Source organism: Klebsiella sp. GW_Kp181 (assembly GCF_040062315.1).
GTDB lineage: Bacteria > Pseudomonadota > Gammaproteobacteria > Enterobacterales > Enterobacteriaceae > Klebsiella > Klebsiella oxytoca.
Window position 1 is genome coordinate 1 of sequence record NZ_JBEAFR010000062.1, and the last position, 88,955, is coordinate 88,955.

The 88,955-nt window shown below is 56.3% G+C and carries 82 protein-coding genes, 2 tRNA genes and 3 pseudogenes; 42 read left to right on the forward strand and 45 right to left on the reverse strand.

Annotation, left to right across the window (positions count from 1 at the left end; genetic code table 11):
- Positions 1-143: 143 nt before the first annotated feature.
- Entirely contained in the window at positions 144-2,165 is a 2,022-nt protein-coding gene (locus ABLV11_RS15345) for a TonB-dependent siderophore receptor (protein WP_097365455.1), read from the reverse strand.
- A 557-nt stretch (positions 2,166-2,722) separates the two neighbouring features.
- Between ABLV11_RS15345 and ABLV11_RS15350 the strand changes: the two genes are divergently transcribed.
- The 8 genes and pseudogenes from ABLV11_RS15350 to ABLV11_RS15385 all read left to right on the forward strand — a co-directional run bounded on the left by ABLV11_RS15350 (position 2,723) and on the right by ABLV11_RS15385 (position 9,879).
- Positions 2,723-3,544, forward strand: coding sequence for an ABC transporter ATP-binding protein (locus ABLV11_RS15350; protein ID WP_004102842.1), 822 nt, complete (start codon positions 2,723-2,725; stop codon positions 3,542-3,544).
- Positions 3,541-4,566 (forward strand): iron ABC transporter permease, encoded by a 1,026-nt coding sequence (locus ABLV11_RS15355; protein ID WP_053064957.1) that lies wholly within the window; start codon positions 3,541-3,543, stop codon positions 4,564-4,566. Before ABLV11_RS15350 ends, ABLV11_RS15355 begins: the two co-directional genes overlap by 4 nt.
- Complete coding sequence (locus ABLV11_RS15360; protein WP_224250517.1) at positions 4,563-5,615, forward strand: iron ABC transporter permease; 1,053 nt, start codon at positions 4,563-4,565, stop codon at positions 5,613-5,615. Before ABLV11_RS15355 ends, ABLV11_RS15360 begins: the two co-directional genes overlap by 4 nt.
- Positions 5,609-6,579, forward strand: a pseudogene (locus tag ABLV11_RS15365) (ABC transporter substrate-binding protein); the annotation flags it as partial. The gene ABLV11_RS15360 and the pseudogene ABLV11_RS15365, both read left to right, overlap by 7 nt.
- Positions 6,576-7,475 (forward strand): MurR/RpiR family transcriptional regulator, encoded by a 900-nt coding sequence (locus ABLV11_RS15370; protein WP_064344473.1) that lies wholly within the window; start codon positions 6,576-6,578, stop codon positions 7,473-7,475. The pseudogene ABLV11_RS15365 and the gene ABLV11_RS15370, both read left to right, overlap by 4 nt.
- Before the next feature lie 95 nt (positions 7,476-7,570).
- Positions 7,571-8,341, forward strand: coding sequence for a basic amino acid ABC transporter substrate-binding protein (locus ABLV11_RS15375; RefSeq protein ID WP_004102835.1), 771 nt, complete (start codon positions 7,571-7,573; stop codon positions 8,339-8,341).
- 64 nt (positions 8,342-8,405) lie between these two features.
- Positions 8,406-9,173: an amino acid ABC transporter permease gene (locus tag ABLV11_RS15380; RefSeq protein ID WP_004102832.1), complete on the forward strand. Its 768-nt coding sequence runs from the start codon at positions 8,406-8,408 to the stop codon at positions 9,171-9,173.
- Entirely contained in the window at positions 9,157-9,879 is a 723-nt protein-coding gene (locus ABLV11_RS15385) for an amino acid ABC transporter ATP-binding protein (protein ID WP_004102830.1), read from the forward strand. Before ABLV11_RS15380 ends, ABLV11_RS15385 begins: the two co-directional genes overlap by 17 nt.
- Before the next feature lie 100 nt (positions 9,880-9,979).
- Here ABLV11_RS15385 and ABLV11_RS15390 read toward each other — a convergent pair whose 3' ends face one another.
- Entirely contained in the window at positions 9,980-11,185 is a 1,206-nt protein-coding gene (locus ABLV11_RS15390; protein ID WP_004102828.1) for an MFS transporter, read from the reverse strand.
- A gap of 282 nt (positions 11,186-11,467) precedes the next feature.
- Between ABLV11_RS15390 and ABLV11_RS15395 the strand changes: the two genes are divergently transcribed.
- Positions 11,468-12,619, forward strand: coding sequence for a M20 aminoacylase family protein (locus tag ABLV11_RS15395; RefSeq protein ID WP_023321150.1), 1,152 nt, complete (start codon positions 11,468-11,470; stop codon positions 12,617-12,619).
- A gap of 271 nt (positions 12,620-12,890) precedes the next feature.
- On the opposite strand, the gene fdhF is transcribed toward ABLV11_RS15395, so the two are convergent.
- Positions 12,891-15,041 (reverse strand): formate dehydrogenase subunit alpha, encoded by a 2,151-nt coding sequence (gene fdhF / locus ABLV11_RS15400; protein WP_016809484.1) that lies wholly within the window; start codon positions 15,039-15,041, stop codon positions 12,891-12,893.
- Positions 15,042-15,278: 237 nt separating this feature from the next.
- Positions 15,279-16,361 (reverse strand): malate/lactate/ureidoglycolate dehydrogenase, encoded by a 1,083-nt coding sequence (locus tag ABLV11_RS15405; protein ID WP_004102825.1) that lies wholly within the window; start codon positions 16,359-16,361, stop codon positions 15,279-15,281.
- Positions 16,362-16,664: 303 nt separating this feature from the next.
- On the opposite strand from ABLV11_RS15405, the gene nqrC reads away from it, so the two are divergent.
- The 11 genes from nqrC (at position 16,665) to ABLV11_RS15460 (ending at position 29,935) form a co-directional block, all read left to right on the forward strand.
- Positions 16,665-17,435 carry an NADH:ubiquinone reductase (Na(+)-transporting) subunit C gene (gene nqrC / locus ABLV11_RS15410; protein WP_348855407.1) on the forward strand — a complete coding sequence of 257 codons (771 nt, stop codon included), beginning with the start codon at positions 16,665-16,667 and terminating at the stop codon, positions 17,433-17,435.
- Positions 17,436-17,685: 250 nt separating this feature from the next.
- Positions 17,686-19,626, forward strand: a complete 1,941-nt coding sequence (locus ABLV11_RS15415; protein ID WP_049591876.1) for an FTR1 family protein — start codon at positions 17,686-17,688, stop codon at positions 19,624-19,626.
- A 27-nt stretch (positions 19,627-19,653) separates the two neighbouring features.
- The gene (locus ABLV11_RS15420; protein ID WP_004102822.1) at positions 19,654-20,181 is read left to right on the forward strand and encodes an iron transporter; all 528 of its coding nucleotides are present in this window, start codon (positions 19,654-19,656) and stop codon (positions 20,179-20,181) included.
- A 262-nt stretch (positions 20,182-20,443) separates the two neighbouring features.
- A complete protein-coding gene (locus ABLV11_RS15425; RefSeq protein WP_224330733.1) occupies positions 20,444-21,823 on the forward strand; it encodes a Fe-S-containing protein in 1,380 nt (459 codons plus the stop codon).
- Between the two features lie 2 nt (positions 21,824-21,825).
- Complete coding sequence (locus ABLV11_RS15430; protein ID WP_004102819.1) at positions 21,826-23,109, forward strand: ABC transporter permease; 1,284 nt, start codon at positions 21,826-21,828, stop codon at positions 23,107-23,109.
- Positions 23,099-24,229 (forward strand): FtsX-like permease family protein, encoded by a 1,131-nt coding sequence (locus ABLV11_RS15435; protein ID WP_004102814.1) that lies wholly within the window; start codon positions 23,099-23,101, stop codon positions 24,227-24,229. Before ABLV11_RS15430 ends, ABLV11_RS15435 begins: the two co-directional genes overlap by 11 nt.
- Positions 24,230-24,233: 4 nt before the next feature.
- Entirely contained in the window at positions 24,234-24,929 is a 696-nt protein-coding gene (locus ABLV11_RS15440; protein WP_004102812.1) for an ABC transporter ATP-binding protein, read from the forward strand.
- Positions 24,916-25,401 (forward strand): TlpA disulfide reductase family protein, encoded by a 486-nt coding sequence (locus ABLV11_RS15445; protein ID WP_224252062.1) that lies wholly within the window; start codon positions 24,916-24,918, stop codon positions 25,399-25,401. The genes ABLV11_RS15440 and ABLV11_RS15445 overlap by 14 nt, the downstream gene beginning before the upstream one ends.
- A 541-nt stretch (positions 25,402-25,942) precedes the next feature.
- Entirely contained in the window at positions 25,943-27,031 is a 1,089-nt protein-coding gene (locus ABLV11_RS15450) for an ABC transporter substrate-binding protein (RefSeq protein WP_224330736.1), read from the forward strand.
- Positions 27,032-27,102: 71 nt separating this feature from the next.
- Positions 27,103-28,872: an iron ABC transporter permease gene (locus ABLV11_RS15455; RefSeq protein ID WP_053064949.1), complete on the forward strand. Its 1,770-nt coding sequence runs from the start codon at positions 27,103-27,105 to the stop codon at positions 28,870-28,872.
- Positions 28,865-29,935, forward strand: a complete 1,071-nt coding sequence (locus ABLV11_RS15460) for an ABC transporter ATP-binding protein (protein WP_004102806.1) — start codon at positions 28,865-28,867, stop codon at positions 29,933-29,935. The genes ABLV11_RS15455 and ABLV11_RS15460 overlap by 8 nt, the downstream gene beginning before the upstream one ends.
- A gap of 53 nt (positions 29,936-29,988) precedes the next feature.
- Here ABLV11_RS15460 and ABLV11_RS15465 read toward each other — a convergent pair whose 3' ends face one another.
- From ABLV11_RS15465 to budA, 3 genes are read right to left on the reverse strand one after another with little or no spacing between them, the layout of a single operon-like run.
- Positions 29,989-30,759: a (S)-acetoin forming diacetyl reductase gene (locus ABLV11_RS15465; RefSeq protein ID WP_004102805.1), complete on the reverse strand. Its 771-nt coding sequence runs from the start codon at positions 30,757-30,759 to the stop codon at positions 29,989-29,991.
- A 23-nt stretch (positions 30,760-30,782) separates the two neighbouring features.
- The gene (alsS, locus tag ABLV11_RS15470; RefSeq protein WP_004113511.1) at positions 30,783-32,462 is read right to left on the reverse strand and encodes an acetolactate synthase AlsS; all 1,680 of its coding nucleotides are present in this window, start codon (positions 32,460-32,462) and stop codon (positions 30,783-30,785) included.
- A 10-nt stretch (positions 32,463-32,472) separates the two neighbouring features.
- Positions 32,473-33,252 (reverse strand): acetolactate decarboxylase, encoded by a 780-nt coding sequence (budA, locus tag ABLV11_RS15475; protein WP_004102800.1) that lies wholly within the window; start codon positions 33,250-33,252, stop codon positions 32,473-32,475.
- Positions 33,253-33,358: 106 nt separating this feature from the next.
- Here budA and ABLV11_RS15480 point away from each other — a divergent pair, with 106 nt between their 5' ends.
- On the forward strand, positions 33,359-34,231 hold the full coding sequence (locus ABLV11_RS15480) for a LysR family transcriptional regulator (protein WP_004102798.1): 873 nt from the start codon (positions 33,359-33,361) through the stop codon (positions 34,229-34,231).
- Positions 34,232-34,278: 47 nt separating this feature from the next.
- Here the strand turns inward: ABLV11_RS15480 and cspF are convergent, their stop codons facing one another.
- Complete coding sequence (cspF, locus tag ABLV11_RS15485) at positions 34,279-34,491, reverse strand: cold shock-like protein CspF (RefSeq protein ID WP_017145721.1); 213 nt, start codon at positions 34,489-34,491, stop codon at positions 34,279-34,281.
- A gap of 174 nt (positions 34,492-34,665) precedes the next feature.
- A complete protein-coding gene (locus tag ABLV11_RS15490) occupies positions 34,666-34,836 on the reverse strand; it encodes a YnfU family zinc-binding protein (RefSeq protein WP_213799282.1) in 171 nt (56 codons plus the stop codon).
- Between the two features lie 488 nt (positions 34,837-35,324).
- Between ABLV11_RS15490 and ABLV11_RS15495 the strand changes: the two genes are divergently transcribed.
- The 4 genes and pseudogenes from ABLV11_RS15495 to ABLV11_RS15510 all read left to right on the forward strand — a co-directional run bounded on the left by ABLV11_RS15495 (position 35,325) and on the right by ABLV11_RS15510 (position 39,110).
- Positions 35,325-36,512 (forward strand): PLP-dependent aspartate aminotransferase family protein, encoded by a 1,188-nt coding sequence (locus ABLV11_RS15495; RefSeq protein ID WP_348855412.1) that lies wholly within the window; start codon positions 35,325-35,327, stop codon positions 36,510-36,512.
- Positions 36,505-37,923, forward strand: a complete 1,419-nt coding sequence (locus ABLV11_RS15500) for a Na+/H+ antiporter NhaC family protein (RefSeq protein ID WP_004102794.1) — start codon at positions 36,505-36,507, stop codon at positions 37,921-37,923. The genes ABLV11_RS15495 and ABLV11_RS15500 overlap by 8 nt, the downstream gene beginning before the upstream one ends.
- 24 nt (positions 37,924-37,947) lie before the next feature.
- Positions 37,948-38,334, forward strand: coding sequence for a RidA family protein (locus tag ABLV11_RS15505; protein ID WP_125286434.1), 387 nt, complete (start codon positions 37,948-37,950; stop codon positions 38,332-38,334).
- Positions 38,335-38,397: 63 nt separating this feature from the next.
- Positions 38,398-39,110, forward strand: a pseudogene (locus ABLV11_RS15510) (D-cysteine desulfhydrase).
- A 140-nt stretch (positions 39,111-39,250) separates the two neighbouring features.
- Here the strand turns inward: ABLV11_RS15510 and ABLV11_RS15515 are convergent.
- Together ABLV11_RS15515 and ABLV11_RS15520 are read right to left on the reverse strand one after the other, a co-directional pair.
- Positions 39,251-40,561 (reverse strand): L-serine ammonia-lyase, iron-sulfur-dependent, subunit alpha, encoded by a 1,311-nt coding sequence (locus ABLV11_RS15515; RefSeq protein ID WP_126489225.1) that lies wholly within the window; start codon positions 40,559-40,561, stop codon positions 39,251-39,253.
- Positions 40,562-40,833: 272 nt separating this feature from the next.
- Positions 40,834-40,974 (reverse strand): hypothetical protein, encoded by a 141-nt coding sequence (locus tag ABLV11_RS15520; protein WP_004102786.1) that lies wholly within the window; start codon positions 40,972-40,974, stop codon positions 40,834-40,836.
- A gap of 311 nt (positions 40,975-41,285) precedes the next feature.
- Here ABLV11_RS15520 and ABLV11_RS15525 point away from each other — a divergent pair, with 311 nt between their 5' ends.
- Together ABLV11_RS15525 and ABLV11_RS15530 are read left to right on the forward strand one after the other, a co-directional pair.
- Complete coding sequence (locus ABLV11_RS15525) at positions 41,286-42,197, forward strand: DUF535 family protein (RefSeq protein WP_023321141.1); 912 nt, start codon at positions 41,286-41,288, stop codon at positions 42,195-42,197.
- A gap of 323 nt (positions 42,198-42,520) precedes the next feature.
- Positions 42,521-44,926: a membrane-bound PQQ-dependent dehydrogenase, glucose/quinate/shikimate family gene (locus ABLV11_RS15530; protein WP_224330213.1), complete on the forward strand. Its 2,406-nt coding sequence runs from the start codon at positions 42,521-42,523 to the stop codon at positions 44,924-44,926.
- 78 nt (positions 44,927-45,004) lie between these two features.
- Here ABLV11_RS15530 and ABLV11_RS15535 read toward each other — a convergent pair whose 3' ends face one another.
- From ABLV11_RS15535 to ABLV11_RS15585, 11 genes are all read right to left on the reverse strand, one after another.
- Positions 45,005-45,970, reverse strand: coding sequence for an oligopeptide/dipeptide ABC transporter ATP-binding protein (locus ABLV11_RS15535; protein WP_224330214.1), 966 nt, complete (start codon positions 45,968-45,970; stop codon positions 45,005-45,007).
- Positions 45,967-46,947: an ABC transporter ATP-binding protein gene (locus tag ABLV11_RS15540; protein WP_224330216.1), complete on the reverse strand. Its 981-nt coding sequence runs from the start codon at positions 46,945-46,947 to the stop codon at positions 45,967-45,969. The genes ABLV11_RS15535 and ABLV11_RS15540 overlap by 4 nt, the downstream gene beginning before the upstream one ends.
- Positions 46,944-47,894 carry an oligopeptide ABC transporter permease gene (gene opp4C / locus ABLV11_RS15545; protein WP_094298936.1) on the reverse strand — a complete coding sequence of 317 codons (951 nt, stop codon included), beginning with the start codon at positions 47,892-47,894 and terminating at the stop codon, positions 46,944-46,946. Before opp4C ends, ABLV11_RS15540 begins: the two co-directional genes overlap by 4 nt.
- Entirely contained in the window at positions 47,891-48,850 is a 960-nt protein-coding gene (locus ABLV11_RS15550; RefSeq protein ID WP_049593044.1) for an ABC transporter permease, read from the reverse strand. Before ABLV11_RS15550 ends, opp4C begins: the two co-directional genes overlap by 4 nt.
- 43 nt (positions 48,851-48,893) lie before the next feature.
- Entirely contained in the window at positions 48,894-50,597 is a 1,704-nt protein-coding gene (locus ABLV11_RS15555; RefSeq protein ID WP_224330217.1) for an ABC transporter substrate-binding protein, read from the reverse strand.
- Positions 50,598-50,746: 149 nt separating this feature from the next.
- The gene (locus tag ABLV11_RS15560) at positions 50,747-51,793 is read right to left on the reverse strand and encodes a methionine ABC transporter ATP-binding protein (RefSeq protein ID WP_004102769.1); all 1,047 of its coding nucleotides are present in this window, start codon (positions 51,791-51,793) and stop codon (positions 50,747-50,749) included.
- Between the two features lie 62 nt (positions 51,794-51,855).
- Positions 51,856-52,632 (reverse strand): MetQ/NlpA family ABC transporter substrate-binding protein, encoded by a 777-nt coding sequence (locus ABLV11_RS15565; RefSeq protein ID WP_004136719.1) that lies wholly within the window; start codon positions 52,630-52,632, stop codon positions 51,856-51,858.
- 22 nt (positions 52,633-52,654) lie between these two features.
- Positions 52,655-53,329, reverse strand: coding sequence for a methionine ABC transporter permease (locus ABLV11_RS15570; protein WP_105890372.1), 675 nt, complete (start codon positions 53,327-53,329; stop codon positions 52,655-52,657).
- 1 nt (position 53,330) lies between these two features.
- A complete protein-coding gene (locus ABLV11_RS15575; RefSeq protein ID WP_049593046.1) occupies positions 53,331-54,554 on the reverse strand; it encodes an SfnB family sulfur acquisition oxidoreductase in 1,224 nt (407 codons plus the stop codon).
- A 298-nt stretch (positions 54,555-54,852) separates the two neighbouring features.
- Positions 54,853-55,491 (reverse strand): CatA-like O-acetyltransferase, family 1, encoded by a 639-nt coding sequence (locus tag ABLV11_RS15580; protein WP_023329792.1) that lies wholly within the window; start codon positions 55,489-55,491, stop codon positions 54,853-54,855.
- Between the two features lie 30 nt (positions 55,492-55,521).
- A complete protein-coding gene (locus ABLV11_RS15585) occupies positions 55,522-55,905 on the reverse strand; it encodes a VOC family protein (RefSeq protein ID WP_348855420.1) in 384 nt (127 codons plus the stop codon).
- 94 nt (positions 55,906-55,999) lie between these two features.
- On the opposite strand from ABLV11_RS15585, the gene ABLV11_RS15590 reads away from it, so the two are divergent.
- Entirely contained in the window at positions 56,000-56,770 is a 771-nt protein-coding gene (locus tag ABLV11_RS15590; protein ID WP_004102758.1) for a DeoR/GlpR family DNA-binding transcription regulator, read from the forward strand.
- 13 nt (positions 56,771-56,783) lie between these two features.
- On the opposite strand, the gene ABLV11_RS15595 is transcribed toward ABLV11_RS15590, so the two are convergent.
- Complete coding sequence (locus tag ABLV11_RS15595; protein WP_004102757.1) at positions 56,784-57,413, reverse strand: LysE family transporter; 630 nt, start codon at positions 57,411-57,413, stop codon at positions 56,784-56,786.
- A 225-nt stretch (positions 57,414-57,638) separates the two neighbouring features.
- Between ABLV11_RS15595 and ABLV11_RS15600 the strand changes: the two genes are divergently transcribed.
- Together ABLV11_RS15600 and ABLV11_RS15605 are read left to right on the forward strand one after the other, a co-directional pair.
- A complete protein-coding gene (locus tag ABLV11_RS15600; RefSeq protein ID WP_004102756.1) occupies positions 57,639-58,274 on the forward strand; it encodes a carbonic anhydrase in 636 nt (211 codons plus the stop codon).
- A gap of 104 nt (positions 58,275-58,378) precedes the next feature.
- Complete coding sequence (locus ABLV11_RS15605) at positions 58,379-59,185, forward strand: MBL fold metallo-hydrolase (protein ID WP_049593047.1); 807 nt, start codon at positions 58,379-58,381, stop codon at positions 59,183-59,185.
- A 21-nt stretch (positions 59,186-59,206) separates the two neighbouring features.
- Here the strand turns inward: ABLV11_RS15605 and ABLV11_RS15610 are convergent, their stop codons facing one another.
- Positions 59,207-60,091 (reverse strand): SDR family oxidoreductase, encoded by an 885-nt coding sequence (locus ABLV11_RS15610; protein WP_004113469.1) that lies wholly within the window; start codon positions 60,089-60,091, stop codon positions 59,207-59,209.
- Between the two features lie 371 nt (positions 60,092-60,462).
- Here ABLV11_RS15610 and ABLV11_RS15615 point away from each other — a divergent pair, with 371 nt between their 5' ends.
- On the forward strand, positions 60,463-60,855 hold the full coding sequence (locus ABLV11_RS15615) for a YdeI family stress tolerance OB fold protein (protein ID WP_004102737.1): 393 nt from the start codon (positions 60,463-60,465) through the stop codon (positions 60,853-60,855).
- A 21-nt stretch (positions 60,856-60,876) separates the two neighbouring features.
- Positions 60,877-61,026 (forward strand): hypothetical protein, encoded by a 150-nt coding sequence (locus ABLV11_RS15620; RefSeq protein WP_004102735.1) that lies wholly within the window; start codon positions 60,877-60,879, stop codon positions 61,024-61,026.
- A 36-nt stretch (positions 61,027-61,062) separates the two neighbouring features.
- On the opposite strand, the gene ABLV11_RS15625 is transcribed toward ABLV11_RS15620, so the two are convergent.
- From ABLV11_RS15625 to ABLV11_RS15645, 5 genes are all read right to left on the reverse strand, one after another.
- Positions 61,063-62,673 carry an FAD-NAD(P)-binding protein gene (locus ABLV11_RS15625; RefSeq protein ID WP_204724467.1) on the reverse strand — a complete coding sequence of 537 codons (1,611 nt, stop codon included), beginning with the start codon at positions 62,671-62,673 and terminating at the stop codon, positions 61,063-61,065.
- A 182-nt stretch (positions 62,674-62,855) separates the two neighbouring features.
- Positions 62,856-64,430, reverse strand: a complete 1,575-nt coding sequence (locus ABLV11_RS15630) for a carbohydrate porin (RefSeq protein ID WP_024274281.1) — start codon at positions 64,428-64,430, stop codon at positions 62,856-62,858.
- Positions 64,431-64,546: 116 nt separating this feature from the next.
- Positions 64,547-65,944 carry a PTS transporter subunit EIIC gene (locus ABLV11_RS15635; protein WP_204724468.1) on the reverse strand — a complete coding sequence of 466 codons (1,398 nt, stop codon included), beginning with the start codon at positions 65,942-65,944 and terminating at the stop codon, positions 64,547-64,549.
- Between the two features lie 7 nt (positions 65,945-65,951).
- Positions 65,952-67,616: an alpha-glucosidase gene (locus ABLV11_RS15640; protein WP_024274279.1), complete on the reverse strand. Its 1,665-nt coding sequence runs from the start codon at positions 67,614-67,616 to the stop codon at positions 65,952-65,954.
- Positions 67,617-67,662: 46 nt separating this feature from the next.
- The gene (locus ABLV11_RS15645) at positions 67,663-68,661 is read right to left on the reverse strand and encodes a LacI family DNA-binding transcriptional regulator (protein WP_004102726.1); all 999 of its coding nucleotides are present in this window, start codon (positions 68,659-68,661) and stop codon (positions 67,663-67,665) included.
- Between ABLV11_RS15645 and ABLV11_RS15650 the strand changes: the two genes are divergently transcribed.
- The 5 genes from ABLV11_RS15650 (at position 68,660) to ABLV11_RS15670 (ending at position 71,507) form a co-directional block, all read left to right on the forward strand.
- Positions 68,660-68,932 carry a hypothetical protein gene (locus ABLV11_RS15650; protein WP_224330222.1) on the forward strand — a complete coding sequence of 91 codons (273 nt, stop codon included), beginning with the start codon at positions 68,660-68,662 and terminating at the stop codon, positions 68,930-68,932. The two genes, ABLV11_RS15645 and ABLV11_RS15650, sit on opposite strands and share 2 nt — an antisense overlap.
- A gap of 73 nt (positions 68,933-69,005) precedes the next feature.
- Complete coding sequence (locus ABLV11_RS15655) at positions 69,006-69,509, forward strand: hypothetical protein (RefSeq protein ID WP_224330223.1); 504 nt, start codon at positions 69,006-69,008, stop codon at positions 69,507-69,509.
- Positions 69,510-69,518: 9 nt separating this feature from the next.
- On the forward strand, positions 69,519-69,965 hold the full coding sequence (locus ABLV11_RS15660; protein WP_004102722.1) for a YetF domain-containing protein: 447 nt from the start codon (positions 69,519-69,521) through the stop codon (positions 69,963-69,965).
- 12 nt (positions 69,966-69,977) lie between these two features.
- Positions 69,978-70,496, forward strand: a complete 519-nt coding sequence (locus ABLV11_RS15665; protein WP_024274278.1) for a 2-oxo-tetronate isomerase — start codon at positions 69,978-69,980, stop codon at positions 70,494-70,496.
- Positions 70,497-70,517: 21 nt separating this feature from the next.
- Complete coding sequence (locus ABLV11_RS15670; RefSeq protein ID WP_224330225.1) at positions 70,518-71,507, forward strand: SDR family oxidoreductase; 990 nt, start codon at positions 70,518-70,520, stop codon at positions 71,505-71,507.
- Here the strand turns inward: ABLV11_RS15670 and ABLV11_RS15675 are convergent.
- From ABLV11_RS15675 to mdtK, 11 genes and pseudogenes are all read right to left on the reverse strand, one after another.
- Positions 71,504-72,091: pseudogene (locus tag ABLV11_RS15675) on the reverse strand (glycosidase); the annotation flags it as partial. The gene ABLV11_RS15670 and the pseudogene ABLV11_RS15675 sit on opposite strands and share 4 nt — an antisense overlap.
- Positions 72,034-72,156, reverse strand: coding sequence for a hypothetical protein (locus tag ABLV11_RS15680; protein ID WP_016810085.1), 123 nt, complete (start codon positions 72,154-72,156; stop codon positions 72,034-72,036). The pseudogene ABLV11_RS15675 and the gene ABLV11_RS15680, both read right to left, overlap by 58 nt.
- Before the next feature lie 8 nt (positions 72,157-72,164).
- Positions 72,165-73,175 carry a cytochrome d ubiquinol oxidase subunit II gene (cydB, locus tag ABLV11_RS15685; RefSeq protein WP_016810086.1) on the reverse strand — a complete coding sequence of 337 codons (1,011 nt, stop codon included), beginning with the start codon at positions 73,173-73,175 and terminating at the stop codon, positions 72,165-72,167.
- Positions 73,175-74,578, reverse strand: coding sequence for a cytochrome ubiquinol oxidase subunit I (locus tag ABLV11_RS15690; RefSeq protein WP_024274275.1), 1,404 nt, complete (start codon positions 74,576-74,578; stop codon positions 73,175-73,177). Before ABLV11_RS15690 ends, cydB begins: the two co-directional genes overlap by 1 nt.
- 72 nt (positions 74,579-74,650) lie before the next feature.
- Positions 74,651-75,520, reverse strand: coding sequence for a manganese catalase family protein (locus ABLV11_RS15695; RefSeq protein ID WP_348855425.1), 870 nt, complete (start codon positions 75,518-75,520; stop codon positions 74,651-74,653).
- 19 nt (positions 75,521-75,539) lie between these two features.
- Entirely contained in the window at positions 75,540-76,046 is a 507-nt protein-coding gene (locus tag ABLV11_RS15700; protein ID WP_004102713.1) for a ferritin-like domain-containing protein, read from the reverse strand.
- Between the two features lie 32 nt (positions 76,047-76,078).
- Positions 76,079-76,576: a ferritin-like domain-containing protein gene (locus ABLV11_RS15705; RefSeq protein WP_004102712.1), complete on the reverse strand. Its 498-nt coding sequence runs from the start codon at positions 76,574-76,576 to the stop codon at positions 76,079-76,081.
- Between the two features lie 90 nt (positions 76,577-76,666).
- Positions 76,667-76,852 (reverse strand): general stress protein, encoded by a 186-nt coding sequence (locus ABLV11_RS15710; RefSeq protein WP_004136767.1) that lies wholly within the window; start codon positions 76,850-76,852, stop codon positions 76,667-76,669.
- 441 nt (positions 76,853-77,293) lie between these two features.
- Positions 77,294-77,370: transfer RNA gene (locus ABLV11_RS15715), tRNA-Val, on the reverse strand.
- A gap of 4 nt (positions 77,371-77,374) precedes the next feature.
- A tRNA-Val gene (locus ABLV11_RS15720) sits at positions 77,375-77,451 on the reverse strand.
- 209 nt (positions 77,452-77,660) lie between these two features.
- On the reverse strand, positions 77,661-79,034 hold the full coding sequence (gene mdtK, locus ABLV11_RS15725; RefSeq protein WP_024274274.1) for an MdtK family multidrug efflux MATE transporter: 1,374 nt from the start codon (positions 79,032-79,034) through the stop codon (positions 77,661-77,663).
- Positions 79,035-79,266: 232 nt separating this feature from the next.
- On the opposite strand from mdtK, the gene ABLV11_RS15730 reads away from it, so the two are divergent.
- Positions 79,267-79,908 carry a riboflavin synthase subunit alpha gene (locus tag ABLV11_RS15730; protein WP_348855429.1) on the forward strand — a complete coding sequence of 214 codons (642 nt, stop codon included), beginning with the start codon at positions 79,267-79,269 and terminating at the stop codon, positions 79,906-79,908.
- Positions 79,909-79,937: 29 nt separating this feature from the next.
- Here the strand turns inward: ABLV11_RS15730 and cfa are convergent, their stop codons facing one another.
- Both cfa and punC read right to left on the reverse strand, forming a co-directional pair.
- Complete coding sequence (gene cfa, locus ABLV11_RS15735) at positions 79,938-81,086, reverse strand: cyclopropane fatty acyl phospholipid synthase (protein WP_004113452.1); 1,149 nt, start codon at positions 81,084-81,086, stop codon at positions 79,938-79,940.
- Positions 81,087-81,386: 300 nt separating this feature from the next.
- Positions 81,387-82,571 (reverse strand): purine nucleoside transporter PunC, encoded by a 1,185-nt coding sequence (punC, locus tag ABLV11_RS15740; RefSeq protein WP_004113451.1) that lies wholly within the window; start codon positions 82,569-82,571, stop codon positions 81,387-81,389.
- A gap of 112 nt (positions 82,572-82,683) precedes the next feature.
- Here punC and punR point away from each other — a divergent pair, with 112 nt between their 5' ends.
- Positions 82,684-83,595 (forward strand): DNA-binding transcriptional activator PunR, encoded by a 912-nt coding sequence (gene punR / locus ABLV11_RS15745; protein WP_004102702.1) that lies wholly within the window; start codon positions 82,684-82,686, stop codon positions 83,593-83,595.
- 18 nt (positions 83,596-83,613) lie between these two features.
- On the opposite strand, the gene purR is transcribed toward punR, so the two are convergent.
- The gene (gene purR, locus ABLV11_RS15750) at positions 83,614-84,639 is read right to left on the reverse strand and encodes an HTH-type transcriptional repressor PurR (protein ID WP_126489212.1); all 1,026 of its coding nucleotides are present in this window, start codon (positions 84,637-84,639) and stop codon (positions 83,614-83,616) included.
- A 296-nt stretch (positions 84,640-84,935) separates the two neighbouring features.
- On the opposite strand from purR, the gene ABLV11_RS15755 reads away from it, so the two are divergent.
- Positions 84,936-85,025 (forward strand): YnhF family membrane protein, encoded by a 90-nt coding sequence (locus ABLV11_RS15755; protein WP_049082851.1) that lies wholly within the window; start codon positions 84,936-84,938, stop codon positions 85,023-85,025.
- 169 nt (positions 85,026-85,194) lie between these two features.
- Positions 85,195-86,361, forward strand: a complete 1,167-nt coding sequence (locus ABLV11_RS15760; protein WP_004102698.1) for an MFS transporter — start codon at positions 85,195-85,197, stop codon at positions 86,359-86,361.
- 56 nt (positions 86,362-86,417) lie between these two features.
- On the opposite strand, the gene sodB is transcribed toward ABLV11_RS15760, so the two are convergent.
- Together sodB and ABLV11_RS15770 are read right to left on the reverse strand one after the other, a co-directional pair.
- Positions 86,418-86,999: a superoxide dismutase [Fe] gene (gene sodB, locus ABLV11_RS15765; protein WP_004102696.1), complete on the reverse strand. Its 582-nt coding sequence runs from the start codon at positions 86,997-86,999 to the stop codon at positions 86,418-86,420.
- A 311-nt stretch (positions 87,000-87,310) separates the two neighbouring features.
- Entirely contained in the window at positions 87,311-88,165 is an 855-nt protein-coding gene (locus ABLV11_RS15770; protein ID WP_016810094.1) for a C40 family peptidase, read from the reverse strand.
- 339 nt (positions 88,166-88,504) lie between these two features.
- Here ABLV11_RS15770 and grxD point away from each other — a divergent pair, with 339 nt between their 5' ends.
- Complete coding sequence (gene grxD, locus ABLV11_RS15775) at positions 88,505-88,852, forward strand: monothiol glutaredoxin 4 (protein ID WP_004102692.1); 348 nt, start codon at positions 88,505-88,507, stop codon at positions 88,850-88,852.
- Positions 88,853-88,955 lie beyond the last annotated feature (103 nt).

The window sequence follows — 88,955 nt, forward strand, 5'->3', positions numbered from 1 at the left end:
CCTCAGTCTGGCACTTTGATGCCGTAAGGGGGAGGCGTCCATCACATCGGGCTACAGGGATTGCGCTCATTCTGACCGTTTGGCGGGCAGTGTGGTAGCCCGGATAAGGCGCCGCGCGCCGCGATCCGGGACAGGGATGAGGCTTAAAAATCCATCTTCACCGTAAACTGCACTTCCCGCGGATCGCCGATCTGGTTACCGAGGTTATTGGTGCCGATGGAGGAGGTGTAATAAGTCTTATCGAACAGGTTCTTCACGTTAACCTGCAGGGTGACCGGATATTGCAGCTTCATCTTATAGGCGGCAAACACATCCGCCACCGCATAGCCCTGCAGATAATAATCCGCGCCGTTGGTCCCGGAACGTTTGCTCACCGCGCGACCGCCGCCGCCCACCGTCAGCGTATTGCTGTCGTAGACGTTATGAATGTCATAGCTCAGGAACAGCGAACCGGTGTGTTTCGGCACGTTCGGCAGCGGTTTGCCTTTGTAATCCGGATCGTCGGTGACCTTCGCATCGGTATAGCCGTAGCTGGCGATGACGCTCAGGTTATCGGTCAAGGATCCGGCCACGTCAACTTCGACGCCGCGAGAGCGCACCTTACCGGCGGTTTTCGCCACGGTTTCATCACCCACGGATTCCGTGTAGAGAACGTTGCGCTTATCAATATCAAACAGCGCAATATTGGCGGTGACGCCGTTGAACAGCTCAAACTTTGCGCCCAGCTCGTACGCCGTGGACTCTTCCGGCGGCAGGTTGCCGATATAGCTGGCGATAGAGGACTGCGGCATAAACGACTGCGCTACGTTACCGAACAACGAAACGGACGGCGTCAGCTTATAAACCAGGCCCGCTTTCGGCGTCCATTTTTGGTCGCTGCTGTCGGTATTGACGTTAAACGGGCGGCCCTTACCAGCGTACTGGGTGTAATACTGATAGCGCACTCCGGCAACGGCAATCCATTTATCGGTAAGATAGAGCGCGTCCTGAACGTAGCCCGCGTAGCTCTCCTGCTGAATGCGCTGGTCGCTGTCGGATGCCGAAGCGCTGGAGCATTTGCCAACAGTACCGTAGACCGGATTATAGATATTGAAACCCTTGACGTTCTTACAGCGGATCATATCGGTGCGCAGCAGATCGTAATTCTCATAGGCCAGGCCAGTGAGGATCTCGTTGTAAAAGCCGCCAATAACCACGTTACCCTGTAAATCCGCTCGCGAAGAGTGCATTTTCTGGGTTGAACCGTGTGTGGCATCGACGCGGCGGGTCAGGTTGCCGGTCGCCGAGTCGTAGGCCATTACCCGGGCCTGATCGTCGTTGTAATGATCCTGGCTGTAGCTGTAGTCGAAGCGGGCGGTCCAGGCGTCGCTGAGACGGTATTCGGCATTCAGCTGCGCGAGATCGGAATAACCGTCGGTAATATTAAACGGTTCATCAAAACGGGTTTTACGGTCGACGTTCACCGCATGACCGGTGTTCAGATCGAAGATGGTGCCGCGATCGAAGGGAGTACTGTAGTTACGGTGCGAATATGACACGTTCACCGTCGCCCGCTCGCCGAACCAGGTCAGAGAGGGGTTAATAAAGCTGCTCTTCTCTTTGCCGAAATTACGCCAGTAATCTTCATGCTGATATTCGCCAATAACCCGATACGCCAGCGGCGTCCCGTCAATGGGGCCGGTGACGTCAAATCGGCCGGTACCGCCGCCAAAGCTGGTGGAGGTGGCGGAAACAGAGCCGCCAAAAGTGCGCTCCGGGCGTTTGGTCACCACGTTGATTAATCCGCCGGGGTCGAGAATACCGTACAGCGTTGAGGCCGGGCCTTTAAGCACTTCGACGCGTTCGGTGGCGGCGGTAAAACTGCGCGGCAGTACGGTGCGCAAGCCGTTGGTCATGATTGAACCATCGCGGTTAGCGCCGAAGCCGCGGCGGGTAAAGGCATCCTGGGTTCCGCCGAGGGTATTAGTTTGCACCACGTTGGCGACGTTATACAGCGCTTCATCGAGGTTCGTCGCGTGCTGATCCTGCAGCACCTGTTCGCTGACAGTATTGACGACCTGAGGAATATCCAGCATCGGCATGGAGGTCAGGGTAGCGGTTGACGTATTGACCGGCTGATAACCGTTAGTGGCGCTTTGCCTGCTGCCGTCGGCCACGACCGTCATGGTCTCGTCGGCGGTTTTTTTTGTTGTATCGGCGCTATTAACCGCTGCCAATAATCCCGGTGAGGTGAAAAAAATTAGTGAAAAAAGCGCACGCCCTTTTAATGCCGAAGAAGGGACATTTAATGGAGTCATTGTTGTTTCTCGTGAACGAACCTCGCCTTTGCGGTGAGGTAAAGCCAATAAAATCATTGCCCTGGAAAATAAACCTGGCTGTTTTTTACGCCGTAACGCGCGCCAGATATGTAATTGAGAATCATTCAAACACGAAGAAATGTAGTAGTAAACGTTATGTAAGATAAAAAATCGGCGAAATGAATAATCAATCATTTAGCGGCGATCTGACGAGATGGTAAGCGTTTATTTTCTTGTTTTTATTGATAATAAATTTTTTACCTGGTCATTGACGCGGAGGTGATAAAGCGTGAAGTCAGACGCGGTAATGGGGTCTTGACTACTACATTCATCCACCGCATGATCAAAAGAGAATGAGATTTATTTATGTTTGAGTGCGGAACGCGCGGGCCCGATGCCACGCCGTTGCGGCGCGGGAGCGAGTTATGCCACAGCGGGTGTTGCCTGCAGAGCAGGGAATCGTCCTTGATTCCCTGTCGGCCGGATATGGCCAGACGTTAATTATCGACAATATTCATCTCACCATTCCTCACGGGAAAATGACCGTTCTGGCCGGTGCCAACGGTTCGGGTAAATCGACGCTGCTGTCGACTATCGCCCGGATGCTCAAGCCGCTGGGGGGCTGCGTACGTCTGGACGGCGAGGTGATTCACCAGATGCCGACCCGGGAAGTTTCCCGTCGGCTGGGCATTCTGCCGCAATCGCCGCTGACCCCGGAGGGGCTGACGGTTTTTGAACTGGTTTCGCGCGGGCGCTATCCGTGGCAGGGGCTGATGCGGCAATGGTCGCAAGCCGATGAACGGGCGGTGGAAGAGGCGCTACGGCTCACCGGCACCGCAGAATTCGCTCATTTACCGGTGGATAGCCTCTCCGGCGGCCAGCGCCAGCGCTGCTGGATCGCAATGGCCCTCGCTCAGCAAACGGCGACGATTCTGCTGGATGAACCCACTACCTGGCTCGATCTGCGCTATCAGGTCGATATCCTCGAACTGCTGCAAACCTTAACCCGCGAACACGGCCGCACCGTGGTGACCGTCCTGCACGACCTGAACTTTGCGGTGAACTATGCCGACCTGCTGGTATTTCTCAAAAAAGGGCAGATCGCCGGGGTGATTAATGAACAGGAAATCTGCACGCCGGAGCTGATCAAAAACGTCTTTGACGTGGACGTTCAGATGTCGCTCAACCCGCAGACCGGCAAGCCCTTTTTTATGCCGTTCCGCGCTCGTGAGGAGAAAGCTTTATGAGCGCCTCAGCGCTGCTGCTGCAGCGCCGACAATCCCGGCCCCGGCTGGCGCTGGTATTGCTGAGCCTGCTGCTGCTGGGCGGCTCGCTGGTGCATCTCGGGCTCGGCGCGCGCTGGATTGCCCCGCAAACGGTGTTGCAGGCGCTGTTCCATTACGATCCGCGCAATTTTGACCACCGAATTATCGTTGATTTACGTCTGGTACGTCTCGCGGCGGCGCTGCTCACCGGCGCGGCGCTCGGCGTGGCGGGCCTGCTGCTGCAAACCGTGATCCGCAATCCGCTGGGTGAGCCGCATATTCTCGGTCTTAACGCCGGCGCTTCGCTGGCGGTGGTGGCGACATCGGCGCTGGGGATCAGCCTCGGCGGCGTCGCGTTAGCCAGGCCGCTGACCGCCGCCTGCGGCGCGGCGCTGCTGTTTGGCGGCGTGATGCTGCTGTCGTCGTCCGGTCGCGGTGGCGTCACGCCGCTGCGCATTACCCTGTGCGGGGTGGCGCTGTCGGCCTTTGCCTCGGCGGTGACGGCGGCGATTCTGATCCTCGATGAACAAACGCTACTGGCGATGCGTACCTGGCTGGCGGGCGATCTTGCCGGGCTGAACTGGCAAACGCTGCGCGCTGCGCTACTTCCGGCGCTGGCGGGGCTGGCGATCGCGCTGATCATTGCCCCGCGTCTGAACGTGCTGGCGCTGGGCGATAAGGTCGCGCTGGGGCTGGGGGTGAAAATCGTTCAGACCCGCCTGCTGGGGCTGGCCGCCATTGCGCTTTTGTGCGGCTCCGCGGTGGCGGTGGCCGGGCCGATCGGCTTTGTCGGGCTGGTGGTCCCCCACGCGGTGCGCCGGCTGATTAGCGAAGATATTCGCCTGGCGCTGCCGCTGGCCGCTCCGGTTGGCGCCCTGGTGCTGCTGCTGGCGGATATCGCCGCCCGCACGCTGGCGGCCCCCCAGGAGCTGGCGACCGGCGCAATGACCGCGCTGGTGGGGGCGCCGGTGTTTATTGTTATCGCCGCGAGGTTTTTTAAATGAAAAATGCCGTCCGTCGCGCCGGCTTTCGGCCGCTGACCTGCGGCCGCTGGCACATTCTGCTGCGGCCCGCGGCATTAAACATCGCCGCTGTTGCGCTGCTCGTCATCCTGCTGCTGGCGCTGTTTGGCCTGACCCGCGGCAGTTTCCCGATGTCCTCCGGTACCCTGTTCCATGCGCTGCTGGGTGGGGAAAACGTGGGCGAACAGCAGCGATTTATTCTGTTTGATATCCGCCTGCCGAGGCTGTTTATGGCGCTGCTGTGCGGGGCGATGCTCGGTCTGGCCGGCGCGGCGATGCAGAGCATTACCCGCAACGGTCTGGCGGATCCCGGGCTTATCGGGGTGAAGGAGGGGGCCAGCATTGTCGTCCTGGCGCTGGTGCTGTTCTTCCCGGCGGTGGGCCTGGTCTGGCGGCCGCTGGCGGGAATGCTCGGCGGCGTGCTGGTGGCGCTGCTGGTTCTGGCGCTGGCCCGCGATTGTTCGCGCCCGCGCTTTATTCTCATTGGCATCGGCGTGTCGTGGACGCTGGCGGCGGCGGTCGGTATTTTTATGACCACCGCCGACGTGCGCGATGTACAAACGGCGATGATCTGGCTGGCGGGGAGTTTGCACGCGGCGACCTGGCCGCTGTTGGTCGTTGCCTTCTGCTGGGCGCTGCCCGGGGCGATGATCCTTTTTTTGACCGCCAGAGCCGCCGATGTGGCGCTGCTCGGCGACCGCACGGCCATCGGCCTCGGCATACGTCTGCAGCAGCTCACCCTGTTGCGCTTTTTCGCGCCGGTGCTGCTCACCTCCGCCAGCGTCTCCTGCGTCGGTAGCCTTGGCTTTGTTGGCCTGATGGCGCCGCATATGGCGCGTTTTCTGCTGCGCGGCGGCCAGGTGGCGCTGCTCTGCGGCAGCGCGTTAATTGGCGCGCTGCTGGTGTTAGTCACCGATACCATTGGCCGACTGGCGTTCGCGCCGCTGCAGATCCCCGCTGGGATCGTCATCGCTCTGGTCGGTTGCCCGTTTTTTATCGTTCTGCTCTGGCGTCGTCGTGACGCCCTGTAAATCAAAAAGGATCGCTATGCGTTGGTTCGTTTCTCTGCTGGTGCTGCTGGCGGGCGTCGCCTCGGCCGCCGATACGCAAACCTTTACCGACGACTTAGGTCGCACGGTCACCGTTCCACGACATCCGCAGCGCATTGTGTCGATGCACGATCTGGATATCACCATCCCGCTGATTGAGCTTGGCGCCCCGCCGGTGGCCAGCCATGGCCGGACGCGTCCGGACGGCAGCCACTTTTTACGCGCCAGCGCTCAGCTGACCGGCGTTGATTTTGATAACAGCGCGATTCGGTTTATCGGCACGGCGGATATCGATCTCGAGGCGGTAGCCGCGGCGGAACCGGACCTGATTATTACCGAGCCCAGCCGCCACGTTTCGGTGGAGCAGCTGGAGAAGATTGCGCCGACGGTCAGCATCGACCACCTGCAGGGCAGCGCGCCGCGCATCTATAGCAAGCTGGCGCAGCTCACCGGCACCCAGCCGCGGTTATTGATTCTCGAACGCCGCTATCAGGCGCAGATTGCCCAGCTGAAGTCGATAGTGGACACGCAAAAAATCGTGGTTTCGGTGATTCAGGCCAACAACGGCAAGGTTACCGTGCATCACGCCTATCATGCGCTGGGACGCGTGCTGCGCGATGCCGGATTTCGCTTTCCGCCGCTGATCGACAACATCCCCGATGGCCAGCGTATTGACGTCAGCGCCGAGCAGCTACCGGCGCTGGACGCCGATTTCGTATTTGCCACCTGGCGTTCCGATACCGGCGGCAGGCCGCAGGATGAGCTGCAGGCGATGGAGAGCGCGATGCCCGGCTGGTGCGACTTTATGCGCGCCTGCCGCACCGGGCGCTATATTCTGCTGCCGCGCGAGGAGGTTATCTCTAACTCCTACGCCGCGCTGTCGCTGATGGTCGCCCAGGTGCAGTCGCACATTGCCGGTCGTCCTTTGCCCGAGGGATTGCAATGAAAACGGTGGTTAAAAGAGAGAAGGGACGGGTGGACCTGTTCGGTGAACGTTTTCGCGCTCGCGCGCATCAACTGTCGCCGCGTTTGCTGGCGGTGGTGAGCTATATCAACGAAAACCGGGAAGCGGTGCTGGATCGCACGGCTATGGAAATCGCCGCCGCGACGAATACCTCGGACGCCACGGTGGTGCGCGCCATCCAGGCGCTCGGCTTCGCCGGCCTGCGGGAGCTGAAGCAGACCATGGAGCGCTGGTTCGGCCCGTCGGCGACCTCGTCGGAAAAAATGATCTCCACGGTGAGCGCCTTGTCCAGCGACGTCAATTCGAGCATCGATTTCGTGCTGGACGGGCATCAGCGGGCCTGCGAAGTGCTGTCGCGCCCCGCCAACCGTGCGGCGGTGGCGCAGGCGGTGGCGCTGCTGACCGACGCCCGCCAGGTGGGGATTTTCGGGATCGGCGCCTCGGGCATTCTGGCGGAATATACCGCCCGGCTGCTGAGCCGCATCGGTCTGCCTTCGTACGTGATGAACCGCACCGGGTTTAGCCTCGCCGAGCAGTTGATCGGCCTGCAGCGCGGCGACGTGCTGATTATGATGGGGCAAAAGTCGCCGCACCGGGAGGGGATGACGACCCTGCGCGAGGCCCGGCGACTGGGAATACCGACGATTTTGCTGACCCAGGCGGTGGATTCTCGCTTTAGCCAGGAGGCGCAGGTGGTGATTGAGGTGCCGCGCGGCGGCGATAACGGTCGGGTGCCGCTGCACGGTACGGTGCTGGTATGCCTGGAGATGATTGTGCTGTCGGTCGCCTCCACCGCGCCGCAAAAAACGGTGAAATCGATGAAGCGGATCAATGAATTGCATCGGGCTATTGGTAAATCCGGCGGTAAACGAAGCTAAACGACAGATAATTTACCGTCGGGAAGGTTTCCGGTTGCATGCCATGCTGACTGTGTGTATTTTTATGCAAAATTAATGCATAAAACGGAGTTGTCATGGTTAAGAACTGGATGAAAGCATGTTGCCTGGTGGCAGCAATGATCGGCACCGCTCAGGCGGCTCAGCAAACGTATGTGGTGGGCTCCGGCGGCACCTATCGCCCATTTGAATTTGAGAACAGCCAAAAACAGCTGGAAGGTTTTGATATCGATATCATTAAAGCGATCGCCAAAGCGGAAGGCTTTGATATCAAACTGGTCAATACGCCGTGGGAAGGGATCTTCGCCACCCTCAGTACCGGCGATCGCGACATTATTATTTCCGGGATCACCATCACCGATAAGCGTAAGCAAATGGTGGATTTCTCCGCCCCTTATTTCCCGGCCGAGCAGTCCATCGTCGTGCCGGCGGATTCGAAAGTCACCTCCCTTGAGGCGCTGAAAAATGAGAAAGTCGGCGTGGTGAACTCCAGCACCGGCGATATTGTGGTTTCCGAGGTGCTGGGTAAGAACAGCACGTCAATCAAGCGTTTTGATAATACCCCGCTGATGCTGCAGGAGCTGTTTGAAGACGGCGTAAGCGCCGCGGTCGGCGACGTCGGCGTGGTGAAATATTACATTAAGCAGCACCCCGAGAAGCAGTTCAAGCTGGTGCCGGATGCCAAATTTGAGCGCCAGTATTTCGGCATCGCGGTGGCCAAAGGCAACAGCGAGCTGCAGGCGAAAATAAACGCCGGTTTACAGAAGATCGTCGCTGACGGCACTTACGCCAAAATCTATAAAACCTGGTTCGACGAGAACGTTCCGACACTGCCAGCGCAGCAATAATTCGATTTTTGTTTTCATCACGGCTATCGACACTGGCGATAGCCGTATTTTTTAGGGAAGGGCTATGACGGGATTCCGTTGGGAGATCATTGAGGAGTACGGTCCGCTGTTTATGGACGGTGCCCTGATGACCATTAAATGTACCATTATCTGCGTGATCCTCGGCACCCTGTGGGGGCTGACCCTCGGGCTGGGGCGCATGGCGAAAGCCGAACATGGGGTATGGAAGTACGTTCTGCGTTACCTGGTGCAGTTTCCGGTGCGCTTTTACGTCAGCGCGTTTCGCGGCACGCCGCTGTTCGTGCAAATTATGGTGGTGCACTTTGCGCTGGTGCCGCTGTTTATCAATCCCCGCGACGGTTTGCTGGTGACCAGCGGCATGATGAGCGCCGATTTTGCCCGCGAGCTGCGCTCAAACTACGGCGCGTTTCTCTCCTGTATCGTGGCGATTACGCTGAACGCCGGGGCTTACGTATCGGAGATTTTCCGCGCCGGGATCCAGTCGATCGATAAGGGGCAGATGGAAGCTTCCCGCGCGCTGGGAATGCCGTGGTGGAAAACCATGCGTCAGGTGATTCTGCCGCAGGCGTTTCGCCGCATACTGCCGCCGCTGGGCAACAACGCCATCGCCATCGTCAAGGACTCCTCGCTGGCGTCGGCTATTGGTCTGGCGGACCTGGCCTACGCCGCGCGCACCGTTTCCGGCGCTTACGCCACCTACTGGGAACCCTACCTGACCATCTCTCTGGTGTACTGGGTTATTACTTTCCTGCTGGCGCAGCTGGTTAACCGTCTGGAAAAGAGGTTTGGCAAAAGTGATTCACATTCATAATTTACACAAGCGCTTCGGCGACAGCCACGTTCTGCGCGGCATCAGCTGCGATATTAAGCCACAGGAAGTGGTCTGTATCATCGGGCCGTCCGGTTCCGGGAAAAGCACCTTCCTGCGCTGCATGAACGCGCTGGAAACCGTTAGCGAAGGCGAAGTCGAGGTGAACGGCTATGCCGCTCACGATCGCGCGACCGACCTGAATAAGATGCGGGAAAGCGTTGGTATGGTTTTTCAGCGCTTCAATCTGTTCCCGCACAAAACGGTGCTGGAAAACCTGATTATGGCCCCGATGAGCCTGCGCGGCATGGCGCGTGCGGAGGCAACGCATCTGGCGGAAGAGCTGTTGGCGAAAGTCGGACTGAGCGATAAGCGCGACGCCTGGCCCTCCAGCCTTTCCGGCGGCCAGCAGCAGCGCGTGGCCATCGCGCGCGCGCTGGCGATGAAGCCATCGATTATGCTGTTTGATGAGCCCACTTCGGCGCTCGATCCTGAGCTGGTGGGCGACGTGCTGGAGGTGATGAAAAATCTCGCCAGCGAAGGGATGACCATGGTGATCGTAACCCACGAGATGGGCTTTGCCCGTGAAGTGGCCGACCGGGTTATCTTTATCGACCAGGGCATCATTCAGGAAGAGGGTAAACCGGCGCAGATCTTTGGCGCGCCGACTAACCCGCGCACCGCCGCGTTTTTGAGTAAAGTGCTTTAACGACTCCCGGCCCCGGCGCGCGACGGCGCTGCCGGGGAGAAGACCTTGCGCGGGCGATGAGGGCGCTTTCGTTCTGTCAAACCGTGACTGCCCTTAAGCGTTACTGCGCCGCCTCGCGAATATCATCCCTCTCTTCTTCGCGCTCACGTTCGTCCGCCAGTAGCGCTTTTTCGTTTTTGCCCAGGCACTGAATCAGCAGGAACAGCGCGCCGCTGACAAACAGCGTGATAAGCAGGCCGTCATAGCCCGAGACGCTGATCAACAAGCCGCTGACCACCGGGCCGGCCACGCTGCCCGCAGACCAAAAGAAGCCCAGCAGGGCGTTGATCATTATCAGCTTCTGCCCGGAGAAGGTTTTCCCGGCGCGGACCAGCGATAGGGTATAGAGTGCCCCCGCCGCGGCGCCGAGAATCAGGCAGCCGACAATCAGCTGGATGTACGATGCCAGCAGGAACGGCAGGGCCAGCAGGGCGAGGCAGAAGACCATTGCGCAGGTCAGATGTACGCGGCGGATGCCGAAGCGGTCGGCAATCCAGCCCAGCGGCGCCTGAAATACGGCATCGCCGGTAAGTACTACCGTAACCAGCAATACCGCCGTCACTTCATTCAGCCCTTTATCCATACCGTAAAGCGGCAGCAGCGCCAGTATGCTGGCATCAAAAAAGGCAAAGCAGAAAACGCCGGAAGCCAGCACCGGTAAAAAAGCGCCGAGGCTGCGCCAGCTGGCCCGTTCCGCCAGCCGTTCGCGGCTGCCGGTTGGCAGGTGGCGCAGCATCAGCAGGCAGGCGAGGGTCACCACGCCGACCAACAGCAGCGTCCAGGATTGCCAGGCCTCTCCGGCGGAGATCAGCAGCGGCCCCGCAAGCTGACAGCCGGTAAAGGCGGAGGCATAAATGCCGGTCAGGGTGGCCCGATTTTTCCCCGCCGCGCCGCCGGTGATCCAGCTTTCGCCAATGACGATAATTACCCCTGACGCCAGGCCGGTCACCAGACGCGGCAGCAGGAGATGAAGCATATCAAACGACAGGCAGGAGGCGATCGTAGCTGCCGCCAGCGCCACCAGGCTGACGGAGAGCAGAAGCCCCATCTCGAAACGCCGGCACAGCGCGGGTGAGAGGAAGGAGGAGATCATCATCCCCGCTGGCGGAAGCGCGGCCAGCAGGCCGACGTAAACGGTATCAATCTGCTGCTGCGCCAGCTCCAGACTGATTAAGGGCACCGTGTATCCGGTGATAAATCCCACTAATGAAGCCGCCATGATCATCGCCAGCGTGGGGGCAAGACGATTCTGCTCTGGGTTGAACATTTTATTTTCGGTTAAGGAGGTCTGTAGAGTGAATTATTCGGCAAAACGCCAGTATAGCTGCATAATAATTAATCGCACGCCTTATGTCACCGTTGATATGACTACAAAAAAACGCAGTGCAGGCCGGATGCCGCGCAGGGGCGCGTTGGCGCTGGGTTTGGCGGAAGTTGTCAGCGAGCGGGCGAAAGGATATAACCAATAGGCTAGCGGGTTACCCGTAGCCCTAAAAAATCGCATAAAACACTCGTTCAGCGCTGAAGCTGTGCAGGAAAGGAGTATGTCATGGCTGTGTCCCCTTCACTGATCGCCGAGGCCATTCGCTGGCGACGTGATTTTCATGCTTGCCCTGAGCTGGGGTATCAGGAACAGGAAACGTCGCGCCGGGTGGCTGAACTGCTCGCTTCATTTGGCCTTCAGGTGCATCGCGGGCTGGCGGGTACGGGCGTGGTCGCGACGCTGGAGAACGGCCCCGGTCCGGTAATTGGCCTGCGGGCCGATATGGATGCGCTGCCGATAACCGAGCTGAGCGACGTCGGCTATAAATCGCGAAACCCGGGCGTGATGCACGCCTGCGGCCACGACGGCCATAGCGCGATGCTGCTGGCGACGGCGGCCCATCTGGCGCAGACCCGATGCTTTCGCGGCACTGTGCACTTTGTTTTTCAGCCTGCTGAAGAGAACCTGGGCGGCGCGCGTAAAATGGTGGAAGAGGGGCTGTTTGCGCGCTTCCCGATGGATGCCATTTACGCGCTGCATAACTGGCCGGGTATGCCGCTGGGCCAGGTGGCGATCGGCAGCGGAGCGATGATGGCCTCTCTCGATGCGTTTGAAATCACCCTGACCGGCAAGAGCTGCCATGCGGCGATGCCGGAGCGCGGGGCGGACCCGATTGTCGCCGCGGCACAGCTGATTATGGCGCTGCAAACCATTCCGTCGCGCCGCCTGTCGCCGCAGGAATCCACGGTGGTAAGCATTACCCAGATTTCCGGCGGGGAGGCGATTAACGTGCTGCCGGATAAAGTCGTGCTGCGCGGCACCTTTCGCTGCCTGAACAACCAGGTGCGCGAGCGGGTCAGGGGGCTGATCGAGAGCTATGTCGCCGCCCAGCCGCAGGTATCAGACGTGGAAGGCAAAATCGCCTGGTATCCCGGCTATCCGGTGACCACCAACCATCCTGCTGAAGCGCAGAAAGTTCGTGAGGTGGCGAGTGCGCTTCTGGGCGAGTCGGCGGTGATCTGGAACGGTAATCCGTCCATGGCATCGGAAGATTTTGCCTGCATGCTGGAGGCCTGCCCGGGCGCTTATTTCTGGATCGGCACCGATGGCGAGACGGCGTCAAAGCCGCTGCATAATGCCGGCTATGATTTTAACGATGAACTGATTCCGCACGGCGTGGCGCTGTGGACGACGCTGGTGGAGACGCTGCTGGCGTAAGAGACCGATCCCGGAGGCGATGCTGCGCATCTGTCCGGGCTACCGGCCCGCAGACGGCACTGAACCCGTAGCCCGGGCAAGGCGCGTTGCGCGCCGCCCCCGGGAGCCGCGCGCAGAGTGGCAGAGTTTCCCGGAGGCGATGCTGCGCATCTGTCCGGGCTACCGGCCCGCAGACGGCACTGAACCTGTAGCCCGGGCAAGGCGCGTTGCGCGCCGCCCCCGGGAGCAAAACTTGATATGGAGGGAGAAGCACGTCTCTCCCTCCGGTGTTTTACACGTTCACGGCCGCTTTCAGGCGGGCTTTCATCTCGCTGTAGCTGTTCCATGCATACTGCTCGGCCCAGCGCTGATCCGCAATAGCCTCTACCTTCACCGCACAATATTTGGTTTCCGGCGTTTTCGAGATCGGATCGAGATTATCCTGCGTCAGCTCGTTACAGGCACCCACCCACCACTGGTAGGTCATATACACCGCGCCCTGGTTAATGCGATCGCTAATGTCGGCGCGGGTAATCACCTTACCGCGTCGCGAGCTCACCCACACCAGCTGCTGATCGGCGATGCCGAGACGCTGCGCGTCGGCGCGATTGATTTGCACCCGGCCCGGCTCATCGGCAAGCGACTGCAGGGCCGCGCAGTTACCGGTCATCGAACGGCACGAGTAGTGGCCCACTTCGCGCACGGTACAGAGCACCAGCGGGTAGGCTTCATCCGGGGTTTCGGCCGGCGCTCGCCACGGGGCGGCAAACAGCTGGCCTTTGCCGGTCGGCGTGTCGAAGAGATTATCTTTATACAGCCACGGCGTACCGGGGTGATCCAGCGTCGGACACGGCCACTGAACGTGGTTCATATCGCCCATTTTTTCATAAGTGACGCCGTAGAACAGGGGGCAAAGCTCGCGCATTTCGTCCCAGATTTGCTGGTTATTGTCGTAATGCATCGGGTAGCCCATTTCGCTGGCCAGCAGGCAAATGATTTCCCAGTCGCGCTTAACGTTGCCGGTGGCGATAACCGCCTGCTCGAAGCGCTGGAAACCGCGATCGGCGCAGGTGAAGACGCCGCCGTGTTCGCCCCAGGAGGTGGCGGGCAGCAGCACATCGGCGATCTCTGCGGTTTTGGTCATAAAGATATCCTGCACCACCACGAAATCGAGCGCCTCAATCCCTTTGCGCACCAGGCCCAAATCGGCTTCCGTTTGCAGCGGATCTTCCCCCATGATGTAGTAGGCTTTGATTTCGCCGGCCAGCGCTTTGTGCGGCACTTCGGTGATTCGGGTGCCGACCTGGTCGTCCATGACCGCCGGGTTAACGCCCCATGCTTTAGCAAACTTATCGCGAACGCTGGCGTCGGTGACGTCCTGGTAGCCGGGGAACATATTTGGCAATACGCCCATATCGCAGGCACCCTGAACGTTGTTTTGCCCGCGCACCGGGCCTACGCCGACGTTGGCGCGTCCGAGGTTACCGGTTAACAGCGCGAGGCTGGCCAGCCCTCTGACGACGTCCACCGCCTGGCCGAACTGGGTGACGCCCATGCCCCACATAATGGTCGCGGAGGGGGCGGCGGCAAACATGCGCATCGCCTGGCGAATTTCAGCGGCCGGCACGCCGACTATCTCCTCTACGGCTTCAGGTGAATAGTCTTTTACCGTTTCGCGATAGGCGTCGAGCCCCTCGGTAAAACGGTCGACGTAATCGTGGTTATAGAGATCCTCTTCCAGCAGGACGTGGGCGAAGGCGTTGACCAGCGCCATGTTGCTGCCGTTGTTGAGCTGCAGATGGCGATCGGCGATGCGCGCGGTTTCGATACGGCGCGGGTCGCAGACGATGATTTTCGCGCCGTTTTCCCGGGCTTTAATCACCCGGCGGGCGACGATAGGGTGAGAGTCGGCGCAGTTATAGCCGAAGACCAGCAGGCATTTTGAGTTTTCGATATCGCTGATCGAGTTGCTCATCGCGCCGTTACCCAGCGCCAGCTGAAGTCCGGCTACCGACGGGCCGTGGCAGACGCGGGCGCAGCAGTCGACGTTATTGGTGTGGAGCACGCCGCGGGCGAACTTCTGCATCACATAGTTGGTTTCATTGCCGGTACCGCGGGATGAACCGGTCGTCATAATGGCGCGCGGGCCATGCTTCTCCTTTATTTCACGCAGTTTTTTCGCCGTATAGCGGATAGCTTCATCCCAGCTTACCGGGGTGAATTTGCCGCCTTTTTGATAGCGAATCATCGGCTGCTGCAGACGCGGCGTCAGCAGCTGGGTATCGTTGAGAAAATCCCAGCCGTAATAGCCTTTAAGGCACAGCTGATTTTGGTTGGTGACGCCATCAGCGGCTTCGGCTCGGATAATTTTATTGTTTTCGACGACCAGCTTAAGTTTGCAACCGGCCCCGCAATAAGGGCAAACGCTCGTGATTTTTTTCATCAGTAACAGACCTGTTAACAGTGAATAAACAACAACGGACAGACCGGGCCCGGCCCGCCGGTGTCAGGGCGCCATAAGCCAGCGTACCGGCAAATGACGCAAGCGTTATGCACAGCGCGTGCCAAAAATTAATTCATTGAATATAAAGATAATATTTGTTCGGAAAAGAGATGGCGGCAGTGATGTCGACACTAATGACGATGACATGACGCCCGGGCGGGCGTCATGGCGGGAAAATCAGGCCAGCTTCTGCCGCAGCCGCGCGAGGGTGTCGGCGGGTAAACCGACTTCTTCGGCGGCGGCGCAAATCGCCTGCCAGCTTCCGGCGTCCAGCGGAATGCCCTCCGCCAGGCGCTGCTGGCGGTTAGCCTCTTCCCACTCGCCCGGGGCCAGAATCGGCGCGTCAGGCTCGTGCGGCGACTGTTTACACCAGTCGATAAACGCTTCGGTCTCGCGCTGCATATCCGGCGCATCGAACGCTTCCGGGCTGAGAATAATGGTGGTCATGCAGTTGAAGATAGCGTCCACGCTGCCCTGCAGCGTCTCCTGATGCGAAGTTTTACCGCCGGATACCGCGCCGCCGATAATTTCGCACAGCGTCGCCAGCGCGTAGCCTTTGTGTTCGGCAAAGGTCAGCAGCGCCCCCAGCGGCGACGTCTGCATCACCGCCGGGTCGGTCGTGGGGACGCCGCGAGCGTCGATCAGCGACCCTGCGGGGACCGGCACGCCTTTATGCCAGGCAACGCGGGTTTTACCAAAAGCGATGGCGCTGGTGGCGTAATCCAGCAGTAGCGGCGGATGGCCGGCGCGCGGAAAAACCACGCACAGCGGGTTCGTGCCGAAGCGGCTATCTTTGCCGCGGAACGGGGCGACCATCACGTTGCCAACCACGTTTACGAAATGGATAGAGATCATTCCGGCGGCGGCGCACTGTTCCGCCCAGTAGCCGATGCGGCCAATATGATGCGCATTGCGCAGCGCCACGGCGGCCATACCGTGCTGTTTCGCCTTCTCAATACCGATCTGCATGGCTTCATGGGCCACGACCTGGCCGAAGCCGCCGTTGCCGTCCAGCGTGACAACCGCACCCGCGTCCTTCATCACGCTGGCGTGGCGGTTGAGCTGCAGATAGCCCTGCGCGTGGGATCGTACGTAGCTCGGGATCATGCCTACGCCGTGGGAGTCATGTCCGGCCAGGTTGGCGGCAACCAGATGGTCGGCGATAAGCGACGCTTCGGTGGGGGAGCTTCCCATATGGGCGAAAAGGGTTTTAACAAAATGATGCAGATCCGTGGCCTGGAAGCGATGTCCTGTTTGCACTGATTCTCTCCTGTGAGTGGGTTGCAGATTATTGTTTTAGTGTGTTTGCCGTTCCATGCTGCGCTGAGCAACGGCGAAGATCAAGGTTTGCGCGCGGCTGTCGTTACGCTGGGCGATCATCTCCAGAGAACAGGGGAGAAATAAAAAATAGGGGGGAGATATTTTTCTCTGCAGTCGGGGATATTTATCCCGCCGGCTTTGGCGCTCCGCAGAATTAATGATAACGATAATAATTATCATCAGCTCTGGACAGCCAGAGGCAAATGATTGCACTCTGTATTAAGGATGCCAACCGATGGGAAAATGAAGCGCATGCGTAAAGGTAAAATTATTGTTTTAATTTTGATGGTGTTTTGTATTCTTATTTTTGCAATTGTTGCCGCCTGGTTTTTACTGTCCGAAGACAATTATGCCGTACCGGAAAATGCGGCGACAGAAAATGCGGTGCTGCAGGTGGCGGGTTTAACCGGCAACGAACCGCGCGATCTGCAGGCGCTGAAATCGCTCTATGCAAAACGGGTGATCGTTCGTCAGGTTAATCTGGATAGCGGCCAGTTTGTTGCGCCGGGAGAGGATACCGCTGGGCAAAAAGGCTGCGGTGAACCGGCAGTAGCGCAGAACCCAACGCCCATTCGCCAGCGCTGCCCGCGGGCAGTGGTTTATCTTATTCGCGATAATGATAATGAAATTCAGCAGGTTATACTGCCTTTTTACGGTAAAGGGGCAAAATCGATGATGTATGGCCTGATCGCGCTGGCTACCGATGGTCGCACGGTAAAAGACCTGCTGTATTATCAGCAAAATGAGACGCCGCTGCTGGGCGCGCGCGTGACAGATCCCGAATGGCGTCGCCAATGGCCGGGCAAAAAAATACGCGATAATAACGGCCAGCCGGCGCTGAAGGTCGTACAAAATACTCCTGGCCAGCACGATGATTACACCGTGGATGGTATCAGCGGCGCGACGTTAACCTCCGTCGGCGTCGAGAAGAGTATTAATTATTGGGTGGGTGAGCAGGGCTACGGCAATTTTCTCCGGCAGCTACAGCATAACCCTGAGATATTACGCCGTTAATATCGAACAAGCCAAAATATGCCTCATAACCGGCGCGAAGATCGCGCCGGTTTTTTTATGCGCTCACGACAGCTATTTCGCGCAAGCCAGGCGTCGCTCACGCGCTAATAACGGATAGTTATTAATAATTATTTCTTTGCAACATTTTACATAAATTGTCACAGGTTGACATTTTCATGATCCAGGTCATGTACATTGCGAGTAAAAATGACAACGATAATCATTATCATTAACTCGCAAGGGATTTGTCATGACTGGCCCTCGTTCCTTCCTGCTGCTGATGCTGTTGAGCCTGTTGTTTGGCAGCGCGTGCGCGATGGCGCAGACCCAGTATGCGCCTTATATCGAAGATATCGAGCAACGTCTTGATAAAACGGCAGAACTTTATCAGCAGCAAAAAAATACCGACGCGCGGCGCGAAGTGCAAATGGCCTACTTTGAAGTGTTTGAAAACCTTGAAGGGCCAATTCGGATCAATATCTCGGCGCGTAAGAGCTACGAGATGGAGAGCACTTTCGGCGAGATCCGCCGCATGATCGGTGAAGGCAAACCGATCGGCGAGGTGCAGGCACGTATCGACGGGCTGAAGCAGGCGCTGCGTGAAGTTGAGCCGGTGCTGGACGGCGGGCATAGGCTGGTGGCGGAAGAGCAGCATACCGCGCTTACGCGCGATGACATTGCGCAGCACTGGCAGGAGAGCTTCCGCACCCTTGACGACAGGATGGCGCAGGCGGTAACGGAGTATCAGGCCGGCAACTACGCGCAGGCCAGCCAGCAGGTGCAGCAGGCGCAGTATCAGGGATTTAAAAACTCCGGAATGGAAACCTCGGTGCGGCAAAATCGTTCCGCGAAGGAAGCGGCCGCCATTAACCAACAGTTTAGCGCGCTGCTGACTCTGACCGCCCAGCCTGACCGCCTGAACGAGGTGTCGTATCAGGTCACCACGCTATTACAGGATCTGGAAGATATTCTGCCGGGTCTGCCAACCACCCGCGACGATCGGCCGATGGGCGCTCCCTCTGGTGCCGATAACGCCGCGCTGGCTGATGAAACGACCGCCCGCGCGGACTGGGCAAGCGTCGCCCAGGGGATTAACCAGAGCATCAACGCCGCGCTAACGCGCTATCAAAATGGGGAGGGGCAGGAGGCGATCCTCGACGTACAGGACACCTATTTCGACCGCTTTGAAGCCACCGGGATGGAGAACAAAATCGGTTCTCGCGATGCGGCCTTTAAAACTTCTCTGGAGGCCCATTTTACCCGTATGGTCAGCCTGATGAAGGCCGGACAGCCGCAGGAAAGGCTGGCCGCGGAAGCCGCCTCCCTTGAGGCGGATCTGCAAAAAGCGGTCACCATGCTTGGCGAAGGCGAAGAGACCCAGTGGAGCCTGCTGCTCTATAGCCTGATGATCATCGTGCGCGAAGGGCTGGAAGCGCTGCTGATTGTGGCGGCTATCGTCGCGTATCTGGTTAAAAACAACCATCACGACAAACTACCGCTGATCCGCCAGTCGGTGATGGTGGCGCTGGTCGCCAGCGTGGCGACGGCGTTTATCTTCCAGCTGCTGTTTACTCAATCCGGCGCCAGCCGCGAGCTGCTGGAGGGGATCACTATGCTGATTGCGGTAGTGATGCTGTTCCTTATGAGCTACTGGCTACTGTCCAAAGTTGAAGCCCGCCACTGGAAGGCCTGGCTTGAGGGCAAACTCTCCCATTCGCTGTCGCGCGGTTCGCTGGTGGGACTGTGGTTAACCAGCTTCCTTGCGGTCTACCGCGAGGGGGCCGAAACGGTGCTGTTCTATTACGCCCTGATTGGCGATGCCCAGGGGCTGCCGGGCCATCTTGCCATCGGCGCCGGATTTGTTATCGGCTGTGTCGTTCTGCTGATCGCCTGGCTCGTCATGCGCTACTCGGTGGTCCGGCTACCGCTCAAACCCTTCTTCCTGTTCACCGGCGGTTTTATGTACCTGATGGCGTTTGTCTTCGCTGGAAAAGGGGTACTGGAACTGGTGGAGGGCAAACTATTTCAGCCAACGCTGATCGCCGGAATACCGGAAATCAGCTGGCTGGGAATTTATCCCTATGTGGAAACGCTATTGCCGCAGGGCATATTGCTGCTCGCGGCGCTGGCGGCGCTATGGATCATGCGCCGTCGTCAGGCACCCGCTGAAACCATAAAAACGCATTGCTAACCATTTTAAGACGAGAGGATGAGTCAGATGACCATGAAGAAGACCCTGATGATCAGCGCCACCCTGGCCAGTATCTTCACCGCGCCCGCGGCGCTGGCCTTTAAAGAGTATCCGGCCGGCGAGCCGGTCACCATGAATGAAATGGAGATCGCCGCGGTTTACCTGCAGCCTATTGATATGGAGCCGCGCGGCATGGGGCTGCCGGCAGCGAAGTCGGATATCCATCTGGAAGCGGATATTCACGCGGTAGAAGGCGGTAAAAATGGTTTTGGCGCAGGTGAATGGATCCCTTATCTGACGATCTCCTACACCCTGGTCAATAGCGATACCGGCGAAAAACAGGAAGGCACCTTTATGCCGATGGTGGCGAGCGACGGCCCGCACTACGGCGCGAACATCAAGATGATGGGCGTGGGTAACTATAAAGTCACCTACCACATTGACCCGCCGTCGAAAGCCGGGATGCACCGCCATACCGATAGCGAAACCGGCGTCGGCCGCTGGTGGAAGCCGTTTGATGTGAGCTATGAGTTTAAATATGTCGGTCTGAACTAAGCGTCTCCGGAGGCTCAGATTGTTGACAAAGCGCGCCCTGCTGCAAATCTCCGTTTCGCATTCGCGATCCTGTGGTAACGCATAACTTGCTGATATTACTTTTTTGTAAGCAGAGTGAGGCGTTAGCCGCCAGAAATGCGACGCCATCGTTAAAGCAGGGTTGTCATCAGTCTCAGCATCCTCAGATGCGAGTGTTTTCACGCAGGATGGCCGGGCGGTCATCCTGCGGCGTGTTATTCATCCGCCGTACTGAGTTAAAGTCATGAGCTATTTTTTCGTCACGACGCTACAGGCCTTTTCCTGCATTGCGCTGCTTTCCGCCGTACTCTGGGCGCGCGGCGCGCCTCCCGTCCTGCGTCCGCTGGTCTGGACGCTGCTTACCGCGCTGGGCTGCGGACTACTGGCCGGGTTGTATATTCGCCCGAGCCAGATGCTGGAGCTTCTGCTGGTCGGCGCTGAAATCCTCGTATCGCTGCTGTTTTTACTGAGCTTCAGCTGGTCTTCGCCGCGCGTTCGCTATCTGTGGCAATGGCTCCTCACTTTCGGCGCAGCCCGGCACTGGGCGCTGGACCCGAACCTGGGCGGATTGACCTCCACGCACGTTCTGAACACCGATCTGCTGCTGAATATCACCGCGCTGGCTGCGGCGTTCGCGCTGCTGTGCCTTGCCTGCGCGCTCTGCGCCATGCTGCTGCGCAGAATGCGCGGCTTCTACTGGCCGCTGGCCCTGCTGCTGTTGGTCCTGCTGTGGCTACCGCTCAGCGGTAACCTGCTGCTGCTGTTGATGAAGCTACAGGTGCTACCGCTGCTGAAACCGCTGCTGAGCTTTGTCGCCAGGGTGACCAACAACGCGGCGATGTACAACTGGGCCGCCGCCGCGATACTGCTGCTGCTGTGTCTGTGCTGGATCCCGGCGCTACGCGGCTATTATCGGGCGGTTAAAGCCGCGGAGGACCCCATCTCCCGCCGCCTTGCGCTGGCCGAACGCCGTAAAGCCAGCCGTTTGTGGTTGACCACCGTTTGCTGCGCGCTGGCGATTATCGGCGGCCAGCTATGGTGGAATCTGGTGGCTTCGCAGCCGCCGCGCTTGTCCGAGGCGCAGGCGGTTACGCTGGCCGCCGACGGCCAGGTGCATATTCCGGTCGAGCAGGTTCGAGATGGCAAACTGCATCGCTTCGTCTGGGTGGCGGACGACGGCAAAGCGATTCGCTTTTTTATCATTAACCGCTATCCCGATAAGCTGCGCTTTGGCGTGGTGTTTGACGCCTGCCTGCTGTGCGGCGATCAGGGCTACGTTATGGAAGGCAATCAGGTGATTTGTGTCGCCTGCGGTGTGCACATTTTTATCCCCTCGATTGGCAAGCCCGGCGGCTGTAACCCGGTGCCGATCGACGGCTGGCGCAACGATGACAAAGAGCTGACGATACCCGGCGCGGCGCTGGCCGGCGGAGGTAACTATTTCTCTACCGTCCTGACGATTAACGTCACCGATCCGGTGGATGGCTCCACCCTGACCAACACCCGCGCCGACTACAAATACAGCTATGGCGGTAAAACCTGGTTCTTCTCCTCTGAAGCCAACTATGACCGTTTCCGCAATGCGCCAGAGCAGTTTGTGCCCGACGCGGTGAAGGAGGAGTAACCATGCTGTGGCGAATGATCTACCAGTCGTGGGGGCGCAACCTGCGGCGCAAAGCGCTGGCGGTATTGACCGTGTTTCTGGCGACCAGCCTGATCTCGGCGCTGCTGGCGGTCTCTATCGATATCGGCGACAAAATGTCCCGCGAGCTGAAATCCTACGGCGCCAATATTTTAATTGAGCCCGCCGGGCAGGCGGCGCTGCCGGCGCTGTTCAGCGAGCAAAGCAACCCGCTGGCCAGCGACGACTTTCTTGATGAATCCGAGCTGCCGAACATCAAAGATATTTTCTGGCGCAATAACATCGTTGGCTTTGCCCCGATGCTCGGCGGCGAGGTAAACGTGGCAGGACAGGATATTCGCGTGCTGGGCACTTTTTTTAGCCAGCCGGTCAGTATCCCGGATGAAGAGGGGTACGAGACCGGACAGCGGACGGTCAGCCCCTTCTGGCAGGTGACCGGCGCATGGCCGCAGGAGCCGGTCGGCGAGACGCCGCAAACGCTGGTCGGTCACGCGCTGGCGCGAAACTACGGCTGGCAGCCCGGCGATCGCCTGGTCCTCAACGTTGCGGATAGGGTGCTGAACGTCCAGGTGAGCGGTATTTTGTCCAGCGGCGGCGATGAGGATAACCAACTGGTGATGCCGCTTAGCGTCGTGCAGCAGCTGCTCGGTCTACCGGGAAAAGTGCAGGCGATCCGCGTCTCGGCGCTGACGGTACCGGAGAACGAGCTGTCGCGCCGTGCCCGTGAGGATCTCGAGGCGCTGAATGCCGAAGAGTACGATCTCTGGTACTGCACCGCCTACGTATCGTCCATCGCCCACCAGCTGGAAGAGGCCATTTCCGGCGCCGAGGTGCGTCCGGTCTGGCAGGTTGCTGCTTCGGAAGGTGTGGTTATCGACAAAATTCAGCTGCTGATGGGGGTGGTGACTCTGGCCGCGCTGGCTGCGGCGGCGATGGGCATCGCCTCGTTGATGACCAGCACGATTATGGAGCGCGCCAAAGAGATTGGTCTCATGAAAGCGCTGGGCGCCCGCCAGTGGCAAATTTTGCTGCTGTTTTACCTTGAGGCGGCGCTGGGCGGCCTGGTCGGCGGCGCATTGGGCTGTATCGCCGGTTGGGGGCTGGCAAAGGCTATTGGCCTGATGCTGTTTGCTACGCCGCTGAATTTTGCCTGGGTGGTGGTGCCCTGCGTGCTGGTGATAGCGGTGCTGATTGCTTTAATCGGTACCTGGTTCCCGGCCCGCCGGATCGCTCGTCTTTACCCTGTGGAGGTGCTATATGGCCGCTAAGCGCGACATGCTGTGGCTGCTGGTGTGGCGAGCGCTGCGGCTGAGAATGCAGCGGGTCAGCGTGGTGTTTGCCGCGCTGGCGGTAGGGGCGACCATCGTGACCGCACTCTCCGCCGTGTGGTTCGATATCAATAGCAAAATGAGCGAAGAGCTGCGCACCTTCGGCGCCAATTTTTATATTGGTCCGGGCCACGGCGCCAGCATGCCGCAGCCGGAGCTTCAGGCCATTCTTGATGGCGCGCCGGCGGGCCTGATTCACGGCGCCAGTCCGTGGCTGTACGGTACGGCGCGTACTGAGCTGGAGAAAGTAGTGATGGTCGGGGTGTGGTTTGAGTCGCTGCAAAAGCTGGTGCCTTACTGGCAGGTCAACGGCAGCTGGATCGGCGTCAGCTTTGACGATCGCAACGCGATGATTGGCGTCAAACTGGCGCAGCGCCTGGCACTGAATGTTGGCGATAGCGTGACGCTGGTAGACCATAGCCGGCGTAAGACGCTGCTGATTAAAGGCATCGTAGAGGCGGGGGACGCGACCGACAATATGCTGATCGTCAGCCTCGATGTGGCGCAGTCCTGGCTGCAAAAGCCCGGCGCGATCAGTCACGGGCTGCTTAGCGTCAGCAATGACCTGGGCCAGGTGGAGCGCTATGCCAGCCAGCTGCAGCATCAGTACCCGAACCTTGAGATTCGTCCGGTGCGCAAAGTGTCGGCTTCCGAGGGGCAGGTGCTGGATAAAATTAAGGGGCTGATGGGGCTGGTGTCGATGGTGATCCTCGCGCTGTCGTCCCTGTGCGTTAACACCACCCTGATGGCGATTGTCGGTGAGCGGGCGAAAGAGTTTGCGCTGCAAAAAGCGCTGGGCGCCAGCAACGGCGATATTACCCGCCAGATGCTGCTGGAGACCAGCATTATTACCCTCGCGGCGGTGGTCTGCGGCTGGGGGCTGGGCTATTTGTTGGCGCAGCTGCTGGGACTAACGGTGTTTAACGCCAGCATCTCGCTGCGTCTGCCGGTGCTGCCGCTGACCCTGGTTCTGTCTTTACTGGTCGCCCTGCTGGCGGCCATTGTTCCGGTGCGGCGCGCGGTGAGCGTCGAACCGGCGAAAGTGCTGAAAGGAGAGTAACGCCATGACCGTCACGTCTTTGCGTCAAATGGCGATTGAAACGCGTCATTTATATAAGCGGTTCGGGGAAGTTACGGCGCTGGAGGATATTAATTTGCGCATCGCACGCGGCGAGTTTGTTGCCATCATGGGCGCCTCCGGTTCCGGCAAAACGACCCTGATGAACATTCTTACCTGTCTGGATACCGCCAGTGAAGGACAGGTGATCCTGGATGGCACCGACGCCGCGGCGTTGGATGAAGAGGGGCGCCGTCGCTTTCGCGCGCAGAAAATTGGCCTCGTCTTCCAGCAGTTCCATCTCATCCCGTTTCTGACGGCGCTGGAAAACATCATGCTGGCGCAGCATTACCACAGCGTGGTGGATGAGAGCGCCGCCAGAGCGGTGCTGGCTCAGGTGGGACTTGAGCATCGCGTGACCCATTTACCGAGCCAGCTGTCGGGCGGGGAACAGCAGCGCGTCTGCATTGCCCGGGCGCTGGTTAACGAGCCGCCGGTTATTTTTGCCGATGAGCCGACCGGTAACCTTGACGAAGAGAACGAGCAGCGGGTGCTGGATCTGCTGACCGATTTACACCGCCAGGGGCGAACCATTGTTATGGTGACCCACAATCCGGCGCTGGGTCAATTCGCTGACCGCATCGTGCGTTTGCAGCACGGAAAGTATCTCGGCGAGGAGGTGAATCATCATGCGCATGCCTGAAGTGATGCTGTTTCTGACGCTGGCGCTGCTTAGCGGCTGCAAAGAAGAGAAGCTGGCTCGCGGCGAAACGGCACCTGCGCTGGCGGCATTCGATTTACAGGAGTCGCCGGTCAGCCTCGATCGTTGGCGAGGGAAGGCGGTCTATCTTAATTTCTGGTCCGCAGGCTGCGGCGGCTGTCTGGCGGAGATGGATACCCTGCAGGCGCTCAGCCAGCGCTGGCCGGATAAGCTGGTGGTGGTGGGGGTGAATACCGATCCGGAGTCCGTGGATATCGCGCCGCTGCTGGCGAAGCATGGGATTAGCTATCCGGTGCTGCGCGATCGGCTGAAAATAACTCAGGAGCGCTATCAGGTTATCGGTACGCCAACATCAATATTAATTGATGGCGACGGTAGGGTGCTGGACTGGCATCAGGGGATGCGTAAGCCCGATGAACTACGAACGGTTTTGCGCCAGCTGGCGCAACGGTAAATTCCCCAGCTCGTGCTGCGCTTAGCTGGGCTACAGGTTCTCGGGCCGGTAGCCCGGACAGGTGCGTCAGCACCACCTCCGGGACAGGTGTGAAGCCAAATGCACCGGCTTAGCGTTCACCCGGCCCGCGCTGCGCTTAGCCAGGCTACGGATTCACACCGTCAGCGGTCCCGTAGCCCGGATAAGGCGTCAGCCGCGACCCGGGAGTTTTCGCTTATACATACTGACTCCGTAGCGTCGGCTATCAGCCGCTGCCATTCATGATATGGAAGTCAGCGATTTACCGCGCCCTGCGCCAACAAGTTTTATTCGTTTATTTAAAAATGCCTTATTCGGCAGGTTTAAAAACAGAAAAACTTAATCTTTTCTTAATATTTCATCACCTCAACGTTTTAGGCTTTTGCCAAATCCCAATCACCATCATTTAAATTACGTCAGCGTCACAAAAGCCGTAAAAAAACATTCCCAGGCGTTGCAAGGTTCTTACGTCACGCTATATGTTAAATTTACATTTAATAAATGATGCTTAAAGGTTGATTTTATGTATATGAAAATTAGTGGCTTAGTGATTTCACTGACGGCCATATTCTCCGGTCAGGCCTTTGCTGCGCTCCCTCAGGGCTATCCGGCGGATTATCAACAGGTCGTGGATGCGGGGGTTAAAGAAGGCAAGGTGGTGATTTACTCAACCACGGATACTAAGGCCGCAGGTCCGTTAATTAAAGGTTTTGAAGCGCAATATCCCGGCATTAAAGTTGAATATAACGATATGAACAGTACCGAATTGTACAACCGTTATATCAGCGAGCAGGCAGCGGGCGGCGGAAGCGGCGATGTGGTCTGGAGCTCTTCAATGGATACGGCGCTGAAGCTTGCCACCGATTATGCGGAACAGTATGCCTCCCCGGAACAAGATAAGCTGCCGAAATGGGCGGTCTGGCAGCAAAAAGCCTACGGCACCACCTATGAACCGGTGGTCTTTATCTATAATAAGCGCCTGATCCCGCAAGGGGATGTTCCTGATTCGCACACCGCGCTGGCGAAGCTGATCGCCAGTCAGGCTGATAAGTTCAAGGGCAAGGTCACTACCTACGATATTGAAAAATCGGGCCTGGGTTTTATGCTGGCGGTTCAGGACAGTAAAGCCGATGCTCACTACTTTGACGACCTGGCGGGAATGGCGAAAGGCGGGCTGACCGTGCAATCGTCCACCGGGACGATGATGGAGCGCGTCTCCTCCGGGGAAAATCTGATTGGCTACAACATCCTCGGTTCATACGCGGAGGCGCGGGCGAAAAACGACCCTTCGCTGGGTATCTCGTACCCGAAAGATTATGTGCTGGTGCTCTCGCGGGTCTCGTTTATTACCGCAGAAGCCGAGCATCTGAATGCGGCGAAGCTGTGGTTTGATTACGTGCTCTCGGAAAAGGGGCAAAGCATCCTGGCGAACCAGGCCGATATTCCCTCCCTGCGCAATGATATCGAAGGTAAAAATGATATCGACGGTATGACCAAAATGCTCGGCAGCGCGCTGAAGCCCATTCCGGTCGATGAAACGCTGCTGGCGTATCTTGAGCCGAAACAACGCCTGGAATTTATCAAACAGTGGCGCACCGCCGCGGCGAAATAACCCTCCGGCGCTGCGCATCTTTTCAGGATACGCAGCCCACATGATACCCGCCAGGTTTAAAGGGATCGCTTATGAATATTTTACGCCGAAAGTGGCAGGGGTTGCCGCGCGGAATTGTTGTCCTGATAACGGCGCTGGCCATTTATGTCCCGCTGCTATTTATCGTGGTGCAGAGCTTTCTCTCGGCACCCTTTTTTGCCCGCTCGAAGGCATTTAGCCTTGAGGCCTTCGAATTTATCTTTACCGATCCGGATTTTTATCTGGCGCTAAAATCCGGCTTTATTCTCGCCTTCGGCCTGGTGGCGATCGCCATTCCTCTCGGCGGGATCCTCGCCTTTTTAATGGTGCGCACCGATTTACCCGGCAGACGGATTATTGAGCCGCTGATTCTGGTGCCGATTTTCGTATCGCCGATGGTGCTGGCCTTTGGTTACGTGGTGGCGGCGGGACCGGTAGGCTTCTTTTCGCAGTGGGCCGAGCAGCTGATCGGCTTCGTGCCGTGGAATATTTACTCGATGTTCAGCATCGTGGCGATCGCCGGATTGACGCACGTTCCACACGCCTATCTCTATATCTCTTCCGCGCTGCGCAGCGTCGGTTCGGATGTGGAAGAAGCGGCGCGAACGGTTGGCGCATCGCCGCTGCAGGTCATGACCTCGGTGAGCCTGCCGATGGTACGGCCGTCCATACTCTATGCTTGCGTACTGCTGTTTTTTCTCGGCCTGGAAGTCTTCGGCCTGATGCTGGTGCTGGGGGACCCGGAAGGCAATATGGTGCTGGCCACCTATCTTTATAAACTGACCAACAAGCTCGGCACGCCTTCCTATCATCTGATGGCAGCGGTGGCGGTGGTGCTGATCTGCATCACCATTCCGCTGGTGATGCTCCAGCGCCGCCTGATGCGTACCGCCAACCGCTTTGTCACCATGAAGGGGAAAGCATCGCAGGCCCGGGCGCTGCCGCTGGGGAAATGGCGCTGGTTCGCCGGTATCGTCGTGGTGGCCTGGTTGACGGTTACCATCGGCGTACCGCTGATCGGCGTTGCGCTGCGGGCCTTTATTTCGAACTGGGGGGTTGGCGTTCCGCTGTGGGATGAACTCTCGCTGGCGACGTTCCGCAACATCTGGCAGCAGCCGAATTTGCTGCGCGCCATCGTTAACTCTATGGCGATTGGGGTCATCGGCGGCGCGCTGGCGGTGGTCTGCTATCTGTTCGTAGGCATCGCGATGCACCGCAAACCGGATAACGTCACGCGCTTTCTCGACTACAGCGTGCTGGTGCCGCGTGCGGTGCCGGGGCTGCTGGCCGGGCTGGCATTTTTGTGGGTGTTTCTGTTTCTGCCGATGTGGCTGGATCAGTCGCTGAAAAACGGCTGGCTCTCGGCGCTGCCGGTGGCTGAGTGGCTGCGCGACCATCTGATTGTTCAGCTGCGCGCGCTGCGTAATACCATTTTTAGCGTCTGGCTGGCCTATACCGTGGTCTGGATGGCCTACGGCCTGCGGCTCATCTCCTCGACGCTGCTGCAGGTGGCGCCTGAGCTGGAGGAGGCGGCGCGCAGTACCGGCGCATCGCGCGGGCAGATCACCCGCCACGTCACGGTGCCGCTGTCGCGCTATGGCCTGATTGGCTCCTGGCTACTGATGTTTCTTATCTTCGAGCGCGAATATTCGACCGGGGTTTATCTGCTCTCTCCGGGAACGGAAACTATCGGTTCGATGCTGGTGTCGCTGTGGGCGGCGGGGGCTATCGATATCGTCGCCGCGCTCTCGTTTATTAATATCCTGCTGGTGGTCGTGGGTCTGGGCATCGCCCTGCGCTTTGGAGTGAAATTACATGATTGAATTATCGGTAGAAAACCTGCATCTGACCTACGGCGATAACCCGGTACTGAAGGGCGTATCTATGGAGCTGAGGCGGGGGGAAGTCGTCTCGCTGCTCGGCCCATCGGGGAGTGGAAAAACCACGCTGCTGCGGGCGGTCGCCGGGCTGGAGAAGCCCACCAGCGGCACGATCGCTATCGGTAAAACCCGCGTTTATGACGGCAACCCGCGTAGTGAAATTCCGGCGGAGGAGCGTAACCTGGGTCTGGTGTTCCAGTCCTACGCCCTGTGGCCGCATAAAACGGTATTTGAGAACGTGGCTTACCCCCTCAGGCTACGTAAGGTCGCCGCCGCGGAGATCAAACAGCGGGTGCAGAGCGTGCTCGATCAGCTGGGCCTGGGGCATCTTGGCAATCGCCACCCGCATCAGCTCTCCGGAGGACAGCAGCAGCGCGTGGCCATCGGCCGGGCGCTGGTATATAACCCGCCGGTCATTCTGCTGGATGAACCCCTGTCGAACCTCGACGCTAAGCTGCGGGAAGAGGCGCGGGTCTTTTTGCGCGAGCTGATCGTCAAGCTGGGTCTGTCGGCGCTGATGGTGACCCACGATCAGAATGAGGCGATGGCGATTTCCGATCGCATTTTGCTGCTCAATAACGGCGTCATCGAGCAGCAGGGAACGCCGCAGGAGATGTACGGCAGCCCGAGAACGCTGTTTGCCGCCGAGTTTATGGGCAGCAATAATCGGCTGCACGGTACCGTCACCGATCTGGATAACGGTCGGGCGCGCATTGAGGGCGCCAGCTGGGCACTGTGGGGAATGGCCGGGGAAGGGGTCAGCGTGGGGGCGGAAGCAACGGCGGTCATTCGTGTTGAACGCCTGCGCATAGCCTCCTCGCCTGAAGAGAACATGCTGGAATTAGCGCTGCTGACCAGTATGTATCTCGGCGACCGCTGGGAGTATCTGTTTCGCACCGAAGGCGATGATTTCGCTATTCGCGCCTACGGTAGCGCACTGCGCGATGCCGAACGTTGCCATCTTACCTTGCCCGTCAACGATCTGTGGATCTTCCCGAAAGGCTGAAAAAAGGCCCCGGCGCTGAGGCCGGGGCAAACCATGTCAGAGCTTATTTATTATTAACTGAATACCATACCGCCATCGATCAGCAGCGACTGACCGGTCATGTAGTTGGAGTCCGGACCGGCCAGATAAGAGACGCAGGCCGCGACGTCTTCCGGTTCGGAAAGACGACCGAGGGTAATGCGTTTCGCAAATTCCTGGGTTCCGTAGCCCAGCGGTTTGCCCGCCGCTTCGGAAACCTGACGGTCAATTTCCGCCCACATGGGGGTTTTGACGATCCCCGGGCAGTAGCCGTTAACGGTAATTCCCAGATGCGCCAGATCGCGGGCGGCGGTTTGCGTCAGGCCGCGCACGGCAAACTTGCTTGAACTGTAGACCGCCAGTTCCGGGTTACCCACGTGGCCCGCCTGGGAGCAGGCGTTGATGATCTTGCCGCCGTGGCCCTCTTTTTTAAACGCATCTACCGCGGCCTGAATGCCCCAGATAACGCCCTTAACGTTGATATTGTAGACTTTATCGATGACGTCCTCGCGAATCTCTTCGATAGGCGTAGAGGGCGCGACCCCGGCGTTGTTAACGATCACGTCAAAACCGCCAAGGCCCTTACGCGCCTGCTCAACGGCGGCAAAAACCTGATCGCGTTTCGAGACATCGACCTTCACCGCCAGCGCCTGGCCGCCGTGCTGGTTAATTTCGTCAGCAACCGCCTGTGCGGTGGCATCGTTATAATCGGCGATGGCCACGGCAAAGCCATCTTGAACCAGGCGAAGGGCGATAGCTTTACCGATACCCTGGCCTGCGCCGGTCACGAGTGCGACTTTTTTCATTGCTGGATTCCTTCTGTAGTGACTCAAAGTAGTTGACTGAGATGAAGCTGGCCCATCAGCAGCGGGTTGTCGCTGTAATCGACGGGGATGGCGACCACGGCGGGGCCATCGACGTCCATCGCCGCCCGCAGCGTCGGCTCAAGGGCGGCGGCGCTCTCGACCGCGAACCCTCTGGCGCCGAAGGCTTCGGCATAGGCTTTAAAATCCACCGGTCCGAACTCAACGCCGGATAGCCGCTGATATTTTTTCTCTTCCTGAATTGCCACCATGTTGTAGCCGTTATCGACCCAGATGATATGCAGGACGTTAGCTTTTAGCCTTACGGCGGTCTCCAGCTCCATACTGGATTGCAGGAAACCGCCGTCGCCGGAAACCGAAACCACTTTGCGCTGCGGGTTCACCAGCCAGGCGCCAATCGCCCACGGCAGCGCCACCCCCATGGTCTGTTGACCGTTGGAAATCATGACCTGACGAGCGCGGAAGCTGTAGAGATAGCGGGCGATCCAGATATGAAAGCTCCCCATATCGACGGTCAGCGTTACGTCGCTGTTGACGATATCCTGCATGGCGCGAACGATGCGCAGCGGATGAAGCGCAAACTGGTTTAGCTGCGCGCCGCGGCGATCGAGCAGTTCCCGCTGGTGCTGGCGGTCAACAAGAATCTCCGCGGCCTGCGGCGACAGAACCAGCTGGTGGTCAATACGCCCGGAGAGTTTGTGCAGCGTGGCAGCGATATCGCCGACCAGCTCGATATCCGGGGTATAGTTGCGCTCTTCATAAGCGGGCAGTACGTCGATATGCACCAGCGCGGCGTTACCGTTATTCCACATCGCCGGTTCATACTCCACCGGGCTATAGCCAATGCAGATGACCAGGTCGGCGAGATGCAATAGCCGATCCCCGGCCTGGTTATTGAACAGCCCAACCCGTCCGGCAAAGCGCGTAAAGTGGTCCTGATTTACCGCGCCGGCGGCCTGATAGGTACTGGTGACCGGGATATGGCTTTTTTTCAGCAATTCGCGGAGCGCCGCGCTGTTTTCCGTCTGGCTGGCCATCAGACCGAGCAGGAATACCGGATTTTTTGCCCCGGCAATCATCTTCGCCACTCGCTCAATGGCGTCGTCCGGGGCCGCGCCGGTCTGCGGGGCTTCGCTGGCGGGCAGCACCCTGGCGTGGACTGGCTCATCGACGACATCCTGCGGCAGACTGACGAAGGCGCTTCCCGGCCGTCCCTGCTCGGCGGCGCGAAATGCGTTAGACACGACCTCCGCCAGCGCATCGGATGCGGTGACTTCCACCGAGTATTTGGTTACCGGGCTGAACATCGCCACCGTATCCATACTCTGGTGCACTTGTTTGGCCTTGTCGGCGCGTTTTACCGCACCGCCCAGCGCCACCACCGGATCGCCTTCGCTGTTAGCGGTGGCCATACCGGTAATCAGATTGGAGCAGCCGGGGCCGGAAGTGACCAGCGCGACGCCCGCTTTCCCTGTGATGCGGCCAACCGCAGCGGCCATAAAGGCGGCGTTGGCCTCGTGGCGTACCGGGATAATGCGAATTGAGGAGTCCAGTAGCGAATCAAAGACCTTATCGATTTTTGCCCCCGGAATGCCGAAGACCTGGCGAACGCCCTGGGCCTCCAGCTGGCTGACGATCAGGTCGGCGCCATGCGCCCACTGGCGAGGTTGATGTTGATTATCCACGAGAATCTCCTTAGTTTTCGACTGAGCGAATAGCGGCATCTAGATTGTCCGGGTGCAGATCCGCCTGCAGGAAGGCGCTATCGGCAGGAAGGTCAATCATCAATTTGTGGATTTCGCCAAAGGTCAGCACGCCGTGGTCGAGCTGATAATCGAGCAGATGACCGCCGCCCTGACGGTCATCGGTGATGAAATGTTCGTGGTAGCCGGCAACGTTAATGCCCTGCATATGCTGCGGGGTACGGAAGCCGACCAGTACCCCTTCGCGCTGGTTGAAGCGGAATACCGGCTGGTCGTCGAGCACGTCGGTCATCGCCCGGTAGGGCGGGGTCTGGCGCGGTACGGTGCGGGTATGCGCATGACGAAAATGACCGTTAATGCGCAAGGCGCAGAAGAGATTATCGGAGGGTATTTGCTGGTCGATAATGTCGTGCAACTGCTGGCGGCTCACCGGTTTATCGAACGTTTTACGATACTGCGGCTGAAACCAGGTCATCACCGCAAACGGCGTGCGCTGTTCCATTCGGGCTTTACGGGCGCTGCCGTCGGCGCGCAGCTGGTATACCTCGCTGCTAAACGCGATCAGCTCGCCGTCCAGTTCATTAAAGGTTCCCAGGCCAAAATCGCCGTGGGTGAGTAAATCAGCGATGGTGGTATTGCCTTCATAAACGCCGCTCAACAGCGCGCTCATCAGAGAGGTCTGGTAGATGACGCTATCGGGATGTTGCGCGGAAAACCCTCGTAGAGTTTCACACAGGCTCTCTTCACAAGAGCATTCAGCAGAATGGTTCATTACCCGCTTCCTCGTTCAACGAATATCAGAAAGGTTAAATAAATGTTGACGCGATTCAGCTCACAGTTCCAATATAGAATCTATGCTTGTTTGAGACGTTTTCGATATGGAACTTCGTTATCTGCGCTACTTTGTCGCCGTCGCCGAGGCGAGACATTTCACTAAAGCGGCAAAAGAACTTGGTATCTCACAGCCGCCTTTAAGCCAACAAATTCAACGGCTTGAACGGGAAATTGGCACGCCGCTTTTCCGCCGTTTAACGCGCGGCGTTGAGCTAACGGAAGCGGGGGAGTCGTTCTATGAGGATGCCTGCCAGATCCTCGCCCTGAGCGATGCGGCGCTCGAAAAGACGAAAGGGATCGCCCGCGGACTGAACGGTCGGCTGGCGCTGGGCATTACCAGTTCTGATGCCTTCCATCCGCAGATCTTTAGCCTGCTGCAGCAGTTCCAACAACGTTACCCGGCGGTAACGCTGCATCAAATCGAGGGCAATATGGCGACGCTGATGGGGGCGCTTGGCGAAGCGGAGCTGGATATTGCTTTTGTACGCCTGCCTTGTGAAAGCAGTAAAGCCTTCAATCTGCGTATTATCGATCAGGAGCCGATGGTGATCGCGCTGGCGCGTTCGCATCCGCTGTCGTCATGCGACGAACTCGCGCTCGAGCAGCTTACCGACGTGGCGCCGATTCTTTTTCCGCGCGAAGTGGCCCCTGGCCTGTATGAGCTGGTGTTCAACAGCTATCTGCGCGCCGGTATTGACGTGCAGCGAGCCTATCAGTCATCGCAAATATCGTCGTCGCTCAGCATGGTGGAAGCCGGATTCGGCTTTGCGCTGGTGCCGCAGTCGATGACCTGCATCACGCTACCTGGCGTCAGCTACCACCCTTTGGCGGGCGCGCCGCTAAAAACCGATATTGCTATCGCCTGGCGACGCTACGAGCGTTCGCGCACGGTGAAGCATTTCCTGGCCATGTTTTAACCGGCGAGGTGAATTATTCAGCAGCTATTGACGTTTTATACTGTGTTTTAAGAAAGATAAACATTGGCGGCGGTCGGGCCACGCAGTCCGTTGACTCGACGAAATTCGACGCGGATGCCGGGGCTGATTGTGGTTGGCTCGCCGGGCGATAGTGCGGAAATATGAACCTGTACGTCTTTGCGACCATCGGAGGGGATGATCAGGCCTTTGCCTGTTTTATTATCAAATGTTTTGACAATACCTGTCATTTTTTGGAACAAATAAATACCTTTTAAATATGAAAACCGGCACGACTATACAGTAAGTGAGTGGGAAGTCTATGCAAATCGAAATAAAACCCGCGCTTGCGGGCTTTTACTTTGCCAAAAAACGCCATCAGCGCTGGCTGATTATTGTGCAATCATGCGCAATAATCGGCTTCTGACAAGGGATAATTAAGCAGCGGTTTTTGCAGAGGACTGGAAAAATTTATGGCAGTAGGGGCAGATGAGTTGAGCACCTTTTTGTACTCGGCTGAAGCTGTGTTCTGAGTCCTGAGAGCAGTTAGGGCAGGAACATTTTACGAGATAATTACGGCGAGTTTTAGCGTCTTTGCGTTCTGACATATGATATTTCCTGAGTTAAGGGCTTACGACCATACAGCATTGCGCCGCAAATAGCTCTAACTCATTCTGCATAGCGCGTAAATGAGGGAACTCAGGAGCCCTATCGCTGGCACCAGTATGAGAAAAATCGTTTCGTGGCCGCAGGCGGTTAAAGAGTAAGTTTTCCCCCATATTTTTGTGATTAACATCACCATTTAAAATCAATGTGTTATTTATCAATAAGTTAATAGTAGATGATTTTTTCGCGCAGAGAACAATTTTCTCCATTATTCGCGGATTAGAGGGAAAATAGGTAAGATTTTCTTCCGCGCCTAATATACATTTTAATGGTGGTCGAAGAACGCAAATCACGATGTTGATGATTATATGACCGTTTATTTTTTGGCTATTAAACGGAGTTTTGGCGGAAGTCTTACGTGCCAACTTCGCTGACCACGTAAATAAAAAATCACGATATTTTATGACTAATAATAGTTTGAGTATATCCTATGAAAACCAGAACTAAAGATATTGCTACCCTGGCCGTTCATGCTGGAAGCCAATCCGATCCGGTAACCAACGCTATATTTACCCCGATTGTCACAGCCAGCTCTTTTATCCAGCCTAACCTTTATGAAGGCGGCGATTTTTGTTATTCCCGGGTTTCCAATCCAACGCGTAAAGCTTATGAATCCGCACTTGCCGAGCTGGAGGGGGGGATATATGCCACCGCTACCGCATCGGGAATGGCGGCCACCAATATCGTGATGGAACTATTGCCCAAAGACGCACACATTATTGCGATGAAGGGCGTCTACGGCGGAACCTGGCGGCTGTTTGAGAAATTAAAAACGCACACCACCGGCGCCACAATTTCCTATATCGATCTGAACGATGAGCAGAGCCTGATGGCGAATATTCAGGAAAACACCGCCTTAATCTGGATTGAAACGCCGACCAATCCATTACTTGAACTGGTCGATATCGCGAAAGTGTGTCGTATTGCTAAAGAACACGCCATTACAACCTGCGTTGATAATACCTTTGCCAGCGCCTGGAACCATAAACCGCTTGAAATGGGGGCGGACATGGTCATGCTCTCCACCAGTAAATATGTTGGCGGACATTCTGATTTAATAGGCGGCGCGGTTATTACCAATAATGAAGCGCTCGCCTCGAGGCTCGATTTTATTAAAACAACGATCGGCTCTATTGCCTCGCCCTTTGATGCCTACCTTGCCCTGCGCGGTATGAAAACGCTGGATTTGCGCATTGAGCGTCAGTGCAGTAATGCCCTGCGCGTGGCGGAATATCTGGAAAACCATCCGGCGATTGCCAGCGTCTATTATCCGGGGCTGCCGTCGCACCCTCAGCATCAGCTATGCAAGAAGCAAATGCGTTCGGGCGGCGCGGTAGTGACCGCGACCCTGAAGGGAGACATGCAGAGCCTGAAACGCTTTATCGGCGGTCTGCACTATTTTGTGCTGGCGGAATCGCTGGGCGGGGTAGAGAGCATGATTAACCATTCGGCCTCAATGTCCCACGGTTCGATGTCAAAAGAGGAGAGGGAAGCGATCGGCGTTTATGACACGACGCTGCGCTTCTCCGTCGGCATTGAACATATCGATGACTTACTCCAGGACCTGGATATTGCCTTCGCCGCTATGGACCTCAAACAGGATAACCATCATGCATGATTATGGCATCTGGACGATAATTACTCCGCTGGTCACCATTATTCTGGCGATTCTGACCCGCCAGGTGATCCTCTCTCTGCTTACCGGTATTTTTGTCGGCTATGCGGTGATTCACCACAGCATTATCCAGGGCGTTGGCGGCACGCTGAACGGAATTATTGAAACCTTTGCCTCCGCCGGTAATGCGCGAACGATTATTTTTATGGTGATGATCGGCGGCATTATGCGGCTGATTGTGGTCACCGGCGGCGTGCGAAAGCTGGTGCAGTTTCTTTCGGAGAAAAATGATTTCGTCACCAATAAAAAGTCGGTCCAGCTACTGGCGATGGTGGTGACATCGTTAATCTTTATCGAGAGTTCGATAAACCAGCTGATTGCCGGCGCATCAACGAAAAACCTTGCCCGGCGCTATAAAGTCTCGCCGGAAAAGATGTCCTATATTATCCAGACTTCCTGCGTGTCCGTTTGTTCGTCGGTGATGATCAACGGCTGGGGAGCGGCGATGATGGGGGTTATCGGCGTCCAGATTGCGCAAGGCTACCTGACCGGCGAGCCATTTGAAGTGCTGGCAAGCTCGATGGTCTGGAATACGATGGCCTGGTTTTCATTAGCCTCAGTGCTTTTTTATATCCTCTCCGGCTGTAGCTGGGGGCCGATGAAAAAGGCGGAGGTTAAGTTTGAAACGGTCCAGACGGAAATAGAACAAGAGCATGGCGAAGAGGAAGCGGACCCGGTGATTGACCATCCGGCCTGCAACTCATTGCTCAACTTCTTTATTCCAATCCTTTCCACCGTACTTATGGTGCCGGTAGTGCTATATATCACCGGCGAGGGACAATTCTCCAAAGGCAGCGGCTCCATGTCGGTCTACTCCGGCGTTATGTTTGGCACCGTCGTCTCTTTTATCTGGTTTCGCCTGCGCGGTATTCTGAACGTAGAAAACTTTTTTAAAGAGCTGTATATCGGCTACGCCAGTATGGTGAAAATCAGCTCAATCATGATTCTGGCCTTCCTGATGGGGCATATTTCGGCGGAACTGAATACCGGACAGTATATTGCTTCGATAACCTCCGGCGTTATTCCATCCGGCTTTTCGATCGGCTTTATCTTCCTGATTGCCGCGGTGATGTCGCTGGCCACCGGTACCTCCTGGGGAACCTTCGCCATCATGATTCCAATTGGCGTCCAGCTCGGCGTGTCCTTAGGCATCGATCCGCACTTTATGATCGGCGCGGCGATTTCCGGCTCAATCTTTGGTGATATGACTTCGCCTATCTCCAGTGATGCCATCGTGGCATCGATGGCGACCAACTGTGACCATATTGAACATATTCGCACCCAGCTGCCTTATGCGCTGGTGACGGGCGGGCTGGCGCTCATTGTTTATTTAATTGTCGGCTTCACTCTTTAACTCAATATTCTTAAAGGATTTGCTATGACTAAGGCTATCGCGACAGAAAATGCGCCGCAGGCAATTGGCCCCTATATCCAGGGCGTGCGCAGCGGAAATTTTATTTTTACATCTGGTCAGCTACCCATCGATCCGCAAACGGGCACTATTCCCGAGTGCGCCGAAGGCCAGACCCGACAGAGCCTCGAGAATATTCAGGCAATCATTGAGGCCGGCGGCCTGACGGTCGCCAATATTTGTAAGATGACTATCTTCGTCAAGGATCTGAACGAGTTCGTCGCCATTAATGATGCCTACGCGGCGTTCTTCACTCAGCGTAACGCTTCTTTCCCGGCGCGCTCTTGCGTAGAGGTCGCCCGGCTGCCAAAGGACGTTAAAGTAGAAATTGAAGCTATCGCCTGGCAGGGATAACTCACGCGAAAGACGGCTCAACGGCGGCTTATTAGCCGCCGTTTTTATATCAAGGAGAGTGCTATGTCGGTAAAACATTATCTCAACAGCTTAGCGCGCGTCGCGCTGGTTGGTGGCGTCACTCCCGTTCAGCATCTGCAGCGGCTGTCGGAATATTTGCAGCGCGATATCTCTATAAAACGTGACGATATTTCGCATCCTGGCATGGGCGGTAATAAGCTCAGAAAGCTAGAGTTTCTGGCGGCAGATGGGTCTGAAGTGCGCAGCGCTGCTGGAGAATCCCATTCAAACCGCGGAGCCTAACTATCTCTGCAACGGCAACCATCTGCTGTTTAGCCTGATGGGCTGCGAGTCAGAAAGGGTTGCAGAACTTTACGATCCGGATGCGTAGCTGCAGCAGTTCAGCGAGCGGCTTTCGGCAGAAGGGGCGAAACCCTATATTGTTCCCGTCGGCGGCTCAAACGCGCTGGGGTCGCTGGGCTACGTTGAGTGCGCGCTGGAGATAGCGGAGCAGTGCGAGCAGATGAATCTCAAGGTGCAGTCCGTGGTGGTGCCCTCCGGCAGCGCGGGGACGCATGCCGAATACCGCAGGAATGGAGGCGGTGGCGTTGCTGGCGCGTCTGGAGGGGATCATGCTTGATCCGGTCTATACCGGCAAGGCGATGGCGGGCCTGATCGATGGCGTGAAAACAACGCGTTTCACCGGCAGCGGGCCGGTGATGTTTGTCCATACCGGCGGCGCGCCGGCGCTCTTTGCTTACTATCCTCGCGTCTGAACAACGACGTTAACCAAAAATCGAACCACGCCCGCGCGTGCATGCCGGCGTGGTTTTTTTTACATGCTGCGGCGGAGGGGCACTGGACGCTTTACCGCCGGACAACGCCCGGCATCCATTCGTCCAGCGCCGCGTCAAACCTAATAACGCTTGTGCGCCATGATTTCGATAATTTGTCGGTCGGTATGCTGCATGGCCCGACCGGCGATGGCGCAAAGATTACGAATGGAGTTTTCCACATCGCGATCGACGATACCGTCGTTGCCGGAAACAACCGAATTATCCAGCGCCAGCAGAACCGCTTTCCAGGCGGAAGAGATGCTGGTGGACACTTTCATTGCGCAACTACCGGAAGCGCCATCGCATATGATGCCGCTGACGTCGCCAATCATGTTATTAACCGCCATGGCGATGGTGTCAAAGCTGCCGTTCATCAGCCAGATAATCCCCGCCGCGGCACCCATTCCGGCGGTGGTGGTGGCGCAGAAGGCCGATAGCCGCGGAAGTTGACAGTGAATATAAATGGCGACCAGATGTGATAGCGCCAGCGCGCGGGCCAGCTGCTGCTGGCTGGCGTGAAGACGCTCTGCGGCCACGACCACCGGCATGGTGGCGGTGATGCCCTGGTTGCCGGAGCCGGAGTTGGTCATCGCCGGCAGCGATGCGCCGCCCATGCGGGCATCCGACGCGGCGCTGGTGCGGTAGAGGATCTCGTTAAACATATCATCGGAAACCAGTCCTTTGTCGACCTGGCGCTTTAGCGTCGGGCCGATATGCAATCCCCACTCTTTGCTCAGCCCTTTCTTTGAAAGGGCGTTGTTCATTGCGCCAGCCTCGAGCATAAATTCCAGCGTCTGCGCAGGCGCTTCGCTAACGAAATCATAGATCTCGCGCAGCGAACTGTGGGCGACCTGCGCCAGCGGATCGCGGGTGGGAGCGGCGTTCGCGCTTGCGTCCTTAACAAACAGAGGCTCACCCATTTTCTCAATCGCCACCACGTTGGTGTGGTCGCCGGTGATGGTGACCGTCGCATGCTGGTCGCCCGCGTAGACTTTGGCGCGAACGTACAGAATCTCGTCGCAGGGTTCCTGTAGCACCACGCGCACGGCGCCAACCTCAAGTAGCGCCCTGGCGGCATCAATTTCCCGACCGGTGGCCTTGTTAAGCACTTCCAGATTCGCCTGCGGGTCGCCGGCGATAGCGCCGAGAGCCGCGGCGATAGGCAAGCCGGTCATCCCCGTACCCGGGATGGTGACGCCCATACCATTTTTCATCAGATTCGGCGAGACCGCAGCTTCGATCCGCACAATCGCGCCAGAGAGCTGCTGCGCCGCCACGGCGCAGGCGAGGGCGACAGATACCGGTTCGGTACAGCCTAATGCGGGTTTCACTTCCTGTTTTAATGCCTGAATAAACAGGTTCCATTTAGCACGATTTTCCCGGTGTGACATGACTGAGCCTCTGGAGCGGTGCAGAAAAATGGCCATCGAGGGGATGACTTTCTCCTCGACATTGATTTGCGCCTGCGGGCCAGAAAACGGCGCGGCTCGCAGGAACGATAATCAAAATATTACCGCACTCAGCAGAGAAAAAAGTTGCACGTTCAATTTGTAAAATAGCGCTTTGGGAGAAAATTTTTCTTTAAAAAGCGCGTTGCAAACGGCTTTATGGCGAGGGCTGCGCTGGCGGGATAAAAAAACCGGCAGAGTAGCCGGTTTGGTCGTTAGATCTTACAGGCGTCGCCGCAGTCATCATCGGCCACAATGGCCTGCGCTTTTTTATCGGCATCTTCAAGTCGTTCAGCGTTGCGCTCTTGCGCTTCTTCCAGTCCGCTAAAAACCAGGTTATCGAGATCAATTTCCATGCGTTACCCATTTAAGTTCAGTGTTGACCGTGTGCAAGTATAGGCAAAACGGCAGGCGGATGCACCCGGCCTGAGCCCCGGTAGCACATAGCGGTAAGCGCGGATGTTTTATTGCGCAAGGCGAGACGAGAAAAGGCGTGGGCGGCGACAAACAATAGTTGAGCGAATATTTCATTTTTAGCCATCAAATTGTTGAATGTTTATCACGCTATTTGTTAAACAAATCGACAACGAGCGCCACACTGGCCATTGACTTGTAAAGATTATGCTAATATTGCCGTGCTTATGGATGTATCTATGGATTATGGTCAATGGTATCGACAACCGCAGTAGCCGCCGTCAAAGAATGGCGGAAACATAATAAATTTATTTGTCAGGTTAAACTCAGCTATAAAAAGGTACTGCGTAAATGCAGAGAAATATCTTTAACCGGAGGGAAATACAAAGAATATCAGACATTATGCGCCAGCTATGCTTGCGCGAAATTAACGGGAGCCACCGAGGGGCTGGTTAACTTTGAAGATAAACCCTTTAAAGCCTATTTAAATAAAAAGATGTCAAAAAGAGCGAAACTCGATATCGCTCATGGCGCTTTGAATTTTATAGAAAAAAGCTTTCGTCCCGAGGCCTTGCCGCAGCTGTATGATATGGCGAACTTTGGCCGTACGCTTATCGCCATTCCGCTGAAAAACGGTAGCAGTATTGATGTGAAGCTCCTGGCATCGCCTTTTCAGGAGGAAGGGGAGCTCATGCTGTTAATGTTCCTTGGTGATAAACGCGTCTACAGTATCTGTTTTTCCTGCACTGACGATGGCCGCGCCTGGATTGGCGGTATTCAGGGAGGGAAAGATATCGATAATGAAGAGGTGAAGGCGCTGACGAAAGAGCTTCACGGCACCCGTCCTAAAAACTTAATTATCACTCTGCTGTACGGTTTTTTAGCCTTTTTCAATATCAAGGAGATCTATGCTATCGACAGTGATTTTCATGTTAAAAGCGACAGAGTAAAAACCCGTTATTCTGAGCTTTGGCTGGAAATTGGCGGCGAGAAGCATCGACGCGGCTGGTATAAATTACCGCCAACCGAGATTAAGAAAAGCCTGGAAGAGGTTAAAAGTAAGCACCGTAGCCAGTTTATCAAGCGTGAAGGTCTGAAGGAGCTGGCGCAGTTGGATCTTGCCGCCGCGCTAGGCGACATCTGCCTCTGCCGTAACGCCGGATAAGCATAAAGTGAAGATTGTCGACCCGCAGGGGGCTGCGGGTCGACAATCGTTTTGCCCTTCATCTTTCCTCGCCTCAACTCCGCGCGTTCAGCCTTACAACCGCTTCATCTGATAAATTAGTTTTATAAATTAAAAAATTTTAAACATTTCATGCGTGATAGTTTTACATTATTTTTACAAATACATATAATTCCTTACGTTCTTCGCTCTGCCTGAGAGCGTCCAACCAACATGATATGCGGTCTGTGCCCTTATCGGTCTGATAAGGCGCTGTTTATATAAGATGTTTTGGTTTTTTCGACTGACGTCGTATGGGATGAAATATGGACGAACGACAAGGTAGCGGAAGGGGAATTTTCTTCACCGCCTACCGATTACTCTTTGTATTACTGAGCTTTGGCATTGGGCTCTTTTTCACCATCTGGGGGGGCAAACTCCTCTCGCTGGGCGGCAGCGCCTGGTATCTGCTCGCCGGTATTGCTTATCTGCTTATCGCCGTCGGCTATCTCGCCCGCAGTCGATATGTCCTGCCTTTTGCCATTCTGACTTTTCTGTTGACCCTTGCCTGGGCGCTGTATGAAGTGCAGCTCAGCTATTGGGGACTGATCCCACGACTGGTGGTGCCTGCGCTGATGCTGATGCTGGCGCTGTGGCTGTCGGCGACGCTGCCGATGCCGCGTACGCGGGTACGCTACGCCAACTGGAGTGCTTCGGCGATTTTCCTCGTGCTGCTGGCGACGCTGGTCTCGGCCTTTTACCCGCACGGCGGTATTCATAACGGCGTGGTGAAAGCGAGCGACGACAAAACGCCGACCCTGGCTGCCAGAAGCGATAACTGGGCGTTCTTCGGTCGCGATGCCTCCGGCACCCGTTTTGCGCCGTACGAGGACATTACGCCGCAAAACGTCAAAAACCTGAAAGTCGCCTGGACGTACCATACCGGCCGGCGGCTTACCGGCGCCGGGATTGGCGTCGATGAAAATACCCCGCTGCAAATTGGCGATACGCTGTACTCCTGTACGCCGCTGAACGTGGTCACCGCGCTGGATGCGGATACCGGTAAAGCGCGCTGGCGTTTTGACCCGCACGCGCAAACCGCCGAGCACGTCACCTGCCGCGGGGTTGGCTATTGGGATGCGCAGAGCGATGATTCTCTGAGCGCAGAGGAGAAGGCCAGCCCGTCGCTGCAGCAGTGTCCGCAGCGTATCCTGGTGTCTACGGTCGACGCCCGCTTGATCGCCCTGAACGTCAAAACCGGCGAGCTGTGCGATGACTTCGGCGACCACGGTAGCGTTGATCTGAAACAGGGTATGGACAATACCGAAAACAGCAAACGCTACCATCCGACCTCAACGCCAGTGATTATGGGGCATATTGCGGTGCTCGGCGGCTGGGTGCGCGATATCGTGCACGGCGAACCCTCCGGCGTGGTGCGCGCGTTTGACGTCCGTACCGGCAAAGTGGTGTGGGCGTGGGACGTCGGCCAGCCGGAAAACGTGACCGATCCGGTAAAAGGGCGCGTCTACACTCTCGAAACGCCGAACGTCTGGACGGTGCCGGGCTTTGACAAAGAGCTGAATCTGATTTATCTGCCGACCGGTAACGGTCCGCCGGACTACTGGGGCGGCGATCGCAACGCGGCCAAAGAGAAATATGGCTCGTCCGTGGTGGCGGTGGATGCCAGCACCGGGGAGACGAAGTGGGTCTTCCAGACCGTGCATCATGATATCTGGGACTATGACCTGCCGTCGCAGCCGGTACTGTTCCATATGAAAAACGACCGGGGTGAAGAGGTTCCGGTCCTGATCCAGACCACCAAAACCGGGCAGATTTACGTGCTCGACCGGCGTACCGGCAAGCCAGTGACTCGCGTAGAAGAGCGATCTGTGGCCCACGACGGCGCGGAAGGCGAGCATCTCTCCGCCACCCAGCCGTTCTCCACCGGCATGCCGCAATTGGGCGTCGAGCCGCTCACCGAGAAGTCGATGTGGGGCGTGACGCCGTTCGATCAGCTGATGTGCCGTATCGACTTCAAAGCGTCGACTTATCTGGGTATGTACACGCCGCCGTCAGAGAAGCCGTACATCGAATGGCCGAGCCTGCTGGGCGGCATGAACTGGGGCGGTATCACTATCGATGAGCGCACAGGAACGCTGTTCGTCAATGATATGCGGATGCCGCTGAGAATGTCGCTGGTGCGCAAAGAGGATATGGCGAAATACAAAGTCTCCACCGACGAGGTGCCCGGCTTTATGGGGACCGTGCGTCCGCAAATTGCCGGGCCATACGGCGGCGTGCGGATTGATATCTTGCAGTCGGCGCTGGGCGTTCCCTGTAATACGCCGCCGTTTGGCACCATGAGCGCCATCGACCTCAATACCCGCCAGCTGATGTGGCAGGTACCGATGGGATCGGTAGAAGATACCGGTCCGCTGGGGCTGAAAACGCACATGCATATCCCGCTGGGTATGCCGACGCTGGGCGGCCCAACGTCCACGGCTTCCGGACTGGTATTCTTCGCCGGTACCCAGGATAACTACCTGCGCGCGCTGGATTCCGCTACCGGTAAAGAGCTATGGCGCGCTCGTCTGCCGGTAGGGGCAGTGGCGGCTCCGCTGATCTATAAATCACCGAAAAGCGGTAAAGAGTACGTGGTGATCTCCGCCGGGGGCGCCAGCCACTCGCCGGACGTGGGCGATGATATTATTGCCTTCGCGCTGGAAGAGTAGCCGCAGCCGGTTCGTTCTTACGCAACTAACCGCCCCTGCGTGGGGGCGGTTTTTTTATGCTCTGAAGATTACCCGGCGCTAAACCGCGTGACAGGCGACGAGGTGGCCGTCGGCAACCTCCCTTAGAAGTGGAATATCACGGCGGCAGCGGTCGCTGGCCTGCGGGCAGCGCGAGGAAAAACGACAGCCGGAAGGGGGCCGGGACGGGTCGGGAATTTCACCTAGTAGCGCCGCGACCGGCTCGCTGTCCGGATCGAGGGTCGGTACCGCCGCCAGCAGCGCCCGGGTGTAGGGGTGCAGGGGGCTGCTGAATAGCGCATCGCGGCTGGCGGTCTCTACTAACTGACCGAGATACATTACCGCTACGTCATCGCACAGATGCTCTACTACCCCCAGATCGTGGGAGATAAACAAAAACGTCACCCCATGGTCGTCGCGCAGGTCGGAAAACAGATTGATAATCTGCGCCTGAATCGACACATCGAGGGCTGAAATCGGTTCATCGGCAATAATAAAATCCGGGTTTAAGATCAGCGCACGGGCAATGCCGATGCGCTGACGCTGGCCGCCGGAAAATTCGTGCGGGAAGCGGTTGTAATGCTGCGGAGACAGTCCGCAGATGCGCATCACCTCAAGGGTTTTGTCATACAGCTCCGCCCGGCGACAGAGTTTATGTTCCAGCATCGCCTCGCCGATGGCGACGCCAATGCGTATGCGCGGGTTTAATGAACTGTAGGGGTCCTGAAAAACCAGCTGGATTTTAGGCCGCAGCGCGCGCATCGCCTGCGGCGACAGTTCGGCAAGCTCCTGGCCGCGAAACTTCACGCTGCCGGCGGTCTTCTCGTATAGCCCCAGCAGCGTGCGGCCAACGGTGGTTTTCCCGCTGCCGGATTCGCCTACCAGGCCAAAAATCGTGCCCCGGCGAATCTTAAAGCTCACGCCATCCACGGCCCGCAGCACGCCGGTCTGCTGGCCGAATAGCCCATCGCGTAGCGGGAAGTGTTTTTTTAGCCCATCCACTTCAATCACGTATTCATGATTCATGCCACGGACTCCGAAAGTTCAATGTAAAAGCAGGCGGCCTGCCGGTTATGCCCCGATAGCGGCGGAATGCTCTGTCGGCAGCGCGCGGTGGCTTTTGCGCAGCGCTCGGCGAAGGCGCATCCGGCGGGAAGGGCGGCGAGGTCCGGTACCTGACCGGGGATTGAGTAGAGGCGTCGCCGCCGCTCCCCCGGCACAGGGCGCGAGGCGATCAGCCCCTGGGTATAGGGATGCTGCGGGTTACGCAAAATGGCGGCTGTCGCACCTTGCTCAACGATACGCCCGGCGTACATCACCACCACGTGTTCGGCCATCTGCGCGATAACCCCGAGATCGTGAGTAATCAGCATCATCGCCATCCGGTTGGCTCGCGCCTGGTCGCGCAGCAGTCGCAGGATCTGCGCCTGCACGGTGACGTCCAGCGCGGTCGTCGGCTCATCGGCAATCAGCAGCTTCGGTTGGCAGCTCAGCGCCATGGCGATCATCACCCGCTGCAGCATGCCGCCGGAAAGCTGGTGTGGATAGCTGGCCATCAGGCTATCCGCGCGCGCTAGTCCAACATCAGCCAGAAGCTGGATAGCGTGCTGCCATGCGATCTTCGGCGACTCGCCGCGGTGGCGAATAAGCGGCTCGCACAGCTGCTCGCCGACGGTGAGTACCGGATTAAGGGCGCTCATCGGTTCCTGAAAAATCATCGCCAGCTGATTGCCGCGTAGATCGGCCATATGGGCATTTTTCAGCCGCAGCAGATCCTGATCCTCGAAAAGTATCTCCCCACCGTCAATGCGCGCCGCCTGCGGCGGCAGCAGGCCCATTAATGACATGGCGGTAACGCTTTTACCGCAGCCGGATTCGCCGACGACGCCAACGGTCTGCCCGGCGCGGATAGTGAACGACACCTCCTGCACCGCGCGTACCCGGCCTTTGTCGGCGGCAAAAGAGACCGAAAGTTGATTAAAGGTAATTAATGCGCGACTCATTTCAGCCTCTGTTTCATTTTGGGGTCCATGGCGTCGCGCAGGCCATCGCCCAGCACGTTGATGGCAATGACGGTGATAAAAATGGCGATCCCCGGCGGCATCCATAGCCAGGGGCGGCGCTGAAAATCGATCAGGCTGTTAGCGGCGTCCATCATATTGCCCCACGACGGCGTCGGCGGCACAACGCCAAGCCCGAGGTAGCTAAGTGCAGACTCGCTGAGAATAGCGTTAGCCACCGCCATCGTCGCCATCACCACCAGAATCGGTACCGTATTCGGCAGCAGATGACCAAACAGACGGCGCCGCGCCGACAAGCCCAGCACCTGGGTCGCCAGCATAAAGTCGCGCTCGCGCAGGGAGAGGCACTGCCCTCGTACCAGCCGGGCAAGCTTCGGCCACTCCAGCAGGCTCAGCATAACTACCACCATATAGATGCGTGAATCCGGCGAGAAATCGAGCTCGGAGAGCATCGCTCCCGCGACAATCAGCAGCGGCAGGCCGGGGATGGTCATCACCAGATCGGCAAAACGCATGATGAGTTTATCGGTCAGGCCGCCGGCGTAGCCCGACAGCGCGCCGAGCAGATAGCCAAGGGTGACCGACAGCAGCATGGTCAGCAGGCCGATAATCAGCGAAATGCGTCCGGCCAGTAGCAGGCGGGTGTAAATATCGCGACCGAGAAAATCGGTACCCAGCCAGTGCTGCGCGCCGGGTGGCTTGTTGATCATCAGCGCGTCGGTAGCATCGTCCTTCCACGGCGACCACAGCGGCCCCAGCGTGCACCAGAGGGCCATGATAACCAGCAGCAGCAGGCACAGCATCGCCAGACGATTGTGACGCAGCGCCTGCCAGGCCTGACGCCAGGGGGACGGCGTAACCTGCGCCAGCGCCGGAATTTCCGCGTCGCGCAGGCGTCGGTTGGAAGAGAACAGGGAGCTGAGCATCAGGACCTCACGCGAATGCGCGGGTCGACCCACGCGTAAAGCACATCGGCAAGCAGATTGCCAAGAATGGTGAGCACCGCCAGAAACAGGGTGAATCCCATTAACACCGGGTAGTCGCGGGCGGCCAGCGAATCAATATGAATATGTCCAGCCCCGGGCCAGTTAAATACTTTTTCGGTGATGATCGCCCCGGAAAACAGCCCCGGCAGCTCGAAGCCGAGCAGGGTAATGATCGGCAGCAGGGCGTTCCGCAAGGCGTGCTTCAGGATAACCGTGCGTTCGCGTAGCCCTTTAGCGCGGGCGGTGCGGATAAAATCCATTTTCACCACCTCGAGCATGCTGGCGCGAAAATAGCGGGTCAGGCTACCTGCCTGGAGCATCACCAGCGCCAGCACCGGCAGCACCAGATGGGCGGCAACCTGTAGCACATAGCCCCAGCCGCTGTCGTCACTGCCGGTACGGGTCATGCCGCCAACCGGCAGCCAGTGCAGGTCGACGGCGAACCACTTGATCAGCAGCAGACAGAGGAAAAAGGTCGGGAACGACATGGCGGCGAAGACCGCGACGCTCACCAGATGATCGAACAGCGAGTTGGGCTTCAACGCCGAGATTGCGCCGACCGTCAGACCAATCCCCCAGTAGAACACCAGCGCCACGCTGGCCAGCAGGAAGGAGTTCCAGATGTACTGGTTAAGCAGCTGGCTGACCGGAATCTGGTACTGCAGCGAGAACCCAAGATCGCCGCGCAGCAGCTGGCCAAGCCAATGGATATAGCGGGTGAATAACGGCTGGTCCAGACCGTAAATCGCCTTCAGTTCGGCGGCGCGGGCGGCGGTGAGGGTGATATTGCCGTCGATAAAATCGCCCGGCGTTTTGGCAAACAGCATAAAGATAATGAATGAAGCCAGCAGCAGCATCGGCAGCGTTTGCAGCAGCCGTCTCAGGATGAAATTTCTCATGGCATTCTCACGTCAGCCGCCGGACATCCCGGCGGCTGGGGATTTACTTAACGATTTTAACATCCGGCAGGCTGCCGGTCAGGCCGTTGTAGATATCCGGTTTGAAGCCGCTGACCCGGGCGCTGCTCGCCGAGAGAATTTCGCGGTAGCCGAGAAGGATCACCGGCGGGTCCTGCGCCAGTACCTGATACAGCTGGTGGTAGATAGGCTTGCGTTTCTCAACGTCGAGCACCGAGTTACCTTCGGTAATCAGCTTATCGACCTGCGGATTGTTATAGCCGGACTCTTTCGCTTCCGCGCTGTAAAAATCCCACACGCCATCATGCGGGTCGTTAAGGGTGCTGGTGCTGAACGACGCCAGATCGTAATTACCCGACTTACGCTGCGCCATCAGGGCGTTGAAATCGACGACCTGCGGTTTTAACAGGACGCCAATCTGCTGCCAGTTCTCTTTGGCGATGGGGATCAGCGCATCGTTAAGCACTTTCTTACTCACCAGCAGGGTTAACTCCAGGCGTTTGCCCTCTTTGACGCGGATACCGTCCGGTCCCGGTTTCCAGCCGGCATCGTCCAGCAGCTTCTTCGCCTGCGCCGGGTCATAGTGATACGGGTTCACTCCGTCGGCGTTCCAGGCCCAGGAGATTGGCGCGATAGGCTCAATCGCTACTTTACCGTAGCCCTGGTAGACCACATCAATCAGCTTCTGGCGATCGAGGCCGTAAATCAGCGCCTGGCGTACCTTGATGTCCTTCAGCGCCGGGCGGCGGACGTTAAACTCCACCTGGCTGTAGTCGCTGGAGCCGTAAAGATTGATGTTGGCAAAGCCGAGCATTTTCAGCTGTTCGATATCGTCCGGACGCGAGGTAAAGGCGTCGTAGTCGGTTTCGCCCGTCTGGAAGAGCTGAAAGTTGGTCGCCGGGTTGGTCACGCGATAGATAAAGCGCGGAGTGGGGGGCGTACCGCGATAAAAATGGCTGTTGGCGTGGAAACGAATCTCCTGGCCGGGGATATATTTGTCATAAACGTAAGGGCCGTTGCCCAGCGGTTTGCCGTGCAGGGTGCGCAGATAATCGAGATTGCCGCGCTGGTAGCCTTTGCCGTAATACGCTCTGGAGAGTACCGGACCGCCAATTTTTGCCAACGTCGTCGCGCCCGGCTGGGTGGTGGTCACCTGGAGCGTCAAGGGATCCAGCACTTTCAGACCGCTGACACTATCGGCTTTCGCCGCTTTGTACTCCGCGCCGCCGGCGATATTGGCGAGCGTAATATCGGTATCGCCGTCGTATTTCGGGTCCAGCAGCACGGTGAGGGTAAAGGCGACATCGTCAGCCGTCAGCGGCGAGCCGTCGCTAAAGGTCAGATTGGGTCGCAGCTTGATGGTGTAGACCTTGTTGTCCGGTCTGACCGTCCAGCTTTCGGCGAGACCCGGCACCAGTTTGCCGTGGCTGTCCCAGTCGATCAGGCGGGAGAAGATCACGTTGGTGACGTTTTCATCCCAGCCGTTGACGAAGAAGTAGGGGTTAAAAATGCCCTGTGGCTCGGAAATGCCGGCCACGACGGTATCTTTACGCAGCTTTGCCGCTGCGGGGATCTGGCTGGCATCGCTGGCCGGGGTGATCCCTTCTTTTAAGATCTCGTCGGCGATGGCGACAGAAGAAAATGCCACCGCGCCGCCGAGCAACGCGATTTTCAGAGCAAGCGCGAACCGCGTCTGTTTGGTTTTTAACCCGTGCAGTAGTCTGGACAAAAGTGCTCCCTCATCAAAGAATTGCGTAGTGTATTTACAAATCATGACGAAAGATAAGAGGCGCTTAGCGCCCTGTCTAACACCGAAAGGCTATGGCTTATAGCAATTTAGCATTAGCAATAATTCAGTATTAATCTGCCACTTTTGCGCTAAACGCCAGCATTCTCCGCTGCCGTATCGCCGGAAAGGGTTAAGCGGTCAGCCACCCAGCCGGCATGCTGCTGTAAATGAGGATTGGCCAGCGGCTTCGCCAGGCGTATCCGCAGCTGGCCAATCACTCGTCCCTGAATCTGCTCGCAGCTGCCGTATAACAGGCGGGCATCGGCGCCCAGCAACGCGGCGATGCGCTGTAAATCCGGTTCCTGCCCGCTGCTGCCGTCAAAATGCAGCGTGACCAGCTGCTGGTTTTCGCTCAGCGAGAGTCGTTCTTCCGCACGGTCATGATGGAGCGTGCCGAGCAGGCTTTGCGTGACAGCATGTCCGGGATGACCAAATACTCGCCACACCTCGCCCTGTTCGATAATTTCTCCGTGCTCAAGCACCGCGACCCGGTCGCAGAGGGTGCGAATGACGTCCATCTCATGGGTGATCAGCACGATGGTCAAACCAAGGCGCTGGTTGATCTCTTTAAGGAGTTTTAGTACTGCAAGGGTATTTTCCGGGTCGAGGGCTGAGGTGGCTTCGTCACACAGCAGGATCTCCGGCTGCGTGACCAGCGCACGGGCGATACCGGTGCGCTGCTTCTGGCCACCGGAAAGCTTAGCCGGCCAGCTGTCGCGCAGATCGCTGAGGCCGACAAGCGCCAGGATCTCCGCAACCCGTTTCTGCCTTTCCGCCCGCGGTACCCCGGCCATTTTCAGCGGCAGCTCAACGTTCTGCGCCACCGTTTTGGTCGCCATTAAATTAAAGTGCTGAAAGATCATCGCGACCCGCCGGCGCAGGTCGCGCAGCTGGCTGCGGGAGTAGTGCCGAGTATGTTCGCCGTGAATGGTAATCTCACCGCTGTCGGCGTTTTCCAGGCGGTTGAACAGGCGCAGCAGGGTTGATTTTCCGGCGCCGCTGCGGCCAATAATGCCGAAGATTTCTCCCTGAGCGATCTGCAGATTAATATCCCGCAGCGCCTGCACGCCGTTGGGGTAGGCTTTACTTATCTGGCTCAACTGAATATGCGTTGTGGCGTTGGGTTTTTGCGTCACGATGGCGGCTCTGTTAACGAAATTAAACGGCAGCCTGCAGGCTGCCGATGAACATCCGGCGATTAAAAACCGGGCAGGATTTTGCCTTTATAGCGGGTGAGAATGAAGCTGCGCACGCGGTCTGAGTTCAGGGCTTTCGCCAGCTTCTGAATGCCGGGATCGTTGATGTTGTCGGGACGCGCCACCAGATACTCGACGTACAGGTCGCTGCCTTTTTCCACCAGCAGCGCCTTGTCGGTATCAATTCCGGCCTCCAGCGCATAGTTGGCGAAGATAAACGCCAGATCGACCTGATTCACCGCCCGCGCCAGCATCGCGCCTTCCAGCTCGCGAATTTTAAAACGGTGCGGATTAGCGGTGATATCTTTGGTCGCCGACTGCGGATCGCGCGGGTTTTTCAGGGTAATCAGCCCGGCATTGCTGAGCATCACCAGCGCGCGACCGGTATTCACCGGATCGTTCGGGATGGCAACGGTGGCACCATCCGGTACCTCTTTGATTGTTTTATATTTGCTCGAATAAGCGCCAAACGGTTCAATATGCACGCCGACCACCGGCAGCAGATGGGTGTGGCGGGTCTGGTTGTAGTTATCGAGGAAAGGGCGGTACTGGTAGTAGTTGGCGTCGAGATTTTTCTCCGCCAGCTGCTGGTTAGGCTGGATAAAGTCGTTAAAAACTTTAATTTTCAGATCGACCCCCTGTTTCGCCAGCTCGGGCTTCACGAACTCGAGAATTTCGGCATGGGGGACCGGCGTCGCGCCCACGGTCAGCGTCTCGTTGGCGCTGGCGGATAAAGCGAAGAGGGCCAGGAGCCCGGCTGCGAGTGTTGTTTTTTTCATTGTCTTATTCCTGAAGCTATTGTTATTTGCGGCTCATCGCCTTCACCAGACGATCGCCGCTCATCTGTACTATCTGCACCAGAGCAATCAGCAGCAGAACGGTTATCACCATCACGTCCGTCTGGAAGCGCTGATAGCCAAAGCGGATGGCCAGGTCGCCCAGCCCGCCGCCGCCGATGACCCCCGCCATGGAGGTATAATCGACCAGTAAAATCGCGGTCACGGTCACGGCGGCAATAAGCCCGGCGCGCGACTCCGGCAGCAGGGTGTGCCAGATTAGCTGCCAGGTGTTGCCGCCCATCGACCAACTGGCCTCCACCAGACCGTGCTCCACCTCGCGCAGCGCGGTCTCAACCAGCCGGGCAAAGAAAGGCGCGCAGCCGACAACCAGCGGCGGAATGGTGCCTTCAACGCCCAGCGAGGTGCCGGTAATCAGCGTCGTCACCGGGATCATCACAATCAATAAAATGATGAAGGGCAGCGAGCGCAGAACGTTGACCCCCAGCGACAGCAGGCGATAGAGGCGCGGAGCATGGAGCAGGCGAGGCTGGCCGCTGAGATAGAGCACAATTCCCAGCGGTAGGCCAATCAGCACGGTAAACCCCAGCGACCAGCCCAGCATGGTCAAGGTATCGAGACTGGCCTGCGCCACGTCGCTCCAGTCGATATCAGCAAAAAAAGCCAGCGCGCCGTTCATCTCAGTTCCAGTCATGGCGTTGTGGAGGAATGCCGTTCAGCACCCAGTTGCCCAGCAGCTGATATTTCCAGCGCACCGGATCGTGCAGGGTGTGGACGCGGCCGTTGCGCCAGTGGCGATCAAGATTGAGGGCGATGCTGGTTGAGCGGGTGCCGCTAAGCTCAAACAGGCGGCTGGCGGCTTCCAGCGCCGCTTCGGTGGTAAAGACCTTGGCGCGCGCCACGGCGATAGACGCCTGAGCAACGTTATCCTCGCTCAGTGCGTATTTATAGCGATCGAGCACTTTGCCGGCCCGCTCCAGCAGCGCATCGGCGGCGGCCAGCCGGCTGTCAAGCTGGCCAATATGGTAGATAGTCAGCGGGTCTTCGCTGGCCCGCTCCACGCCGGCATCGATCCACGGGCGAGCAAACTGGCTGACAAAGTTCACCGTGTCGTTAAGCGCCGCGCGGGCAATCCCCAGGTCGATAGCGGCGGTGGTGAGCTGGGCAAACGGCCCGGCAAGGGTTGGCGTCGCGTAGGATTTCCAGGTCGGGAACAGGTGGAAAGGCTCGACGACAAGATTCTCCGCCAGGACCGTTCCGCTGGCGGTGGTACGCTGGCCGAGGCAGGCCCAGTCGTCGATGACCGTCAGCCCAGCCGATTCGCGCGGCACAAACGCCAGCTGAGCGTTATTCTCTGCATCGAGCGCCAGAATGCCGATCCAGTGGGCGTAGAGCGAACCGGTGCAGTAGCCTTTTCGACCGGTGATGTGCAGACCGCGTTCGCTGGCCTCCAGGCGAGTGCGGATATCGAGTACCGTCTTGCCGCCGGTTTCAGAAAGCGCGTTGGCAAAGCGATAGCCTTGCAGCACCTGAGCGAAGAAAAATGCCTGCTGCTCTTCGCTGCCCTGCAGACGGATATCCTCCAGAAGACAGTAATGGTTCTGGGGAATTTGCCCCAGCGACGGGTCGGCGGCGGAAATAATCGCTATCACCTGGGCCAGCGTGGCGGCGGATACCTCGGCTCCGCCCCATTGCCGCGGGACGGTGATACCCCACAGGCCGCTATTGGAGTAGGTATCGATAATCTCCGGCGGCACGCTGCCGCTGCGATCGCGTTGCGCCGCGCCGGGCTGCAGTACCGCCGCGATTTCATGGGCGATGGCGATGGCTTCGTCATCGCTGCGGATAACGTATGCCTTTGGCGTCTGGCGGCAATAGTGAAGGGTCTGTTTTTCGTCGGGCATAGTCACTCTCATGGTTAACAAACGGCATATGCTAAAAATAGCTAAGTAAATGCCTAATAATTCCAGTGGGTTATATAACTGTTAAAGCAAAGGCTATGCCAGAACGCGTTTCTTATTTAATGTTTATTAAACAGCAAGTTAGCTTTTTTGGTACGTGCTCGTACTGCTGCAATTGCAACGCAGAATGAATCAGCGTGTTGGATTTGCAACAGTGGGCAGAGTGAACAGGCCGGGAGTCATGCAGGCGTTTCGGCCCCGGCTTACCGGGGCTCGAGTGTCGTTGAGGGATGGCGGGGAATTATCGCGCCTGCCAGAGGATCTCCGGTTGAGCAAAATTTTCTTCGACGCGGGCAAAAAAACGGCTGGCGTGCAGGCCGTCGACAAAGGCGTGATTGAATTTGCCCGCGACCGGAATAATACCGTTTTTCAGCTTGCCCCAGGTGAGGGCGGGCACCGACGCGCCAACGTAATACTCAGCGTGAGTCATGGCGCTGAAATGCAGCCACGGCAGGCAGCTGGCGCAGAAGAAATTTTCGCCGTTGACGATAAGCGGCGCTGGCGCGGTGTGTTTTGCCGCCTCGATATGTGGCGTGGCGGCCTGGCTGAAGGCGGCAAAATCGGCGGCATTCTCGCACCAGACCTGGCGAAAACCTTCCTGGGCGGTCATCACTGGCGTCATCACCGCCAGCTGGTCATATTCGATAATATCGTCGCCCAGCAGCCGCTGTTTAAGCTGCGGCACCTCGTTCGCCGCGCGCACAAGGGCGAAGAGGGCCAGCTGGAAAAACGAGACGCCGCGATCTTTCGCGCACTCATATAGCCGCTGCGCCTCGACAGGAACGCAGAGATTAAAGCTGGGATTGGCAAAACCGCGATAAAAATCAAAATGATCTTTTCGCGGCCAGGTTTGTTTGTCAATGACGTGATAGTTGGCCACGGGCGTCTCCTGTTGAATCACTGTCTGACACTATGCGACGATTTCAATCAGGTTGCCATCGGGGTCTTTAATCACCGCTTCATAATAGCCATCACCGGTGGTCCGCGGCGCAGAAACCAGAATATCCTGCTCAGCGGCGCGTTTTGCCAGCCTGTCGACGTTCTCCGCGCCGCCAACGGTTATCGCCAGGTGCACCCAGCCGGTGTGGTTATTATCCGCCGTCAGCGCAGTCAATCCCGGCTTGGTCATCAGCTCAATGGCAATATCATCGCCGATCCTGACAAAAAAGGATTCAAACCCCGGGTTGGTCTGACTGCAGTACTTCTCATCTATCTCACCGTCGAAGAAGGCTACCCAGAAGCGGGCCTGTTGCTCAAGCTGACGGGTCCAAAGGGCGATATGGGCAATTTTCATGGCAAACCTCGATATAGGGTGTGTTGACAGTCAGGGCACGAATGCACGATTATGCACTTTATTGCTCGATGAACAATCTTTCAGGAGTTATTTTTTGCTCGATTATGCTGCTTTTCCTAAACAACGACAAGCGCTTATTTGCCAGATCCTCCAGGAGAACGGCAGAGTGGTTTGCGCCGAACTGGCCAGTCGTCTGAACGTCTCCGAGCATACGATTCGCCGTGATTTACATGAGCTTAGCCGCGAGGGATACTGCAAAAAGGTCTACGGCGGCGCGGTGATGACCCTGCCTGAAGCCGGTGACTACAGCGCGCGCAAAGAGAAAAATACGGCGACAAAAAGCAGAATCGCGCAGAAATGCGCAAAGCTGGTGAAGCCCGGCGGCTGCATATTCATTGATACCGGCACCACCAATCTGGCGATGGCGGAGGCGCTACCGGCGGAGTTGGCGCTAACGGTGGTCACCAACTCCCCCGAGATCGCTGCCGTATTGCTCAAAAAACCGCTGTATGACGTCGTGATGCTTGGCGGGCAGATCCAACGCGCCACCGGCGGCTGCGTGGGGGCCTCCGCCGTGGCGCAGATTCAGGGTATGCTTTTCGATCAGGGGTTTATCGGCGGCTGCGCCATGGCGCCTGAGTCGGGCTTGACGGGCTTTGACTATCCCGACTGCGAATTTAAAAAAGCGGTCATTAAACAGTGCAGCGAAATTATTGTCGGCCTGACCTCCGATAAGATCCCGGCGGTGGCGCGCTTCGTGGTGGTCGAGAGCAGCGCCATTGACGTACTGGTCGTGGAGGAAAATATCAGCCGGGAATATCGCGACGCGTTCAGCGAGCACGACATCCGTATTTATACCGTTTAAACGGTATGTTGGCCTACTTTGACAGCGAAGTGGCAATCAGGCGCAGGCCGAGCGCGCCCAGTACCGTGGCGGTGACGATATCAATCTTACGCTTCATGCGCAGATAGACGCTGCGCGGGCGGGCGGAAGAGAGCACCAGCGCCACCAGCGAATACCAGCTGACGTCGATCAGGAAGCTCATCAGCGGCACGATATAGTAAAAGGCCAACGGGATGCGTTCCGGCAGCAGGGCGGTAAAGATAGAGGCGAATACCAGCGCCGTTTTCGGGTTGCTGAGCTGGGTATAAAGGCCATCGCGGAAGGTTTTCAATAGTGAATGTTCCGCCGCCATGCCGCCTGCGGCAAAATCCATCGGCTGCGCCGCGCCGCGGTAAATTTTATAACCCAGCCACAGCAGATACAGGCCACCCGCAACCTTCAGGCCGATGAACATTTCCGGCACCGCCGTCAGCACTTTTTGCAGCCCCATCATGGCCATTATCGAAAAGATAGCCGCCCCCGCGCCGGTTCCCAGCGCGGTGACCAGACCGTGCACCCGCGAGCGCGCAACGGCGTTGCGGGCCACGTAAATAAAGCTTGGACCGGGGCTGATAACGCCCATAATGAGAACCGCGGCAATGGCCATCAGGCTGGATAAGAACATAAGCGCTCCTGGTTGATGTTGAGCGCTAAAGTCGCATGGGGCTCCGGCTCATCAATGTTTTCTCTGTAAAAAAATAAACAATCTTTACCGCGCTGTCACCAGGCTTTGCGGGACGATGTTTTATCTCATCCTCGAATAACGATTCCCATTTCGCGCGTCAGTGATAAACTGGCTAAATGTGATCTTTGTCATATCGTCATTAAAACAGAGAAAAGAGACACTGCTATGCAACATATCATTGAGGGCTTCCTCAACTTCCAGAAAGAGATCTTCCCGCAACGTAAAGAACTCTTCCGCAGCCTGGCATCCAGCCAGAATCCCAAAGCGCTGTTTATCTCCTGTTCCGATAGCCGTCTGGTCCCGGAGCTGGTGACTCAGCAGGAGCCGGGTCAGCTGTTTGTGATCCGTAACGCCGGGAATATCGTCCCCTCATTTGGCCCTGAACCGGGCGGGGTTTCCGCGACAATCGAGTACGCCGTCGTCGCGCTGGGCGTGACCGATATCGTCATCTGCGGCCACTCTAACTGCGGCGCGATGAAAGCCATCGCCACCTGCCAGTGTCTGGAGCCGATGCCTGCCGTGTCTCACTGGCTGCGCTACTCCGACGCGGCGAAGGCCGTCGTGGAGAAGAAAACCTGGGCTAACGAGACCGATAAAGTCAACGGTATGGTGCAGGAAAACGTCATCGCCCAGCTGAACAATATTAAAACCCACCCCTCCGTTGCCGTCGGCCTGCGCGACAGCACGTTGCGTCTGCACGGCTGGTTCTACGATATTGAAAGCGGCGACATTCGCGCGCTGGATAAAAACAGCAAAACCTTCGTGTCGCTGTCGGAAAACCCTGACGTCTATTTCGAATAAATTCCTCTCAGGGCACGGAAGCCCTGCGAAGCCCGCCTTCCTGCCATAAATTTCCCGTCTGCCATACTCATTACGACTTCCTGAATGATTCTGAAGGAGATGTGATGATTACGCTGTGCGCAACCTGCGGTACGTCTTACGACGATCGCGGCAATACCCTGAACCATTGTCGTATCTGTGAGGATGAACGCCAGTACGTCCCGGCCAGCGGACAGGCCTGGATTAAACCTGACGATCTGATCGCGACGCATATGAATAAATGGCAGCAGCATAACGAACGGCTGTTGAGTTTCAGGACGGTACCGAAATTTGCTATCGATCAGCGCGCTTTTCTGCTGCTCACGCCGCAGGGGAATATCCTGTGGGACTGCATCGCTAATCTTGATGCCGCCAGCAAAACGCTGATTACCGCGCTTGGCGGAATAAAAGCGATCGCCATTTCTCATCCTCACTACTACACCACGATGCAGGACTGGGCAGCAGCCTTTGATGCGCGCATTTATCTTCATGCCAGCGATCGCGAATGGATCATGCGCGATAGCCCTGCCATCACATTATGGGAAGGGGATGCGCTGGAGATCCTTCCGTCGGTACGGTTGCTGCGCCTGGGTGGGCATTTCGCCGGGGGAACCGTTCTGCACTGGGCAAAAGAGGGAGGTATTATGCTGGCGGGAGATATTATCCAGGTCACGCCGGGCGCACGCGCTGTTTCTTTTATGTGGAGCTATCCTAATCTGCTGCCTTTGGCGGCCCCCAGCGTCGAGATTATCGTTGAGCGTTTGGGCGATGCACCCTTCGGTGCGCTGTATGGCGCCTTCGAAGGGCAGAACATCACCAAAAATGCCCGTCAGATCGTACTGGATTCAGCGCAGAAGTATCTCGACTGTCTGCGCACGACGGCGGGCCGCTGAGAGGTCCGCCGCCGCAACGGGTTACAGCACGCCGTCGCCGCCGTCGGAGCACCACACCTGGCCGGAGGTGAAGGAGCAGGCATCAGAGGCAAGGGTAACGTACAGCGGCGCGATCTCCACCGGTTGCCCTGGACGGCCCAGCGGCGTATCGGCGCCGAACTGACGCACTTTTTCATCCGGCTGGCCGCCGCTTGACTGCAGCACCGTCCAGTAAGGGCCGGGCGCGACCGCGTTCACCCGGATACCTTTCGGCCCCAGCTGTTTAGCCAGCGACTTCGTGAATGCCACCAGGCAGGCTTTGGTTTGCGCGTAGTCCAGCAGGATGGGGCTCGGCTTAAAGGCCTGCACGGATGAGGTGTTAATAATTACGCTGTGTTCTTTAAGATGACGCAGGGCGGCTTTGGTGATCCAGAAGGCCGCATAAACGTTGGTTTTAAAGGTGGCGTCAAAGTCGGCGGTGGTTAACTCTTCCAGCGACTCGCAATATTGCTGGCGTCCGGCGTTATTGACCAGAATATCCAGTCCGCCGAGTTGGCTGGCGGCCTGCTCGACCAGGGATTCACAGAAGGCTTCATCGCGCACATCGCCCGGAATCGCTACGGCTTTACGCCCTTCGGCCTCAATCAGGGCAATCACGGTTTCAGCATCGGACTCCTCTTCCGGCAGATAGTTGATCGCCACGTCGGCGCCCTCGCGGGCGAAGGCGATCGCTACCGCGCGCCCAATGCCGGAATCACCGCCGGTGATCAGCGCGCGCTTACCTGCCAGCCGACCGGAACCGACGTAGCTCAGTTCGCCGTGATCCGGCTGCGGCTTCATCTCTTCGGCAAGACCCGGCGGCGATTGCGGCTGGTCAACAAAGGGGGGACGGGGATACTTCGCGGTATTGTTAGCGTTCTCGCTCATACTGACCTCCTCGTGTTAAAAGATTAAGCGTAGTTGCCAGGTCAGCCTGTCGTGGATGATTGACGAATAATCGAACGGATTCGTTTTTATAATTTTTGCGCTTACGTTCATCTCTGAACGGTAATTTACTGATTGCCGGGAAACTTTTCGAAATGTGAGGCGGTAGAGGCGTTTAGTATTTTAGGATTATTCTATCGCAAGCCTGACGGTATATTTAGCGCATTTTATTGCGGCCTGGCGGTAATATTTTCTCCGCCTGTCGCGCCAGGAAATATATTTCTCAGACGATTCATTAGCCATTAGCTTGTGAAAATGAACATCAGCACCCAGACTTATTAAGACAAGATGAAAATACGCCGGAGGTGTTGTTGATGAAAAAGTTACTGCCAGTTATTTTTTGTTCGTTGATGGCTCAGGGCGTTTTTGCCGCGGATGATGGCGGGTTTAAAAAAGACGCTGCGCCGCCGCCGCCGCACAAGATTGATGATGGCTATCGTGGGACCGAGGACGGGCGAATCATGACCGTGCGCCAGGCCATGGAAATGCATGATGGGGCCACCATCTCATTACGCGGCAATCTTATCGAGCAGCAGGGTGATGACCGCTACAGCTTCCGCGATAAAACCGACACCATAGGGGTCATTATTCCCGCGGCAGTTTTTGATGGCCGGGAAGTGAAGCCCGATCAGATGATCAGCATTAACGGCAGTCTCGATAAGAAAATGACGCCGCCAGTGGTGCGGGTCGACCGGATCCAGAAATAACCTTGCAAACAGGAGGAATTGATGTCCGTACAGCATCCAGCCGACCCGGATAAACGCGGTCGTCATCCGTCGAAAGAGGATCCGCGCGAGCAGGGTGAAGTTCCGCGTAAAAGAGACGACAGCGAAGATCATAAAGAAGATCCCTGGCATCCCCAACCTGAAAAACGCTAAAACTAGCCGCCGTTAACGGGCGGCTAGTTCTCTTTCTTAAAGATCGAATGGCGCTAAACGTAGGCGTGAGCGGCTCGCCGGCTGCGATATCGCCCTGGCTATTGCTGCGCCGATCTCCGCGCAGGCGGTAATCCCCTGAACGAAAGGCTGGTCGTGCATCAGCCAGGGGATTGCGGCGAAGGCGATACGCCCGCGCGCTACGGGCGGCTCTCTTAACGTATAGTCGTCGCCAACCTCCGGGATCTCTTCGCCCGTCGCCATCAGTTGCTCCCTCAAATGCGGGAAGGGGAGATCTTTATTTTTCAGCGCTTTTTGCCCCCTCGCATCAATAAACACGTCAAACGTATAGCGATTTTGCCCGCTGGTAATCACCGTCTTCTCCTGCTGCACCGCCATATCATAATCATGCCCTAAGGCGAGAATGCCGATCGCGCCCGCTTCGCGCAGCGCCAGCAGTCGGCGGATAGACTCCGAAGGAATGGCGGCATAGCAGTCAATAAAGACCCGGGCAAGGCCGTTTTTGAATCGCTCCCGGTCGCGGTCATTAAGGTGGGGCACCATCGCCTGAACGGCTTCATGCAGCCGCAGAATAACGTAGCGCCAGGGGACCGTGTAGCGCGCGCGCTTGTTACGCTCAACTTCTTCAAGGTTATCCATCGCCCAGTGGAAAGGGTTATGCTGCTGGCGTTTAGCAAACCACGCTTCGCTGAAGCTATCGGCGTTAAGGCTGTGAAGGGCGATATTTTCGCTCCACAGGGGGTCGGCCAGGGCAATTTCCTGCGCCAGCAAAGCAAAGACCCGGTCAAGCAGGCCGTCGCTCCCCGCGGCGATGGCATTTTCCATCGCGCTGTCGGTGACGATTTCCAGCGGCTCCCAGGGAATAGGACAGTAAAAATCCGCTTCCGGAAGAATGCCGGAGCGCGACATCAGCACGATGTGCAGCGCCTGACTGGTTTCGTTGAGCCTGAAGGTGAGCGCCTCATCGTCGGAACCGAGAAACTGACCGTGCTGGACGGCGACGGCCATTGCGGCATCAATTCCGCTTAGCGAGGTGCCCATAATTCCCACCCGGCAGGGCGGAATGGTGGCTTCCATCAGCCCAGACCACGGACTGGGAAACCAGGTGCGGGTTGACTCTTCTTCATCCGGCCAGACGTGACCGGTGGCAAGCACCGCGAGGTCAAACACTTCGGCGACGGGCTGCTCCTCAACCCACAGCCTCACTCCTTCTTCGGTCGCCTGCAGGTCGCTGACCCGACAGGACTCATTGACCTGGACGTTAAATCCCAGTTCCCTGGCCTTTTCGACCAGCGCAAGAAACTGGTCGCGAAAATATTCGCCCAACAGGATGCGCGGCAAAAACTGGCGATCGTGCAATGTTTCATACTCTACGCCATAGCGCGCCAGGCGCGACGGGCTCTGGGCTTTTAGCCAGTCAAGATAGGTGCTTTGTACAGGAGGGATTTCAATACTGGCGATATTGGCCAGCATCATGCGCGAATTCTCTTCATCGCTATAGGGCATACCCACGCCCGCTTCCTCGGCCTGCTCGTAAATTGACACGTCCAGCGGTTCGCCCTGTTTAAGCAATGAGAACAGGGTATAAATCCCGGTAGGACCTGCGCCGATAATGGCAATTTTCTTCATAATGACTGACCCGCCGTTGTTGTTATCACATTTGTTATCGGTGGCCTTCCGCCAGTTGAAAAGCTCCACGATAGTTCATTTCCGGGTAACGGAAATCTGGCACAATAATTGTGGTTCAAAATGTGGAAGAGGGCCAATCGCTGGCGCGCCTCTCCCTTGTGATGAGCCGACGAGACGCGGTTTCAGAACCAGGTTTCGAGCTGGGCGCCGAAGAACAGCGTACCAGCGCTATGGTATCCGGCGCTGCCGAAGGTATCCGTTGATGAGTAGTTATCCAGCGATTTGTCCCAGCGCATCCAGGTGGCAAAAAAGCGGATTTCCGGACGCTCAAAGAAGTCCGTTACGTTTTGCAGCTTGAAGGTGGGAGCAAACGTCAGCTTGTAGTAGCTACCGCTGGCGGCGCTGTTGCCGTTAAAACCTTTCGGGTCGATATCCATATACTGATAGCTGGTTTCGTATTGCAGGGCGAAATTCTGATTAATTTGCTGAATGATTCTTGCGTTCAGGGTGACCCAGTCGTAATGGTCAGAATCGATATAGCGATTATTGCTGCTCTGGGCGACGATCAGCGGCGCGAAGCTCAGCCTGTCGGTGAGTGATGTGATACCGTAAGAGGCGAACTTCACGGTCCATGCCGGTTGAATCAAATAACCGTCGGAGCCCGGGCCGCGAACTTCAGCTCCCAGCGCGCGGCCATAAAGCAGCGCGGTTTTCGTACTGCCGGGGCGCAGGCCGTAGAAGCTGTCGCCGTGGTACGCCAGCATGGTGTTAAACCCTTGCGAGGCCGCTTTATCCGACGCCAGACCATCGTTTATGCGTTTGTCGTTGTCCTGCGAGTAGAGGCCGTTGAGCATCCACTGCCAGTTCGCCAGACGGTGATTAAGCGAGAAGGTATAGTTTTGAATATACGTGTTATCCGCGCCGGTCATGTTGTTATATTCAACGTTGTCCATCGTATCGATATCGTTGAAATTACGGCCATATACCGCGAGGTTGGTTTTGATATCTCCCCAGAAATTCACATCATAAATACCGGCCCCGGTACCGATTAAATTCATCATATCGGAATCAAGCCAGTGAATATCGAAGTTATCCCGATCTTCCCGCTTACCGGCCCACAGCGTCGCCTGTTTAAACGCGCCGCTAAACGCGGGCATATCGCTCATTTCGACAAAAGCCTGACGGACGTTCATCTGGCCGTTAAAGGAACTGTCGGTATTATAGGTTTTATCCCACTCGGCGATTTTCATGTAATAACGCAGCTGGCTATTGTTATCATATTTTCGCCGGTAGTTAATATCGGCGGTCACATAGGTATCCGACTCATTGCCAAGGCGACCGACGCTCCCCCCGGTGCTGCCCGCAGGCGTCAGGGAAGGCCCGACGGTACTGGTTGTGCCCTTGCTTGTTAATATGCCGCTGCGCGCGTAGCCGCCGAAGGTGATTTCCTGAAGCTTCGCCTGCGCGACGACATTCTGCGCCGGCTGGTTTTTTATTAATGCCAGATCCTGGTCGGTTCTGTGCTCAACGGCCTGCAGTCTTTCTTGCGCGCGCGCCGCGTTTTGTTCGGCGCTGGCCGCTCTTTTTTCCGCGCGATCTATTTTCCGCGTCGCATCCTGTAACTGGATGCGCGACTGCTTTAATTCGGCCTCAAGTCTTTCAAGCCGGGCATTAATTTCATTCAGGGTGGTATCCGCCGCAGCGGCGGATGCTGGCAAAGCCAGCGCGCAGAGCGTAAGCATATAGGCTTTCATCATTTATACCTGTACAAGAGTGGCTGTGCTCTGGACGTGCGGGTGCAGAGCACAGATGACAGTGCTAATAAACGGGATAGTTATCCGCAGGCTAAATTAATATTCGGGTTGTATTATTTTCAGCTCTCTTTGCGGGTGTTAGCGGTTTTGACAAAAAGGAATGTAATAATAAAAGCAAAAATAAACACCGCGAGTCCCACGGTAATATAGGTGACAAACTGATAGCGATCGTAGAGATACATTAGCGGCGACAGCAGGACCGCCAGACCGTATGAGTTCGCTTTTATCGACAGCAGCGACAGAATCATGCCCCCCAGCGCCGAGCTGGTGAGCATCACCATTATCGCCCGAAGCCCGGATTGCATCACGATACCGAATAAAGCCGGTTCCGAGACGCCTAATAGCTGAGTAATGGTCGCGGAAATTCCGGCGGTTTTAAACGCGATATTTTTCGCCTTCAGTGAAATAGCCAGACATACGGCGGCGTTGGCAAAACCGTACATCGCGCAAACCGTAATGAGTGGATTAAACCCGGTGCCGGCAATCAGCGAGGTTTCAATCATAATAAACATGTGATGCATTCCGGTCATTACGGCAATGGGATAGATAAAGCCGATTAACAGGCCGCCAATACCCGCAGGCAGCGTCAAAAATTGCTGAATTGCCATCACGGCGTAGTGTTCAAACCCATGTACCAGCGGCCCTAAAATCAGTAAAGCGATGGCCACAGCAATCAGAATGACGATAAACGGCGTGAAAATCAGGTCCATCGAGTTGGGCATCACCCGGCGGAAAAAGATTTCCAGTTTTGCGCCGATAATACCGGTGATGAGTGCGGTCAAAATTGACCCCTGATAGCCCACCAGCGGAATAGCGCCAAACACATAAATCGGGCTGCTATTGCCGTACGCCACGTCATAGGCATTAGGCAGCGCCGGGGAAACCAGCATCAGGCCGATTAAAAAACCGATAATCGGCGTACCGCCAAACTTCTTAAAGGCTGACCAGCAGATAAACGCCGCCAGGAAGGCGAAAGCGGTATCGCAGAGTACCGTGGTCAGCGTTTGCAGGGCCGCCGGAACCTGATGGACGCTGCTGCCAAACCACGCCTGCACGGTATCATTAAAAATGACCCCTTTCAGACCGAGAAACAGACCGGTCGCCCCGAGAACCGGGACAATTGGCACAAAAACGTCCGATAAGTTGCGTATTCCCCGCTGTAATCGGCCCGAACTCTGCTTCGTCATTTCATCCTTACTGACTTCGGCAACCTGATATTCGTTAACAAACGCCTGATAAACCTTATTAACGATCCCGGTACCGAGGATTATCTGATACTGACCGGAATTGAAAAATACGCCTTTAACTTCGCTGATATTACGGACTTTATCATCATCGATTTTCTGCCGGTCTTTTACCTGCAAACGTAAACGGGTGGCGCAATGGGTGGCGGAAGCAATGTTCTCCTTGCCGATGGTATTTACAATCTCAACGGCGATATTTTTATATTTGTTCATATTTAACTCATTCCTTAACGAGAATGGTTTGATAAGGTTTCAGGGTGGCGTCGGCGTCGGCATAATTATTGAGTACAATCTCTCCTGCCGGGAGCGTGTAAGGCAGATGCTGCGCGCTTAAGTTGGTGATAGAGATAAAACGTTCGTTGTGTGTTGCGCGCTGGTAGGCAACGATACGCTCGTCAACGTCCTCCACGGCGGCGAATGACCCATAAATCAGCGCTTGCGGATAGTGCTTATTCCGCAAGGCGATCATCTTCTGGTAAAACGCGAACACCGAATGCGCATCGTTTATCTGGCTTTGCGCATTGACGCTAAAGTCGGTTGAAGAAAACGCCAGCCAGGGCTGCGCACCCTGATTAAATCCGCCGTTGACGCTATTCGACCACGGGAAGGGCGTTCGCGAGTTGTCCCGGGAGCGCTGATTAATAAAGCCTAACGCCTGCTGTTCAGAGAAACCTTCCGCGAGGGAGCGGTGATAGTTATCCAGACTGGAAATATCGTCAAATTCCGCAATTGACTGCCGGCAGAAATTTTTCATTCCCAGCTCCTGGCCCTGGTAAATAAACGGCGTTCCGGCCATAAAGAAGTACATCGCGGCCAGCGCTTTGGCACCGATGTCATTTTGGTAATCCGCGTCGCGGATGAGCTTGGACAGCGCCCGGGGCTGGTCGTGGTTTTCAATAAACGTCGTCCCCCAGCCGGCCTGACAAAAAGCGCGCTGGCTGGCAAAAAGCGCTTCTTTGAATTCGCTCACGCGCCAGTTGCGCTGCTTAAACCACTCCGAGCCGTTCTCGACATCGATATCTGCAGCGTGAAAATCGAAGATCATATTGAAATAGCCGTCCGGCCCGATATAGCTGTCGTACTCCTGCAGAGGCACGCCGGGCGCTTCGCCCACCGTCACGCAGCGATGGCGGTTGAAGGTGTGTTCTTTCAGCTCGTTCAGAAAACATTCAATTCCCGGACGGTTGCGCGATTTCATTTTAATGGAGGCCAGTCCATCGACGCCGTCGGCGGGCAGGGAGGCGTAATCCTGATCTTTTTTAATAAACGTAATCGCATCGATGCGAAAACCGGCGATGCCTTTATCCAGCCACCAGTTAATCATGGCGTAGATTTCCTGGCGCAGCTGCGGGTTTTCCCAGTTCAGGTCGGGCTGTTTTTTATGAAAAACGTGCAAATAGTAGCACTCTTCGCCAGCCACTTTTTCCCACGCGCTGCCGCCAAAAATCGAACGCCAGTTATTAGGCGCGGCACCAGCAACGGCGGGCTTAAAGATGTAGTAATCACGGTATTTTGAGGCAGGGTCCGCCAGTGCGGCCTGGAACCAGCTGTGTTCATCGCTGGTATGATTAACCACCAGATCCACCATGATCCCAATCCCCAGTTCGCCTGCCTGCTTAATCAGATCGTCAACATCCTGCAGCTGACCTAAATCGGGGTTCACTGCATAGTAGTCGGCGATATCGTAGCCGTTGTCCGCACCCGGCGAGAGGTAGAACGGCGAGACCCAAATCATGGTGATGCCCAGCGTTTTCAGATACGGCAGTTTCGCGATTATCCCCTGGATATCGCCAATGCCATCGTTATTGCTGTCATAGAAGCTTTTTGGGTACACCTGATAAATGACCGCTTCCTTCCACCATGCCCCTTGTTGTGACTGATTCATCGTTTCTCCTGAGTATGAAATCGATACCATATTGAGTTAAAAAAAATTACGCCGAGGCCCTGATGACCAGTTCCGATTTCAGGTCTTCCTCGTCATAGCGATAGTGCGTGTTGTTGATCAGGGCCAGCAGACGTTCTACCGAGATGCGGCCCAGTTGCTCGATGGGTTGGCTAACGGTAGTGAGCGGAATATGCACCATCTCCGCCACCGGAAGGTTATCAAAGCCCATGACCGCCAGTTCGCCGGGAACGCTGACGCCGTTGGCCGAGAGCGCAGAAATTAAGCCGCAGGCGACTTCATCGCTGCCGGCGAAAATTGCATCGGGACGTTCGCTTTTAGCCATCTGTAGGATCTGCTCAGCCAGACGCTGCCCGTCGCGCCAGGTGTGGACGTGGCGGAAAACCAGCCGCTCGTCAATCGGCTGCTGCCCCTGCTGCATGGCGGCAATAAAGCCGCGGTTCCTTCTGCTACCGTGGCCCTTTTGCTGGAATGCGCCGCCGGTAGAGTAGGCGATTCTTCTATACCCTTTATGCAGCAGCCAACTGACGGCGCGATAGGTCGCCAGTTCATCGTCCATTCTGACCACGGGCAGAGTCGTGTTATCGATGCTGGTGTTGCACAGCAGGATCGGGCCATATTTCTGATATTGCTCGATCACGTCCTTATCACTTTCGACGGCGCACAAGATAAGGCCGTCGATGATCTTTTTCTTCAGCAGATCGAGACAGTTCTCCTCTTCGCCCGCGCTATTGTGGTTCTGAACGATCAGCACCGAGTAGCCGTGTTTACGCGCGGTGACTTCGAGAGCGTCCACCAGGCTGGCGAAAAATGGGTTAGTGATCCTCGAAATGAGTACGCCAATGCGGTGGGTTTTCACGCCGCGCATCTGCTGCGCGACGGTGCTTGGCTCGTAATCGAGCTCTTTCATCGCCGCGAGAATTTTTTCCTTTTTATCTTCAGCGATATAAGGATGATTGTTCAGGAAGCGGGAGACCGTCGTCACCGACAGACCTGCTTTTTCTGCTACGTCTTTTATGGTTGCCATGATGGTTATGAAATCGATATCACATGGGCATAAAATATTTTTGCTGACCGGCCGGGTCAACCGCCTTGTTATAAAACATGACCTGACTCACAATAAATTTTTCCTGCGCTATCCGCGTGCTACGGTTTGCGTATCCGTTGAAGGTGAGTTCGCGACGCGGATCGCCGGGTCGGCAAGACCGTTCGGGTCTGAGCGTGGGGAGGGGAGAAGCGGCGCAATGAATAATGCACGGTATTTTTGTTTTGCTAATATTCCTGGTTTGCCGCAATGAACTTGACATATTAAACCTGATTGCTATTCCTTAAGCTGGCGCCGCGATGATAAGCGCAACGGTGAGGTGAAAAATGGTCAGTGAAAAAGAGAAGCTGCCCGGGATAAAAGAGAGTGAACTTTTTCTTAATTTTGAATGTGCTGCTCGTAAGATCGGGCTCGGGATATTATTATTAATCATCTTCGCAGCGCTGGCGGGGATTTTTTCCACCGGCTATATGAGCCGTGCTGAAAAAACAAATGCCCAGCAAAATTTAACCGTGGTTTATGAGCGTTTTGGCCGTTTGCAAACTGAGTTCCGACTAAAAATTACTGCCCATTCGCGCGTCGCCAATAAATATGTTTTTAGCCTTGGCGGTGATTTTTCTTCATCGCTCGAAACTAATACTATCTGGCCCCAGCCAGATAGTATGTACAGTAAGGACGATCGACTCTTTTTGGTTTATAATAATTTGAAAAGTATGGAAAATATTTCCATATGGCTCTACGTTACGCCCACCGCTCCCGGCAAGCTGAACCACGCTTTACAGCTTAATAGCGAACCCGAAATTCGCTTCTGGCAATTTATTTATCCTTAGGAGAACGTGATGGAGATGGTGTTGCGGGCGCTGGCCATTTATTTAATTTTGCTGGTGGTTTTTAAAATCGCCGGACGCCGGGCGCTATTACAAATGACCAGCTTTGATCTGATTTTATTACTTATCATCAGTGAAGCGACACAACAGGCGCTGCTGGGGAACGACTTTTCGGTCACCGGCGCCATGCTGACGATTATCACGCTGGTGGTGGTGGATATGCTCTTTGGCTTAATGAAAAAATATATGGCTGGCGCCGAGTCAGCGCTTGATGGCTGCCCGGTAATTTTAGTCGAAAACGGCGTTCCGTTAATTGATAAACTCAAAAAAGTGGATGTCTCCTGCGATGATATTCTTGTGGCCGCACGGCAGAATCAGGGTATTACGGAATTAAGTAAAATCAAATATGCCATACTGGAAAGGAACGGACATATTTCTATTATTCCTGCTGAAAGTTAAGAAGGTATCTTTATGGCGAATAATCCTTATAACCAGGCGAAAACCACCGGTGAGCTGACCAAACAAGTCGCCATCGCATTGACCGACTGTCGTTTACGCTTAACCACCGCTGAGTCGTGTACCGGGGGAAGCCTGGCGGCAGCGCTGTGCGCGGAGGAGGATACGGCTGCGTTTTACGATATTGGTTTAATCACCTTTAGCGACCGTGCGAAGCAAAAACTTCTCGGCGTTAAGGCTTCGACGCTGGAAAAGTATAGCGCCGTCAGTCGACAGGCCGTGGAAGAGATGTCGACGGGCGCGCTGGAGTGTTCCGGAGCGGATATCAGCATCGCGATAAGCGGATACGCTGGGCCGGACGGCGGCGAGGACGGGACGCCTGCGGGAACCGTCTGGTTCGCATGGAATTTTCGCGGCGCAATCGACGCGCAGAAGGTGCTGTTTTCCGGCGGCTGCCAGGATGTCGTTGAGAAATCCGTACGCTACTCGCTGGCGATGCTGATGGAGAAACTGCCCGGCTGGCAGGGCGAATAACACTTTCATGGCGGAGGTTCTATGGCGGTCATGACGATCACCGGCGGTACTGCGGGCGTCGGCAAAGCAACGGCTGTTCGCTTTGCGCGGGCAGGCTATGACGTGGGGATTATCGCCCGCGATCGTCAAAGCCTTGAAGCGACGCAACAGGCGTTGCGGCAGTTTGGCGTTCGGGTGCATGTCGTTCAGGCCGATGTCGCTGATGCGGATGCGATTAACACTGCCGCCTGCGAGATCGAAAAGCAATTAGGGGCTATCGAGGTGTGGGTCAATAAGGCCATGTGCGCGGTGCTGGCGCCTTTCAGGACGATGACCCACGATGAATTTTCGCGGGTCACCGAAGTCACCTATCTTGGTTACGTCAACGGTACCCGCGCCGCGCTGGAGTTAATGACGCCCCGCGATCGCGGCATCATTATCCAGGTCGGTTCCGCGCTGGCCTATCGCTCCATTCCGCTACAGTCCGCCTACTGCGGGGCGAAGGCCGCGATTCGGGGCTTTACCGATGCGGTTCGCACGGAACTGATGCATGAAAAGAGCGGCGTGAGTATCTCAATGGTACAGATGCCTGGCCTGAATACGCCGCAGTTTGAGTGGGCGCGCAATAAGTTTGCCTGGGCGATGCGCCCGGTGCCCCCCGTCTATCAGCCGGAGGTGGCCGCAGAGGCTATCTTCAACGTTGCACGCAGGCCCGTGCGTGAACTCTGGGTGGGGAGCAGCACAATCCAGTCTATCGTTGGGCAATTTCTCTTCCCCGGCTTCCTCGATCGACTGATGGTTAATAAAGCATGGGAAGGGCAAATGATCCGGCACAGGAATGTCGCTGACCGGCAGGATTATCTACAACAGCCGGTCAGCGGACTGCATAAAACCCACGGGCGTTTTTCCTCAGAGGCGAAGTATCGCGCCGCCGCCATCACCTCCGGCGTGCCGGGAAAAGCGCTACTCGGCGGCGCGGCAGCGGCGGGATGGTTGTTGGCAAAATGGTTTATCTCGCGTAAAAAACGCTAACGCAGCGCGCTACTGTTGGTCCAGAACCATCGGTAGCCATAGGCGCCAATCTCCAGCTCAACGCGTTTACCCGCAACAAGGTCGTCAGCATAGGTTTTGTCGGCCAGGCAGGGCGTCCAGACGCCCTCGGCAATCTCTTTCGCGGTGAAGCGCACGCGCTTGTCGCTGAAATTAAGAAAGGTGATGACGCGGCGTTGGTCGGCATCGTAGCAAATCCCCAGAATCGCCTGCCGATCGATGCTGATAATGCGAAAAGGCGCAACGGCGATTTCCGGAAACTCGCACCGCGTATTGGCGATATCTATAATGCGATGCAGAAGGGAATGGCGGTGCAGCAGCGAATCAGCGACGTTGACCTTCTGATAGCGAAACGGCCCCTTATCGATCAATGGAGCGACAAAAGTAGCAGGATCGGCTGCGGAGAAACCGCCGCCCGCTGAGCCGGCCCATTGCATCGGCGTGCGCACCGCGTAGCGCTCTTCCAGGGCCAGATTGTCACCCATCCCAATTTCATCCCCGTAGCGCATTATCGGTACGCCGGGGAGTGAAAAGAGTACGGCATGACAGAGCGCCAGCCGCCGCCGTTGAGATCGTAAAACAGCGCCGAATCAATCTGATAAATGATGGCTCGCGTATGCCAGTCCGCCATAGCGCACCTCAGTGATAGCCTTCAGTGCCGGAAACTTTGCCGCGGAATACGTAGTAGCTCCATGCGGTGTAAACCAAAATCACCGGAATGATAAGCAGGGTCCCTACCAGCATAAAGAGCTGGCTGGCGGGCGGCGCGGAGGCTTCCCACAGCGTAATATGCGGAGGGATGATGTTGGGCCAGAGACTGATACCCAGACCACTAAAGCCAAGAAAAATGAGCCCAAGCGTAAGCAGGAAAGGGCGGGCATGGCTACCAGGATGGGCGCTTAACCGCCAGATCCACAGGCTTAAGGCAATGACCAGTACAGGAACGGGTACAAACCAGTAGAAATTAGGCAGGGTAAACCAGCGCTCAGCCACGGAGGGCCAGCCCAGCGGCGTCCAGACGCTCACAACGGCGATGACCGCCATCAGCGCCAGAAGCGTGTGGCGAGTCAGCTCACGCATGCGCTGTTGTAGGGCGCCTTCGCTTTTCATAATCAGCCAGGTCGTACCAAGCAGCATATACGCGACGACCAGCCCTAAGCCGCAGAACAGGCTAAAGGGCGTCAGCCAGTCGAGCGCCGAGCCGGCAAACCTGCGGTCGGCGACCTCAAAACCGTTGATGACCGCGCCTACCACCATCCCCTGGCTAAAGGTCGCCAGCAGGGAGCCGCTGACAAAAGAGTAGTCCCAGAACTTTTGATGCGAGGGGGTGGCCTTGAAGCGGAACTCAAAGGCGACGCCGCGGAAGATCAGGCCAATGAGCATGGCGGTGAGCGGGATAGCCAGCGCATCGGTGATAACGGCGTAGGCCAGGGGAAAGGCGCCAAATAGCCCCGCGCCGCCCAGCACCAGCCATGTCTCATTGCCATCCCACACCGGGGCGACGCTATTCATCATCACGTCGCGTTCATGAGCATTCGGTACAAAGCCGAATAAAATTCCGATGCCAAGATCGAAGCCGTCCATAACGATATACATCAATGTGGCGAATACAATGATGACAAACCAGATGACGGGAATATCGATGCCCATTAGCGAGTCTCCTCTTCAGGCACGGCTTCTGCGGCAGAAAGGGGGCGAGCCGGCGTGCCGGACGTTGACGATGTCAATTCGCTGACGGGCTGCGGCCCTTTCTTAATAAGCCGGACAATGTAGTAATAACCGACGCCAAAGACCGAACAGTACACCACGATAAAGACCAGCAGGCTGACGACCATTTGCGCCGTGCTGTGCAGCGATACCGCATCCCGGGTTCGTAAAAAACCATAAATGACCCAGGGCTGACGTCCCGCTTCGGTCGTGATCCAGCCGGCCAACAGCGCCAGCAGTCCTGCCGGCCCCATCGCCAGGGCGCACCACTGGAAGGCGCGAGAGTGGAAAAGACGCTGCCGATAGCGAAGCCACAGGCTCCAGACGCCGAGAGCAATCATCAGCACGCCCATACCCACCATGATGCGGAACGACCAGAAAACGATGAGGGAGTTTGGCCGATTCTCTTTCGGAAAATCTTTCAGCGCCGGGACCTGCTTATCCAGGCTATGGGTCAGGATCAGGCTGCCAAGCGCCGGAATTTCCAGCCCGTATTTGGTACGCTCTTCCTCCATATCCGGTATGCCAAACAACAGCAGCGGGGTGGCCTCGCCGGGTTTATTCTCCCAGTGGCCTTCTATGGCGGCGATTTTTGCCGGCTGATGCTCAAGGGTATTGAGGCCGTGCATATCGCCAACGAAGGCCTGAATTGGCGCAACCAGCAGGGCCATCCACATCGCCATGGAGAACATTTTACGTATGGCAGGGGTATTGTTCCCGCGCAGAAGGTGCCAGGCGGCAGAGGCGCCCACGAACATCGCACTGCTGAGAAAAGCGGCGATCGCCATGTGTAACAGGCGATACGGGAAAGATGGGTTGAAAATAATCGCCAGCCAGTCCTGGGGAATGACGTGACCGTTTTCAATGGTAAAGCCCTGCGGCGTCTGCATCCAGCTATTGGAGGCGAGGATCCAGAAGGTGGACATTAGCGTGCCGAGCGCCACCATGCAGGTGGTGAAAAAATGCAGTCCTGGGGGGACTTTGTTCCAGCCAAAAAGCATGACGCCCAGGAAGCCCGCTTCGAGGAAAAACGCGGTGAGGACTTCATACAGCAGCAGGGGACCGGTAATACTCCCGGCAAACTGAGAGAAACCGCTCCAGTTGGTACCGAACTGATAGGCCATCACCAGGCCTGATACCACGCCCATGCCGAAATTAACGGCAAAAATCTTCAGCCAGAAATTATATAACGAGCGCCAGACGTCATCTTTTGTCCGCAGCCACATCCCCTCCAGCACCACCAGATAGCTGGCCAGTCCGATGGTAATCGCCGGAAACAGGATATGAAAAGAGACGGTAAATGCGAACTGTAGCCTTGCCAGATTAAACGCATCGAGTTCAAACATGTTCTGAACCCCATCACATAACAACCCCCCGAACCAGGCAGGGGGAAGTGATTAACAACCGATCGTTGCTGATTACGGCTTTTTCTTACCCGCGCCAAGTTCTGCGCCGGTGAGAGGATCGCCTTCCGGGTCGGATTGGGTGCGTTTCGCCATGGTTTTCACCAGGGCCTTTTGTTCGGCCGTTAGCTTAACGCTGGCACCGCCATCTCCGCCATCTACTGCAGGCTGTGGATTCGCAACATACTCGAAGTGCAGATCGCTATTCCAGCTGCCGCGAATGTCATCGCCCTCTGACATATTGTAGTAGGTGCTGGCGTAGTCAGTGATTGGCGGTAGTTTGCCCGGCGGATAGTTGTTTCTGATGGATTGAAGCGCCTTCTCAAAAGAGAGCTGATGGGCGGCTTCTCGGGTCATCAGAAAGGCCAGCGCATCCTTCACGCCGGGGTCATCGGTGACGTTTATCAGGCGCTCGATGATTTTAGCGCGCGCCTCGGCGGCCACGTTGGAGCGTAAATCCGCGGTGGGTTCACCAATGGTGTCAATGTATGCTGCGGTCCAGGGCACGCCGGCGGAATTGGTCAGCGGCGTGCCTCCGCCATATAACAAAGAGGTAATATGGCTGTCGTTGCCGTTAGCGGTAAGCGAGCGGTACAGATCGGCTTCGTTTTCCGTACCTTCCGCCAGGGCGCCTTTCGCCCCTTTATTGAGCATACCTACCAGCGAGCCGATAATTTCAAGGTGGCTCAGCTCTTCGGTAGCAATGTCCATCAGCATATCCTTGCGACCCGGATCGTCATCGCTCAGGCCCTGTGTGAAATATCGGCATGCGGCGGCGAGTTCGCCCTGAGGGCCGCCGAATTGCTCCAGAAGGAGATTAGCCAGCCCCGGATTAGGTTCCGCGACCCTGACGGTATACTGAAGTTGCTTAACGTGTCGGAACATAGGCTCTTATCCTTATTGCTTATTTTTTAGCTTCAACGCCTTTTGCGTCAGAGCGCAGAAGGAACTCTTCCGTTGTTTGCGGGATATGTTTCAGCAGCCAGTCGGCCATGGCCCGCTCTTCCGCCAGAATGGATTCGATGGCGGGAATAGACGCGGTGTCACCGGCTCTTTTCGCAGCGGCAAGCAGAGAGGTATAACACGCGATTTCAAACTGTTCGAAAACATAGCCGCTAATTGAACCCTTAACGATTTCATCGGAAGGGAACATGCCGCCAATAGATTGACCTAACGCAGCCATTTTACTCATTGAATCTTTCAGCACCGACCGCGATATATCATTACGATCCAGAATCTCTTCCAGAACCGTAATTTGGCGCTTGGTTTCGGTGACGTGCTGTTCAATTCTGCTACGCAAATCGGGGTAGTTATCGATACGGCCAGCCATCGACTCCAGCATGGATTCTGCTTGTTTTTCCATTGCATGCGCATCGCGTAGCCAGTCGTGATAGTGTTCAACGTGATTCATAATGAACTCCTTAATATCAGGTTATTTTCTGGCTATTTATTTTGTGCTTCTTTATTAATATTGCCGACCGCCAGGTCAGTTAATTTCAGATCGGTTGATTTCTCTTCTTCTAACGTTTCTGTTAAAAGCTTAACCGCTTTTTTATAACCCAGCTGTTGGGCTAAAGTGGCGAGAGTGCCGTAGCTGGCAATTTCATAATGTTCAACTTTTTGCGCTGCGGCAATTAACGCGGCATCGCGCACTTCATTTTTCTCAGTACTCTCAATAACCTCGTTAGCTTCTTCTATAAGCCCCTCCATCGCCACGCATTTCATGCGCTTAATTTTAATATTGGCTTCTTGTTCGACAATTTGATCGATACGTTCAATTTGCCCCTGGGTCTCCTCCAGATGCGCTTTGAATGCGGCGCTAAGCTGCTCGCTTGACGCCGCCCGGGCTAGTTTAGCCAGGCCGCGGGTTAATTGTTTTTCCGCGCTATAAGTATCCGATAACAGATGAATAAAAACGTCTTCTATGCTCTTCATATTCATTGGGAATATCCTTAATGCTAGAGAATAACTGCGAGTCCGCAGACCCGCAGGATACTCTTATTAATTACAAGAGAATGAAACGATTAATAATCAGGAGTTGTCAGATTTGCGTCCACCACCATGACTATTTTGGCCGCCTTTTTTACCGGCCTCAGATGCACGTTGCGGATCGTTTTTAAAATTACCACCGCTGTGCTGACCGCCTTTACGTCCAGCTTCAGATGCTTTATCACGGTCTTCAGCGAAATTACCGGAACCACCACGATGTTCTGCCATATTTTCATACCTCTGTGAGTTTATGTCAGGTAGATACGATTTAATTACGTATCCGTTGTCGTTCAGCAATTAAATTTAGTCGGTATTTTTGAACAGTCAAACCGGTTTGCGGTGATATTTTTTGAAATAATCTGAATTATGCCGCGGCTACCGTTCCGCTTGTTTAAAGTGGCTGCGAGCATAACAGGCTAGGAACTAACGAAAACATTTATATTGCTGCAGGATATATTTATGACCTCTGCGTTAATACGGGAGGAAACGGGCGACGCAGGGCTTTACGTCTCTTTACATAAGCGCGAAAAATAAGTTATCGGAATCGTGAAAGATATTAAGAACACAACCGGGAAAAATCAGAAAATAGCGTTTTGCCAATGCTGAAGGTCATTTTAGGATAATTCAATGCGGGAGAGAAATAAGGCACCAGATCACGAGGCTGTGAAATGGTGCGTCCGAGTGGACTCGAACCACCGACCCCCACCATGTCAAGGTGGTGCTCTAACCAACTGAGCTACGGACGCATTATGGTGCGTTTAATTGGACTCGAACCAACGACCCCCACCATGTCAAGGTGGTGCTCTAACCAACTGAGCTATGAACGCATTGTTGCAGTGGCAACGGGGACGCATATTAGCGGCAGGGAGGGGTTGTGGCAAGAGGCAAACGTCACTTTTCTTCCAGATTTCTCGCGATCGCAGAAGTTTTATCCATATTGGTTATATTTTACTGATGCGAAAGAGGATTTGCTCATCAAGAGACGAAAACGGCGCTGAATCAGCGCCGTCAGGTATCGATAAATTGCCGCCAGAGATTAGCGCGCGGCGCGCTGCAATATGACGCTGGAAGGCTGACGCTGCAGGAAACGCATGCGCAACATCATCATTACGGCAGCGGAGGTGAGGCCAATGATAAACCCGCACCAGAAGCCAGCGGGACCCATGCGCGGCACCACGATATCGGTCAGAGCCAGCAGATAGCCGCTCGGCAGCCCCAGAACCCAGTAGGCGGTAAAGGTAATAAAGAAGATGGAACGCGTATCTTTATAACCGCGCAGGATGCCGCTGCCGATCACCTGTATGGAGTCAGAGATCTGGTAGATCGCCGCGAGCAGCATCAGCTGGGACGCCAGCGCGACAACCTCAGGATTATCGTTATACAACAGCGCGATTTGCTCACGCATCAGAATGGTGAAAACCGCCGTAATCACGGCCATACACACTCCAACCCCGACGCCGGTTCTGGCCGACGTTTGCGCCTCCAGCGTCGAGCCTTGCCCGAGACGGAAACCGACGCGAATGGTCACCGCCGCCGCCAGGGAGAGCGGTAATACGAACATCAGCGAGCTGAAGTTTAGGGCAATCTGGTGCCCGGCCACGTCGACAATGCCCAGCGGTGAGACCAGCAGCGCGACTACGGCAAACAGGGTCACTTCGAAAAACAGCGCCAGCGCAATCGGCAGGCCCAGCTGCACCAGACGCTGGATAACGGCGAAATCCGGTTTGCTGAAGCGCTCAGCGTTATGAATATCGCGCATCGAACGCGCGCGGCGAACCCAGGAGAGCATGCAGAAAAACATCACCCAGTACACCGAAGCCGTCGCCACGCCGCAGCCGATCCCGCCGAGCTCAGGCATGCCAAAGTGACCGTAGATAAAGATGTAGTTCACCGGAATGTTGACCAGCAGACCGATAAACCCCATTACCATGCCCGGCTTGGTTTTTGCCAGGCCTTCACACTGGTTACGCGCTACCTGGAAGAACAGATAGCCGGGCGCGCCCCACAGCAGAGCCCGCAGGTAGCCGACCGCCTTCTCCGCCATCGCCGGGTCGATGTTATGCATGGAGCTGATGATGTAGCCGGCGTTCCACAGTACCACCATGACCAGGATCGAGACGAAGCCCGCCAGCCAGAACCCCTGGCGTACCTGGTGGGCGATGCGGTCGCGACGGCCGGAACCATTCAGTTGAGCAATAACGGGCGTCAGGGCCAGCAGCAGGCCGTGGCCGAAGAGGATTGCCGGCAGCCAGATGGAGGTACCGATGGCGACGGCCGCCATATCGGTGGCGCTATAGCCGCCCGCCATCACGGTATCGACGAAGCCCATGGCGGTTTGGGCGACCTGGGCGAGTATAACGGGTATAGCCAGTGCTAATAACTGACGCGCTTCAATAAAATACTTCTGCACGTAAACACCTTTATATTGTTGTTATTGGAGGACTAAAAAAGCCGCCATCAGGGGCAGCAAGAAGAAAAAGCAGAGGGATTTGCCAGACTATTGTAGCGAGGATTAGCCATTTAGCCAGTGAAAAAATCGCACAACACGTTGTGCGCTGGCAACCTGTTTTGCCACCTGTTATTGTTCGTGTCATAGCCTAAAACGGTCTTGATACCGTTACGAATTCATACAGGAGCAAAATATGTTTACCGGTATTGTGCAGGGGACCGCCAGAGTGGTGGCCATTGATGAAAAACCCAACTTTCGCACCCACGTTGTGGAGCTGCCTGAGCATATGCTTGCGGGGCTCGAAACCGGGGCTTCGGTAGCTCATAACGGCTGCTGTTTAACCGTCACCGATATCGATGGCGCGCGAGTGAGTTTTGACCTGATGAAAGAGACCTTGCGCATCACCAATCTGGGCGCGCTGCGCGAGGGCGACAGCGTTAACGTCGAGCGGGCGGCAAAATTCAGCGATGAAATTGGCGGCCACCTGATGTCAGGCCATATTATGACCACCGCGGAAGTGGTTAAAATTCTGACGTCGGAAAATAATCGCCAAATCTGGTTTAAGGTTCAGGACCCGACGCTGATGAAATATATCCTTTATAAAGGCTATATCGGCGTCGATGGTATTAGCCTCACGGTAGGGGAAGTGACGCCCACCCGGTTTTGCGTGCATTTGATCCCGGAAACGCTGCAGCGCACCATCCTTGGCGTGAAAAAACTGGGGGACCGGGTAAATATTGAGATCGATCCGCAGACTCAGGCCGTTATCGATACCGTTGAGCGCGTTCTGGCGGCAAAAGAAGCAGCAGCGGCCCTGAAAAACGCGGCCGAATAATAAATTCCCCCGCCGAAGCGGGGGAATTTTTAGCGGGCTACGCGCAGGCCGTGTTCGGCACCGCGAGAAAAAACCACCTGCCAGAGCTGAATATCGCGCGCGCGGAAAGCGCCGGCGCAGGCATTCAGGTAATAGCTAAACATGCGTTTGAAGCGCTCCGAATAATTGTCGGCAATTTCCGGCCAGCTATTCAGAAAGCGCTCATACCAGGCCATTAGCGTGGTGTCGTAGTCGGCACCGAAATTATGCCAGTCTTCCATAACAAAATGCGGCTCGCTGGCTTCGGCAATCTGGCGTACTGAGGGCAAACAGCCGTTAGGGAAGATATATTTATCGATCCACGGGTCGACGTTATGGTCGGTTTTTTTCGAGCCGATAGTATGCAGCAGGAAGCGGCCTTCGGGTTTCAAATTCCGGTCGACCACGTCGAAGTAGGTGGCGTAATTTTTCGGCCCGACATGTTCAAACATGCCGACTGAGACGATACGGTCAAAGCTCTCTTGCAGGTCGCGGTAATCCTGCAGCAGGATAGTAACGTCAAGACCTGCGCAGCGCTGCTGGGCCATTTTTTGCTGCTCAGCTGAAATCGTGACGCCGACAACGCTGACCTGGTAATTTTTGGCCATATAGTAGGCCAGTCCACCCCAGCCACAGCCGATATCCAGCACCCGCATCCCCGGCTCAAGCTGAAGTTTACGGCAGATGAGATCTAATTTTGCCTGCTGTGCGTCTTCCAGATTCTGCGCATCCTTCCAGTAAGCGCAGGAATACTGCATATAGGGATCGAGCATGCGGCTGAACAGATCGTTGCCTAAATCGTAATGCTCTTTCCCGACAATCCAGGACCGTTTTTTACTTTGCAGATTGAATAAGCGTGCAGTGGCGATACGCAGGGTATCTTTGAAATGATGGGGAAGCTGATTTTCCAGACCGGCGCGTAATACTTTATGGAAAAATATATCCAGCCGCTCGCAATCCCACCAGCCGTCCATATAGCTCTCGCCTAAACCCAGCGACCCTTCCTGCAAAACGCGTTTAAAAAAATGAGGGTTTTTAATCCGCAAATCGGAGGGCGCAGGACCATTAATTTCAATGCCCGCACGGCTTAATAATTCAGCTGCGATTCGGTACCAGTCATCATTTGGTACACTTACTTCTTCTATACACGATGAACTCATAGCTTCTCCATCACGCCCAAGTGATCAGAACCTTAAAACAGCGTAGACGCTTTTTTGGCTTTGTGAGAAATCTCACGGATAATCCGTAAGGCTGCTATCCGACGTAGAACAGAGGAAGGGAGATAACCCTTGCCGAAAGGCCTTCCATGGTAAAACGGGATGCATCCTGCTCCCGTTAAAAATCAACTAATCTTTCTATTTATGTGATGCCGGATCCAGTATAGGCCGCTAAAAACAGGCTTTCAACAAAAATATCTTAGCAAGCTAACTACTGGATCTGGCAACTATCAGCAGAATACCTTAAGCATGTGACGATTCTGTTTCCAGATGCGCGGCCTTATGCTGCATGCGGTAGCCGATTCCGGCCAGCACGATGGAGACCAGCATCACGCTGGTGGTCGTTAGCAGCGGAGTGGCGATCAGCGTGGAGACCAGCAGGCTGGTCAAAAAACAGAGGCCAAGCTGCAGGGTGTTTTGCAACGCCGCGGCGCGGCCTGTCGCCTCAGGGAAGGGCTTCAATGCCTGGGCGACGACGATAGGATAGATACCGCCATTCACCACCGCCATGGCGCAGAACGGAATCATTAATCCCACCAGGGTTGCATTTTCCCGCAGGCCAACCAGCCAGGTGGCGGCCACGCTGACGGCGAAGATCGCCAGCAGCCACGGCAGAATTTGCTGGCCCTGCCATTTTTGCAGCGCCGCCCGGCAGCCGTAGCCGCCTACCAGAAACGCGATGGTTTGCGGAACATAGCTCAGGCCGATAACGGTCGGGCCGTAGCCCATCTCGTGAAGGATAAACGGCGACCCCGTCAGCCAGGCAAAGAAGCTGGCGGAACAGGCGGCGTAGATCAGCACGTTGCCGCTATATTCCCGCGAACGCAGCAGGGCGAGGAACGTAAGCTTCTGCTGGGTGCTGACGATCCTTTTTTTCGCCGCCTTCAGGCGCAGGGCTGGCAGCATTAACAGCAGGGTAATGGCGAACAGAACGGCAAAAATAGCCTGCCATTCAAAATGAACCAGTAACCAGCTGCCGAGCAGCGGCGCCAGCGCAGGCGATAATCCCACCAGGGGCATAATGGCGGCGAAAATGCGGTTGGTTTTTTGGGCAGGATAATAATCGGTCACCATGGCCTGCCAGGTCACCGCGGCGGCGCAAACCCCCAGAGCCTGGATAAAACGCAGCGCCAGCATCAGCGTAGCATCGCGGACCCAAAGCATGCCCAGACAGCCGATGGCAAAGATGGCCAGTCCGCTCAACAGCACCGGTTTACGGCCGTAACGATCGGAGATGGGCCCCCAGAAAAGCTGGCCTAGCGCAAAGCCCGCGAGAAACAGACTCAGGCTGGCGCTGATCGACGCCGCTGAGGTATGCAGATCTTGCTGCATGGCCGCAAAAGCCGGCAGGTACATATCGGTGGCCAGAAAGCCCAGAACGCTGAGTCCGGCCAGCCAGACTAAAAATCCTTTCCCAGGTTGTTGCATATCATTCTCTTTTTAGTGATGCAGGTACGATGGCGCAGAGTGTAGGGAGTGCATTCAGGCTTGTGAAACGCTAATATTTGTCAGGTGAATTCAAAAATTTTGCAGGCAGAAAATGTGGTCTGAATACTCGCTTGAAGTTGTCGATGCTGTCGCCCGCAACGGCAGCTTTAGCGCCGCTGCGCAGGAATTGCACCGCGTCCCTTCGGCCGTCAGCTATACCGTGCGTCAGTTGGAAGAGTGGCTGGCGGTGCCGCTATTTGAACGCCGCCATCGGGATGTCGAGCTAACCCCTGCCGGCGTTTGGTTTTTGCAGGAAGGGCGATCTGTTATCAAAAAAATGCAGATCACCCGCCAGCAGTGTCAGCAGATAGCCAACGGCTGGCGCGGACAGCTCTCTATCGCGGTGGATAATATCGTTAAGCCAACGCGTATGCGGCAGATGATCGTTGATTTCTATCGTCACTTTGATGACGTTGAGCTGATTGTTTTTCAGGAGGTGTTCAACGGCGTCTGGGATGCGCTGGCCGACGGTCGCGTGGAGCTGGCGATCGGCGCAACGCGCTCAATTCCGGTCGGGGGCCGCTACGCCTTTCGTGATATGGGAATGCTGAGCTGGGACTGCGTCGTCGCAAGCCACCATCCGCTGGCCAAAATGACGGGACCTTTAAGCGATGACGTCCTGCGCAACTGGCCATCGCTGGTCAGAGAGGATACTTCACGCTCGCTGCCGAAGCGGACCACCTGGCTGCTCGATAACCAGAAGAGGGTGGTTGTGCCGGACTGGGATGCCTCTGAAACCTGTCTCTCCGCGGGGCTGTGCGTCGGGATGGTGCCCGGGCATTTAGCAAAGCCGTGGCTCGATAGCGGTGAATGGACGGCGCTGGAGCTGGAGAACCCATTCCCGGATGCTGCCTGCTGTCTGACGTGGCAGCAAAGCGATGCCTCTCCGGCCCTGTTATGGCTGCTGGATTATCTTGGCGATAGCGAAACGCTGAATCGGGAGTGGCTGCGGGCGCCGGAATAACCGACGCCGCAGGAAAGGTTAACGGCGGTAATCGACAAACGGGCCGTCGGCCACAGAGCGGCGCTCGACCAGACGCGGATGGACTTCAATCGACTGCGAGACTTCGCGCTTATTGACGATGCGATCCAGCAGCATATTAAAGGCCGCTTCGCCCAGAGAGTCTTTAGGCTGATGGATGGTGGTCAGCGCCGGGCTGAAGTAGCGGGCGTTGCGCACGTTATCATAACCGATCAGCGAAATATCCTGCGGCACGCGCAGCCCCATTTCATCCGCCGCGCAGATGGCGCCCATGGCCATAATATCGCCGCCGCAGAAAATAGCCGTCGGGCGAGGATGCTGGTTGAGAATTTGCTGCATGGCGCGATAGCCGGACTCCGGTTCAAAATCGCCCTGGACAATCCAGTTTTCCGGAACGCCGATCTGCGCTTCTTCCATGGCTTTCATAAAGCCTGCCAGCCGGCCCGCACCGGTGTTACGCTCCAGTGGGCCTGGGATCGCGCCGATATCGCGGTGGCCGCGTTCAACCAGGTAGCGTCCGGCAATATAGCCGCCTTCGAAGGCGTTATCGACGACCGAATCAGTAAAGTCGGCTTTTGCCTCGCCCCAGTCCATGACCACCATCGGGATGTGGCGATACTCTTCCAGCATGCTTAATACCGATTCCGGATACTCGGAGCACATCACCAGCAGGCCATCAACGCGCTTCTGCGCCATCATTGACAGATAGGCGCGCTGTTTCTCCGGGTCGTTCCAGGCGTTGCCGAGGATAAGGGTATAGCCCTTCTGGAAGCAGCTTTTCTCGACCGCTTCGATAATCTCGGCGAAATAAGCCGCTTCGCTGCTGGTCGCCAGCAGACCAATAGACTTGGTGTGATTGACCTTCAGGCTGCGAGCAACGGCGCTGGGGGAGTAATGCAGCTCCTTAATGGCCGCCCATACCGCATTGCGCGTCTCTTCCGCTACGAATCGGGTTTTGTTAATTACATGTGATACTGTTGTAGTGGAAACGTTTGCGCGTTTCGCTACATCTTTAATAGTTGCCATTACTTCTCACTCCAGACCTTGACCTGATCGTCTGTTTATCGGTACGTAAACGATTGCCTGTACACACCCTGGCGCCAAAATGGATCATGGCATCACGTCGGGAAAACGACACAGAACGACAGGAAGGGGTCAATGGCCGATACGCTTTCAAATTAGCGTGGGATTTTGTCCGATCTTGGGGCAAAGGGGAAGAGCAAAAATGTGCATCACTCTAAATCTCGGAAGATTTTTACGCTATTCTGTGTAAAAATGAGCAAGCTCACTTTTCATGTGGGGATAATCAGGGGGAAAAATTGATGGATACAAATTTAAAGTTTTCGCTGACGACAACGATTATTGTTCTGGGTTTGATTGTTGCCGCAGGTTTGACTGCAGTACTGCACTAATTCTTTACTGAGAGGGAGGGGCCGCTCTCCCTTTACCCCCCGCCTATTATTATCAATTTCGCAAAAATCTTTTGCCATTTCGTTTACTTTTGTTTTTCTGTGATTGATGTCATGCTTTTGACTTCTGAATAAGATGCCGTCGCTGAAGGCGGCCTGATGGAGTTCCTGCATGAAAATCAACTTTCCCCTGCTCGCGCTGGCGATCGGCGCCTTTGGTATCGGCACGACCGAGTTCTCCCCGATGGGACTATTACCGGTTATTGCTAAAGGCGTGGATGTGTCTATTCCGGCGGCGGGAATGCTCATTAGCGCTTATGCCATCGGCGTGATGGTCGGTGCGCCGTTAATGACTCTGCTGCTCTCCCACCGCGCGCGCAGAAATGCGCTAATCTTTCTGATGGCCATTTTTACCCTCGGTAATGTGCTCTCTTCAATTGCCCCGGATTACACTACGCTGCTGCTGTCGCGCATTATTACCAGCCTCAACCACGGCGCCTTCTTCGGTCTCGGCTCGGTGGTGGCGGCGAGCGTGGTGCCTAAACATAAGCAGGCCAGCGCGGTAGCAACGATGTTTATGGGGCTGACGATCGCCAATATCGGCGGCGTTCCTGCGGCAACCTGGCTGGGCGAAACTATCGGCTGGCGAATGTCGTTCCTGGCAACGGCGGGGCTGGGCGTTGTTGCGATGATCGGCCTGTGGCTGTCGCTACCGAAGGGCAGCGCCGGCGAACGTCCGGACGTGAAGCAGGAACTTTCGGTGCTGATGCGTCCGCAGGTGCTGTCGGCGCTATTGACCACCGTGTTGGGCGCCGGGGCGATGTTCACGCTTTATACCTATATCTCCCCGGTTCTGCATACCATCACCCACGCTTCACCGCTGTTTGTGACCGCCATGCTGGTGCTGATTGGCGTCGGTTTCTCGCTGGGTAACTATCTCGGCGGTAAGTTTGCCGACCGTTCAGTTACCGCAACGCTGAAGGGCTTTCTTCTGCTGCTGATGGTCATTATGCTGGCGATCCCGCTGCTGGCTCAGTCGCAGGTGGGAGCGGCGATAAGTATGGTTGTCTGGGGGGCGGCGACGTTTGCGGTGGTACCGCCTTTGCAGATGCGCGTGATGCGCGTCGCTCATGAGGCGCCGGGGCTGTCTTCATCGGTTAATATCGGGGCCTTCAATCTTGGTAACGCGCTGGGCGCGGCGGCGGGCGGCGCGGTTATATCCGGCGGCCTGGGATATGCGTTCGTACCGGTGATGGGAGCGATTATCGCGGGCGTAGCGCTACTGCTGGTGCTGTTCAGCGGGAGGGCGCAACCGGAAGAGGCGTTTGCTAACCATTAAGTTCACGTGAAGTGAAATAATAACCGCAGAAGCAGCAATGCTTCTGCGGTTGGCTTTTATGCTGCCAGATTAGCGGCAACAAACTTCCAGTTTACCAGCGCCCAGAAGTGTTCCAGATAGTTCGGACGGGCGTTACGGTAGTCGATGTAATACGCATGTTCCCAGACATCCACGGTCAGCAGCGGGGTGGCGTCGCTGGTCAGCGGCGTACCGGCGTTGCTGGTAGAGACGATGGCCAGGCTACCGTCGGCATTTTTCACCAGCCAGGTCCAGCCTGCGCCGAAATTTTTTGCCGCCGCGTCGGTGAATTTGGCCTTGAAATCCGCGAAGCTGCCGAAAGATTTAGCGATAGCCGCCGCCAGTTCGCCTTCCGGTTCGCCACCGGCGTTTGGCGCCAGGCAGTTCCAGTAGAAGGTGTGGTTCCAGACCTGCGCGGCGTTGTTAAAGACGCCGCCATCGGAAGAACGCACGATCTCTTCCAGGGTTTTGCCTTCAAACGCGGTGCCTTTGATCAGGTTGTTAAGGTTAGTCACATAGGCCTGGTGGTGCTTACCGTAGTGGTATTCCAGGGTTTCCGCTGAAATGTGCGGCGCCAGGGCGTCTTTTGCATATGGTAATGCAGGTAATTCGAACGACATTGCTACTCTCCTTTTTATCGTTATACCCTTCATAATCCCAGCGGCATCTGTATTGACTGCCTGCACTTACCCCGGTCATGTACTGTTGTTCGCTCCCGGGATGCGCTGAGCTGCCGCAAGACTCGGCTTAAGCCTCGCCCCTTTGGGGCCTGCGCAAGCGCGGTTCAAAACGGCAGGGCGTTCTGTGATGCTGCTGCAATTATTCTGGGTCTGGTGCGCGCAATAACCCTGTATTGCGCAAGGTAATAGTAGCAAATTAAAAGATGTGGCAAAAGAGAGAGTTACCCTGTCGCCGCAGCGACAAGGCACATTTAGCGAATGGTTTTCGGCGTCATAACGCGACGCGCGCCGACGTAGTGGCGTACCCAGTAATCGTCGCTTAAAGAGGTAATCTGTATATCGCGACCGGTGCGCGGAGACTGGATAAACTTGCCGTTGCCGACGTATACCCCGACGTGATCTGCCGTCCCGCGCCCGCGGGTGCGGAAGAAGACGAGATCCCCGCTTTGCAGCTCGCCGCGATCCACTGGACGAGCGTCGCGCAGGTGATACATCTCATTGGCAGTGCGCGGAATATGAATTTTAACCAGGTCTTTATAGGCGTAATAGACCAGACCACTGCAATCAAATCCGGTGCGCGGAGAGGTCCCGCCCCAGCGATAAGGTTTGCCAATCTGATCCATCAACTTTGACATCGCGGTGCTTTGCGCTTTTTGTACCCGCGCTTTATGCGCATCGGCGATAGTCAGCTGCGGCTCGTCGGCAATGGGTTTGCAGCGGGTTTTATAGCCTTTACGCACCACGCACTTTTTCTGCAGGCTCGCCGCGGCCAGCTTGCTTTCCGCAATCGACCTTGTCGAGCTGGCGCACAGCTTTTTGTAGCCCTTGCGCAGGACGCATTTTTTGGTGGCGCTGGCGGTCTGGCGTGAAGCGGTTGTTTTGCTGCGGCTGGCGGTCGGTGTTTTTTTGCTGGAGGTTTTGGCGGTGGTTTTGCTTTTGGAACTGGCTGCTTTTTTCTTACGCTCTGCGGTAGTGCCTTTAGCCGGATGCGCTTTGGGCGTGGCCGAAGCGTGCGTATGCCCGGAAGCATGCGCCAGCGGCGTAAGTGAAATAGATGTGAAAAGTAATGCACAGAGCGAAATCGCGATTTTGTTAAGACGCGCCACTGAGCAATCCCCTGATTAAATTACAGACATATACCTATGCCTGACGATGAATGACAAAACGCATCGATTCTAAAGCATAAAATCGTGGAAAGTTAATACTCTTTTGTATCTAAAGTCTCGTTTGGTTAACATTTGCAAAAAAATGCGTCTCCCGGCGGGCTCGCCGCATGAAAAACGCGCAACGCGTTGCTGCGTATAGCAATAAAATGATATTTTTGAGGCAACTTTTGCCTACAGAAGATAAAATGAGGCAAGTGAAAAAAATGTTATTATCGGTCCTGCGTTCAGGGCGCTACAATGACAAATTACTGCCGTAGAGAAGTTTAAGGAAGCACGACAATGAGCACGACTTTAGAAAAAATCCAACGTCAAATCGCTGAAAACCCGATCCTGCTGTATATGAAAGGGTCTCCGAAGCTGCCAAGCTGTGGTTTCTCCGCTCAGGCCGTTCAGGCGCTCTCTGCCTGTGGCGAACGTTTTGCCTACGTCGATATCCTGCAAAACCCGGACATCCGCGCGGAGCTGCCTAAATACGCTAACTGGCCAACCTTCCCGCAGCTGTGGGTAGACGGTGAGCTGGTCGGCGGCTGTGACATCGTGATTGAAATGTATCAGCGCGGCGAACTGCAGCAGCTGATCAAAGAAACGGCCGCTAAGTACAAAACTGACGAGCCGAAAGCAGAGTAATTTTGCTTTAAATAAAAAAGCGACTTCCCGTGAAGTCGCTTTTTTTTCATTGTCATCCCTAAACCACCTCCTAGGGAGGTGGTGATTGATCCTGTAAGGCTAT

What these genes read in the sequence shown, in the direction of transcription:
- budA (WP_004102800.1), bottom strand. Translation starts at nt 33,252, where the DNA reads ATGAACCATTCTGCTGAATGCTCTTGTGAAGAGAGCCTGTGTGAAACT.
- ABLV11_RS15395 (WP_023321150.1), top strand. Translation starts at nt 11,468, where the DNA reads ATGGCTGTGTCCCCTTCACTGATCGCCGAGGCCATTCGCTGGCGACGT.
- ABLV11_RS15530 (WP_224330213.1), top strand. Translation starts at nt 42,521, where the DNA reads ATGGACGAACGACAAGGTAGCGGAAGGGGAATTTTCTTCACCGCCTAC.
- ABLV11_RS15655 (WP_224330223.1), top strand. Translation starts at nt 69,006, where the DNA reads ATGGTCAGTGAAAAAGAGAAGCTGCCCGGGATAAAAGAGAGTGAACTT.
- ABLV11_RS15595 (WP_004102757.1), bottom strand. Translation starts at nt 57,413, where the DNA reads ATGTTCTTATCCAGCCTGATGGCCATTGCCGCGGTTCTCATTATGGGC.
- ABLV11_RS15640 (WP_024274279.1), bottom strand. Translation starts at nt 67,616, where the DNA reads ATGAATCAGTCACAACAAGGGGCATGGTGGAAGGAAGCGGTCATTTAT.
- ABLV11_RS15610 (WP_004113469.1), bottom strand. Translation starts at nt 60,091, where the DNA reads ATGAGCGAGAACGCTAACAATACCGCGAAGTATCCCCGTCCCCCCTTT.
- ABLV11_RS15415 (WP_049591876.1), top strand. Translation starts at nt 17,686, where the DNA reads ATGACTGGCCCTCGTTCCTTCCTGCTGCTGATGCTGTTGAGCCTGTTG.
- ABLV11_RS15360 (WP_224250517.1), top strand. Translation starts at nt 4,563, where the DNA reads ATGAAAAATGCCGTCCGTCGCGCCGGCTTTCGGCCGCTGACCTGCGGC.
- ABLV11_RS15440 (WP_004102812.1), top strand. Translation starts at nt 24,234, where the DNA reads ATGACCGTCACGTCTTTGCGTCAAATGGCGATTGAAACGCGTCATTTA.
- ABLV11_RS15690 (WP_024274275.1), bottom strand. Translation starts at nt 74,578, where the DNA reads ATGTTTGAACTCGATGCGTTTAATCTGGCAAGGCTACAGTTCGCATTT.
- ABLV11_RS15420 (WP_004102822.1), top strand. Translation starts at nt 19,654, where the DNA reads ATGACCATGAAGAAGACCCTGATGATCAGCGCCACCCTGGCCAGTATC.
- ABLV11_RS15460 (WP_004102806.1), top strand. Translation starts at nt 28,865, where the DNA reads ATGATTGAATTATCGGTAGAAAACCTGCATCTGACCTACGGCGATAAC.
- ABLV11_RS15490 (WP_213799282.1), bottom strand. Translation starts at nt 34,836, where the DNA reads ATGTCAGAACGCAAAGACGCTAAAACTCGCCGTAATTATCTCGTAAAA.
- ABLV11_RS15525 (WP_023321141.1), top strand. Translation starts at nt 41,286, where the DNA reads ATGGTATCGACAACCGCAGTAGCCGCCGTCAAAGAATGGCGGAAACAT.
- ABLV11_RS15455 (WP_053064949.1), top strand. Translation starts at nt 27,103, where the DNA reads ATGAATATTTTACGCCGAAAGTGGCAGGGGTTGCCGCGCGGAATTGTT.
- ABLV11_RS15605 (WP_049593047.1), top strand. Translation starts at nt 58,379, where the DNA reads ATGATTACGCTGTGCGCAACCTGCGGTACGTCTTACGACGATCGCGGC.
- ABLV11_RS15345 (WP_097365455.1), bottom strand. Translation starts at nt 2,165, where the DNA reads ATGACGGTCGTGGCCGACGGCAGCAGGCAAAGCGCCACTAACGGTTAT.
- ABLV11_RS15350 (WP_004102842.1), top strand. Translation starts at nt 2,723, where the DNA reads ATGCCACAGCGGGTGTTGCCTGCAGAGCAGGGAATCGTCCTTGATTCC.
- ABLV11_RS15570 (WP_105890372.1), bottom strand. Translation starts at nt 53,329, where the DNA reads ATGAACGGCGCGCTGGCTTTTTTTGCTGATATCGACTGGAGCGACGTG.
- ABLV11_RS15550 (WP_049593044.1), bottom strand. Translation starts at nt 48,850, where the DNA reads ATGAGAAATTTCATCCTGAGACGGCTGCTGCAAACGCTGCCGATGCTG.
- ABLV11_RS15755 (WP_049082851.1), top strand. Translation starts at nt 84,936, where the DNA reads ATGGATACAAATTTAAAGTTTTCGCTGACGACAACGATTATTGTTCTG.
- purR (WP_126489212.1), bottom strand. Translation starts at nt 84,639, where the DNA reads ATGGCAACTATTAAAGATGTAGCGAAACGCGCAAACGTTTCCACTACA.
- grxD (WP_004102692.1), top strand. Translation starts at nt 88,505, where the DNA reads ATGAGCACGACTTTAGAAAAAATCCAACGTCAAATCGCTGAAAACCCG.
- ABLV11_RS15375 (WP_004102835.1), top strand. Translation starts at nt 7,571, where the DNA reads ATGGTTAAGAACTGGATGAAAGCATGTTGCCTGGTGGCAGCAATGATC.
- punC (WP_004113451.1), bottom strand. Translation starts at nt 82,571, where the DNA reads ATGCAACAACCTGGGAAAGGATTTTTAGTCTGGCTGGCCGGACTCAGC.
- ABLV11_RS15665 (WP_024274278.1), top strand. Translation starts at nt 69,978, where the DNA reads ATGGCGAATAATCCTTATAACCAGGCGAAAACCACCGGTGAGCTGACC.
- ABLV11_RS15760 (WP_004102698.1), top strand. Translation starts at nt 85,195, where the DNA reads ATGAAAATCAACTTTCCCCTGCTCGCGCTGGCGATCGGCGCCTTTGGT.
- ABLV11_RS15680 (WP_016810085.1), bottom strand. Translation starts at nt 72,156, where the DNA reads ATGGCGGACTGGCATACGCGAGCCATCATTTATCAGATTGATTCGGCG.
- ABLV11_RS15430 (WP_004102819.1), top strand. Translation starts at nt 21,826, where the DNA reads ATGCTGTGGCGAATGATCTACCAGTCGTGGGGGCGCAACCTGCGGCGC.
- ABLV11_RS15565 (WP_004136719.1), bottom strand. Translation starts at nt 52,632, where the DNA reads ATGAAAAAAACAACACTCGCAGCCGGGCTCCTGGCCCTCTTCGCTTTA.
- ABLV11_RS15575 (WP_049593046.1), bottom strand. Translation starts at nt 54,554, where the DNA reads ATGCCCGACGAAAAACAGACCCTTCACTATTGCCGCCAGACGCCAAAG.
- fdhF (WP_016809484.1), bottom strand. Translation starts at nt 15,041, where the DNA reads ATGAAAAAAATCACGAGCGTTTGCCCTTATTGCGGGGCCGGTTGCAAA.
- ABLV11_RS15435 (WP_004102814.1), top strand. Translation starts at nt 23,099, where the DNA reads ATGGCCGCTAAGCGCGACATGCTGTGGCTGCTGGTGTGGCGAGCGCTG.
- ABLV11_RS15660 (WP_004102722.1), top strand. Translation starts at nt 69,519, where the DNA reads ATGGAGATGGTGTTGCGGGCGCTGGCCATTTATTTAATTTTGCTGGTG.
- ABLV11_RS15535 (WP_224330214.1), bottom strand. Translation starts at nt 45,970, where the DNA reads ATGAATCATGAATACGTGATTGAAGTGGATGGGCTAAAAAAACACTTC.
- ABLV11_RS15505 (WP_125286434.1), top strand. Translation starts at nt 37,948, where the DNA reads ATGACTAAGGCTATCGCGACAGAAAATGCGCCGCAGGCAATTGGCCCC.
- ABLV11_RS15515 (WP_126489225.1), bottom strand. Translation starts at nt 40,561, where the DNA reads ATGTCACACCGGGAAAATCGTGCTAAATGGAACCTGTTTATTCAGGCA.
- ABLV11_RS15445 (WP_224252062.1), top strand. Translation starts at nt 24,916, where the DNA reads ATGCGCATGCCTGAAGTGATGCTGTTTCTGACGCTGGCGCTGCTTAGC.
- cydB (WP_016810086.1), bottom strand. Translation starts at nt 73,175, where the DNA reads ATGGGCATCGATATTCCCGTCATCTGGTTTGTCATCATTGTATTCGCC.
- ABLV11_RS15625 (WP_204724467.1), bottom strand. Translation starts at nt 62,673, where the DNA reads ATGAAGAAAATTGCCATTATCGGCGCAGGTCCTACCGGGATTTATACC.
- nqrC (WP_348855407.1), top strand. Translation starts at nt 16,665, where the DNA reads ATGAAGCGCATGCGTAAAGGTAAAATTATTGTTTTAATTTTGATGGTG.
- ABLV11_RS15600 (WP_004102756.1), top strand. Translation starts at nt 57,639, where the DNA reads ATGCAACATATCATTGAGGGCTTCCTCAACTTCCAGAAAGAGATCTTC.
- ABLV11_RS15480 (WP_004102798.1), top strand. Translation starts at nt 33,359, where the DNA reads ATGGAACTTCGTTATCTGCGCTACTTTGTCGCCGTCGCCGAGGCGAGA.
- sodB (WP_004102696.1), bottom strand. Translation starts at nt 86,999, where the DNA reads ATGTCGTTCGAATTACCTGCATTACCATATGCAAAAGACGCCCTGGCG.
- ABLV11_RS15650 (WP_224330222.1), top strand. Translation starts at nt 68,660, where the DNA reads ATGATGGTTATGAAATCGATATCACATGGGCATAAAATATTTTTGCTG.
- ABLV11_RS15465 (WP_004102805.1), bottom strand. Translation starts at nt 30,759, where the DNA reads ATGAAAAAAGTCGCACTCGTGACCGGCGCAGGCCAGGGTATCGGTAAA.
- ABLV11_RS15630 (WP_024274281.1), bottom strand. Translation starts at nt 64,430, where the DNA reads ATGATGAAAGCCTATATGCTTACGCTCTGCGCGCTGGCTTTGCCAGCA.
- ABLV11_RS15615 (WP_004102737.1), top strand. Translation starts at nt 60,463, where the DNA reads ATGAAAAAGTTACTGCCAGTTATTTTTTGTTCGTTGATGGCTCAGGGC.
- ABLV11_RS15620 (WP_004102735.1), top strand. Translation starts at nt 60,877, where the DNA reads ATGTCCGTACAGCATCCAGCCGACCCGGATAAACGCGGTCGTCATCCG.
- cfa (WP_004113452.1), bottom strand. Translation starts at nt 81,086, where the DNA reads ATGAGTTCATCGTGTATAGAAGAAGTAAGTGTACCAAATGATGACTGG.
- ABLV11_RS15425 (WP_224330733.1), top strand. Translation starts at nt 20,444, where the DNA reads ATGAGCTATTTTTTCGTCACGACGCTACAGGCCTTTTCCTGCATTGCG.
- ABLV11_RS15370 (WP_064344473.1), top strand. Translation starts at nt 6,576, where the DNA reads ATGAAAACGGTGGTTAAAAGAGAGAAGGGACGGGTGGACCTGTTCGGT.
- ABLV11_RS15730 (WP_348855429.1), top strand. Translation starts at nt 79,267, where the DNA reads ATGTTTACCGGTATTGTGCAGGGGACCGCCAGAGTGGTGGCCATTGAT.
- ABLV11_RS15520 (WP_004102786.1), bottom strand. Translation starts at nt 40,974, where the DNA reads ATGGAAATTGATCTCGATAACCTGGTTTTTAGCGGACTGGAAGAAGCG.
- ABLV11_RS15390 (WP_004102828.1), bottom strand. Translation starts at nt 11,185, where the DNA reads ATGTTCAACCCAGAGCAGAATCGTCTTGCCCCCACGCTGGCGATGATC.
- ABLV11_RS15380 (WP_004102832.1), top strand. Translation starts at nt 8,406, where the DNA reads ATGACGGGATTCCGTTGGGAGATCATTGAGGAGTACGGTCCGCTGTTT.
- ABLV11_RS15450 (WP_224330736.1), top strand. Translation starts at nt 25,943, where the DNA reads ATGTATATGAAAATTAGTGGCTTAGTGATTTCACTGACGGCCATATTC.
- ABLV11_RS15635 (WP_204724468.1), bottom strand. Translation starts at nt 65,944, where the DNA reads ATGAACAAATATAAAAATATCGCCGTTGAGATTGTAAATACCATCGGC.
- ABLV11_RS15700 (WP_004102713.1), bottom strand. Translation starts at nt 76,046, where the DNA reads ATGAATCACGTTGAACACTATCACGACTGGCTACGCGATGCGCATGCA.
- ABLV11_RS15495 (WP_348855412.1), top strand. Translation starts at nt 35,325, where the DNA reads ATGAAAACCAGAACTAAAGATATTGCTACCCTGGCCGTTCATGCTGGA.
- ABLV11_RS15670 (WP_224330225.1), top strand. Translation starts at nt 70,518, where the DNA reads ATGGCGGTCATGACGATCACCGGCGGTACTGCGGGCGTCGGCAAAGCA.
- ABLV11_RS15645 (WP_004102726.1), bottom strand. Translation starts at nt 68,661, where the DNA reads ATGGCAACCATAAAAGACGTAGCAGAAAAAGCAGGTCTGTCGGTGACG.
- ABLV11_RS15585 (WP_348855420.1), bottom strand. Translation starts at nt 55,905, where the DNA reads ATGAAAATTGCCCATATCGCCCTTTGGACCCGTCAGCTTGAGCAACAG.
- ABLV11_RS15540 (WP_224330216.1), bottom strand. Translation starts at nt 46,947, where the DNA reads ATGAGTCGCGCATTAATTACCTTTAATCAACTTTCGGTCTCTTTTGCC.
- ABLV11_RS15695 (WP_348855425.1), bottom strand. Translation starts at nt 75,520, where the DNA reads ATGTTCCGACACGTTAAGCAACTTCAGTATACCGTCAGGGTCGCGGAA.
- punR (WP_004102702.1), top strand. Translation starts at nt 82,684, where the DNA reads ATGTGGTCTGAATACTCGCTTGAAGTTGTCGATGCTGTCGCCCGCAAC.
- ABLV11_RS15500 (WP_004102794.1), top strand. Translation starts at nt 36,505, where the DNA reads ATGCATGATTATGGCATCTGGACGATAATTACTCCGCTGGTCACCATT.
- ABLV11_RS15710 (WP_004136767.1), bottom strand. Translation starts at nt 76,852, where the DNA reads ATGGCAGAACATCGTGGTGGTTCCGGTAATTTCGCTGAAGACCGTGAT.
- ABLV11_RS15705 (WP_004102712.1), bottom strand. Translation starts at nt 76,576, where the DNA reads ATGAATATGAAGAGCATAGAAGACGTTTTTATTCATCTGTTATCGGAT.
- ABLV11_RS15355 (WP_053064957.1), top strand. Translation starts at nt 3,541, where the DNA reads ATGAGCGCCTCAGCGCTGCTGCTGCAGCGCCGACAATCCCGGCCCCGG.